The sequence below is a fragment of the Rahnella sp. PAMC25617 genome (genome assembly GCF_050606005.1).
GTDB lineage: Bacteria > Pseudomonadota > Gammaproteobacteria > Enterobacterales > Enterobacteriaceae > Rahnella > Rahnella variigena.
In genome coordinates this window covers 115,343-230,685 of the sequence record NZ_JBOCUM010000013.1, presented here as the reverse complement: position 1 = coordinate 230,685, position 115,343 = coordinate 115,343, and the positions used below count along the sequence as shown (strand labels likewise).

Sequence of the window (115,343 nt, the reverse complement as noted above, 5' to 3'; positions counted from 1 at the left end):
CCGCAACGGTATGGATATGGGCATCGTCAACGCCGGGCAGCTGGCGATTTATGATGATTTACCTGCTGAACTGCGCGACGCCGTTGAAGACGTGATCCTCAACCGCCGCGACGATGGTACTGAGCGACTGCTTGAACTTGCCGAAAAATACCGTGGCAGCAAGGACGATGGCGAAGCCAACAAACAGCAGGCGGAATGGCGCAGCTGGGAAGTCAAAAAACGCCTTGAATACTCGCTGGTGAAAGGCATTACCGAATTTATCGAACTGGATACCGAAGAGTGTCGCCAGCTCGCTGCGCGGCCTATTGAAGTGATCGAAGGTCCGCTGATGGACGGCATGAACGTTGTCGGTGACCTGTTTGGTGCCGGTAAAATGTTCCTGCCGCAGGTGGTGAAGTCTGCGCGCGTAATGAAGCAGGCCGTGGCCTATCTGGAGCCGTACATCGAAGCGAGTAAGGAGAAGGGCCAGACCAACGGCAAAATCCTGCTTGCGACAGTAAAAGGCGACGTACATGACATCGGCAAAAACATCGTTGGCGTGGTACTGCAATGCAATAACTACGAGATTATCGATCTCGGCGTGATGGTGCCCACCGACAAAATCCTGAAAACGGCCATTGAAGAAAATGTCGATATCATCGGGCTTTCGGGGCTGATCACGCCGTCGCTGGATGAAATGGTTAACGTGGCGAAAGAGATGGAGCGCCGCGGTTTCACCATGCCGTTGCTGATTGGCGGCGCGACCACCTCAAAAGCGCACACCGCGGTTAAAATCGAACAAAACTACAGTGGCGCGACCTGTTATGTGCAAAATGCCTCGCGTTCTGTCGGCGTGGTGTCGGCCTTGTTGTCAAAAGATCAGCGTGACGCGTTTATCGAACGCACGCGCAAAGAGTACGACACCGTGCGTATCCAGCATGCACGTAAAAAACCCCGTACGCCGCCAGTCAGCCTTGAGGTCGCCCGCGATAACGCGATGACCATCGACTGGGACAATTACACGCCGCCTGTTGCTCACCGGCTGGGCATTCAGAAAGTAGAAGCCAGCATCGAAACGCTGCGCAACTACATCGACTGGACGCCGTTCTTCATGACCTGGTCGCTGGCCGGTAAATACCCGCGCATTCTTGAAGATGAAGTGGTCGGCGAGGAAGCGAAGCGCCTGTTCAAAGATGCCAATGACCTGCTGGATAAACTCTCCACAGAGAAATTGCTTAATCCGCGTGGTGTCGTCGGCTTGTTCCCGGCAAACCGCAAGGGCGATGACATTGAAATCTATAGCGATGAACGTCGTGAAGACGTGCTGGTCGTCAGCCATCATTTACGTCAGCAAACTGAAAAAACCGACTTCGCCAACTACTGTCTGGCGGACTTTGTTGCGCCGAAATCCAGCGGCAAGAAAGATTACATGGGCGCGTTTGCCGTCACCGGCGGGCTGGAAGAAGACGCGCTGGCTGAGGCGTATGACAAGCAGCATGATGATTACAATAAAATCATGATTAAAGCGCTGGCAGACCGTCTGGCAGAAGCGTTCGCAGAATACCTGCATGAAAAAGTGCGCAAGGTTTACTGGGGCTTTGCGCCGACAGAAAATCTGAGCAATGAAGAACTGATCCGCGAGAATTATCAGGGCATCCGTCCGGCTCCGGGTTATCCGGCCTGTCCTGAACACACTGAAAAAGGTCAAATCTGGAAACTGCTGGATGTCGAAGCCAACACCGGTATGCAACTGACCGAATCCTTCGCCATGTGGCCGGGCGCGGCGGTATCTGGCTGGTATTTCAGTCACCCAGACAGCAAATATTTCGCCGTGGCGCAGATTCAGCGTGATCAGGTGGAAGATTATGCGGCGCGTAAAAAAATGCCTGTCGCCGAAGTCGAACGCTGGCTGGCGCCGAACTTAGGTTACGACGCCGACTGATCCTGAATACTTCCGCGCTCAGGAGGTGAAAACAGGCAGAAAAGTAAAGCGTCTGCGCCATGGATGGCGCGGTTCGAGCCATCAGGGACGATTTTACGGCGTCTATACGATCTGCCTGTTTTCACTGATTCTGACATTCATCCTCAGCCCTCGTCCGGTTCCACCTGCTATTTCTCTGTTTTCTTTAAATCAGTTCACTTCAACATCAATGTGCAGCGCGTCATAGCGCCAGTATTCAAGATCGCAGTCGATAACCCGGTCGTGCTGGTCGCGGTTAATACGCGTAATAAACAGCGCCGGACTGCCGGAAGCAACTTTCAGCGCATGTGACGCTTGTTCAGGCAGCAATGTCGGCACCATGTCGAAACGCACGCGTCCATAGTGGATGTCATAGCGGGATGCGTACAAATCAGTCAGCGATGTCGTGAGATCCGCGTCAAGAATGCCCTGAAAATACAGAGGATTAAGATAGTGCTCGACGTACAAAACCGGGCGTTTATCGATATAACGCAGCCGGCGGATACATATCACCTCACTCTCAGACGGTAACAGTAACTTCTGGCAGACAGTCTCACTGGCAACGCAGTGCTTCGCATCGATCACTTCGGTCTGCGCGCTACGTCCCTGATCTTTCGCCATCGCGTGAAAGTGACTTCTTTGCAACGGGTTGTAAACAATGCGGGGCGGTGACACAAACCAGCCACGGCGCACTTCCCGGTAGATCAGTCCCTGTGCCTCAAGCTGGCTTAATGCTTCCCGTATTGTGATACGGGTTGTGGAAAATTGTTCACTTAACGCCCGCTCAGAAGGCAGCCTTCCCTCGGCAGAAAATGCCCCGGCCGCAATACTTTCGCTCAATGCCTTGCAGATAACGGCAAGGGTGGTCTGCGATTCACTCATCGGTCAGCAAGCCTCATTTCAGTGCATTTTTGCACCAATCCGACTCTTTATCGCGTAAATAATGTGCGCGTGTTAACAGCGATAAGCTTAAAACTGCTGCTTTTTCACGCTGACATATAATTATCACAATTGAGCGTTAGATTGGCTTGGTTCTTGCTGGACTAGACCAGCACTTCACACACTACCATCCGGAGCATCCGTTATGAAACAGTTGTTCGCTTCTGTGTTAACCAGCGCGCTTGTCCTCTCCTCCTCATCGGTATTTGCCGCTGAGCCTCCTGCTGAACTCCTGAAAGCGGCGCAAGCCGAAGGAACCGTAAACAGCGTCGGTATGCCTGATGACTGGGCGAACTGGAAAGCCACCTGGAGTGATCTGAATACCAAATATGGCCTGAAACACAGCGATACCGACATGAGCTCCGCGCAGGAAATTGCGAAATTCCTGGCGGAAAAAGACAATGCCAGCGCTGATATCGGTGATGTGGGGGCGGCCTTTGGTCCGGTTGCTGTTTCAAAAGGTGTGACTCAACCTTATAAACCTACCACCTGGGATCAGGTGCCAGACTGGGCGAAAGATAAAGACGGTATGTGGGCACTTGCTTACACCGGCACCATTGCTTTTATCATTGATAAATCTCAGGTCAAAGATGAGCCTCACAGCTGGGCTGATCTGCTGAACAGCAAATACAAAGTGACCATCGGTGATGTGAGCACGGCAGCGCAGGCCGCGAACGGCGTGCTGGCGGCAACGTACGCGATGGGCGGCAATGAAAAGGATCTGAAACCAGGTCTGGAATATTTCGGCAAACTGGCGAAAGCAGGGCGTCTTAGCCTGACTAACCCGGTCATTGCTTCTCTGGAAAAAGGTGAAGTGCAGGTCGGCGTGGTCTGGGATTTCAATGGTCTTAGCTATCGCGACAAAATCGACAAGACCCGCTTCGACGTGGTGATCCCCTCTGATGGCACCATCACTTCCGGCTATACCACCATCATCAACAAATTCGCCAGGCACCCGAATGCCGCCAAACTGGCGCGTGAATACATCTTCTCTGATGCAGGTCAGATCAACTTAGCGCAGGGTTATGCCCGTCCAATCCGTGCTGATCACATCACGCTGCCCGACGATGCCAAAGCCAAACTGCTGCCTTCCAGCGAATACAAAAATGCTCACCCTATTGCCGATCCGGCTGCATGGGATAAGAGTGCCAAAACCTTGCCTCGTCTGTGGCAGGAAAACGTCATGATCAACATGCAGCAGTAATCCATTAAGCAAAAATAAGAAAAACCGGACAGCGAACGCATTGGTTCAATGACAACACCTGTTTGAAACGAAAGGCATAAGTGTAATGAAGAGCATTCTGGTAGTACTCGACGGCCTGAATTATCAGGTCGGCAAAGACGCAATGGGTTATTTACAGGCTCAGTGTGCCGCAGGACGCGGCCGCTTGTATCAACTGGAATGCGAACTGCCATCGCTGTCCCGGCCGCTTTATGAATGCATCCTCACCGGCATTACGCCGGTGGTGAGTGGGATTGTGCATAACCACGTTGACCGGTTATCCACGCAACGCAGTATTTTCCATTATGCCCGCGACGCCGGTCTGACCACGGCGGCTGCGGCTTATCATTGGGTCAGCGAATTGTATAACCGCACGCCGTTTGACCCGCCGCGTGACCGCCATACCAGCGATGAGTCGCTGCCTATTCAGCATGGTCATTTTTATTACGATGACGGTTACCCCGATTCGCATTTGTTCGATGATGCAGAAAGCCTGCGCCGTCGGCATGACCCCGATTTTATGCTCATCCACCCGATGAATATTGATGATGCCGGCCACAAATTTGGCCTGTCGACGCCGCAATACCGCAATAAAGCACGGACGGCGGACGGCATACTTTCGCGCTATCTGGGCGACTGGCTGGATGCCGGTTATCAGGTGATGGTGACCGCCGATCACGGCATGAACGATGACCGCAGCCACGGTGGTATTTTGCCAGAAGAGCGCCAGGTGCCGCTGTTCGTGTTCGGCAGTGCGTTCAGCTTGAAAGACGCCGCGCCGTTGCAAACTGAGCTGTGCGGCACCGTTTGTCAGATCCTGAATATTGCCCACGACAAGCCACATTGCGCGGCATTACTGGCCTGAATCCTGTCACTTTTAGAGGATAACCGATGAAAGCTAAGTGGATTGCGGCGCTGTTTATGTTGCCATTTCTGGTGTTTTTCATCGCTTTTCAGCTGGCGCCGCTGGCCTGGATTGCGGTGAGCAGTTTTTACAGCGAAACCTATGAAGCCTGGGGGCTGGGCAATTACAGCGATATTCTGACGTCACCTTTTTATCTGCAGGCGATGCGCTTCTCTCTGGATATTTCCATCTGGTCGAGTTTGTACGGCTTACTTATCGCGTTAGTGGGTAGTTACTCACTTCGCCAGTTGGGTCCGACAAAACTTCACGATTTCGTGATGTCATTTACCAATATGACCAGCAACTTCGCGGGTGTACCGCTGGCGTTCGCCTTTGTGATTTTGCTCGGCCTGAACGGCTGCCTGACGCTGCTGCTGAGAAAATATGGCCTGATGGAACACTTCGACCTGTATTCGAAAGACGGGCTGATTGTTCTCTATACCTATTTCCAGATCCCGCTTGGTATATTGCTGATGTATCCGGCATTCGATGCCCTGCGCGAAGACTGGCGCGAATCTGCAGCGTTGCTGGGTGCGGGGCGCTGGAGTTACTGGCGGTATATCGGCATTCCGGTGCTGTTCCCGGCGCTTATGGGGACCTTTGTGATTTTGCTCGCCAATGCACTGGGCGCGTATGCCACGGTCTACGCGCTGACCACAGGCAACTTTAACGTGGTGCCTGTGCGTATTGCGGCGCTGGTGTCGGGAGATATTTCGCTCGATCCCAATATGGGCAGTGCGCTGGCGATGTTACTGGTGGTGCTGATGGCGTTTATCACGCTGATCCATCAGTGGTTATTGCGTAAAAGCTATCTCAGTCAGCGCAGCTGATTGCCTGAAAAAGGAACGTAAGATGTCGCGCTCTGAAGCGATTTACCACCGTGTGGTGATCTGGGTTTTACTGATTGTCCTGATGTTGCCGTTGCTGGCGACGCTGGTGTATGCGCTGGTACTGGAATGGGGCGCCACCATTTTGCCGAGCGGCTTTACGCTGAAATGGCTGGTGGAACTGTGGAGCGATCCGCGATTCCTGATCGCGCTCTGGCACTCGCTGCTGGTGTGTTTCGGCACGCTTTTCCTGTCGCTGGTGCTGATCCTGCCACTGATGTTTGTGATTGCTTACTATTTTCCGAAGCTCGACGCGCTGATGAATATCCTGATCCTGCTGCCGTTTGCCGTGCCGCCGGTGGTGTCTTCAGTGGGGCTGATGCAGCTCTATTCCGCTGAGCCGCTGGCGCTGACCGGTACGCCGTGGATCCTGATTGGCTGTTACTTCACCATCGCCTTGCCGTTTATTTATCGCGCCATTTCTAACAACATGCAGGCCATCAATCTTCGTGACCTGATGGATGCGGCGCACCTGCTCGGTGCCAGCACCTGGAAAGCCGCGCTGCTGGTGGTATTACCGAACTTACGCAAGGGCGGAATGATTGCCGTGCTGCTGTCGTTCTCGTTCCTGATCGGGGAATTCGTATTCGCCAACCTGCTGGCGGGCAGCCGTTATGAAACGGTGCAGGTTTATCTCTATAACATGCGCAATGGCAGTGGCCATTTCACCAGCGCATTGGTTATCTCCTATTTCATGGTCGTCCTGATTTTCACCTGGGTGGCGAACATGCTGAACAAAGGAAAGAGCTGATTATGTCGTATTTGCAGGTCACTCAACTCAACAAGTCTTACGGCCCGACACAGATTTTCAACAACATTGATTTCTCGGCAGAAGAAGGCGAATTCGTCACGCTGCTGGGGCCGAGCGGCTGCGGGAAATCCACGCTGCTGCGCTGTCTGGCCGGGCTGACTTCGGTCGACAGCGGAAAGATTTTCATCCAGGGGCAGGATATCGTGCCGTTGCCACCACAACAGCGCGGGATCGGGATGGTCTTCCAGAGCTACGCGCTTTTCCCGAATATGACGGTGGAAGCCAACGTCGCGTTTGGTCTGAAGATGCAGAAGATACCGGCTTCCGAACTGCATCGCCGCGTGGGCGAAGTGCTGGAACTGGTGGAAATGAATGATTACGCCAAACGTTATCCGCATCAGCTTTCCGGCGGTCAGTGTCAGCGTGTGGCGCTGGCGCGCTCGCTGGTGACTCAGCCGCGTCTGCTTCTGCTCGACGAACCCCTTTCCGCGCTCGATGCCCGTATCCGTAAGCATCTGCGTGAGCAAATCCGCCGCATTCAGCGCGAAATGAACCTGACGGCGATTTTCGTTACTCACGATCAGGAAGAAGCACTGACCATGTCAGACCGGATTGTGCTGATGAACAAAGGACAAATCGTCCAAAATGCCGATGCCGAAACCCTGTATACTGAGCCTGTGGATGCGTTTGCCGCGGGCTTTATCGGCAGCTACAACCTGCTGAGCCCTGAACAGGCGATGGCGCTGACCGGCATTACTTACACGGGCTGCGTTGCCATTCGTCCGGAGTCGGTGACGATATGTGAGCTGATTGAAGGCATTCCGGCTAAAGTTCTCAGCCACAGCCTGCTTGGTAATGTGGTGCGTTATCGTGTTATAGCGCATGGAGTCGAGCTTTCTGTGGATGTGTTAAACCGTTCTGTGGCCTCACTTCGCGCCGATGGCAGCGATATTGGTCTACAGTTAGATCTTGTTACGTTACGGGAAGTTGCATGAAACTGGCGCTGTTTGATCTCGATGAAACCCTGATTAGCGGCGACTGTTCCAGCCTCTGGTCTGCCTATATGGTGGCGAATGGCTGGGTGGCAGATGAGCAGGCGTTCCTGCAACAGGATGCCGCGCTGATGCAACAATATGCCGTGGGTAAGATGGACATGCAGGAGTACATGCGCTGTACTTTGGTGCCACTTACCGGACGCAGCGAAAGTGACGTCGCGGCAATGGTCGCGGGTTATATTCAGGCTGTGATTGCACCGCGCATTTATGCGCAGGCGCGTGAGTGTCTGGCCGCTCACCGCGCACAGGGCGACCGGACGGTGATTATTTCCGCGTCCGGAGAGCATCTGGTGCGTCCGATTGCCCGTTACCTCGGTGTTGAGGAAACGCTGGCGATTGGTGTTGAAATAAAAGACGGGCGCTTTACCGGCGCCACGCAGGGGATGATGACCTATCGCGAAGGTAAAGTGTCGCGTTTGCTTGAACTCATCAATCAGGACGATTCCCTGCTGCAACAAGCCAGTTTCTATTCGGATTCCCATAATGATCTGCCCTTACTGACCCGTGTGGGTCAGCCGGTGGCCGTGAATCCGGACGCCATCCTGCTCCAGCACGCCCGGCAGGCAGGATGGCCGGTCTATGCCTGGCGTTAATGGAGCTGTTCTTTCGTGTTAACCCTTTTGCATCTGTTGTCTGCTATTTCTTTACTCGTATGGGGTACGCACATCGTGCGTACCGGCATCATGCGTGTCTTTGGCGCCAATCTGCGCCGTGTGCTGAGTAACAGTGTCGAGAAAAAACCGCTGGCCTTTGTCGCCGGTATTGGTGTGACCGCACTGGTACAAAGCAGTAATGCGACGGCGCTGCTGGTGACGTCCTTTGTTTCGCAGGGGCTGGTTGCGCTGGCACCGGCGCTGGTGATTATTCTCGGCGCAGATGTCGGGACCGCCGTGATGGCGCGTATCCTGACGTTCGATCTGTCCTGGCTTTCCCCGCTGCTGATTTTCGTCGGTGTTGCTTTTTTCCTCAGCCGCAAGCAAACCCGCGCCGGACAAATGGGGCGTGTCTGTATCGGGCTGGGTCTGATTTTACTGGCGCTGGAACTGATTGTGGGTGCGGCAACGCCGATCATGCAGGCGTCCGGCGTAAAAGTACTGTTCTCATCCCTGACCGGTGATGTGCTGCTCGATGCCCTGACCGGCGCAGTCTTTGCCATCATCAGTTATTCCAGTCTGGCGGCGGTGTTGCTGACGGCAACGCTCGCCGCAACCGGCGTTATCTCACTGAAAGTGTCATTGTGTCTGGTGATTGGTGCCAACCTCGGCAGCGGGCTGCTGGCGATGATCAATGCCAGCAAAATGAACGCCGCAGGCCGACGTGTCGCGCTGGGCAGTACGCTGTTTAAACTGATTGGTTTAGTGATTGTGCTGCCGTTTGTCGGGCCACTTTCGACGCAGCTGGCGCGACTGGGCATTCCGGACGAAGAGCTGGTGATCTATTTTCACATGTTCTACAACCTGATCCGCTGTCTGGCGATGGTGCCACTGACCGCGCCGATGGCGAAGATTTGCCAGCTGATGATTGCCGATGTGCCGGAAGATGACCCGCGTTTGCGTCCGCGCCATCTGGACGTCAGCGCGATCGATACCCCGACGCTGGCGCTGGCTAATGCCGCGCGTGAAACGTTGCGTATGGGCGACGTGGTCGAGCATATGCTGATCCTCAACCGCGAAGTGATGCACGGCAAACTGGCGCAGGATCGCGAAGTCCGCCGTCTCGACGATGATGTGGATGTGCTCTACACCGCCATCAAGCTGTATCTGGCTCAAATCAATAAAGAAGGTCTGGGCGAAGATGATTCACGCCGCTGGGCTGAAATCATTGAAATGGCGCTGAACCTCGAACAGGCCGGTGACATTATCGAGCGCATGACCGGCGATATCACGGCCAAATCTCACGCCACGCGCCGGGCATTCTCGCCGGAAGGGCTGGTGGAGCTGGATGCCTTACATGAAAAGTTGCAGGATAACCTGCGTCTGAGTCTGGGTGTTTTTCTGTCGAATGACCTGACCAGTGCGCGCCGTCTGCGCCGCTCTAAACACCGTTTCCGTATTCTTGACCGCCGTTATGCGCACGCTCACGTTGACCGTTTGCATCAGCATAACGTGCAAAGCATTGAAACCAGTTCGCTGCACCTCGGGTTGCTCGGCGATATGAAACGTCTGAACTCGCTGTTCTGTGCGGTGGCGTATAACGTGCTGGATCAGGACGAGCAGGAAGATGAACAGCGCGAACCGAATGACGATATGAAACGGGTTTAACATCATCGTTCGTTAAGAAAACAAATGGTTCGTTAAGAAAACAACGGGCGCTGTAAAAAGCGCCCGTTGTTTTATAAGAGGAGAGTTAATCTTTTTTAACTGGTTTACCGGACCAGTAACCGGCGAGCAAAGAACCCGACAGATTGTGCCAGACCGAGAACAACGCACCCGGCAGCGCGGCCAGCGGGGTGAAGTAAATTTTCCCCAGCGTCGCGGCTAAGCCTGAGTTCTGCATCCCGACTTCCATCGCCAGCGTGCGGCAGGTGGTTTCATCGAAGCCAAACAGTTTTCCGCCCCAGTAACCGCTCAGCAAGCCTATGCCGTTGTGCAGGATCACCGCCACAATCACGATAAGGCCGACGGAGCCAATAAAGCCCTGACTGCCCGCGACCACGGCGCTGATAATTGCCACGATGCAAATCATGGAAAAAAGCGGCAACAGCGGTTCGATGCGTTTCACTGTTTTCGTGAACAGATGATGAATAATCAGACCGGCTAAAATCGGGATCACCACGATCTGCAAAATACTCAGCAGCATGCCTTCCACATCCACCTTGATGTGCGTATCAACATACAAACGAGTCAGCAGGGGTGTAGCGAAAACGCCCACCAGCGTGGAAACAGCCGAAATGGTCACGGAAAGCGCAACGTCACCTTTGGCAAGATAAATCATCACGTTAGAAGCCGTTCCGCTGGCCACGCTGCCGACCAGGATCATGCCCGCCGATAAATCTGCAGGCATATGGAACAACTTCGCCAGCACCCATGCGGCCAGCGGCATCACCAGATAATGCAGGAACGTTGCCGCGGCAACCGGGCCGGGACGGGAAAGCACGCGTTTGAAATCACCGAATTCGAGAGTAACGCCCATCGCGAACATAATCAGCATCAGCAGTGTGGAAACGTGCGGGCCGATTGGGGTGAATGTGCCGGGCGAATAATAGGCCGCGACGGATAACAGCACGGCCCACAGCGGAAACAGGCGGGTTATTTTGGCTAACATTGAGGATGATCCTTGTCTTTGTTGTTTTGCAAAAGTACAGACAAAAAAAAGACCGGGCACATGGCCCGGTCTTCTCAGATACCGCGCCCGTCGTTATTCGAACAGGTTACGGTGTAGAGTTTTAACGACCTGATCGGCATCATTGCCCGGCACCAGGAAGCACAGGTTGTAACTGCTTGCGCCGTAGCAAATCATGCGGATATTGAACGGATCCAGCACGCCGAACACTTCTTTGCCGACGCCACAGGCCTGCGACAGCTTGTTGCCGATGATGGCGACCAGCGCCAGATTTTCTTCCACTTCCACGCGGCACAGTGAGGATAATTCTGTCAGCAGCGAGGTGGTCAGCAGGCTGGCATCAGAAGAGGTCGAACCGGTGGTATCCAGCGTCAGCGCTACGCTGACTTCGGATGTGGTGATGAGATCCACGGAAATGCTGTGACGCGCCAGAATGCCAAACACTTCGGCGAGGAAACCGCGCGAATGCAACATGCTCAGGCTGTGCAGCGTGACCAGCGTTTGTCTGCGACGCAGGGCAATCGCGCGGAACAGCGGCGGGTTGTCAGTGGTATCACATACTAACGTGCCACCGCCCGACGGGTCTTTGCTCGACCCGACAAACACCGGGATCCCGCGACGTACTGCCGGCAGTAATGTGGCAGGATGCAGAACTTTCGCGCCAAATGTCGCCATTTCAGCGGCTTCTTCAAAGGCGATATGATCAATGCGTTTTGCCGCGGGCACCAGACGTGGATCGGTGGTGTAAATCCCCGGTACGTCGGTCCAGATATCGACACGGACGGCGCTCAGCGCTTCGCCCAGCAATGCAGCGGTGTAGTCACTGCCGCCACGGCCAAGTGTCGTGGTGCGGCCTTTGCCTTCAGAACCGATAAAGCCTTGTGTGATAACCAGCGCGTCCTGCAGTCGCGGTTGCAGTTGCTGAACGGTAAGTTCGCTCAGTATCTGCGTGTCCGGTTCAGCACGACCGAAACGATCGTTGGTGCGCATGATTTTACGCACGTCGAACCATTCCACCGGCACGTTGCGCTGGCGGATGATTTCTACAAATAACAGCGTGGACATCAGCTCGCCGTGGCTGACCAGTTCGTCGGTCAGTGCCGTTGATGTCGCGAGGCTGGCAGCTTCGGACAACATGGCGATGTTTTCCAGCATGCGGGTCAGCTCTTCGCGGATCACCGTCGGATTGTCCAGACGGTCAATAATGGCATTCTGGATACGGCGAATTTCATCAAGCAGGAACGCCCGGCGTTCGGCTTCTTTGCCTTCGGCCAGCTCGACTAATAAATTGGTGACGCCCGCAGAGGCGGAGAGAACAACCAGACGCACTTCAGGGCGCGACAGAACGATATCTGCACTGCGATTCATGGCGTCGAAATCCGCTACGCTGGTACCGCCGAATTTGGCGACGATAACGTTGCCCAGAGGCTGCGGGTTGGCGTTGCGGGTTGCTGCGTAATTCATGTAAAACCTCGTGTCAGGGTCGTCATACCAGACGGCCATCTATTCCATAAACTTTAAGAATTGGCACAAGGGGAGAGCGGGAAGGGGGCAGACGTAGAAATGCTACGATACACCCAGAAGCGCCCCACCTTGTCAACATCCTCTCGGATGCCCGGTGACAACCCAGGGGATTCAGCCCCTGTAGTCGATCATATGCCTGCCGCGGGCTTCAGACCTCGGCGTCGCTCCCCCTGATGTACCCTCGTAGGATTCGGCTCCTCCGATACACTTCCTGGGCGACGCGCCTCTTCTGGCTCACGCGACACGCGCGCGAGTTAGGTGCTTAGGAATAACGGGTTATGGCGCGTCTGTCAACGGTCTCGCGGCCCATGCGCCACATTTTGAACGATTCTCATCTAATATTGTTCTCTGTCATTGTGATTTAGCAGATCTGACCTATCGCAAGAAAAGGCATCTCTTCCCGGGAAGTTCAGGATACAATCGGGACAGTTACCTCATATTTATTCTCAGCCTAAGAGCATTGCTATGAAAAATATCAATCCAACTCAGACCGCTGCCTGGCAAGCCCTGCAGCAGCATTTCGACAAGATGAAAGATGTGCAGATTAGCCATCTGTTTGCTGAAGATGGTGATCGTTTCTCCAAATTCTCTGCCACGTTTGAAGACCAGATGCTGGTCGATTTCTCCAAAAACCGAATCACTGCAGAGACGCTGGAAAAACTGCAGGCGCTGGCGAAAGAGACCGACCTTCAGGGCGCCATCAAATCGATGTTCTCTGGCGAGAAGATCAACCGCACAGAAGACCGTGCCGTGCTGCACGTTGCCCTGCGTAACCGCAGCAACACGCCAATCGTCGTGGACGGCAAAGATGTGATGCCGGAAGTGAATGCGGTTCTGGCGAAAATCAAAGGCTTCACCGAACGCGTGATCGGCGGCGAGTGGAAAGGTTATACCGGTAAGGCCATCACTGACGTGGTGAACATCGGTATTGGCGGTTCAGACCTCGGTCCGTTCATGGTCACCGAAGCGCTGCGTCCGTACAAAAACCACCTGAATATGCATTTCGTCTCCAACGTGGATGGCACGCACATCGCCGAAACGCTGAAAGACTTGTCACCGGAAACCACGCTGTTCCTGGTCGCATCAAAAACCTTCACTACCCAGGAAACCATGACCAACGCCCACAGCGCGCGTGACTGGTTCCTGAAAACCGCGGGCGACAACAAACACGTGGCCAAACACTTCGCGGCGCTGTCTACCAACGGTAAAGCGGTGAGCGAGTTTGGTATCGACACCGACAACATGTTCGAATTCTGGGACTGGGTCGGCGGCCGTTACTCACTGTGGTCTGCAATCGGTCTGTCCATCGCCCTGTCTGTTGGTTTCGATAACTTCGAACAACTGCTGAGCGGTGCTCACGCGATGGATAATCACTTCGCCAATACCCCGGCGGAGAAAAACCTGCCAGTTCTGCTGGCGCTGATCGGTATCTGGTACAACGATTTCTACGGCACCGAAACCGAAGCGATTCTGCCATACGACCAGTACATGCACCGTTTTGCTGCTTACTTCCAGCAAGGCAACATGGAATCCAACGGTAAGTTCGTTGACCGTAACGGCAACCCGGTAGATTACCAGACGGGCCCGATCATCTGGGGCGAACCAGGCACCAACGGGCAGCACGCGTTCTATCAGCTGATCCACCAGGGAACCAAAATCATCCCTTGTGACTTCATCGCGCCGGCCATCAGCCATAACCCGCTGAGCGATCACCACGCGAAACTGCTGTCTAATTTCTTCGCCCAGACAGAAGCGCTGGCGTTCGGTAAATCTCTGGATGTCGTCGAGAAAGAATTCGCCGATCAGGGTAAAAAACCGGAAGACGTTAAACACGTTGCACCGTTCAAAGTGTTCGAAGGTAACCGTCCGACCAACTCTATCCTGCTGCGTGAAATCACGCCTTACAGCCTGGGTGCGTTGATCGCGATGTACGAGCATAAAATCTTTACTCAGGGCGTTATCCTGAATATCTACACCTTCGACCAATGGGGCGTAGAACTGGGCAAACAGCTGGCAAACCGTATCCTGCCAGAGCTGGAAGACGACAAAGATGTTACCGGTCACGACAGCTCGACTAACGGTTTGATTAACCGCTTTAAAAACTGGCGCTAATCCCTCGTCATCCTTCGCGCTGACCCGGCGTTGGCTGCTTTCACGAATCCCGGTCACATACTTGCGTATGCTCCCGGGAGTTCACTCAGTTGCCGCCTGGATGCAGCACGAATGATTTAGAGGGACGGGCCAAAATATTTCTAAATAAAAGGGTTAGCCTTCACCGGCTGACCCTTTTTTAATGCTCGTTTTCTGGTGCGGACTCTGTGGTATTCTGCGGGTATTCATAACAAAAGTGGGATGTAGATCACATGGCAGGATCAAAACGCGCAATGATGATATCCGTCATTATGCAGCGAATCTTGAACGTTTTCTTATTGGGACTGGCCGCGATCCTGATGATTTTTATCGGGCGCGAAACTTATCATCTGGCGATGGTGTTGTTCGTGAATAACGACCAGTCTTCATCGTATTTACTGATAGAGGGGATTGTCATTTACTTCCTCTATTTCGAGTTTATTGCACTGATTATCAAATACTTTTCATCGGGCTATCACTTCCCGTTGCGCTATTTTATTTACATCGGTATCACCGCGATTATCCGTCTGATTATCGTCGACCACAAAAGTCCTTATGACACGCTGGTTTACGCCTGTGCGATCCTCGTGCTGGTCGTGACGCTGTTCCTGGCTAACGGCGAACGTTTGCGCCGCGAATAAAACAGGCCATTACTGACCCGCATTCATGCGCTAGAATGCGGGGCAGATAATTCATTGGAGGTATGAATACCTTCATTACGGAGCCGTTGATGTCTGATTCCCATTCCCCCGAACAATCCCCGATCCACTGGTTTGACGATCCCTCGCAGGTACCTGCAGATGTCGCCGACTGGCTGATGGAAATGGGATCCATGACCCGCCGGTTCGAAAAGCAGGGTGTTACCGTCACCGTGAAGCCGCAAAACGAATGTTTTGTCAGCCGCGAGGAACTGGGTGAAAGCGAAGCACAGCAGTTGCCGGAAAGTGCCCGTTACTGGATCCGCGAAATTGTGCTGTTTGGCGATGCCGAACCCTGGCTGCTGGGCCGCACGGTCATTCCTGAAGAAACGCTGACCGGGCCAGACCTGGCGCTGGTCGATTTAGGTACGGTGCCGCTCGGACGCTATCTGTTTAGCGGCAACAACCTGACCCGTGATTACATTCTTTTAGGGCAATTGCAGAGTGAACAGGGTGATTTATGGGCGCGTCGTTCCCGCCTGCGGCTTTCAGACAAACCGCTTCTGCTGACGGAAATTTTCCTGCCGGACTCGCCGGTGCATCGCCCCGAGGGTAAAGTGAGCAAGGCATGAGCCAGACTAATCAACAAGGAGAACAGAGAGTGTCAGGAAGTATGACTCAGGGCACATGGCGTGATTACTGCCGCCTGATGCGTATTGATAAACCTATCGGCTCGCTGTTGCTGCTGTGGCCAACATTATGGGCATTGTGGGTGGCCGGTGGTGGAATGCCATCTGCTAAGATTTTGCTGGTGTTCGTGCTGGGCGTTTTCTTTATGCGTGCAGCCGGTTGCGTGGTGAACGACTACGCAGACCGCAAATTTGACGGTCATGTAAAACGGACCGCGAACCGTCCGCTGCCAAGCGGTGCGATTACTGGCAAGCAGGCGAAAATGCTTTTTGTCGGGCTGGTGCTGGTGTCCTTCCTGCTGGTTCTCCTGCTCAACCGCATGACCATTTTGCTGTCTCTGGCCGGGCTGGCGCTGGCATGGATTTATCCGTTTATGAAGCGGGTCAGCCATCTGCCGCAGGTCGTTTTGGGCGCGGCGTTTGGCTGGGCAATTCCGATGGCGTACGCGGCGGTAAGCGAAAGCGTACCGCTCAGCTGCTGGCTGATGTTTGCCGCCAATATCTGCTGGACGGTGGCTTACGATACGCAATATGCCATGGTGGATCGCGATGATGATTTGAAAATCGGCGTGAAGTCGACAGCGATTTTGTTTGGTCGTTTTGACACGCTGATTATCGGCCTGCTGCAACTTGCCACACTGCTTCTGATGGGATTTGTGGGACATTTTTCACAACTTGGCGCACCGTTCTACTGGTCGCTGCTGCTGGCCGCTGCGCTGTTTATGCATCAGCAAAAGCTGATCGCTAAACGCGAACGCGATGCCTGTTTCCTGGCTTTCCGTCAAAACAACTATGTCGGACTGGTGCTGTTCCTCGGCATTCTGATGAGCTTATCAGCGTTCAGTTTCTAAGATTTCCAGACCTTGGATGGCATCCATAAAAAACGCCCGGACTCTGTAAAAAGTCCGGGCGTTTTGTTTTACCGCCCGCTGGCGTGCGCTAATAGCGGTTAATGATCGGTATCGCGCACATCCATCTTCGGCTCAGCCGGTGGCTCTGTCGGTTGCGGCAGCTCAGAAGGCATTCCCGCACTCTCGATCGTCAGCTTGATATCCGGCGTCATCAGATCACTGAGCATGATGTAAATCTCACGCGTTTGTTCCTGAATCGCATCACCGGTGTCACTGATATAACCCTCAGCGCGCAGTGTGCCGACCAGCGTTGAGAACACCGCTTTGTCGAAGAATTCAGGTGCATTGATACCGTGTAATACGGACAAACGCTGCGCCATAATCCGGCTCTCTTTCTCCAGCGCACCGCGGTTGATGCTTGGATTATTGGTGAGCAGCGAGAAAGTAATGGCATAGCGTTGCAGCGTTTCACGCACACCTGCGGCCAGCAGTTGCAGGGTACGGATACGTGCCGGGTTCAGCGTCAGTTCATCATCTTCCAGATGAATGATTTGCTGACGTGCCAGTTCCAGCGTCAGAACATCCAGCACCTGCGGCAGCTCTGACTTATCGAAATGCATAAACAGTTCTGCTTTGAGCATCGGGTAAATCAGTTCCACCTGACGCAGTAATTCTGCGCGGGTGACCTGACGGTGATGCATCACGATGCTTGAAATCAGCGACGGCAACACCAGCATATGGTGGATATTGTTGCGGTAATACGTCATCAGAACAGCCTGCTCGCGCGGCAGAACGATGATGTCACCGATGTTGTCTTTCTCGACCTGGAACTTGTTCATGTTCAGCGCGTGATCGAGTAGCTGATCGGCGGTCAGATCAGGCACCGTCGAATCCGCGTTATACGGCACGTTACGCAGCAGTTGCAGATAGCAGTCGATTTGCTCGGTCAGCTGTTCACGGGTCAGTGAACGCTGACGGGATGCCAGCAGCGCGGTACAACACAGGTTCATGGCGTTAGCCGCGGCTGAGTTGTTAATACGCACCATAATCTGCTCTGCCAGATCCTGCACCGTTGGCGTCAGCCAGCTCGGACGCTGCGCTTCGATTGGGTCGATCGCTTCACGCCAGGTAGGTACGTTCTGGTTCAGGTAAGTGGTCAGATGCAGTGGCTCGCCGAAATTCACATAACCCTGACCGAGGTTGCGCAGCTTGCGCAGCCCGTTCAGCATCTGCGTCAGGCTTTCTTTCTCTTTGGTCGCACCGCGTAATTCTTTGGCGTACGTGCCCACTTCCATCACGTGCTCATAACCGATGTAAATCGGCACTAACGTAATCGGACGTGAACCGCCGCGCAGCATGGCCTGAATGGTCATCGCCAGCGTACCGGTTTTCGGTTCCAGCAGACGTCCGGTTCGTGAACGGCCACCTTCCACAAAGTATTCGACCGAATAACCGCGGCTGAACAACTCGCCCAGATATTCGCGGAAAACAGTGGAATAAAGCTTGTTGCCCTTAAAGGTACGACGGATGAAGAACGCACCCAGACGACGGAAAATCGGACCGGCTGGCCAGAAATTCAGGTTGATACCGGCAGCGATATGCGGCGGCACCAGCCCCTGGTGATAGAGCACGTAAGACAGCAGCAGGTAATCCATATGGCTGCGGTGGCAGGGCACATACACAATTTCCTGACCATCAAGCGCCAGCTGACGGACACGTTCAGCATTGTTGACGTTGATGCCTTTATACAAGCGGTTCCACGTCCAGCTCAGCACGCGGTCTGACAGACGCACTGCCTCATAAGAGAAGTTCGCCGCGATTTCTTCCATCAGCGCGATAGCATTCTGCTGGGCTTTTTCGTGGGAAATTTTCTTGCTGCGGGCTTCGTCTTCGATCGCTTTTTCGATGGCTTTGGAAGCCAGCAATTTATTGAATAAATCCTGACGAGCCGGAAGACGCGGGCCGACCGCTGCCAGACGCTGGCGGGAGAAATGCATACGCGCCACGCGTGCCAGTTTCTGAGCGATGGTTTTGTCGGTGCCGTGCTCTGTCGCCATATAGCGCAGGGAAACGGTATTGGAGAAACGGACAAAACTGTCACGTCCGAGCCACAAGACGGCAAAGAATTTCTGGATGCCATTCAGTACGCGCAGATGCGGCGTATCATCCTGACCTTCACGGCCCGGCGCACGGCCAAACATCACGGAAACCGGCAGCATCTGAATGTCTAAATCCGGATTGTTGCGGTGCAAATCCAGATAGTCGTGGAACAGCTTTACGGATTCCTGCTTCGGCGTGTAATACGAGAACACGCGCGGGCCTTCAGCAATGAAAACATGGCTTGGCAGCAGCGTTCCGTCGATTTCCAGCGGAATAAGGGGATCGGGCAGATTCTCTGCCAGACATTGCGCACGCAACGTCAGCAAGTCTGCTTTGGAGTTGTAAGGCAATACGTACAAAATCGGGCGCGTCGGGTCCAAATGCAACTCGGTAACCGGATCTGAAGGTATGACCTTGCTCTTTACCAGCAATGAGAGTGGTAAATTCAATAATGTGTAATAAAGTCTACGCCAACCTGACATAAAAACGTGAAGCCTCTTGTTAGCCATTTCGCCGCAAGGATACCAGAAAGATCCGTGGAGATCTGTGGTCATATAAAAGCTAAAATACGGCACACTTTTAAGGACAACCCTTCAAGGATCAGTACCCGAAATGGCGAACCAAGTCACTGGATTTACCCGAATTTATAAAGCGGCCGGATATTCCTGGAAAGGATTGAAAGCCGCATGGCAGAACGAAGCGGCTTTTCGCCAGGAAGCCAGCGTGGCTATCCCGTTAATTTTGTTATCTTTCTGGCTCGATGTCAGCACGGTTGAACGCATTTTGCTTGTAAGCTCCGTGATGCTGGTCTGCGTCACCGAGTTGCTCAACAGTGCGGTGGAATGCGCGATTGACCGTATCGGCCCTGAGTTTCACGTGCTCTCAGGGCGGGCAAAAGATATCGGTTCTGCTGCCGTACTTCTGACCATCATATTGGCGATTTTTGTCTGGGTCAGTATCTTTTGGCCGCGATGGTTCTGATCTGGAATCTGTATTCCAGGAATCACCGTTATGCCCTGTTTTTATTCAATCTTAGGTTTTCATTGACCGTTTAGCTGTATATACTCACAGCAAGACTGTATAAACAACCAGGGGGCGGAATGAAAGCTTTAACGACCAGACAACAAGAGGTCTACGACCTTATTCGCGATCATATCTCCACCACCGGTATGCCACCGACTCGCGCAGAGATTGCATCGCGTCTGGGTTTCCGTTCTCCCAATGCGGCGGAAGAACACCTGAAAGCGCTGGCACGTAAAGGCGTTATCGAGATTGTCTCCGGTGCATCTCGTGGTATCCGTCTGCTGATGGAAGAAGAAGAAGGTTTACCGCTGATCGGCCGCGTTGCCGCCGGTGAGCCGCTGCTGGCACAGCAACATATCGAAGGGCATTATCAGGTTGATCCGGCGATGTTCAAGCCGAGCGCCGATTTCCTGCTGCGCGTCAGCGGGATGTCGATGCGTGATATCGGTATCCTCGACGGCGATTTGCTGGCCGTACATAAAACGCAGGACGTGCGTAACGGCCAGGTTGTCGTGGCGCGTATCGATGATGAAGTCACCGTGAAACGCCTGAAAAAGCAGGGCAGCGTGGTGCAGTTATTGCCTGAGAACAGCGAATTCCAGCCGATCGTGGTGGATTTACGCGAACAGAATTTCAGCATTGAAGGGCTAGCCGTAGGCGTCATCCGTAACGGCAACTGGATCTGACCTTCGTACTTCGAGCTGCAGACGCGTTGGCTGCGTGCGTTTACCCGAATCACTGACTCATGTCAGCTCATCGGGACTCTCTTACTTGCTGCCTTCCTGCAACTCGAATTACTCGGTCAGAAATTGCTGAGTCAGAAATTGCTGTGTCAGATAGAGAAGACTACAACTAATTGAATATGGATGGCGGCCGCCTCTGGCATCCATGTAAATTCAAAGAGAAATGCGTTTCTCTCATCATCGCCCCTTTCGGGGCGATGTCATTTTAGGCATAACCTGAACCTCCGGCATGAGATTCTCTATGCAACATCATTCCCTGCGACAATCATTCAAAAATACCTTTCTAAGCCCCGCGGATAAAGCACTCTGGACCCTGGCGTTACCGATGATTTTTTCCAATATCACGGTGCCTCTTCTTGGTCTGGTCGATACCGCAGTGATCGGTCATCTCGACAGTGCCGATTATCTCGGTGGTGTGGCGGTTGGTTCGATGGTCACGACTTTCCTCTTCATGATGCTGCTGTTTCTGCGCATGAGCACCACCGGCATGACCGCACAGGCGCTGGGCGCAAAAGACAATCAGTTGCTGGCACGTGCTTTTGTGCAGCCCTTTTTGCTGGCGGTGCTGGCCGGTGTCGTCATTCTGTTATTTCGCCATCCGCTGATGGAGCTGGCGTTTCATGTCGTGGGTGGCAGTCAGTCGGTGCTGGAACAGGCGAGGCTGTTTATCGAAATCCGCTGGTATAGTGCGCCTGCTTCTCTGGCGAATCTGGTGATCCTCGGCTGGTTGCTGGGGATCCAGTATATTCGCGGGCCGGTGATTTTGCTGATCGCGGGAAATCTGCTGAATATTATCCTGGATATCTGGCTGGTAATGGGGCTGGGGCTGAACGTACGTGGTGCGGCGATGGCAACTGCCAGTGCAGAGTATTTCACGTTGTTCATCGGGCTGTATTTTGTCTGGCGTGTCATGAAACGACGCGGTATCACCGGTTCAGAAATCACCGGTGCGTGGCGCGGTAATTTGCGCCGTCTTCTCGGACTTAACCGCGACATCATGCTGCGCTCATTGCTGTTGCAGCTATGCTTTGCCTCACTGACCATCCTGGGTGCGCGGCTGGGCAGCCACATTGTGGCGGTCAACGCTGTTCTGATGAACCTGCTGACCTTTACCGCATTTGCACTCGATGGCTTTGCGTATGCCATCGAAGCCCATTCCGGTGAGGCATTCGGTGCGCGCAATCGCGAAAAACTGCTCAACGTGTGGCATGCCGCGTGCCGTCAGGCCGGACTGGTGGCGCTGGCTTTTGCGCTAATTTATGCCGTAGCCGGCGGGGCGATTATAAATGCGCTCACCTCACTCCCCGAATTGCGTGAGCTGGCGGATCATTACCTCGGCTGGCAAATTGTATTGCCGCTGGTGGCGGTCTGGTGTTATCTGCTCGATGGGATGTTTATCGGTGCCACACGCGGGCGGGATATGCGTAACAGCATGGTGGTTGCAGCGCTCGGATACGGGCTGACGCTTATGACTTTACCGGTACTGGGAAACCATGCGTTATGGCTGGCGCTGACCGTCTTCCTCGGCTTGCGCGGGATTGCACTGGGCTGGATATGGCGTCGTTACTGGCAGCGCGATACCTGGTTTTCTTCTCCCGGACACTGAATTGGCAGTGTTTTATCAAAGAGATAAATGTTCTTTTGCCGTTATTTCCTGCTTTGGAATAATCCTAATAATGGTTTTTATCCCTGTTCGGGGAGGATTAATCCAGATTCTCTACTAACCTTAGAAGTGTTAAGGACGAGCTGCCGGAACAAAACGCAGCTCCATAAACCCAAGGTAACAGGAGATATTTTATGAATAAGGACCAAGCCGACGGTAACTGGAAACAGTTCAAAGGGAAAGTGAAAGAAAAATGGGGCAAACTGACCGATGACGACCTGACAGTGGTTGAAGGTAAACGTGATCAGTTGGTTGGTAAGATTCAGGAGCGTTACGGCTATCAGAAAGATCAGGCCGAGAAAGAGCTCAAGGAATGGGAAACCAGCAACAAATATCACTGGTAATACGCGACTCCCCCTCGCGTGTCAGTGACGTATCCTGAGATTTAGCTGCTCCTACCCGGAACGCTTCAGGATACGGGTACACGGATGTACCCAACTTTATGTCTTCACTTCTTAGCTTTTGCACATACTCGCTTCAGTAAATCCCCGCACAAACACCAAAATCCCTTAACGTTTTTTCACCACAATACTGTGGTCATGGTCGCAGTGCTCATGGCTGTCACAGGTTTCCACGACCTTACATTCCCCGCACAAACCGTGGGCTTCCACGACAGAATGGCGAAGCTCAAAGCCGGATTCCGTTGCCAGTTTCGCCAGACGTTCTTCAATACCGTCAGTGGTTTTTTCCGTCACCAGCCCGCAGCGGTCGCAGATGAACAGCGCAGACGTGTGGCTCGGCTCTTCAAAATGATGGCAAAGCACGTAGCTGTTAGCCGATTCAACCCGGTGGATAAAGCCTTGTTCAAGCAGAAAATCCAGCGCGCGGTAAACGGTTGGCGGTTTTGCTTGTGGCTCGCTGACACGCAGCAGATCCAGCAAATCATAGGCGCTGATGGCACCGGGTTGTTGCGCCATCAGGCGCAGTACTTCCAGCCGCTGCGGCGTAAGACGAACATTGCGCTGCTGGCAAAGTTCTTCAGCTTGCGAAAGTAATTTTTCCGGATTATTCAGGGTCATAGCAACGTTCTCTGAGCGCAGATTGGGATCGACAGGCCACAACATGCGACCATTGTTGATTTTATCATGCTTAGGCTAAAACGACGAATTATGCGCCATTCATTAAGATGTATTGCGGCGACGTTATTTCTCTGCACGATGGCGCAGGATGCCGAATCTTTGTTCTGTGGTATAATCACCGATTAACTTCTCTCTGGCGTTGCGTCAGAGAGAGCGCCACGAACCCCTTCAGCGAATGTCAGGCCGATGTCAGAAACTCAACACGCAATGCCCCAGACCACTCCGTTTTCCGCTCAGCGTTTTTCCGTTGCGCCGATGCTCGACTGGACCGATCGCCACTGTCGCCATTTTCACCGGCTGATGACCGGCCAGACGTTGCTGTACACCGAAATGGTGACTACCGGTGCCATTATTCATGGTAAAGGGGATTATCTTGGGTTTGGCGACGCTGAACATCCGGTGTCATTGCAGCTTGGCGGCAGCAATCCTGCCGATCTGGCGCATTGCGCGAAACTGGCAGAAGAACGCGGTTATGACGAAATTAACCTCAACGTCGGTTGCCCGTCGGATCGCGTGCAGAACGGCATGTTTGGTGCCTGTCTGATGGGGCAGGCGTCGCTGGTAGCGGACTGTATCAAAGCCATGCGCGATGTGGTTTCAATTCCGGTGACGGTCAAAACCCGTATCGGTATTGACGATCAGGACAGCTACGAATTTTTGTGCGATTTCATCCGTCAGGTGTCTGAAAACGGCGGCTGCGATACCTTTATTATCCATGCGCGTAAAGCCTGGCTTTCCGGTCTCAGCCCGAAAGAAAACCGTGAAATCCCACCGCTCGATTACCCGCGTGTGTATCAGCTTAAGCGTGATTTCCCGCAGCTGACGATGGCGATTAACGGCGGCATTAAAACGCTCGAAGAAGCCAAAACGCATCTGCAATTTATGGATGGCGTGATGGTCGGTCGCGAGGCTTACCAGAATCCGGGCATGTTGCTGAACGTCGATCGCGAGCTGTTTGGCTCCGACGCGCCGCTGAAAACCGGGCCGGATATCATCCGCGCGCTGTATCCGTATATCGACGAGGAACTGAGTAAAGGCACCTATCTGGGCCACATTACCCGCCATATTCTTGGTCTGTTCCAGGGCGTGCCGGGCGCACGTCAGTTCCGTCGTCACCTGAGTGAGAACGCTCATAAAGCCGGCGCGGGCATTGATGTGGTTGAACAGGCATTGCAGATGGTCGCTCAGCAACAGGAAATGGCGGCACAGGCCTGAAAACCAGGTGAGGAAAATCACTATCTGTTAGTCAAATTTACTATCTTTTCGCAGGCCATTCGTGCCTGCGAAATATTTTCTTCTTGTAATTCAATCCATTATTTAACCCGTCACACTGGCACGTTTCTTGTAATAGCTAACGTGTGTTCTGACATCACGTCTTATTGCACATGGCTTATTAAGGAGCACCCGATGCTGGAAATTCTCTTCGTGCTTGGTTTTTTCTTTATGCTGATGCTGACCGGCATTTCGCTGCTGGGCATGATCGCTGCGCTGATCGTCGCATTCGCGGTAATGATGTTGGGTGGCTTTCTGGCGATTGTTATAAAAATGTTGCCTTGGCTGATTTTGGCCGTGGTTGCCGTGTGGATTTACCGGGCATTTATCAAACCGGATCAGCCAAAATATCGCCGCCGCCGTTTACCGTAATTTTTACTGTCGATAAGTAGTTTCTGTAACTGCATGAAATACTGGTGAATAGTGATGGTCTTTTGAGCACAAAAAAATGTAACCGTTGCAGCGATAACTTTTGCTTATGTGCTAGCGATCACAAGCTGGGTCAGAATGTGCGGTCGAAATGCATAAATCATATTTTTTAACATGGGTGACTGTTAGGATGGAATTCATTGGCAGCCGTCAGGCTGTAAACCGAATTCATCAAGTCCGCTGAGGCACACAATAGTCGCTTAAGTGACATCGCCCTGCGGATTTACCCGGCAGTACCCTACAGCAGTACCCGTCTGAAATCAGAGGTCGTCTGAGTCAGACAGTAAGAAAGGCTTCCATATTCTGGAAGCCTTTTTTGCATTGGCTTAGGGAACTGTTATGGGATCAGTAAACTTGAGCCTTGCGTTACGCGGCTTTCCAGCGTTTCGTGCGCGCGTCTGGCTTCGGAGAGCGGGAATTTCTGCGCGTCGCTGACGTCCACTTTTATCGCGCCGCTGGCAATCAGTGAAAACAGCTCGCTGCTCGCGTGTGCCAGTTCTTCGCGGTTGGTCACGTAGCCATTCAGGGAAGGGCGCGTCACAAACAGCGAACCTTTCTGATTGAGGATCGCCAGATCCACGCCTTTCACCGGGCCGGAAGCATTGCCGAAACTGACCAGCAAACCACGGCGTTTCAGGCTGTTCAGCGATTTCTCGAAGGTGTCTTTACCGACAGAATCGTACACCACACCGACTTTTTCGCCGCCGGTCAGCTCCGCCACGCGGGACGCGATATCTTCTTTCTGATAATTAATCGTCGCCCAGGCACCGGCCTGTTTCGCGCGTTCGGCTTTTTCGTCCGAACCCACAGTTCCTATCAGTTTTACGCCCAGCGCTTTCGCCCACTGGCAGGCAATCAGACCGACGCCACCGGCCGCAGCATGGAAAAGAATGGTTTCGCCGGCCTGCACTTCGTGGGTCTGGCGCAGTAAATAGTAAACCGTCAGCCCTTTAAGGAAGGACGCCGCCGCCTGTTCAAAACTGATGGCATCCGGCAGCAGGGCAATTTTTTCCTGCGGCACGTTATGGAATTCACTGTAAGCCCCGAGCGCCGATTGCGCGTAGACCACGCGGTCGCCCGGCTTAATACCGGTCACGTCGCTGCCGACTTTACTGACAATCCCTGCCGCTTCAGTCCCTAAACCGGCCGGAAAACTGGCGGGCGCATACAGACCGCTGCGCACGTAAGTATCGATATAGTTGATACCGATGGCCTTATTCTCAACCTGAACTTCGCCAGCCTGCGGATCTTGTGGCTGATAATCAACGTATTGCAGAACGTCTGGAGTGCCTGTCTCAGAAAACTGGATGCGCTTTGCCATGTTTATCCCTCGTGATGGAGTCTGATTTCAACCCTAGGCTAAATGTCCGGGACAATCCAGATTTTCGGCACTAAGGGTTAATACCCTTTTGAAATGGTTTATACTGTCGCGCGAGTCTGGCTCTGATTTTTGGAAACCGGACGCTCATAAAACAGGCGCTTAGAGCAGGAACTATTCCACAGATGGCAGCAAAAAAACCGACCAATCAACAGAACGAAAACCGCGATCGCCAGATGGAAGGATTGAAACTTCCGCCGCATTCGCTGGAAGCTGAACAATCCGTTCTGGGCGGGCTGATGCTGGATAACGAACGCTGGGATAACGTCGCCGAGCGTGTGGTCAGCAATGACTTCTTCAGCCGCCCGCATCGCCTGATTTTCACCGAAATGCAGCGTTTGCTGGAGATGAGCAAACCGATCGACCTGATTACGCTTTCTGAATCCCTGGAACAGAAAGGCGAACTGGATTCCGTCGGCGGTTTCGCCTATCTGGCAGAGCTCTCGAAAAATACCCCAAGTGCGGCGAACATCGGCGCTTATGCCGACATCGTGCGTGAACGCGCAGTCGTTCGCGAAATGATTTCCGTCGCCAATGAAATTGCCGATGCGGGTTATGATCCGCAGGGGCGCAGCAGCGAAGACCTGCTGGACTTAGCCGAATCCCGCGTATTCCAGATTGCCGAATCCCGCGCCAGTAAAGACGAAGGCCCGAAAAGCATCGACCGTATTCTGGAAAGCACCGTTTCGCGTATCGAAGAACTGTTCCAGCGCCCGCACGACGGCGTAACCGGTGTGTCCACCGGCTATGCGGATCTCGATAAGAAAACCGCCGGTTTGCAAAAATCGGATCTGATCATCGTGGCGGCACGTCCGTCGATGGGTAAAACCACGTTTGCGATGAACCTCGCCGAAAATGCGGCGATGATGCAGGATAAACCGGTCTTAATCTTCAGTCTTGAGATGCCCGGCGACCAGATCATGATGCGTATGCTGGCGTCGCTTTCCCGCGTCGATCAGACCAAAATCCGTACCGGTCAGCTTGATGACGAAGACTGGGCGCGAATTTCCAGCACCATGGGGATCCTGCTCGAAAAACGTAACATGTATATCGATGACTCGTCCGGCCTGACGCCAACGGAAGTCCGTTCGCGCGCGCGCCGTATCTTCCGTGAACACGGCGGTCTGAGCCTGATCATGATTGACTATCTCCAGCTGATGCGCGTTCCGTCGCTGTCCGATAACCGTACGCTGGAAATCGCCGAAATCTCCCGCTCGCTTAAAGCGCTGGCGAAAGAATTGCAGGTGCCGGTGGTGGCGCTGTCGCAGCTTAACCGAAGCCTGGAGCAACGCGCCGATAAACGCCCGGTCAACTCCGACTTACGTGAATCAGGTTCCATCGAGCAGGACGCCGACTTAATCATGTTCATCTATCGTGACGAGGTTTATCACGATAACAGTGAAGAAAAAGGCATCGCGCAAATCATCCTCGGTAAACAACGTAACGGCCCGATCGGTACCGTCCGCCTGACCTTTAACGGTCAGTGGTCGCGATTTGATAATTACGGCGGCCCGCAATACGACGAAGACTAGTGCGGAGCTAGCTTACTTGCCATTTTGAACCCGGGCAGTGCTCACTTTTTTTGGAAAGATTGGCTCACGTACTTTGTGTACGCTCCGGTTTTTCCGCGCTGGCCGTGTCCAAACTGGCCGCGACGCTGACGCCCCTAAGCATTAGCGGTTAGGTTAACACTCTCAATTTCATGCAAAGGACTTAAAATGAAAGCGGCTACGGCTGTCATTGATCGCCGCGCTCTGCGACACAATCTGCAACGGGTGCGTCATCTGGCGCCACAAAGTCGTCTGGTTGCGGTAGTGAAAGCAAACGCTTATGGGCACGGTCTGTTAGAGACGGTGCATAGCTTGCAGGATGCCGATTATTACGGCGTTTCCCGTCTCAGCGAAGCACTGATGCTGCGCAAAGCCGGTGTCGTTAAACCTGTTCTTCTGCTCGAAGGCTTTTTCTCCGCCAGTGAATTACCGTTGCTGACTGAACATCAGCTGGATACCGCCGTTCACAGCATCGAACAGCTCGACGCGCTGGAAAGCGCTGACCTTACGCATCCGCTGAATGTCTGGCTGAAAATCGATACCGGTATGCACCGTTTGGGCGTCCATCCCGCACAGGCCGACGCGTTTTATCAGCGCCTCAGTGCCTGCAAAAATGTCGTTCAGCCGGTCAATATCATGAGCCATTTCTGCCGTGCTGATGAGCCGGAAAGCGATGCCACAACCAGGCAGCTGAACAGCTTTAACGCGTTTGCTGAAGGCAAGCCGGGGCAGAAATCGATCGCGGCTTCCGGCGGGATTTTGCTGTGGCCGGAATCGCATATGAATCTGGTTCGTCCTGGCATTATTTTGTACGGCGTCTCGCCGATGGAAACCGGAACGGCCAGCGATTTCGGGCTGCAACCGGCCATGACGCTGACGTCCAGCCTGATCGCCGTGCGTGAGCACACTGCCGGTGAACCGGTCGGTTATGGCAGTACGTGGGTCAGCGATCGCGACACTCGTCTGGGCGTCGTGGCGATGGGGTATGGCGACGGGTATCCGCGCAGTGCGCCGAACGGTACGCCGGTGCTGGTCAATGGCCGGGAAGTGCCGGTTGCCGGGCGCGTGTCGATGGACATGATCACCGTGGATTTAGGGCCGGAATCGACAGATAACGTTGGTGATGAAGTGATTTTCTGGGGCGAAAAATTACCGGTTGAGCGCATTGCACAGGCAACCGGTATCAGTGCTTATGAGCTGATTACCCAACTCAGCGAGCGCGTTGCCCGCATTTATACTGGCGACTAAACCTTACTTCTTCACGCCCAGCCACTGGCTGACAATCTTCTGATAGTCGCCGGTGGCTTTACTCAGGTGCAGCCACTGATCGACATACATCTTCCAGCTCACGTCATCACGCGGCAACATGTAGGCTTTCTCGCCATATTGCAGCGGCTTTTTCGGATTCACCGCACACAGTTTCGGATAGTGTTTCTGCTGAAATAGCGCTTCCGACGCATCTGTAATCATCACATCGGCTTTCTTATCCATCAGTTTCTGGAAGATGGTGACGTTATCGCTCAGCGTCAGCGTGGCTTTTGGCAGGTGGCTGTGGACAAAGGCTTCGTTGGTGCCGCCCTCCGGTTCAATCAGGCGCACGGATGGCCGGTTCAGCTGTTCAACCGTCTGGTACTGACGCACATTTTCGCAGCGCACCAGCGGGATTTTCCCGTCCTGATCCAACATGTTAGCGAACCAGGCTTTCTGCTGGCGTTTCAGCGTGACGGAAATTCCGCCCATGGCGATGTCACAATGACCGGCGCTCATTTCGTCCGGCAATGATTTCCAGGTGACCGGCACCCAGTTCACTTTAACGTCCAGACTCGCCGCCAGCGATTGCGCCATGGCGATATCAATGCCTTCATATTCCCCGTTTTCTTTCAAAAACGTATACGGCTTATAGTCGCCGGTGGTGCAAACATTCAGCGAACCTTTCTGTAATACGCGTTCAAGATGGGAAGACGTGGTATCCGCCTGTGCGAAAACGGGTAAAGCAGACAGTAAGGCGAGAGAAAAGAGTACTTTTTTCATTATTTTTTCCTTGCGGTATGAATGTACGCAAGTATAAGAAAAAACAGCCGATAAGTATTTATAACTCGTTATAGTGGGAATGCTTTTTGCAATAATATTGCAACAGGAATGCGAACATAAAAAAATTAATACGACAGGAAAGGTGCCATGTACAGCGTTGATGATTATGACCTGAAAATTCTGACCCTATTACAAGCTAACGGAAGACTGACCAACCAGGAATTAAGCGAACTGGTCGGGCTGTCAGCTTCACAATGTTCACGCCGCCGGATTGGTCTGGAACAGGCTCAGTTAATCCTCGGTTATCACGCGCGTCTGGCACCGGAGGCGCTCGGTTTAGGCATGATTGGTCTGATTGAGGTCAGACTTATCAACCATTTGCCCGCACAGGTCGAGGCTTTCCACAGCATGCTGGGAGAAGTGGCTGCGATTATTGATGCCTATAAAACGACCGGAGATGCGGATTATTTGCTGAAGGTCGCGGTGAAAGATTTAGCCGGTTTAAGCACGTTGATCAGCCAAATCCTGTCAGTACATAAAAGTGTGGCGCATGTAAAAACATCGGTAGTCCTTAACCGGTTAAAAGAAAACGGCTTATTAACGCTGGGATAAGAATATTGACCCTGTATTTTGTGCGCACTGTTATGGTGATTTATTTTGGTGCGGCCTCACTTTAATGGTGCATTATTTTGAATTATTATGCGTACTCTGTGCGTGTAAAGAATGATTAACGCGTCATAAAATCTTATTTTCGATTTTTAATGCAAATTCCGTGCGTGAATATTGCCTTAATTCCTCATCTCATTAATTATCTCAAAATCAGTCTTTAGTCTTATTATTTTGGGGTACAGGGAATTATGGCAAGTGTTGACGACATCAAACAGCCGGTTGAGCAGCCGCGCATCGGGCATACGCTGGTGGAAGATGCGCTGGCGATCATTATCGGTACGCTGATGGTTTCTTTTGGCGTGGTGATGTTACGGCAGGTTGGCGCACTGACCGGTGGCACCGCGGGAATGGCATTTCTGGCGCATTACGTGACACAAATTTCGTTCGGCACCGCTTTCTTTATCATCAACTTACCTTTCTATTACCTGTCTTTCCGCCGCATGGGCTTGCAGTTCACGCTGAAAACCTTCGCCGCCGTTGCGCTGGTTTCCGTCTTCTCCGACCTTCATCCGCTGTTTGTGCATTTCGATCATCTTCAGCCGTTCTACGCCACGTTATTTGCCAATGTAATTATGGGCATCGGCTTCATTGTGCTGTTCCGCCATAAAGCCAGCCTCGGCGGCGTGAACATTCTGGCGCTGTTTCTGCAGGACAAATACGGCATCCGCGCCGGCAAACTGCAAATGGGCGTGGACTGCTGCATCGTGCTGGCGTCGCTGTTTGTCGTCAGTTACGAAATGCTGATTGCCTCGGTGCTGGGCGCAGTGATTGTGAATCTGATTATCGCGATGAATCATCGTCCGGGGCGTTACAGCGTCTGAAGAAATCACCGCACAAAAAACGCCCGACAAATGACAACATAGTTGTCATCTTTTTTAACGAACTTTGATAGTCTGTGAAACAGTCGTGATCCGCCCGAAAACCGGGACGGATCGCCGCGCCACTCAACCAAACCAAGGAGATGTATACCGTGTTCCAACATGTCGATGCCTATGCCGGTGACCCGATTTTGTCGCTGATGGAAAGTTTCAAGACCGATCCGAGACAAGATAAGGTAAACCTGAGCATCGGTCTTTATTACGACGAGCAGGGTATTATTCCGCAACTGGCTGCGGTTGAAAATGCAGAGAACCAGCTGAACGCGGGGCCACAGGCTGCATCAGTGTATCTGCCGATGGAAGGTCTGCCGGCATACCGCGCAGGCATTCAGGAATTGCTGTTTGGTGCCGATCATCCGGCGCTGAAACAACAGCGTATCGCAACCATTCAGACCGTCGGCGGTTCCGGCGCGCTGAAAGTGGGTGCTGATTTCCTCAAGTTTTATTTCCCGAATTCAGACGTTTACGTCAGTGATCCGACCTGGGAAAACCACGTGGCTATCTTTGGCGGCGCAGGCTTCAAAGTACATACTTATCCGTACTTTGATGCAGAAACGCTGGGTGTGAATTTCACCGCGATGATCGAACGCCTGAAAACCTTACCGGCGCAAAGCATTGTATTGCTGCACCCTTGCTGTCATAACCCGACGGGTTCTGACCTGACGCCAGCGCAGTGGGATCAGGTGATTGAAGTCACCAAACAGCGCGAGCTGATCCCGTTCCTGGATATCGCTTATCAGGGCTTTGGCGCAGGCATTGATGACGACGCTTACGCCATCCGCGCGATGGCGGCGGCAGGCGTGAACTGCTTCGTCAGCAACTCCTTCTCGAAAATTTTCTCCCTGTACGGCGAACGCGTCGGCGGATTGTCCGTGGTCTGTGAAGACAGCGAAGCCGCAGGCCGCGTCCTGGGTCAGCTGAAAGCGACCGTGCGTCGTAACTACTCCAGCCCGCCGAATTTCGGTGCGAAAGTGGTGGCGAAAGTCCTGAGTGACAGCGCCCTGAACGCGCAATGGAAAGCCGAAGTCGAGAAAATGCGTACCCGTATTCTCGAAATGCGCCACACGCTGGTCGACAGCCTGAAAACCGCGTTGCCGGGCCGTAATTTTGACTACCTGCTGCAACAGCGCGGGATGTTCAGCTACACCGGATTCAGCGAAGCGCAGGTCGTGCGTCTGCGTGAAGAGTTCGGCGTGTATCTGATCCTCAGCGGTCGTGTCTGCATGGCGGGTTTAAATCACCACAATGTGAAGCAGGTGGCTGAAGCTTTCGCCGCCGTCCAGTAAATCCCCGTCATACTTCGGGCTACGGATGCGTTGGTTGCGTTCATTAAGGCTGACAGAAATGTCGGCCTTTTCCGTATTTGCGATCTGCTACCTTTCTTTTTTGCGATGTTGCTGCACACTAAATAGACGATTCCGGTTCGCGGGGTCGTCAACATCAGACAAGGAGAAAGGCCAAAATGACCAGTGCGGAATTGCTCGACTATTGCATGGGGAAACCCGGAGCAGAACAAAGTACCCAAAATCAGCACGGCGCGAATCAGATAAAAGTGGGCGGCGTGATGTTCGCCATGTTCTGCGATTGTCAGGGACATGAAGCGGTTTCGCTGAAAACCAGCACCGGCATGGCCGGCAAGTTACGCGCCGAACATACCTGTATTCTTCCGGGTAAGAATCTCAACAAAGCGCACTGGAATACCGTGGTTCTGGATGGAACTTTGCCGGATTCTCAATTTTATTCCCTGATCGACAGTTCTTACCAGACGGTCGTTTCCGGTTTAGAGGAGCATCTTCGTCAGGAAATAGGCAACTGATCGCCCGACCAGTGGCCGGTTTTCAGGGTCGCGGGGGAGAAATCGGCTGATGCTGCACGCCACGGTAACGCGGCACGAAAGCGCCACACGCGGGTGATGTCCAGACTCCAGTAGCGTTCCGCGCCTTGCGGGCCGGGAAATACTTCCGGCTGCCAGTGGATCTGCGTATGTCCCTGCAGATGCAAAATATCTCCGTTATCGAAATCCATAAACAGCAACGCTGCACGCGGCTCTGCCAGTAAATTTCCCAGCGTATTCATATAGCGGTTGCCGCGATAATCCGGCACCCACAAACGGTTTCCCACCAGATGTGCGAATCCCGGCTGACCACCGCGATGTGACACATCCGCGCCGCCGTGCGCGTGACTGGCGATGAAAAAAGTGTCCGAACGCCCAATCAGCGCACGCGCATCCGCATCCGGCTCCGTCATGTCCTCTCTTGCGGGCAATGGCAAACTGACTGGCACATCCGTCAGTTTGCGGATCTGGATATACTGCGGACAATTGCCAAAACTTTGATCGACCACGATCTCGATCCGATTTTTATCGATGCGCCCGATCCTGCCATTCACGCGATTACGCCGCCGGTTGGAAAAATCGATCCCCAGTCCGCCGATCTGTTTTCCCGGCTGTAAGGCCGTCAGCGCCGGATCATCCGTCCGTCTTGGCGCGTTAATCCGTAAATGCGTGTCATCCGGTGTGCGGATAAACCCGGCTGGTCCGGTCAGCAATGTCGCCACCGGCCAGCCGTTTTCATCCAGCGTTGAGATAAACAAATAAGGCAGCGCGGCGAAAAACAGCCGGTGCTGTTCCGGCATCGCTTCACGGATGCCGTGTGCTTCGACGTCAAACCCTGCCATGTCCTGAGCCAGGATTTCGTCTGCATGGAAAGGGTTCTTCATCGTCTTTATCCCGCAATTTCTGGCAACGGTAATGCCGGAAGCGGCGTAAAGCCGGGCAGACTTTCAATCCGTGCCAGCCAGCGCTGAATGGCCGGATAACCCGTCAGTGAAACGCCGCCTTCCGGTGCAGTCGCCACATAGCTGTAACAGGCCAGATCGGCAATGGTGGCGCGTTCCGTCGCCAGAAACTCATGGTTTTCCAGATGTTGTTCCAGCTGCGGCAGAAATTTCGCCGAAATCTGCAGTGCGCTTTCGTACACTTCCGGCGCAGAAAATTGTTTCACCATACGCGCAGAGGCCGGACCGAAACGCACTTCACCGGCGGCGCGGGATAACCATTTCTGCACCTCAGCGGCCTTCAGCGGATCTTCCGGCAACCAGTGGCTGTCCGGCGCGTAGCGTTTGACCAGATACACCAGGATCGCATTGCTGTCGGTGAGCACGTGCCCGCCGTCGATCAGAACGGGGATCTGACGCAGCGGATTCAGCCGCGCAAAATCCTCCGTCTGGCGCACGCCGGCACCAGCTTCAGTGGCCTCAAACGGCAGGTTGAGCATGTTCAGCAACAGGGTCACGCGGTGGCAGTGGCCGGAAAGCGGCGTGCTGTAAAGTTTGATGGCGGGCATGGACTGTCTCCTTAAAGTGTCTGAACACAACATTACTCTTGCGCTAAACGATTGGGATCCACGAAGATTGAAATTGAGTGTTTCACTTTGTGGAAGAATCTATGGATCGTTTGGATGAAATGGCGATTTTTGTCGCCGTACTTCAGTATGGCAGCCTGGCGGAAGCCGCCCGTAAACTTCACCGGTCGCCACCCGCGATCACCCGCGCCATTGCCTCACTGGAGCACCGTTTCGGCGCAAGGCTGGTCGAGCGCACCACGCGCAGTCTGGCACCGACAGAAGCGGGCGCACGGCTGGCGGAAAAGGCCCGCCTGCTGCTCAGCCAGTATCAGGACGCAGTGGAAGACACCGCAGAAACTCAGCTCAGCGGTCTGTTGCGTATCACCGCGCCGGTGCAGTTCGGGCGTAAACATGTCGCGCCGCTGGTGATGGAATTTCTGGCGCAACATCCTGATATGCAGATCGAAATGATGCTTAACGACCGCAATCTGGATCTGATCGACGAAGGATTGGATCTGGCGGTGCGTATCGGGCATCAGGAAGATTCAGGCAAAGTGGCGCGTAAGGTCGCCCAAGTGACCCGCGTACTGGTCGCCAGCCCGGCTTATCTGGCGCGGCATGGCGAACCGCAACATCCTTCGGAGCTGGCCGCGCACCAGACGGTGATGGGCACGCTGCGTACGCAAATCCGCGAATGGCGTTTCGGACCGCATGAGGATGATTTGCGTGTCCGGCTGTCACCGCGTCTGCTCTCAAACGACGTGGAATCACAGCTGCTGGCGGTGCGCAGCGGGCAGGGGATTGCGCGTTTGTTATCGTATCAGGTGAGCGACGATGTGCAGGCCGGCCGCATGGTGCGGCTTCTGGCGGAATTCGAACCACTGCCGTTGCCGGTACAACTGGTGGCGCAACAGGTGCAGCAGATGCCGCGCAAGGTCCGTACATTCTGGGATTTCGCCTGTCAGCGGCTGAGCGCACTTCCGCAACTTCATGCGCTGGACGCATCTTCTGAACAGTGACGCCGATCACGCTTGTATGCGGTAAAAATAACCTACTCTGAGAGTTGTGCAAAAACAGTGAGTTACTTCAGGACAGGTTGTCCGTTGCTCACGCCAACCCAGAAGGAAAGGATGATGACCCGTAACCGGCTGAATCTTGCCACGCTTTTGATACTGGCGCTCAGCGCGCCGATCTCCCTGACTGTCTCCGCGCAAAGTTTGCCACAGGATCCTGATGCGTCGGTGCCTGCGAAAAATTACATTACGGCAGTAAATCCTGATTTAACCATCACTTACCGCCTGTATGCACCGGCTGCTGAACACGTTGACGTGGTAACCGGCGCGACACCGGTGACATACATTCCGCATCAGATGACCAAGGACGATAAAGGCGTCTGGAGCTGGACGTCGGATGCACAAAAACCTGATCTGTATGAATATTTCTTCAATGTCGATGGTTTGCGGATTGCCGACCCGGGCAGTGCGATGCCTAAGCCGCAGCGTCAGGTGAACACCAGCCTGATCCTGGTGCCGGGCAGTATTCTGGATGTGAAAAGCGTTCCGCACGGCGAAGTCCGCACGCTGACCTATCATTCCGCTGCGCTGAATTCTGAGCGTCAGGTTGCGGTATGGACGCCGCCGGGTTACAGCGATGCGTCAAAGCCGTTGCCGGTACTGTATTTCTACCACGGCTTTGGTGACACCGGCCGCTCGGCGCTGGATCAGGGACGCATTCCGCAAATCATGGATAACCTGCTGGCGGAGAAAAAAATCGCGCCGATGTTAGTGGTCATTCCGGATACTGAAACCGACGCCAAAGGCGTGGTGCCGGAAGATTACGTCACCAAAGATCGCCGCAAGGAATTCTATCCCCGAAATGCGGCGGCGGCCGATAAAGAACTGACCGGCGACATTATCCCGCTGATTTCCAAAACCTTCCGCGTACGCGATGATGCCGCCGGATGCGCACTCGCGGGGCTTTCACAAGGCGGTTATCAGACGCTGGTCAGCGGCATGACGCATCTCGACCAGTTCGGCTGGCTGGCGACCTTTAGCGGCGTCAGCACCACGACAGTCCCGAATGCTGACGTCGAAAAACGCTTCGCCGAACCGGAGAAAATCAACGCACAGCTGAAAAACTTCACGTTAGTGGTGGGGGAAAAAGATGTGGTGACGGGCAAGGACATCGCCGGACTGAAGACTGAACTGGAAGAGAAAAAGATTAAGTTCGATTATCACGAATACCCGAATCTTGGCCATGAAATGGATGTCTGGCGTCCGGCCTACGCGGAGTTTGTGCAGAAGATATTTAAGTAAAAGATAAACAACGTCACGAAAGTGGCGTTGTTTATACTCATCAGAACCAGATGAATGAGGTATTCAGGCTGTAATCCATTGTTTTAAAATATTAACCATTACTGGTGAGAATGCCTCAAGATGATCGTCCATGGGTGTTGAGATATCTTCTATAACGGCTTGCAAAAGATCATCGTCCTCCAGTCCTTCCTCCGCATCGAGACCATTTTTCAGCATCAATGCACTGACTAACTGTTTTCGCTTTTCAATCAGGCTGCGATTATTCTGTTCGGTATCGCCTAGGTTAAGAACGCGGATTGTTTCTTGAGCACGGGCGCTTAAGCCTTCTATTCTTCCACTGATTTTAAAACGAAACTCAGTTTCACACTCGTTCATAAAAGGAGTAAGTGGTAGTGACTGAGAGCCATGTGATTTGTCACATTGATTGAGCCCCGTACAGCTGGCTACGATATTTGTGTAATCCAGACTGCGATGAGGAGCTAGCATTCGAGCCTCAACGTGCTCATTCATGCAGTCTTCATTCTGGCCAGTAATTGCCTGGCAGCAATACGCACAAATATAAAACTGTTCACGCAAACAGAAAAAACGAATATCGACTCTTTCACTATTTGTCAGGCCGGTGTAATTGCCGGCAGGATTTGCGACTTTCCAGTCGGTGAGACTGGGTGGCTCATTTCCTTTATCAACTTTCCTCACGGCGTAACTCCTGTTTACGCAGCAACAATCTTGCCCTGATTAATTCTATATTTGACGCAGGGAGTATGGTCTCAAGTTCGTTGATAATAGATCGGGCCGCGTCGATTTTTTTGTCATTAATCGCATCTAACAGGTCGTTCAAACGGATGTTGATACGACTATTGCGGATATCAGTGTCCATGACATCTAAAAGAACGGAGTTGGCATCCTGTCCATATTGGGTTGAGACTTCTTTGCTTTGGCCATTCTCTAAGGAGTAAACCAATACATCTTTATAATCGCTGATTACCAAAGGGGAGTGCGTTGATAAGATGAACTGACAATTTGGAAACGTTGAAGTTAAGCGCTCAATTAAGCTGCGTTGCCATTGCGGATGAAGGTGCATATCCACTTCATCAATTAAAATAATTCCATCACCCGATAACGGATTGTTTGAATCAGGATTCATTATCGCAAGGCGTCGTGCAATATCGCCAACCAACGCCATCAGGGACTTCTCTCCCTGTGACAGTTGTGAAACGCTTAATGTCTCGCCCTGTTTATCAATGGTCATATGCAGCCGGGGCTTACGCCTTACCCGCATATTTGTAAAACCTGGCATGAAGTGATGGATTGCAATACGTACAGCCGATAATTGCTTGTCTTTGGCTGCATCACGAAGTTCGTTAATTTTCACGATAGATTCATGATCACCACCAAGAATTTTGACCATTGCTTCAACAGATTCTTCAGTAAACCCCTGCTCATTTTCAGAATCTTCGCGTTCGCGAAACCACTCAAAGAATCGTCTGAAATCTACACCCTGACTCAATGAATTGTCGTATCCATCAAGCTGAGTAAAAGAATGTTTTTCTCTTATTTTAAGTGGGATATCTAACACTGCCCGTTCGACAGGGTAGAAAGCAATCAGTGGCAGTGCAGTTTTGTGATTATCTGAAAGCCTGGTCCTGTAGATATCAGTTAATGCGGACAAAGAACTCAAATGTGTCTGAAATACAGCTTTTCGCCCTGCACGGGTTTTTGCTATCGCCCATGTAAAAGATTTTCCAACGTGAGCGTCGAGGACTTCGAGTTCAATGGATGCCGAATTTTGTCCATTAAGGATGACATCTTCCGGAACAGGGCTTCCATTACCCTTTTCCGAACGAATGCGTGATACAAACCAGCTCAACGATGTTGCTATCGATTTAAGTAATGAGGTTTTCCCTGCCCCATTGTTACCAACAAAAACGGTCGTATTGCCAGGGCAATTTTCAGTCGGTGATAGCGCTATTTCCAAATCTTCAAAACGACCAACGTTAATCAGACGAATGTTTTTAATTTCCATAACGCTACCCTTTAACTTTAAAAATAAATTCGACGCATTATATCTGCTAATTCATGACATTAAGCGCTTTTCTTCGCCTGCTGGCTGTGGCGTTCCAGCAACGGTTTCAGGAAGCGCGCGGTATGCGATTCTTTGCATTCCGCGACGGTTTCCGGCGTACCGGCGACCAGAATCTGTCCGCCGCCCGCACCGCCTTCCGGCCCGAGATCGACAATCCAGTCCGCCGTTTTAATCACGTCCAGATTGTGTTCAATCACCACGATGGTGTTGCCCTGATCGCGCAGCTGATGCAGTACTTCCAGCAGTTGCTGAATGTCGGCAAAGTGCAGGCCCGTGGTCGGTTCGTCGAGAATATACAACGTCTGACCGGTGCCGCGTTTGGACAGCTCACGCGCCAGTTTCACGCGCTGCGCTTCACCACCGGACAGCGTGGTTGCTGACTGGCCGAGGCTGATGTAGGTCAGACCGACGTCGATCAGCGTCTGCAATTTACGCGCAAGGGCAGGGACGGCATCGAAGAAATCACGCGCTTCTTCAATGGTCATCTCCAGCACTTCGTGGATGCTCTTGCCTTTGTATTTAATTTCCAGCGTTTCGCGGTTATAGCGTTTACCTTTGCACTGATCGCACGGCACATAAATATCCGGCAGGAAGTGCATTTCGACTTTGATCACGCCGTCGCCCTGACAGGCTTCGCAGCGTCCGCCTTTGACGTTGAAACTGAAACGTCCCGGCGTATAACCGCGTGAACGGGATTCCGGTACACCGGCAAACAGTTCGCGAACCGGCGTGAAAATGCCGGTGTAGGTTGCCGGGTTAGAACGCGGCGTACGACCAATCGGGCTCTGATCGATGTCGATGACTTTATCGAAATGCCCCAGACCTTCGATTTCGCGATACGGTGCGGCTTCGGCAATTGTTGCGCCATTCAGTTCGCGCTGTGCCAGCGGGAACAATGTGTCGTTAATCAGCGTCGATTTACCCGAGCCGGACACGCCTGTGATACAGGTAAACAGGCCTACCGGCAGCGTCAGCGTGACGTCTTTCAGGTTGTTGCCTTTGGCGCCGGACAGTTTCAGCACTTTGGTGGCATCCGCCGGAACGCGTTGTGCTGGTACAGAGATTTCACGTTTGCCGCTCAGGAACTGGCCGGTCAGTGAATTCTCGGTCGCCATAATGTCTTCAGCGGTGCCTTCTGCCACCACTTCGCCACCGTGAACGCCCGCACCCGGACCGATATCAATAATATGGTCAGCGGCGCGGATCGCGTCTTCGTCGTGCTCGACCACAATGACGGTATTACCCAGATCGCGAAGGTGGATCAGGGTTTCCAGCAGACGTTCGTTGTCGCGCTGATGCAGGCCGATAGAGGGCTCATCCAGCACGTACATGACGCCCACCAGACCGGCACCAATCTGGCTCGCCAGACGGATACGCTGGGCTTCGCCGCCGGACAGCGTTTCCGCAGAACGGGACAGCGAGAGATAGTTCAGACCAACGTTCACCAGGAATTTCAGGCGATCGCCAATCTCTTTCAGCACTTTCTCAGCAATCTTGGCGCGCTGGCCGCTGAGTTTCATATTGCGGAAGAAATCCATCGCATGACCGATGCTGAAATCAGAGATTTCCGGCAACGTCGTTTCTTCCACGAACACGTTACGTGCTTCTTCACGCAGGCGTGTGCCACGGCAGGATGTACACGGACGGTTGCTGATGTATTTCGACAGTTCTTCACGTACCGCGCTGGATTCCGTTTCTTTATAACGGCGTTCCATATTGTGCAGTACACCTTCAAACGGATGGCGGCGGATAGACGTATCACCGCGATCGTTGATGTATTTGAATTCAATCGTAGTTTTGCCGGAGCCGTGCAGGATCGCGTGTTTTACGTCGCTGCTCAGTTCGTTAAACGGTGCTTCCACGTCGAAATCATAATGCTCGCCAAGAGAGCGCAGCATCTGGAAGTAATAGAAGTTACGGCGATCCCAGCCACGAATTGCGCCACCTGCCAGTGAAAGCTCAGGGTTTTGCACCACGCGTTCAGGGTCGAAGAACTGCTGCACGCCCAGCCCGTCACAGGTCGGACAGGCACCGGCCGGGTTATTGAACGAGAACATACGCGGTTCCAGTTCGCGCATACTGTAGCCGCACACCGGACAGGCGAAGTTGGCAGAGAACAGCATCTCATCGGCTTTCGGGTCATCCATATCGGCGACCACGGCGGTACCGCCGGAAAGTTCGAGCGCGGTTTCAAACGATTCCGCCAGACGCTGCGCCAGATCATCACGCACTTTAAAGCGGTCAACGACCACCTCAATGGTGTGCTTTTTCTGCAATTCTAATTTCGGCGGATCGGACAGATCACACACTTCGCCGTCGATACGCGCACGGATATAGCCCTGCGACGCCAGGTTTTCCAGCGTCTTGGTGTGCTCGCCTTTGCGGTCTTTAACAATGGTCGCCAGCAGCATCAGACGCTGGCCTTCCGGCTGCGCGAGGACGTTATCCACCATCTGACTGACGGTCTGGGCTGACAGCGGAATATTATGATCCGGGCAGCGCGGCTCACCCACGCGGGCAAACAGCAGACGCAGGTAGTCGTGGATTTCGGTGATCGTCCCGACGGTTGAACGCGGGTTGTGCGACGTTGATTTTTGCTCAATCGAAATCGCCGGAGACAGACCTTCAATATGGTCGACGTCCGGTTTTTCCATTAAGGATAAAAATTGGCGTGCATAGGCAGACAGCGACTCGACGTAGCGGCGCTGGCCTTCGGCGTACAGCGTATCGAACGCCAGAGAGGACTTGCCTGAACCGGATAAGCCGGTGACAACAATCAGTTTGTCGCGCGGGATAATCAGGTTGATATTCTTGAGATTATGGGTGCGTGCGCCCCGAACTTCGATCTTATCCATTCATCATTCCCGGATTAACTTGATAGCTCACCGTGCCGGTAACCGCCGTGAAAACCTGTTTCGCGCCAGCCATCGAATCGGGCACAGAGAAGAACGTAACGCGCAATTATGACACAAATCACAATCTGTGCCACCCCAAAACCTGAATGTATATCCAGTACTCGATGTAACGATGGAATGTTTGCTGAACAATCTGGAAAGAATGCCGCATCCTCAGACATCCATGGTACGAAGGTATCGTTTTATGGTTATAATGCTGCAAAGTGTGACCTTCCACACCTCGGATTGTGGTTTCAACCACGACATACATCATCAGGAGAATCCACATGGCCAGCAGAGGCGTAAACAAAGTTATTCTCGTCGGTAATCTGGGACAAGACCCGGAAGTCCGCTACATGCCTAACGGCGGCGCGGTTGCCAACATCACTCTGGCAACGTCTGAGAGCTGGCGTGACAAAGCCACCGGCGAGCAGAAAGAAAAAACGGAATGGCACCGTGTGGTGTTGTTCGGCAAATTAGCAGAAGTCGCAGGCGAATACCTGAAGAAAGGTTCTCAGGTCTACATCGAAGGCGCACTGCAAACCCGTAAATGGACCGATCAGGCTGGCGTTGAAAAATACACCACCGAAGTCGTCGTTAACGTGGGCGGCACCATGCAGATGCTCGGCGGCCGTGCCGGCGGCGGCGCACCAGCAGGTGGCGGTCAGCCATCCGCAGGCGGCCAGCAAGGCGGTTGGGGTCAGCCTCAGCAGCCACAAGGCGGCAACCAGTTCAGCGGCGGCCAGCAGGCTCGTCCGGCTGCGCAAAACAACGCGCCAGCACAGAACAACGAACCACCAATGGATTTCGACGACGATATCCCGTTCTGATCAATTGCCTCCGGGCATCAACGTTCAGAACAACAAAAAGCCCCGAAAGGGGCTTTTTGCTATCCGGCATTCAGGGATCTCTGATACCTCACACTTTCCCAACAGCACCGAACACTAATCTGCCCTGATGGAATGTCGCTTTCACCTCCGACACCCGCGCCACCGCTTCGGCGGAGCAACTGGCGTCGACCAGGATCATTTCGGCGTTATCGTTCACCGCAGGCCACTGGCGTTTGCCGCTGTCGTCGAGCGGCAGGACGTTACCGGTGGCGATAGCGAGGGAGCGCGTCAGGCCAAATTCGTCGAAGTTGCCGTAGAGCTGGGCGTAGAGGCTGGCTTTTTCCAGCATGCTGCCGGTACCGAACGGCGACCAGTGGTCGGTTACACTGTCGGTGCCGGTCATAACAAATACGCCATTCTGGCTGAGCTGCGGCAGCGGCATGTTCAGTTTACCGAGCGGAATGGTGGAGGCGACGGTGAACTGCTGTTCGGCAAGCCCGTTGATTACCTCGTCGAGTTCTGCGCCCTGCATCATCGCCAGTGCGAAACCGTGGCTGAGCGTCACTTTGCCTTTCAGCTGCGGGTTTTTCTCCACCGTCTGAATCATGTATTTCACCGCTGCAATCCCGGCTGGCGTGGTTTCATGCAGATGAATATCCACGCCCTTGTTGGTATCGAGCGCAATCTGGAACATCGCGTCGAGGGATTTTTCCATCGCGCCGTCCACGTTGGTCGGATCCAGCCCGCCGACGTACTGCACGCCCATTTGCATCGCTTCGCGCATCAGGCCATCGACTTTCGAATGCAGTAAACCGTGCTGCGGGAACGCCACAATTTCACAACTGAAATCCTGCTGATGCTTTTCCAGCGCAATCTTCAGATGCTCAAGGCTTTTCAGGCCACTGACCGGGTCGATATTGCAGTGGCTGCGCGCAACAGTCGTGCCTTTGGAATGCAGCAGGCCAATGATTGCTTCGGCGTGTTCCACCGATGTCGGTAACAGTTGGGGGATCAGCACCTGTTCGCGGGCAATCATATCCATGATGGTTTTGCCTTTACGCGGGCGGGGTGCTTCCCATTTGCCGCCGTAGAAGGTCTTGTCGAGGTGAATATGCATGTCGCGTGTGGCGGGCAGCAGAAGTAATCCTCTGGCATCAAAAGCAGGCAAGTTACTGGCCGGGGCGTCTTTTGCTGGCTGGATCGCCACGATTTTGCCGTTATTGATTTCCAGGTTGTACAGCCCGGTTTGGGTGGCGACAACGATATCGCCTTCGCGCTCAAAACCCTCTTCCAGCCGCACATTGCGCAGCTGGTAATGCGGTGCAGAAATCGCGTTGATCTGGCTGACATCGTCACATTTTTCGTCCATCGCGCCCGCTTTAAACGGCGCGGCTGATGCGATTCCGGAGGACATTCCTGCGGTGAGCAATGCGCCGGTGGCGGTGATTTTGGCGCTATGAGAGAGAAAGTTTCTGCGGCTTTGTTGCTGAGGATTTTGCACGTCGAATTCCTTAATCATGATGCGGGAGGATGCTGTTTCCCTTTCACCCTAAAAGATATCGCCGGTTCCGGCTGCGATTTTTCCCACTGCCTGTCAGTGGGAAACGTAATGGCTAACTGAGCTGACAAAAATCCTTTAGTTTTCCGGCCAGTGCGATTTGTGCCGGCGTCGCATCGGGGCGATAAAACAGCGCCAGCTCGACGTTATCCACCGGCGGCAAGCCGCTCTCGGTGCCTAAAATCCGGTGTTCCGGCAGGCGGCAACTGGCAGGCAATAAGGTGACGCCCAGTCCGGCGGCACTGGCGGCGACCAGCGCCGCGAGGCTGGCGCTGCTGTAACTGATGCGCCAGCTGCGTCCGAGAGTATCCAGCGCCTGACACAGTTCTTCGCGGTATAACCCGTTGAGCGGAAACAGCACCAGCGGGATCGGATCCCGTTCAAACGCCGGAAACGCGGCGCTGTCGAGCCACTGCATCGGCTCGGGGCGCGAGGCATTGGCTTTCTCGCCGGTCAGCTGTTTCACCAGAATAATATCCAGCATCTCCTGCTGCCAGGCGCGGCGAAGTTCGTGGCTCAGGCCACTGGTCACATCGAGGCGGATATGCGGATGGGCGCGGCTGAACTGGGCCAGCAACGATGTGGTTGCGGCGGCAAAATCTTCCGGCACGCCAAGACGCACCACGCCGTCCGGCCACTGGTCACTCAGCGCGTCGTGCGCTTCACCGTTCAGGGCAATAATCCGCCGCGCATAACCCAGCAACCGTTCGCCTTCTTCGGTGAGCTGAACCTGATGTGAGGTGCGTTCCAGCAGCGGTTTACCCAGCGCCTCTTCCAGCCGGCGGATTTGCTGGCTGACGGTGGATTGCGAGAGATAAACGCGGTCGGCAGCACGGGTAAAACTGCCGGTTTCGCAGACGGCGACAAAACTAAGCAACTGCTGCGGGCTGAACATCGGATAGCGATTCATTTTATAAATACTTATGTTTTATGTATTCAAAATATCAATACTACCCAGAGTATCAACCTTCGCCCGTGCGCACCAGACTGGTTCATTTCGTGCTGGTTGCGACACGTTTGCTCCAAAAGTGCGCCTCGTTTTAGCGCATTCCGTCCACGCTTTGGCAGTGGTTGATTTCACTTAAGATTGACTACAAGGCTTTGGCGGCAAATCGTCTTTCTGGTACAGAAATTGCTTTTCCCTAAAGAGACTCAGGGGAGAAAAATATGAAAGCGATCGTGATTGGTGGCGGTATTGGCGGGGCGTGTGCGGCGATTGCGCTGAAGCGTTTTGGCATCGAAACGGCGGTATACGAGGCAGTGAAAGAGATCAAACCGGTCGGCGCGGCGATCTCCATCTGGCCTAACGGCGTGAAGTGCCTGAATTATCTCGGTATGAAAGATGCGCTGCGCGAACTTGGCGGCAACATGCGTTTTATGGCCTACAAAGAATATCAGCAGGGTCAGACCATGACGCGTTTCAGTATGGATCCGCTGATCCAAAGCGTCGGCGAGCAGCCGTATCCGGTGGCGCGTGCGGAACTTCAGTCGATGTTGCTCGAGACGTATGGCCGCGATCAGGTGCAGTTTGGCAAGCGCGTAACGCATGTTGAAGAATCCGCCGACAGCGTGACCGCCTGGTTTGACGACGGCACGTCTGCGACCGGTGATTTACTGATTGCCGCCGACGGCACCCATTCTGTTATCCGCCAGCACGTTCTGGGCTATGCGACGGAGCGCCGCTACGCCGGTTACGTCAACTGGAACGGCCTGGTGGAAATCGACGAAAGCATCGCGCCTGCCGATCAATGGACGACGTTTGTCGGCGAAGGCAAACGCGTTTCGCTGATGCCGGTGAGCGGCAACCGTTTTTACTTCTTCTTTGATGTGCCGCTGCCGAAAGGTTTGCCGCAGGATCGCACCACCGTGCGCGAGGATTTGCAGGGCTACTTTGCGGGCTGGGCGGAACCGGTGCAGAAGCTGATCAGCCAGATCAATCCTGAAACTACTAACCGCGTTGAAATCCACGATATCGAACCCTTTATGCAACTGGTCAAAGGCCGTATTGCGCTGCTCGGCGATTCCGGCCACAGCACCACGCCGGATATCGGGCAGGGCGGTTGTGCGGCGATGGAAGATGCGGTGGTGCTGGCGAACATGCTGCAAACCAATTCATTAGGCATTGAAGATGCACTGCTGCGTTATCAGGAAAAACGCGCATGTCGCGTGAAGGATCTGGTACTGAAAGCGCGTAAACGCTGCGATGTCACCCACGGCAAAGAAATGGCCGTGACCGAACAATGGTATGAGGATTTGAAAACTGAAACCGGTGAACGCATTCTTTCCGGAATGTGTGAAACCATTCTGGGCGGCCCGCTGGAATAGCGCGGTGACTGGCAGGAAATAACTTTTTACACATCCTTAAAGTTTCCTGTGTTTTTGCCGAAAATAGCATCAGAAGGATCAAGGTATCCACTGGCGCTTTGACGCAAAAACATAGGGACTCATCAGGATGACAGTTATCTCTGCTACAGGTAATCAGGCGCTTAATACGCTGGTTACGTCAACAAAATCACTGACGGCAGTCACTACTGCAGCCAGTCAGCAGCAGGCTTCAACGACACAATCCACCGCAGTGATGATCGGCCAGACGGAATCTGCGTCGCCGGTATACAGCATCACCAAACCGGCACTGGTCTGGGAACGTTCTTCCAGTGATCTGATGTCTTCAAAGCTCGCATCCAATTTCAGCAACGCCGGCAATGCGGCGCGTTTTACCGGACTCGGTGCGGCGCTGCTTGAACGATTTACTACCGACAGCAGCAGTTATTCCCAGTCGGTGATGAAGCAGACTTCCGCTCAGTCAGCCAGTTCTGCGGCCAACGTCGCCGCCCAAACCCAGCTTCATACCAAAGCCGATAACCAGATAAGCCTGAGCATTAAAACCGCCAGCGGCGCGCTGGTGGATATCACGCTGGGCAGCGATGATGACGGTCTCGGCGTGCAGGTGAATGTCAGCAAAGGCACGCTCAGCGATGCGGATCGCAAAGCGCTGGCCGGTCTTGCAGAAGGTTTTCAGAAAGCGATTGATGGCCTGACGGCGCAGCCGCCGAAGCTGGATCTGAGCGGCCTGACAAAATTCGATACCTCGGTGCTGTCGTCGGTGGATTTGCACGCCACGCTGGGCACCACTAATACCCAGACGCTGGATTTTCATGCTGATGCGAATACGCGCTCAGTCAAATCGACCGGTGTGGCTGGCACGGTAGATATCAGCGTGGACATGAGTCAACGCGCACTGCTGGGCACCGATAATCAGCAGAAACAGGCGCTGAACAGTTATCTGAAGCAAATCAACAGCGCAGGCAATCGCGGCAATGCCGATGAATCGCTGATGGCCATGTTCAAAGATGCCTTTACCGCCCTGAACAGCAATTACGGCGATACGGCGACGACATACAAAACCCGTGGCTCAGAGCCGGTGTATTTCTCGCTGACCAAAACCGATAAAAACATGATGACGGGGCTGGCGGATTTCACGGCGTCCATCTCAAAGACGCCGGTCGATACCACCAATCCGATGCGCCCGGACGAAACCGATACGTTCTCTTATCAGGTTTCTCAAACCAGCAGCATCACCGGTACGGGTACGCAGGATCGCAATATCACCCAGAAGCAGCAGTCGCATCTGGTCGCCAGTTACCATCAGTCGCTGACGCCGGGTTTACAGCTGAACCTGACCAGCGACCGGAATTCGCAGAATTACCTGTACTATCAGATTGATGACTCGGCAGAAAGCACGACGTCCGTCCAGTATCACAAAGGGGCGCTGGTGAGTGCGTCAGTGGCTCAGTCCGCCAGCAACTCAACACATATTCAGAAATATGTGAAAGGCGCACTGGAATCCGACACCACCACGCCGGAAATCACGTCGAAAACCACTGACCTGCTCGGCAAGCTGCAATCCGCCTGGGAAAGTAATGCCCCGCTTATGTCGTTCCAGGATTACCTGAATCATCAGACCCTGCCTGATCTCAGCGGGATGGTACTGATGGAATCTGAACCTGCGGTATTGAAAAATAATTAATATTTTGCAGTAACGTTATTAAATAAACGGAAACTATAAGCCTCTCTGAATATTTCAGAGAGGCATTTTTTATCGGGGATGTGATGTTTATTAATTTAAAATCAGAGGCAGGAAATATAATGGAAATCCTTCGTTAAACATTTAAGGAATGAATGTGAAGCTTTTACCATTAACCGCACTCTTACTCTTTTTTCCTCTGAGCGTATTTGCCACTCAGAGTATCTCGCCGGAACAATTGAGACTAAAGCAGGCAATGCAATCTGCGATGGACAGCCTGGGCAGACAAACCACGCTGTGTGACAAAAAAGAGCAACAAAAGCCGAAAGTCACCGCAGAAGATCTGAAGCCTTTTGATCGGGAAACGATATCTACTGCGCTTATTTACTTTAAAAATGAATCGCTGAAATCCTGTATTCAACAGCAAGAATATGAATATATGCTGAGTATGATTGCCTATGCGGGCAGTTTTCCTGAAAGCGCATATAGCGGGCAAGATTATCAAACAGTGATCGAATCTTTGATTGTCCTTTCGCCGGGCGCAAATCCCTCAGTGGTAAAAGCAGAAGGTCGGTTTTTAGCTTTACCAGCACCTTTACAGGAAAAACTTAAACAGACATTCCAGTCGAAAACCTTCGATCTCGAATTCGTGCTCAATTATTACGACACCCACGGGCAGGGAAAAAGTAAATCCTGAACCAGTGCTAACGTATTAACAGCCCCATCCGGGGCTGTTCTTTTCTCTTTAATGCTTACCTGGGTATTTCAAACTTCGTCCCTTTCACCACGATTTCATCAAATTGCAGATGATGCATAAATTCGCGCAAAATAAGCAGGGTGGCGGCGAAATCATTACCTTCCGGGATGCCTTCGAAATGGGCAGGACGGCCATTAATCACCAGCGCCAGCCGGTCGAAAGTGCGTTCAACGGCGTCGAGGGATAAGGTCATTATTTCGTTTTCTGCTTCACCGGCAATGCGGGCCAGCGCGCGGATATCGTTGTCTGCGCTGAACAGTTTGGCGCCCGGCGGAATGTCATGCCGGATACGGATCACTTCGTCCTCGACCACCATAATGGCGGTTTCCATTTCATCCGGCGTCGGCGGAGAATGGCGGAAATACCCGACGGATGTCAGCTGTGAGCCCAGTGTCAGGAGCAAACTTTTATCTTCGTTATCATCACTACGGACGATAACTTGCGTTTCTTCGCTGCCGATATGCAGCAATACAGCAGGTGTGGTCATCGGCATCTCCCAATCGTTAACGTTATGACGTCAGGCTTTCTGAGCAGAAAAACTATCATGTCAGATGCCGATCGCGCCGCGCAAATTCTTTCACCATCCAGTCGATAAACACCCGCACGCGTGGCGAAAGCTGGCGGTTACGCGGGTAAAGCAGTGAAACCGGTAACGTACCGGCCGGAAAATTAGTCAGGATCTGCACCAGACTTCCCTGCGTGAGATCTTCCAGCAGGCCGTAATGCGGCACCTGAATAATCCCCATTCCGCGCCGTGCCGCTTCTTTCATGCTTTCCGCGCCGTTGACCGACAAACTGGTCGGCAGCAGGATTTCACGTGTTTTGCCTTGGTCCTGAAACACTAATGGCAACAGGCCTCCGGTGGCACAGGAACGAAAACCAATCATCCGGTGACCGGCGAGATCTTCCGGTGTTTCCGGTATGCCAAAACGTTGCAGATAGTCCGGGCTGGCGCAGGTAATTTCCGGCAGCGTACCGAGCGGGCGCGCCACCATATCGCTGTCTTTCAGCTCTCCTGCGCGGATCACGCAATCAATCCCTTCACGCACCAGATCCACCAGCCGGTCGCCTTCGCTCATGTAAAACTCAATGTCGGGATACTGCGCCAGAAAGTCCGGCAGTCCTGGCAGCAGAAAATGTCGCGCCATCGAACCGTGGACATCCACCCGCAATAACCCTTTCGGCTGCGCACCGGCAAAGGCCATTTCGGCATCTTCCACATCCGCCAGAATACGCAGACAGCGCTGGTAATAGGCTTCGCCGTCCAGTGTCGGGCTGACGTGACGGGTAGTGCGTTGCAGAAGCCGGATGTTCAGCCGCGTTTCCAGCTGCTTAATCGCGTCGGTCACCGTCGAGCGTTTCAGGTTCAGCGCCTGTGCGGCCTGCGTAAAACTGCGCAGTTCCACCACGCGGGTGAATAACTGCATACTGTCGAGTTTATCCATGATGATTGTTCGCCTTTTCCGGATAGTGATAACGAATATCGGGTAATTATCCGGCAGCGTCAATCGGCTACGCTTTCTTCAGCAGCAACGAATCCGGACAACTCAAAAGGAAACACCTCATGACTTCATCTAAACAGAAAGTCGCGCTGGTCACCGGCGCATCCCGTGGTATTGGCGCCGCGATTGCAGAACGTCTGGGGCGCGACGGGTTTACCGTGATCGTGAACTATTCCCGCGGTGCGGCAGAGGCCGACGCCGTGGTCAGCAAGATTGAACAGGCAGGCGGCAAGGCCATCAGCGCGCAGGCGGATGTCAGCGACGCTGCGGCGGTCAGCCGGATGTTTGCCAGCGCGGAACAGGCGTTTGGTGGTGTTGATGTGCTGGTGAATAACGCGGGGATCATGACGCTTTCCGCCATTGCCGACACAGACGATGCAGCGTTCGGTCGCCTTATCGACATTAACCTGAAAGGCACTTTTAACACACTGCGTGAAGCGGCGAAACATCTGCACGACGGCGGGCGAATCATCAATTTCTCATCGACCGTGGTTGGGTTATATCAGCCGACGTACGGCGTGTATGCCGCGACCAAAGCAGCTGTCGAAGCACTGAGCCGCGTGCTAACCAAAGAAATGCGCGGACGCCAGATAACCGTCAACACCGTGGCGCCCGGCCCGACGGCAACGGATTTATTCCTCAACGGCAAATCGGATCAACTGGTGGAAACGATCGCCAAAACCTCACCGCTTGAGCGCCTCGGCCAGCCGGAAGATATTGCCTCCGTCGTCGCCTTCCTCGCCGGTGCCGATGGCGCATGGGTTAACGGCCAGACGCTGAAGGCGAATGGCGGGATTATTTAACATTCCCGATTAACGGTTTAACGATGTGCTTGCCCGGATTATTCCGCTGATTGGCGGTGAGAACTTACTGGCCTGAAGTTAATCTTCAGGCCAGGTATCATGCGTATTGCGCTTCGCCGTTGCCGAAGGACCAGTTTTCTTTCGGCACTTCGACCAGGCTGATGAACACATCTTCCAGACGTAATCCGACTTTTTCATGCAGCCCGTAAGCTACGGCGTGATAGAACGCCTTTTTCATTTCCAGTGTACGGCCGGCGTTGAGCGTTACCTGAATCACGATGCAGTTCGGACTGCGCTGGATATCCAGATAGTCCGGTGAAATCATCATTTCTGCCGGAGAGTGTTCGGAGATGACGATAAACTTGTCATTTTCCGGCACATTCAGCGTGGTGCGCATGGCGTCGTAGACCACATCGCCAACGGTTTTGCGGTAGGTTTCGGGTTTTCCTTCGACCATATCAATACGTACAAAAGGCATTTTATTCTCCTCATTATTTTCTGTAGGGCACGCATCTTCGGGGATGCGGCCTTTCAGGTATGCAACACGCAGAGCCAGTGTGTCGAGCGATTTTTTGTACGCACCGGTAACCTGCCTTATGCTACGACGGTCTTCCTCCTGAACCTCTTCCTCCCTTCACACGGACATGCCATGACTAAGGTTTATCAGGCTTTTGAAACGCTGCGTCAGCACAAAGCGGTTCTGCATGACAGTGTGGAGCTGGGTTCCGGCATTCAGCTGGCTGCGTGGTCGAACAAAAATGACATCGTGAATCAGGAAAGCGCCGATCATCATACGCGGAGCCTGTATGTTGCCGACGGCTATGAGTGTTATCACAAAACCCGTGGAGGGTGGCACAACGGCGGCGGACCGGATCGTTTTTGTCTGATGCCGAAAGGCAGCATGTCGAGCTGGGACGCTGCGCGGCGGCATTATCGTCTGATTTTCATTCCGCGTTAAAACCCTTCTTCCGGTCTGTCTGATTCCAGTGCTAATTTAATGGAAATTCACTTTATTCAGGGAAAACCATGCTGACCCAGGCACCTGTTATCGAAACCGAACGTCTGATTTTACGCGCCCATCACGTTGATGATTTTGAACATATTGCCGCGCAGTGGGCTGATCCTGCGGTGGTGAAATATATCGGCGGCACACCGTCGGGTCGCGAAACCAGCTGGAGCCGTCTGCTGCGTTATCCCGGCCACTGGCAGATGCTCGGTTTCGGCTACTGGATTGTGTTTGAAAAAACCGATGGTGCAGAAGGCGCGTTTATCGGCGAAATTGGTCTGGCAGATTATCAGCGTGACATTACTCCCTCGCTCAGCGGCATGGCAGAAATGGGCTGGGTGGTTTCTCCGGCGTTTCACGGCAAAGGTTACGCGTTTGAAGCGGCGCAGGCGGTGATCCGCTGGGCTGAAACAAATCTGGATCGTCAGCTATGCTGCATTATTGCGCCGGAGCATCAGGCTTCAATTCGGCTGGCGGAAAAATGTGGTTTCGTGGCGAAAACCGACACCACTTATCACGGCTCTGCCACGCGGATTTTTGTTCGTCCGTCGTGACCGGCCATTTGCGTTCCACCTAACAGGGGAAATCATGCTGAAGATTCTGGGTAAATCACCGTCGATCAATGTGCGTAAAGTGTTGTGGACCTGCCATGAACTGGGGCTGGATTACGAGCAGGAGCAGTTTGGTTCAGGTTTTCAGTCCACACAGACAGCGGAATTTAAAGCGCTGAACCCGAATGCGATGGTGCCGGTGGTGCTCGACGGCGAGTTCGTGCTGTGGGAATCCAACGTGATTTGCCGGTATCTGGCGGCGCGGGAAGGGCGCGAGGATTTGCTGTCCTCTGACCCGAAGCGTCGCGCGCTGACGGAACAGTGGATGGACTGGCAGGCCGGTGAGCTGAATAACGCCTGGCGCTATGCGTTTCCGGCGCTGGCGCGCAACAGTGCGCAACATCAGGATCCGGCGCTGATTGATGCCGGTGTCAGCGAATGGAACCGTCACATGCAGATGCTGGAAGAACAACTTCAGCGCAGCGGCGATTACGTGCTGGGAGATAATTTTACGCTGGCAGATATTCCGCTCGGGCTGGCGGTGAACCGCTGGTCAATGACGCCGATGCCACGTCCGGCGTTACCGGCAGTGACGGCGTATTACGACAGGCTGAATCAGCGCGAAGGTTTCAGGCTGTATGGCCGAAACGGCCTGGTATAATCCCCGTCATCCTTCACGCTGCTTCTGCGTTGGCTGCGTTACTCGGCCCATCCATGGACCTCGCTCCTGAAGGAGCCGCTGCATGCAGCGTTCCAATCTGCTCCCTGCAGATTGGTCACTCACCCCGGTCACTTACTTATGTAAGCTCCCGGGGATTCATTCCGTTGCCGCCTTGATGCAACGAGAATGATTTAGGGGAGTGTTTAATATTTAACAGACATCGTGTTTATTTAAAATCAACCCGCATCAGTTCGCTGATAGATTGTCCACGGGTGGAGGAAACACATTTATCAATATAACTTTTAAAGGCCGCAGGTTTAGGAATACCCATATTCAATAAGCGTGAGTTATCAAATTTCACGTTTAACTGGGCAAAACCGCCGTAAAGTTTAATGGCGCGTAAAATGATTTTGTCATTACACGGACCAAGCACATCTTTAAATTGCTTACGGATACCGGTGAAGTCCTGATAACTGATCTGCTCATATTCGCTGATAATCCGTGGCGAATTATTCGCTTTTGCCACAGAGGTATCAATTTCATGGAAGGGTGTACACATCTCTTCGCCGGAAGAAATATGATAAAAATTATGGCTGAGTTCGGTCGCCAGACATAATTTTGCCAGCACCATCGCACAATAATCTACCGGGATCACATCCACCTGGTCGTCGAGCGTACAGGTAAATTTCTTCAGTTTGATCGCCATCATAAAGACCCAGAAAATGCTGCTCGAAGGCTGGCAACCGTACTGGGTATGACCGACGATAATCGACGGACGTGCGACGACAAACGGCAGTGACGGACATTCTTCCCGCACCAGATTCTCGATGGCGCGCTTGGACGCGGTATATTGCACCAGGTCTTCGTTCTGCTCGTTGTCCGGCATCCCTTCATAGAATACGCTGTCTTTATCAGGCATTGAGGCCATCGCCGTGCCAACATGCACAAATCTTTGCAGCCCTTTGACCTGTGCCATACGTTTGGCAAACACCAGTGAGCCTTCAACATTCACCCGCCACATGGCCGGATTATTACCGAATGACGCAATGGCGGCACAGTTAATGACATGCGTGACATTATCTAAACGCGGGTCATGAATAAAACTTTCCGGCTCAGCTAAGTCACCGGTTAATATTGACTGTTCGCTCAGAGAAGAAAGCTGTTCATCACTGAGTTCAAATTTCTTTAAGTTATCGATAATTCTGGCGAGTCCCGTCGTATTATCGTCAGCCCTGACTAAAAGTAATAGTTTATTTCTGGTGGTTAATTGCTGACGCAGAAAATATTCAACAACAGCTCCGCCAACGAAACCAGTGGCACCGGTAATTAATAGAGTGTTCATAAGAGACAACCTGCAACGGGAAATTACCGGCACAGTACCACCAAAATTCTAAACGGAGCGTATACCATTTCATGCCGTTATTAAACCTCAGCTAAACAGCACGAAAAGCTCAATTGAGAGAAAAAGTTCCGGCGATATGAAAATATAATAACTGGCAGGACTTATTTACAGTAAGAAATAATTATCAGGCCTGAAGTCATCATTTAAGTCAAATTCCCGGCGATGATGATCAGAGGGAAAACACCCACAATGTCCGTGTGCTTTTTTACGCAGAATGACAATAACTTGTGCGCAGAAAGTATCCACTCCATCGCCACTACGTTAAACTGTACTCCTGAAGGCAGTAAGCGATAAGGATCAAGAAAGGATGACGCGAACGGCGTGTCTGGTGTGTAATGAAGGGAATATTGCGCAGGTCATTCCCTCATGCGCTGAAATAAGGTACAAGGCTGCATGAAAATCCCAAATAGAATCCAACCTCTGGTGGATGACGGCCTGATTGATGATGTGGTCCGTCGACTGAAAAGTGGCAAAGAGGCCGACGTGTACACCGTGTTATGCGGTGAAGAGATCCGTTGTGCCAAGGTTTATAAAGAAGCGACGCAGCGTAGCTTCAAGCAGGCCGTACAGTATCAGGAAGGCCGTAAAGTCCGTAACAGCCGCAACGCGCGTGCGATGCAAAAGGGCACTAAGTTCGGACGTAAACAGCAGGAAGAGTCCTGGCAGACGGCGGAAGTCGATGCGCTGTTCCGTCTGGCGAATGCCGGTGTGCGCGTGCCGCAGCCTTACATTTGTCTCGATGGCGTGTTGCTGATGGAGCTAATCACCGACGCTGACGGTGTGGTTGCGCCGCGCCTCAGTGATGTCATCCTCAGCGAAGAAGAAGCGGTGGCTGATTTCGAAACCATGATCCGTAATATCGTGCGCATGTTGTGTGCCGGTATCGTGCATGGCGATTTATCAGAGTTTAACGTGCTGATGGATGCCGACGGGCCGGTGATTATCGACCTGCCGCAGGCCGTGGATGCGGCCGCCAATAACCATGCCGAATCGATGTTTGAGCGCGATGTGAATAACATGACCGAGTATTACGGTCAGTTCGCGCCGAAGTTGCTGGAAACGCGCTATGCCAAAGAGATCTGGGCATTGTACGAAGACGGCAAACTGACGCCGGAATCGCCGCTGACCGGCCTGTTTGCCGAAGATACGCATAAAGCCGATGTGGATTCCCTGCTGGATGAAATCATTGCCGCCGAAGATGAGTATTACGATCGTCAGCGGGCAATGAAGGAACGCGATTTAGATCATTAGTCTTTATTCCGGCATCACCGAATGCTTTCCGCAAAAACCGGCGTTCTGCAAAATATGCTGGCCGGTTTCTGAAAGAATAAATTCCGCCAGCGGTTTGCCTTTTTCGGTGCAGGTGGCCAGCGCGTAGATGGCGCGGACATTGTAATCGGCTGGCACGTTGAACACCTCCAGCTCGTCATTTTCACGCAGCAGCGTGGCATAACTGGTATAGCCGATAAATACATCGGCTTGCCCGCTGCAAATCAGCCATTCCGCAGCCAGTTTTCCTTCCGGCACTTTTGCTGAATTTTCACCGCCCACCAGCCGTAAGGCTTTATTGCGCAAGGTTTCTCCCGCGCCCGGATGGCGACGCTCAATATTTTCAAACATCTGCCAGGTATAGTCGCCGGAAGGATCACTTTTTGGCGTCGAAGTCGCCAGCCGGAAACGCGAATCGAGCAGCACTTTCAGCCAGTTAAGTGTGTCCAGTTCTGGTACTTTACGCGCCGTCACGCACAGGCTGTTGCCGCAAAAACTGTCCACTGACAGCGCTTTACCATGCTGCTGTAAGGCCAGGGGGTGAGAAGTATTGGCGGAAGCAAACAGATCGACTTTCTCACCCTGTTCGATGCGTTCACGTAACAACCCGGCGGGGCCGAATTCCGCAATTACTTTCGTGCCTGTTTTTTCCGTAAATGCTTCACACAACGGCTGCCATGCCCGGCGCAGGCTACCTGCGGCCAGCACTTTGATTGAATTTGTCATCAGGTCTCCTTGTCACATTGCCTCAACAATAAACGCCGGGGACGAGGTTATTTTCCCGCGCGCGCCGCGTCCGCCGCGGGTTTAAAATCCGTCCGGTAGAAGCGCTGGTAATAAGCGTCTGCCTGTTTTTGCATATCGATATCGGCGAATTTTTGTGGATACAGTTTTTTCGCCATCCACAGTTCACCTATCGCCAGCGCTTCGGGCATCGGGTAGCCCCAGGCTTTGGCGTATTCCGGCATCAGATAGACCCGATGATGTTTAACGGCATCAATACTTTGCCATTTCGGATCACCGTTGATCTGCCCGACCACTTCCGGATATCTGTCCTGCACGAAGATCACCTGTGGATCCCAGGCAATCACCTGTTCCATCGCCACTTGTTTAAATCCTTTCACGGTCGCGGCGGCCACATTCATCGCGCCGGCATGGGACATCATCAGGCCGGTATATTTGCCGGAACCGTAAGTGGTCAGATCGGGATTTGCCATGTATGTGCGGATCCGCTGTTCAGGCGGAATGCTTTTCAGACGATCGGCGGTGAGCTTGCGCTCTGAAAAAGTATAGTCGATCAATGCCTGAGCCTGTTTCTGGTGATTAACCACTTCGCCAATCAGCGCGATGCCTTTCTTCAGCCCTTCGGTGTACGCCTTATCTTCATCAGGCAGCACCGGATTCATTTTATGTTCTTCGCCTTTCGGATCGTCACGCAGTGAGATCGCCACCACCGCGATGCCGGTCTGGCTGATCTGGTCGATCATTTCCTGCGGCGCATAGTTGGTGACGAAAACCACCTGCGGATGCAGCGCGACCACGCTTTCCAGATTCACACTGGTCAGGTCACCCACTTCCGGCGTTTTTAAAAGCTCTGGCGCAAGGCGCGCATAACCGCTGCCCAGTTGTTTCTGCCAGTTATTCAGCACGCCAACAATGTCTTTGGTGGCATCCAGCTGAACCAGCAGATTCAGGGTCTGATGTTGCAGAACAACCACGCGATCCACGTTATCGGGGATCGTGACCTGACGGCCTAACTGGTCAGTAATCTGGCGTGCAGCCAGAGCGGAAGGGGAAGCAAAACTCAGGGCCAGCCCGAGCAGGGCGAGTGAAGGTAAAAAGCGGGATGATAATGCGTGCACGGATAAATCCTCTGGTTACGTTATACAGAGGATTATATAGCGTTATGTCATAGCTGAATATGACCGGTGATAAAGGACCGGTTGTCATTTTTTATTCATCGATTCCGGTGCATTCTATGGAAATGATTTTCTCCTTCAGACTGAATATTCAGGATTTATGATGACCAACACGACGATGTCTCCCCGTCTGGCGATGGCCAGTCAGATCGCGGCGCAGGCGGCTGAACTGGCGCTGGGCTTTTTTAACCGCCGGGACACCATTGAAGTCAGCAGCAAACGCACGCAGGATTTCGTCTCTGAGGCGGATGTGGCGGTCGAGCAGTTTATCCGTCGCCAGCTTGCAGAGCATTTCCCGCAGGATGCCATTATCGGTGAGGAACTGGGTGGCGTGCTGACTGACGCGCCTTGCTGGGTGATCGACCCGATTGACGGTACCTCGAATTTCCTGCGCGGTTCGCCGCTATGGGGCGTGTCGCTCGGCCTGGTCGAGAACAAAAAGCCAGTGGTGGGCATTGTGGCGTTGCCGGTATTAAACGACTTGTTTGCCGCAGAATCCGGAAAGGGGATTTTCCTGAACGGAAAGCCATTCCGTCGCGATGACCGTTTTGGCGACGTGCAGATTGTATCGCTGGGCGACAGCTCGGACGACAAACTGGACGAAGCTTCGGCATTCTATCAGGGGCTTCGCGCCGCAGACTGGTCGGTGCATTGTTATCGCTGCACGACCATCGGTATGGTGTTTGCCGCCAAAGGCATTATCGACGGCCATCTGCAACGGCGCACGACGCTGTGGGACATTGCAGGAGGTGCAGTGCTGTGTCAGGAAGCCGGACTGCACACGGTGGTGAAATTCGCGAAAACGCCGGATGGTACCGACAACTACCGGCATATGGCAGTGGCAGCCGGAACTCCGAATCTGATGTCTGACATCGCGCCGTTATGGCCGGATTTTGAACCACGCTGAAATTAAGTAGCCTGAAATAAAGCATTGATGGTGCTCTCTCGTCAGGAGAGGGCAAAAATCCCAATCTGCGTTGCAGATCATCTTTTTAGCCGCGTGGATAACATGAAAAATTTGTCCGGTAACCGTGGAATTACATTTTGAAAGCCAGTGTTTAACAAAATGAAATATAGTTTCATTTTGCCATAAAGTTCCCTTTTTTCCGGCCGTTATGAGAGTTTCCTTTCACTGACTTTCTGATGTGTCCAGATGAAAAAATTCACCAGTCTCTCTGTTCTTACCCGTTTACTCGGCGCTTTTGCCCTCGTGATGGCGCTGATGCTCACCCTTGCCGCCATGTCCGCCTGGTTGCTCAACAGCAGTAATCAGCAGATCGAAAACTACCGTGCCTATCGTCTTCCCGGTGTGCAATATCCGCTGGTGATGCGCGGCACACTGGCGGAATTACGCCTGCAGCAGGTGCAATACATTGCTTCGCCGCAAGGGGCACCGCGCGACGGGCACCGGGTGGAAATTCAGCAAGCCGTCGATACCTTTAAGACCGCCGAAAATGCGTATCAGAAGCTGAACAGCGGAGGCAGTAAATCAGACCTCTTTAAGAAAATCGTCAGGAATTTCGAACAGTTTTCGCTGGCAAATGATGAAGTTATTGCAGCAGTGGAACGCAACGATATTGCGCAGGCCACACAAATCAGCGGTGACAATTCACGTAAATACCGCACCCAGCTGATGGCAGATCTGGCGAAACTGGTCAGTGACGAACTTGCCAACAGCGAGAAGGCTGCCGCACAGACGCACAGCAGTTATCGGAGTGCCAGTGTGATGTTTTTAGTGCTGGTCGCCGTGGCCTTTATTATTTCCCTGCTCATGGCGCTTTTGCTGGCACGAAATCTGATCACCCAACTGGGCGGAGAACCGGCTTATGCGGCTTCGATTATGCATGAGATTTCGACCGGTAATCTGGCCGCCAAAATTACCCTTAAGCCGGGAGATGAGAGCAGTTTACTGGCTTCGCTGAATGCCATGAATCTCCAACTGAACAAAACCATTCATCAGATCATGCAGGGCAGCGAGTCGATAAATCACGCCGCCAGTGAAATTGAGCAGGGCAACGTCGATCTGTCGCAGCGCACGGAAGAGCAGGCGGCATCGCTGGTGCAAACCAGTTCGAATATGCAGAACCTGACCGCGACCGTCAGCCAGAATGCTGAGAATGCGCGGCAGGCCAGCCAGCTGGCACACGAAACCTCGAAAACGGCCTCGCAGGGCGGGGCGATTGTCAGCGGTATGCAGGCGCATATGCGCGATGTCTCCGGGAGCTCCAGCGAAATCATTAATATTATCAGCGTCATTGAAGGCATCGCTTTTCAGACCAATTTACTGGCGCTCAACGCCGCCGTGGAAGCGGCGCGCGCGGGGACGCAGGGTAAAGGTTTTGCGGTGGTGGCGAGTGAAGTGCGCGTGCTGGCACAGAAAAGCGGGCAGGCGGCAAAAGAGATTAAAGATCTTATTCAGGACACGGTGAGTAAAATTTCCGAAGGTTCAGATCAGGCCGATCGTGCCAGTAAAGCGATGAGCGAAATCGTGATTTCGGTGAATAAGGTGGCGGAGATTGTGAGTGAAATTTCGACCGCCAGTTCGGAGCAACACAGCGGGATCCATGAAGTGGGCATTGCGGTCGGTCAGATGGATCAGGTGACGCAGCAAAATGCGGCGCTGGTTGAACAGGCTGCCGCCGCCGCGCAATCGCTGACGGAACAAAGCGTCGAACTGCGCAACGCTGTGCGATTTTTCCGCACAGCGACCGCGTGATGTACGACGCCCTGGGTTAGTCAGGTTTATGATTGATGGAGAGCTGCGGTTCCCAGTCGGTATCGGGATGCTGGGCAATCTGTTGCGGTGTCATCGGACGTCCCAGCAGATAGCCCTGCAACGTGTCGCAACCCAGCTGCGTCAGGAAATCCTGCTGCTGGGTGGTCTCCACGCCTTCGGCCACCACTTTCAGATTAAGGGTCTGGCCCAGAGCGATAATCGCCGCCACAATGCTGGCGTCTTCGCTGCCGGCGATCAGGTCATTGATAAAGGCCCCGTCGATTTTCAGTTCGCTGGCCGGCAGACGTTTCAGATACAGCAGGCTGGAATAGCCGGTGCCGAAATCGTCAATGGAGGCCTTCACACCGTACTGGGTCAGGCGTTCGAGAATTGCCACGCTGACGTCCGGATTACGCATTGCGGTGGTTTCGGTGACTTCCAGCGTCAGCATTTCCGGTGGGATCTGATGACGTTCAATCGTCTCAATCACCATTTCGACCAGATTCGACTGCTCAAATTGCAGCGTGGACAGATTGACCGCCACCGTCCAGGTGGTGTGTCCTTGCAGATGCCATTCGCGCAGCTGGCGGCAGGCTTCATTCAGCACCCATTCGCCAATCGGAATGATCAGACCGGTTTTCTCTGCCAGTGGCAGGAACACATCCGGGCTCAGCGTTTTGCCGTCACGCTCCCAGCGCAGCAGCGCCTCGAACCCGCTGACCGGCCCGTAAGGCGCAATAAATTTCGGCTGATAGTGCAACCGCAGTTCATGGTGCTCGATAGCCAGACGCAAATCATTGAGCATCTGCAGCTGGTTTTGCGCATTGGCATTCATCGAAGGCTGAAAGAAACTGTGCCCGTTGCGGCCTGAATTTTTGGTGTGATACATCGCTGCGTCAGCATTGAGCATCAGCTCGCGTTCATTTTCGCCGTCGCCCGGATACACCGCGATACCGACACTGGCGGACACCAGCAGTTCGTAGCGGGACACGTAAAACGGACGGGCAATCAGATGCACCAGTTTATCGGCTAACTGAGAAGCGTCTGTCGGTTCAGCGATTTCCACCAGCAGGACAAATTCATCACCGCCGAGACGTGCCAGCGTGTCTGTCGCGCGCAGCTGGGATTTCAGCCGCTCAGTGACAGAAATTAACAGCTGATCGCCGATGTGATGGCCAAAAGCATCGTTAACGGCTTTGAACCCGTCGAGATCTATAAACAGCACCGCAAACTGAGATTCTCCCCGCGAGGCTTTCTGAAACGCCTGACTGAGGCGGTCTTCCAGTAACAGGCGGTTCGGTAAACGGGTGAGATTGTCGTGCAGCGCCAGCTGAGTCAGCTCGCGGTTAGCCTGCGCCAGCGACGACGCCAGAATCGACGTGCGTGCCTGCATCCGGCCATCAAGAATAGAAATAATCAGGGTGATCGCCAGAATAGCCAGCGTCACTACAATCACCAGCAGCGCCAGCCAGTTATTATCCACGCCGCTGAAGGCCGCCATGCTGTGGCTGTCCATGGGGAATTGCGCAGCGGCCATACCGATATAGTGCATACCGACAATCGCCGTGCCCATCACCACGGCGGCACTGATGCGCAACAGGCGCACATTCGGCGACTGCTGGCGCAGATGGAACGCCATCCACAGTGCTGCGCCGGAGGCAACAATGGCGACCACGACGGATAATGTGACCCAGCGGAAGTCATAAACAATCGGCGGCATCATCAGCATCGCTGACATTCCGGTGTAATGCATGGCCGCAATGCCGCCACCCATCAGTAACGCGCCGGCCAGCAATCGCCGCAGCGGCAACTCTTGCAGGCATACCAGCCAGAGCGCAAACGCCGAGGAAATAATCGCAATCAGCATGGAAAGCAATGTAATGACCGGGTCGTAACCCATTGGCATAGAGGAATTAAAAGCCAGCATGCCGATGAAATGCATGGACCAGATACCGATGCCCATTGCAATGGCGCCACCAATTAACCAAAGTCGGGAAGCCCTTCCCTCCGTGGTGGCAACCCGGCCAGCCATATCAAGCGCGGTATAAGAGGCAAGCATTGCAACAATGAACGAAAACATGACAAGCACATTGTTGTAATTACTGGAAAACATGTAAGGCTCCACAAACATAGAGTCGAAAGCGACGGGCTGATTTTTTTATCCGGCGATAATGGCATTAAGAATTATTAAAGGCGAATGAAGTTACGATAATTTTTTTCGTGTAATTAAGATTAATCCGTAAGTAATTTTAATCAAATAAAAAGATTTTTTGCGGTATTAATCCGGATGAAAGAAAGGGTTTTTAAACGAATGTGATACGGCCTACGAAACCGTTGTCTATAGTTAACAGATAATTAAATACGACAGGGCAGAAGACGTTTATGTTAACAGTTCATCATTTGGATAATTCCCGATCACAGCGAATCTTATGGATGCTCGAAGAACTGAGCGTACCTTACGAAATCAAACAGTATCAACGTGATAAGAAATCCATGCTGGCACCGGAATCGCTGAAAAAAGTGCATCCTCTCGGCAAATCACCGGTACTGGAAGATAACGGCATGATCCTCGCGGAATCTGGCGCCATTATTGAGTATCTGCAGGAAGTGTACGATGAGGCAGGCACGCTGAAACCGACGGCGTTCGCGGAGCGCCAGCAGTATCGCTACTGGATGCATTATGCCGAAGGTTCGCTGATGCCGCTGCTGGTCATGAAGCTGATTTTCAGCCGTCTGGGCAAGCCGCCAATGCCGTGGCTGATCCGCCCGATTGCCGGTGCGATCGGACAGGGTGTGCAGAAAAACTATCTGGATAAACAGATTTATACCCACATGGATTATCTGGAACAACATCTGACCACGCATCCTTATTTCGCGGGTTATCAGTTCAGCGCAGCGGACATTCAGATGAGTTTCCCGGTAGAAGCCATAAACGCCCGCACCGGTCTGGGAAAATACCCACATTTAAATGCATGGCTTTCCAATGTGACAGCCCGACCGGCTTATCAGCGGGCTCTGGAAACCGGAGGCCCTTTGAATATCCTGCGTTAATGGTTTTTAAGTCCTCAAAAATTTAAAGGGGGGGGGCGTTTTGGTTTTTTATCGCCGGAACGTGTTCCCTTTTTATATTTCACAGCGGGCTCTTTGCGGGTGTGGAATTTGCCCAATGAACGCCATCAGAAAATAAACCTTAATAAACGTCCTGTTATTTTTATCTCCGGTCTTTTACCTCCCGGCATAGCCTATTCATCCTGATTTGCTGTCTCTCTTTCTCATCGCCACGAAGCGCGTGCGCAACCGTTACCGCACAGCAAATCGCCAGGCGGACAGATTTGCACCACAACCGCGTTTTTATTGACCAGACAACGGTAAATTGTCGTCATTCACAGTTGATGTGTGGTAATTAAAAACGAGATAATCGTTTGCGTTAATTTTTGTCCCGCCATACGCGATGCGAGTTAAACGTTTGCCTTGCCGTTCTGACGCCCGTTTCGGCGATTTCAGGCGACAAATAGGGAAGTGAACGTGCAGAAACGGTTTCATAATGACCACGCCGGCTAATCAGCAGAGACATTCAGAGGAATTTTCATGTCGAGTCAACACACTCAGACGGGCAGCGCCGTTGCGCCAAAGGGCCCGTTTGATGCTTTTTTCAAAATCAGTGCGCGTGGCAGTAACGTTCGCCAGGAAGTGATCGCCGGCTTAACGACGTTTCTGGCGATGGTGTATTCGGTCATCGTTGTACCGTCAATGCTTGGCAAAGCGGGTTTCTCGCCAAGTGCCGTGTTTGTCGCGACCTGTCTGGTGGCCGGTTTCGGCTCCCTGCTGATGGGCCTGTGGGCTAATCTGCCGCTGGCGATTGGTTGCGCCATCTCTCTGACTGCCTTTACCGCCTTTAGTCTGGTGCTCGGCCAGCACATCAGCGTGCCGGTTGCCCTCGGCGCGGTATTCCTGATGGGCGTATTGTTCACCATTATCTCGATGACCGGCATCCGGTCGTGGATTTTGCGCAACCTGCCAACTGGCGTTGCGCACGGAACCGGCATCGGTATCGGCCTGTTCCTGTTGCTGATCGCGGCCAACGGCGTCGGTCTGGTGGTGAAAAACCCGCTGGACGGTTTACCTGTCGCGCTCGGCGCCTTTACTTCTTTCCCGGTGATCATGACATTGCTCGGACTGGCGGTGATTTTCGGCCTTGAGAAACTGCGAGTGCCCGGCGGCATTTTGCTGGTGATTATTGCGATTTCCATTATCGGTCTGATTTTCGATCCTGCCGTGAAATATCAGGGTTTGTTCGCGATGCCTTCTCTGGCAGGTGCTGACGGCAAATCGGTGATTTTCGATCTCGACATCATGGGCGCGCTGAAAGCGGCGGTATTGCCAAGCGTTCTGGCGCTGGTGATGACCGCGGTGTTTGATGCCACCGGCACTATCCGCGCAGTAGCCGGTCAGGCAAACCTGCTGGATGAAAACGGCCAGATCATCAGCGGCGGCAAAGCGCTGACCGCAGACTCCGTGAGCAGCATTTTCGCCTCGCTGGTTGGCGCATCACCGGCAGCGGTTTACATCGAATCGGCAGCCGGTACGGCAGCGGGCGGCAAAACCGGCCTGACCGCAACGGTCGTCGGCGTGCTGTTCCTGCTGATGTTGTTCCTGTCTCCATTGTCTTATCTGGTACCGGCTTACGCTACCGCACCGGCGCTGATGTACGTCGGTCTGCTGATGCTCAGCAACGTGACCAAACTGGATTTCACCGATTTCGTGGATGCGATGTCAGGATTGCTGTGCGCGGTGTTCATCGTGCTGACCTGTAACATCGTGACCGGCATCATGCTCGGTTTCAGCTCGCTGGTGATTGGCCGTATTTTCTCCGGCGAATGGCGGAAACTGAACGTGGGCACGGTGGTGATCGCCGTGGCGCTGGTGGTGTTTTATGCGGGCGGCTGGGCGATTTGATGCCAGGCCGGGCATCAGGCGGTTTTGGCCGGTTGCACCGGCGGGCTGACTGAGAAAATTTTGGTTTTTGCCGGTTGCACCGGCGGGCCGAGAAAATTTCGGTTTCTCACGTGCGGTGATCGCTTAACGCGCTGCGCCCAAACCGACCAGAGGGGAAAGGCTTTTCCCCTCTGAACTCCCCTCGCTTTTTTCAACAAGCGCTTCGCTCGCTGGCTATGTTTCAGCAACCGCTGCGACAGGCTGGAAATCTTGCCGCTGCGCGGTTCCCTCTCTCGGTCCTGAAGCCCTGGGTCTTCAGGCCGCTCCGTTCGGCAAGATTTCTGAATCGCCCGCACAATCTTAAATTCAAAACCAATCTGCTTTTCAGAGAGTGAAATGGCGTGATTAAAAATTTTGCTGAACGGAGCGGCTTCGAGACCAGTGGCTCGAAGACCGAGAGAAGGAACCGCGTAGCGGCAATATTTTGCGCCACTCACAAATGTACCGAAACATGTCCATCGTACCTGCGACAGCGCGCAGTGAAAGAGCCCGGGATTCTTAAGGGCGGCGGCGATAAGCCGCCCTTAAGGCCAGTGTGGGTGGCAACCCACGGTGTTGACCTTAAGGCCAGTCTGGGTACCTTGACTTGGGTTTAAAAGCGGCTTTAAGCACGCTCTGATTTAAAAGTACGCTTTTTTTGATCTACTATTCCCCCTGTACGTGTCAGACCCTGTCTGATTGAAATCATAAAAACAAGAGTCTAAGGAAAGCATGGAAATATTCTTTACCATTCTGATTTTGATTCTGGTGGTGTCGCTATCCGGTGTCGTCACCAGAATGTTGCCGTTTCAGGTTCCTCTTCCATTGATGCAGATTGCCGTCGGTGCTTTGCTGGCATGGCCCAATTTTGGCCTGCACGTGGACTTCGATCCGGAACTGTTTCTCGTTCTGTTCATCCCGCCATTGCTGTTCGCCGATGGCTGGAAAACCCCGACCCGTGAATTCCTCCACCACGGTCGCGAAATTCTTGGGCTGGCGCTGGTGCTGGTATTACTCACCGTCGTCGGTATCGGCTATCTGATTTATATGATGGTGCCGGATATTCCGCTGGTGGCTGCGTTCGCGCTGGCTGCGGTGCTTTCACCCACCGATGCCGTGGCATTAGGCGGGATTGTCGGCAAGGGCCGTATTCCGAAGTCGATCATGAGCGTGCTGGAAGGTGAAGCGCTGATGAATGACGCGTCCGGTCTGGTGTCGCTGAAATTCGCTATCGCTGTGGCGATGGGCACGATGATCTTTACCGTCGGCGGGGCCAGCGTTGAGTTCCTTAAAGTGGCGATCGGTGGCCTGATGGCCGGTGTGGCGGTGACGTGGTTGTACAGTAAATCGCTGCGTATCATGAGCCGCTGGAGCGGTGATGATCCGGCAACGCAAATCGTCTTCCTGTTGCTGCTGCCTTTCGCCTCTTATCTTATTGCCGAACACATTGGCGTATCGGGCATTCTGGCCGCAGTGGCCGCCGGTATGACCATCAGCCAGTCGGGCATTATCCGTAACGCACCGCTGGCGATGCGTCTGCGTGCCAACAGCGTCTGGGCGATGCTGGAATTTGTGTTCAACGGCATGGTGTTCATTATGCTGGGCCTGCAATTGCCGGGCATCCTTGAGAACTCAATTGATCAGGCGACACACGATCCGTCTATCGTGACGTGGCATCTGTTTGCAGACGTCGGGATTATCTACTTTGCGCTGCTGATCCTGCGTTTCGTCTGGCTGTGGGTGATGAAAAATTTCAGCAACCGTTTCCTGAAAAAGAAACCGCTGCTGTTTGGCAGCTACAGTACGCGTGAGCTGTGGGTGGCATCCTTCGCCGGTGTTCGCGGGGCGATTACGCTGGCGGGTGTGCTGTCAATTCCGCTGTTCCTCGCCGATGGTTCGGCCTTCCCGTCGCGCTATCAGCTGGTGTTCCTGGCGACCGGCGTCATTCTGTTCTCGCTGATTGCGGGCGTGATTGCCTTGCCGTTCCTGCTCAAAGGCGTGGTGGTGGCGGATGGCACCGCGTATCGCGAAGAAGAACGCATGGCGAAATCTATCGCGGCGGAAGTGGCGATAGAAAGCCTGCATAAGATGGAGGAACGTCTGGCGGCGGATACTGAAGAAAACATCGACGAGCAGACGCTGAAGGAAATCAGCTCGCGGGTTATCGGGACTCTGCGACGACGCACGGCCAACCGCGATGATATGGAAACCGCGCTGAAGCTGGAAAACCTCGAGCGTCGCTTCCGTCTGACCGCGCTGCGCGCTGAACGTGGTGAGCTGTATCACCTGCGCGCCACGCAGAAAATCAGTAATGAGACGCTGCAAAAACTGCTGCATGATCTCGATTTACTTGAAGCGCTTCTTGTAGAAAAAGAAGTTTAACTTCTGTCAGAAATAAAAACCGCGTGCGCTGCAACGTTCACGCGGTTTTTTATTGCCTGCTATTTCCCGTCACTTCCCGCTGCTTCCCACTATTTCCAGTAATCTCTGCACAGCGTGATCCACGCCTGGGCGCTGTGTGAAAGATAACTGCCCTGATGCCAGATAAGCCCCAGTTGCCACGGCATCAGCGGATCCAGCGGCAGCCACATCAGCGCGTTTTTATCCAGCCGCTGACAGACAGGTTCCGGCAAAATCGCCACGCCCATGCCGGTTTGCACCATCGCGGCTAAGAAATCCCACTGACCGCTGCGTGCGGCAATTTTGGGCGTAAAACCGTGAGCGGAAAACGCATCCATCAGCTGGCGATACAGTGCAAAATCTTCGTTATAAATCAGAATACTTTCATCCGCCAGATCACTGAACCCGATGCGCGTGCGGTTCAGCCAGTGCGGTGTGCGCGGTACCACCACGCACAGCGGATGACTGAACAGCAGCAACGAGGCGATGGAAGGCACGGCGTCGGCGGGCAGGGCGGTGAGCGCCAGATCCAGCTCGCCGGAGATCACCGCCTGTTGCACGGTCAGGCCGCCAAATTCGGAAATAATCAGTTCGATACCCGGATATTGCTGGCGGAAACTGCTAATAAGCGGCGCGATTTGTGTGCCCACCATCGGCGGAATGCCCAGCCGCAGGTGACCGGATTTAAGTGAGTTGATATCTTCGAGTTCGGCTTCCAGCTGGCGGAATTCTTCAAGGATATTCAGCCCGCGCTGATACAGCGCCTGACCGCTGTCAGTCAGCCGCAAACGCCGTCCTTCACGAACAATCAGCGTGCATTCCAGTTCTTCTTCGAGATGACGCAGCATTTTGCTGATCGTTGGTTGCGTGACGAACAGCTTTTCCGCCGCGCGGGTAAAGCTCTGCTGGCGAACCACTTCGACAAAATAGCGTAAGGTACGGACGTCCATGGGCTGATGTTTCCCCGGTCAGATCGGCGAGTAACAAAGTATTCCAAACTGGAATCATTTTTATGATTTTAATTCATTTCTTTACCGGTTTCCTGCCAGCGTATACTTCATTTTCACTCTTTTCCCTCTTTCGAGGTCGTCCCCATGTTGCTGGCGTTGCGCACGAAAGCGCCGTCCCTGCTGACCCGCTGTCAGATCCCCGTTCAGGTGGTGCTGTACGCGGTGTTATTCGTTATCGCCGATCGTCTGGTCACCGCATTACATCTGCCGTTACCTGCCAATATTGTCGGCATGCTGATGCTTTTACTGCTGATTATGTTCCGCATTTTGCCGGTGAAATGGGTGAAAGCCGGTTCCCGCTGGCTGCTGGCGGAAATGTTGTTGTTCTTCGTGCCTGCCGTGGTGGCGGTGGTGAATTACGCCCAGTTGCTGATGATCGAGGGCTGGAAAATTTTTCTGGTGATTGGTGTCAGTACCGTACTGACCCTCGGTGCGACGGCGGTGGTGGTTGATAAAGTTTATCGTCTGGAACAACGTCTGGCGGCAAGGAAGGCGAGCCGTGACTGATCTTCTTATCAGCATTCTGTGTTTTGTCATCACGCTCGGGCTGTATTACGCCAACAAGAAACTTTACCGCCAGAAACGCACGTTGCTGCTGATGCCGCTGGTATTCACGCCGATTGTGCTGGTTGTCTTGCTGGTGGTGACGCACACCTCGTATCAGGATTACATCGGCGAAACGCACTGGTTGTTATGGCTGCTCGGGCCTTCAACCATCGCGTTTGCGGTGCCTGTTTACGAGAATATGGCGGTGATCCGCCGTCACTGGATGTCGCTGAGTGCGGGCGTGCTGACCGCGATTGTGGTGGCCGTCAGCAGCTCCGTCTGGCTGGCGCGGATGCTGACCTTGCCTGAAGAGATTCAGCGCAGTCTGGCGGTGCGTTCCATCACCACACCGTTCGCGCTGGCAGCGGCGAAGCAAATGGGCGGTCAGCCGGATCTGGTCGCGTTGTTTGTGGTGATCACCGGCGTATTCGGCATGGCGGTCGGCGATATGCTGTTTCTGCGTCTGGCAGTAAAAAGCGGACTGGCAAAAGGCGCCGGGTTTGGTGCGGCGTCGCACGGTGCGGGTACGGCGAGAGCCTATGAGCTGGGCGCGGAAGAAGGCGTAGTATCGAGTCTGGTAATGATGCTGGCGGGAGTTGTCACCGTGGTGATTGCGCCGGTGATCGGGGGAGTGATGTGGTGATGATCTTTTGAAAAAGATCTGAAACTTTAAATTCATATTCAAATTCAAATTCAAATTCAAGGTCGTGGGCGTCGGCCCACACCGACCAGAGACCCGGTAACGCGCGGGCCTCTGGACTCCGCGCTTTTTTAACTGCGTGCTCCGCTCGCTGGCTATGTTTCAGGTGCCGCAGCGATAGCCGCAAAATCCCGCCGCTGCGCGGTGCCCTCCGTTCGGGTTACAACCCGCGCAAAAAGACGCGCGGTTTTCCACCTCTCCTCCGGCGGTTTTTTGGAACCGGCCTCAACGTTAACTTCACAACCTCACTGATTTTGATATGAAAAACCTATTGGTTTTGAATTTAAGATCGTGCGGGCGTTTCAGAAAGCTTGCTGAATGAGAGGTTGCAGACCTGAGGCTGCAATCCCGAAATGAAGGAACCGCGCAGCGGCAAGATTTCCAGCCTGTCACTGTGGTGGCTGAAACATGGCCAGCGAGCGATAGCGCCGTAAAAAGACGCGGGAGATCCAAGAGGGGCCTGTCCTGGCCCCTTTTGGGCGGTTTCGGCGCAGCGCGATAAGTGATCATCGCTATTGAGAAACCGAAATTTTCACACTTCTGCTCTTAAACGGCGCGCTTAAACACCGCCCGGTGTTTAATGAATCACCTGGGACAGGAACTCCCTTGTCCTCGCCGACTTCGGATTCGCAAAGAACTCCAGCGGTGGCGCCTGCTCAACGATCTCCCCGCGATCCATAAAGATCACCCGGTCGGCGACGGTTCGCGCAAATCCCATTTCGTGCGTCACGCACAACATGGTCATGCCTTCTTCCGCCAGCGTGATCATCGTATCCAGCACCTCTTTCACCATTTCCGGATCGAGCGCCGATGTCGGTTCATCAAACAGCATGATTTTTGGCTTCATGCACAGCGAACGGGCGATCGCCACACGCTGTTGCTGGCCGCCGGAAAGCTGGCCGGGAAATTTATTGGCATGTTCGGCGATACGCACGCGTTTCAGATAATGCATCGCCAGTTCTTCGGCTTCTTTCTTCGGCATCTTGCGTACCCAGCACGGTGCCAGAGTGCAGTTTTGCAACACGGTCAGATGCGGGAACAAATTGAAGTGCTGGAACACCATGCCGACTTCGGTACGTACGCGTTCGATATTGCGCAGATCATCATTCAGTTCAGTGCCGTCCACCACGATGCGCCCTTGCTGGTGCTCTTCCAGATGGTTAATGCAACGAATGGTCGTTGATTTCCCTGAACCGGAAGGGCCGCAAAGGACGATACGTTCGCGCGGTTTGACGCTCAGATTAATGTCTTTCAATACGTGGAATTGTCCGTACCACTTATTCACGTTTTCCAGCGTGATCATCATATTTTGGTTTTCAGTGACGTGATGGTCGCTCATGGTTTACCTCAGTGTGCGGAACGTCCGGTGTGAAAGCGTCTTTCCAGATGCTGGCTATAACGCGACATGCTAAAACAGAAAATCCAGTAAACGGCGGCGGCGAAGACGTAGCCTTCGGTCGACATACCCAGCCATTCCGGATCGACGGTGGCTTGCTGTACGCTGCTGAACAGGTCAAACAGGCCGATGATGATCACCAGACTGGTATCTTTGAACAGCGCGATGATGGTGTTCACCAGACCCGGTATCACCATTTTCAGCGCCTGCGGCAGAATGACTAATCCCTGCGTTTTCCAGTAACCCAGCGCCAGTGATTCGGCGGCTTCAGTCTGGCCTTTCGGCAGCGCCTGTAGCCCGCCGCGCACCACTTCCGCGACGTACGCCGACTGGAACAGCACCACACCCACCAGTGCGCGCACCAGTTTGTCGATGCTCGTTCCTTCGGTCATAAACAGCGGCAGCATCACCGAGGACATAAACAGCACGGTGATCAGCGGCACACCACGCCAGAACTCAATGAAAACCACCGACAGAATACGCACGATGGGCAGACGTGAACGACGTGCCAGCGCGAGCATAATTCCCAGCGGTAATGCCCCGGCAATACCGACAGCGGCGATAATCAGCGTCAGCGTCAGGCCGCCCCACTGGCGGGTTTCGACGCGGCTCAGACCAAAGAATCCGCCATACAACATGAACCAGGTGAAAATCGGGAACAGCACCATCCAGCAGGCGATATAACGTCCGCGGTGTGGCGTGGCTTTGAAAAAAATCGGCGCAAGGGTCAGCAGGCCGACAATCAGCGTGACGTTGATGCGCCAGCGTTGATCAAACGGATATAACCCATACATAAACTGGCCGAAACGTGCGTGGATAAACACCCAGCAGGCACCGGCTTTGGTGCAGTCAGTGCGCGCCGTGCCGACCCAGTTAGCCTGGAAAATCACCCAGTTCAGAAGCGGAGGGATAAGCAGCCACATCAGCCATAAACAAAACAGTGTCAGCAAACTGTTGAACCAGCTGGAGAACAGGTTTTTACGCGCCCAGAGCACCGCGGTACCGAGTGGCGTTCCGGGTTTCACGGCTCTGACTCCGGGAGGAAGTGTTGTCATCGTCATGGGTTTCCCTTAACGCTCGACCAGCGCGATACGCCGGTTGTAAATATTCATCAGGAACGAAATCACCAGACTGATGATCAGGTAAACCGACATGGTGATAGCAATGGTTTCAATCGCCTGACCGGTTTGGTTGAGCACCGTACCGGCGAACAGCGACACCATATCCGGATAACCGATAGCGGCGGCCAGAGAGGAGTTTTTCACGATGTTCAGATACTGGCTGGTCAGCGGGGGGATGATCACCCGCATCGCCTGCGGCAAAATCACCTGTCGCAGCGTGACCGGATTCGGCAGACCGAGCGAACGGGCGGCTTCGTGCTGGCCGTGCGAAACAGACTGAATGCCGGAGCGGATCACTTCGGCGATAAACGTCGAGGTATACACCGATAACGCCAGCGTTAACGCCGCCAGTTCCGGGATCAAAACCATGCCGCCGCGGAAGTTAAAACCGCGCAGCGCAGGCACATCCCAGTGCAGGGCAGGCCCGAAAATCAGGTGCGCCAGCGCCGGAAACACAACCAGCATCACAATCGCCCATGGCCAGATATGCCAGACGCGTCCGGTATGGATCTGGCGGAAGTGGTTGTAGCGTTGCAGCGCGACGATGCCAAAAATCGCCAGCAGCAGGGCGATAAATCCCGCCAGACTGCCCGGCGCCAGTTCCGGCGACGGCAGATACAGGCCGCGGTTACTGACGAAAGCCAGGTCGAACGCATTCAGGCTCTGACGCGGGCCCGGCAGGTTGCGCAGTACGGCGAAGTACCAGAAGAAGATTTGCAGCAGCGGTGGAATGTTACGGAACGTCTCGATATAGACCGTCGAGACTTTACGGATCAGCCAGTTATCGGAAAGGCGTCCTAAGCCGATAATGAATCCGAGGATGGAAGCAAAAACGATACACAGCGCGGAAACCAGCAGCGTATTCAGCAGACCGATAACAAATACGCGGGCGTACGTGTCGCCTTCCTGGTAGTCGATAAGATGCTGAACAATGCCGAAACCGGCACCCTTTTCAAGAAACGCAAATCCCGAGGTGATCCCTCGTGTAGTCAGATTGGTAATGGTGTTGTGGAGCAGGTAACCCAGACAGGCTACCAGCAACACCACCGCGAAAATTTGGTAAATCCAGGCCCGTACCGCTGGGTTGGTCAGCGAGAACGACGCCTTTACGGTTGGGCGTTGCGACATAGTAATGACCTCGAAATCCCCGTCGTACTTGACGCCGCAGCTGCGTTGGCTGCACGTGCTCACCCGAATCACTTACCTGAGTAAGCTCATCGGGATTCACTCGTTTGCTGCCTTGCTGCAACGCCAATTACTTTGGGGATTTTGTATGCAATTTCTTAAACAAATCTTATTTTAAAAAACTGGATCAACGGACAGGTGGTGCGTATTGGATCCCGCCTTTATTCCACAATGCGTTCTGACCACGTTTGATTTTCAGCTCGCTGCCCTGACCGACGTTACGTTCGAAGCTTTCACCGTAGTTGCCGACCTGTTTAACGATTTTAACCACCCAGTCATTAGGCACTTTCAGATCAGCGCCGTAAGTGCCGGTTTTGCCCAGCAGGTTGCTCATGTCAGGCGTGGTCGGGTTTGCCGCCAGCTGATCGACGTTGGCAGACGTCACGCCCATTTCTTCGGCGTTCAGCATCGCGAACAGTGACCAGCGCACGATAGCCAGCCAGTCTTCGTCACCACGGCGAACGACCGGACCCAGAGGTTCTTTAGAAATGACTTCTGGCAGAACGATGAAGTCATCCGGCTTGCCCAGTTTGATACGCAGTGCGTACAGCTGAGACTGGTCAGAGGCCAGAGTGTCACAACGGCCTGAGTCCAGCGCTTTGGCGCTTTCGTCTGAACGGTCGAAGGTGACCGGGGTGTAAGTCATTTTGTTGGCTTTGAAGTAGTCAGCTACGTTCAGCTCGGTATCCGTACCGGCCTGCAGACAGACGGTGGCGCCATCAAGTTCTTTGGCGCTTTTCAGGCCGGCTTTCTGGTGAGTCAGGAAGCCGATACCGTCGTAATAGTTTACGCCGGCGAAAATCATGCCCATGCCCGCATCGCGGGAAGAGGTCCAGGTGGTATTACGTGAAAGGATGTCCACTTCGCCAGACTGCAGCGCGGTGAAACGCTCTTTTGCGGTCAGCGGGGTGTATTTCACTTTCTCAGCATCACCAAACACGGCAGCAGCCACTGCGCGGCAGAGGTCAACGTCGATACCGGTGAATTTGCCTTTGGAGTCAGCGTAAGAGAAGCCTGGCAGGCCATCGCTGATACCGCATTGAACAAATCCTTTCTTTTTAACTGCATCCAGAGTGGTACCTGCGTGAGCCTGACCAGCCAGTGTCACGAAGCTTGCTGCGGCAATCAGCGTTGAGAGCAATATTTTTTTCATTAAGCGTCCTGTGAGACAAAATTGAAAATTATTATTGTGTGAGTGCCGGAGCACCCTGTCTGTTTATGGGGCAACGCCCTCTGCACCTGTCTTTGCAAAGGGAGTGCCAACATCGAAAACACCCCATCAATCAAGTCGCGTAGAGGAATTGCTCAGTAACATTGATGAGGTGTATAAAATTTATTGCCCTGTTTCGGTGCGCGGTCAATGTGGCTGCTTTAAAAGGGAGCGGATTATTTCAATATTGGAGTGCAGATCGCGGTCTTTGAAGGGAAGTGAAATACGGTGTCATATTGGGTAAAAAAATGAGGTAAAACGATGAGTAAATCTCTCAGACAGGATGGCCTGAGAGATATTCAGAAACAGGCAGACTCAGAGAGCGGACTTTATCAGTGCAGCCACCAGCGGCGGAAGCTGACCTTTTAGTGCGGCGCGTTCCGGCTGAAATAAGGTCGCGACAAAAAACGGATGTCCGGGCAATTCGATGGCGCGAACTTCGCCGGTGGCATCATGACCCACCATCCGCAACGGCTGTGCCTCAAGCGCCGCCTGAAATTCGGTATTGATGCCGTAACGGCAGTGATAACCTTCTTCGACTTCCAGCCTGCCATAGGCGCGTGCTGGCAGGCTGTCTGGGATAAAGGTGAGGGTGTTTTGAACTTCCACCATTTCGCACGACAGGGCGCTGATCACCAGCCGGCCTTCGGTATCGGTTTCGCCATGTCCTGCATCCTGCCAGGCCATCACGTTACGGGCGTATTCGATGATCGCATGCTGAAAACCGCCGCAGGTTCCGAGGAAAGGCTTGTGGTTTTCGCGGGCAAAACGGATAGCGCTCAGGGCACCTTCGGTGGAGTGATACGGGCTGCCGGGGACACACCAGAAAGCGTCGTAGTTTTGTAAAATCTCAGGGGTAATGGTGTCGGTCGCAAGCCAGTCGGCGTGAATTTCAGTGCTGAAGTGTTGTGCTGCAAGGTCGATAGCAAGGGGGATAGCTTGGTGGGCCGTGATCGCGGAGTGGTAGTCTCCGACCAGCGCCAGACGAACAGAGGTTTTCATCACTTCTCTCCAGGGCAGGTAAAAAGAGAGGTTACAGAAAAGCGATTAATCTGTCGTGAGAATTATTTTCATCAGCCTGTTTGTGCAGATAAAAGCCATTAAAAAACCCACATGGAGTGGGTTTCTGTCAGGCGATGTTTTCACATCATTCGCTCTTGTCGGTATTGCCTTTGATAAGCTTACGTGCGGCGGCAATCTGCTCGTTATCCGGCGCTTTAGGTTTGGCTTTGTTCAGTGCAGTGCTGAGGCCGGAGCGTCCCCAGAGGTCAAAGCTGTCTTCCTCTTTGAGATGGTCAAAGATGGAAGGTGTCGCGTCAGGTTTTTTAGCCATGAAAATTACAAATCTCTTATGGATGCTGTTCAATGAAAAAGCCCGACGCATTGCATCGGGCTTCTGTTTTATCACGTCTGGCACTTAGCTATAAAGAGAAGGCGTTCCTGCCGGACGGGTTTTAAAGCGGCGGTGCAACCAGAGATACTGATCGGGCGCACGCATAATCTCTTTCTCGATAACGCGATTCATGTAAGCCGCAGCCGCCATTTCGTCATCGATCGGGTAATCCTGCAACTCAGGTTGGATCACCAGCTCATAGCCTTTACCTAAGGCTTTGCGCACCAGTACTACGGTGACCAGCGCCGGTTTCGCCAGACGCGCCAGCATGAAGGTGCCGCTGGTGGTGGCAGCCTGATCGACGGCAAACAGGGGGGCAAAGACGCTGCCGCGCGGGCCGTAGTCCTGATCCGGCGCAAACCAGACCGCTTCGCCTTTTTTCAGAGCGTGAACCATACCGCGTAAATCTTTGCGATCGAGCATTGCCTTGTTAGACCGCATACGGCCCCAGGTTTGCACAAATTCCATCGCTTTATTGTTGTGCGGACGGTACATCGCCATCATCGGCTGACATAAGCCCATCGCACGGCCACCCAGTTCCAGCGACATGAAATGCACGCCTATCACCAGTACGCCTTTTTTGTTTTCCTGCGCCTTTTTCAGGTTGTGCAGGCCGCTGACATCAAACCAGCGTTTCACACGGGCATCCGACCAGAACCAGGCCATGCCGGTTTCCAGTAAGCCCATACCGAGGGATTCAAAATTGCTGACAATGCGGGCTTCAACCTGATCAGAAGGCAGATCCGGGAAGCACAATTGCAGATTACGGCGCGTTATTGACACGCGGCGTTTCAGGAAACGCATCGACGTTCGGCCAAGCCAGATACCCAGACGGTTTAACACCGGATAAGGCAGCTGAACCAGCAGGAACAGTACACCCAGGCCAAACCAGGTCAGCCAGTAACGTGGATGTAAAAATGAAGCACGAAAGCGAGGAGAAGTCATAAAAGCCTAATCATCTGCATAAAAAACCGGGGTAACGCGTAAGGAGTTGGCTCATTCGCGATACGGATTGTCTGACATAGAGTGGGACAGCATGTGCCGGCAAACGTTTTTGAAAAGACACAAGTTGACGCAATTTTTACTCTAAGAAGACACTTTTAAAAGGCGGGATCGCGAAGCTGAAGGGCTGTCCGTAGGCGTTGAGCGAGCGAATACGACTCTTGCACAGAGTATAACATGCTGCTTGATCTAACCGGAGGGGGAAATTGTCCGATAAACGGACTCTTTACTGATTTTTTACGAGTGGGCTCAGACCATAAAATGAAAACACTACGGAAAGAAGGGATTAGCTTTTGGAAAATGCAGCCTCGTGTGCATGATATTTCAGCATGCTCCTTTCTAGAAACATGCTGAAAGGGAATATCAGCGGTAGAGCGGGTTGCTCATAATGGAATAACGCCCGCTACCGTACAGCGCGATCACGATGGCTGCCATGAAGTAATACACGATGTCTTCAATGGCCCAGGCACCCACTGGTGACAATGCAAACGTATGGTGGATACCGACCATCAGCCAGGCCACGACCATCGTCGCAGCAGCAGACAGAGCGGCGAGACGGGTGAAGATCCCCAATATCATCATGATCGGGGCGATGACCTCACCGATAATTACGCCGTAGGCGACAAACGCCGGAATACCATAACCTGCCAGCATCCCCTGTATACCGCCCAGTCCGTCATGCAGCTTATGCCAGCCATGAAAAATCAGCAGACCGTAAGTGATACGCAGCAGTAAAATAGCCAGATCAGGTTTATTCATTGCCGCGGTAAAACGTAGATAAAGTGGCTTCATCAGTGTGACTCCCGGAGACGTTTTTATTGTCTGTATAAGGTAGTGCTTTATCGCGAAATGCAGGGGAGAATTATTCTCATTTGGGTTGATCTGGGTTAGGTTTTGCGCAAATTTTGGGCTAAAGGTTTGCTGCTAAAGAATCGGTAAATATAAAAAACAGAAAACAAAAAGGCGCTCCCCTTGCGGAAAAGCGCCTTTTTAAGACATCGACTGATTAGTATCAGTTCATGCCGTATTTTTTCAATTTCTTACGCAGCGTACCGCGGTTGATACCCATCATCAGGGCCGCACGAGTCTGGTTGCCACGGGTATACTGCATCACCATGTCTAACAGTGGCTGTTCAACTTCAGCCAATACCAACTCATACAGGTCATTCACGTCCTGACCATTCAATTGAGCAAAATAGCCCTTAAGTGCTTGTTTTACCGAGTCACGCAGGGGTTTTTGGGTTACCTGATCCTGAGAATTAACGGTAGAAACGGTCAGTACGTCAGAATTCACGCGTTGTTCGAACATAGTTCTGTCAGCTCTTTTTTGTTACGCAAGATTTTCGAAATATGCTTCCAACGCCTCCAGCTGTTCGCTGGCATCCTCTATGGCGTTGAAGGAGCGCCGAAACTGGTCATTTGGGGCATGCTCCTGGAGATACCAGGAAACATGCTTACGAGCGATACGAAATCCCTTGCCTTGACCGTAAAAGTCGTGCAATTCCCGTACGTGCCCTAGTAACAAGCGCTGAACCTCACCCATAGGCGGTGGAGGTAACAGCTCCCCTGTGTCCAGATAATGCTGGATTTCCCGGAAGATCCAGGGTCTCCCCTGAGCGGCACGTCCTATCATCAGAGCATCAGCTCCGGTGTAGTCGAGCACCGCTCTGGCTTTATGCGGGTCAGTTATGTCGCCATTCGCGATAATCGGAATGGAAACACTCTGCTTAACTGTCCGAATACTGTCGTACTCTGCTTCTCCATTGAAGAGACAGGCACGGGTTCGGCCATGAATAGTCAGGGCCTGAATTCCACAGTCTTCAGCCAATTGGGCAATTTGTACACAGTTACGGTGTTCCGGTGCCCAACCAGTACGAATTTTCAACGTGACTGGCACATCTACCGCATTCACTACGGTAGTGAGGATTTGTTTGACCAAATCCGGATACTGCAATAATGCAGAACCTGCCAGTTTGCGGTTCACTTTCTTGGCCGGGCAGCCCATATTGATATCAATGATTTGCGCACCGCTTTCCACGTTAATTCGTGCAGCAGCCGCCATATCTTCGGGGTCACAACCGGCAATTTGCACGGCGCGGATCCCCGGTTCATCGTTATGTACCATGCGCAAACGTGACTTATCCGTCCGCCACACCTCCGGATTGGAGGAGAGCATTTCAGATACTGCCATTCCAGCCCCCATCGCATGACATAAGGCACGAAATGGTCGGTCAGTGATACCGGCCATCGGGGCCGCAATCAGGCAATTTGTAAGCTGGTGGTGTCCGATGCGCATGAACTAGGAATGACCATACTGATGTCCGCAAGGGCGCGTATATTACGCATTTTCGTTGCGATATGAAAGGCCAAACTTTGAGCAATTAGCTAAGAAAATACCTTGCCAATGGTGAAATTCAGCGCAATTAGATTTTTTGTCTTGGTTTTACATTGAGTTATGTGACGAAGGTTAAATTGTGCGCTTATGCAAATTCCTAATTTCTCTCTGAAACATCCTGCTATATCAGTTGAATCTAAGGGCAGATTTGACGTTTTAAGCAGCAATCACCACAAAATTCCGTGACGCAGATCGTCTTTTGGTCAAAAAGTGACTGATTTTCAGAAACTAAGAAAGGCAACAGAAAGAGACGCAGAAGCCCTGTCTGCGTCTCCGGGTTCAGGCTAGATTATTCGTCGACCACCACGCGGCCATGCAGACCCTGTACAGGACGGTTATTTGCATGATGCATAACATGCTGGAATTTTTCCAGTTGCGCTTCAGACAGCGTCTGAGGCTGTTTCACGACCAGCCAGCGAACGCCTTCAGTGCATGGCGGGGTGGTCAGCGATCCGCTGAAGCGGTAATGGGTGAGATCTTTAGGCAGCAGTCCATCAAGACTGACTTTCTCTTTCAGCATGACCGATTCGCCCGCTTTTTCTGGCATCTGTTGCCAGATCTTTTCCAGTTCCGGATTGGCCTTACCGGTCTCGAACATCACCGCAATTACCGCAACTTCACCCTCAGCATCCATATGCACAAAGTGTGCTTCCATCGGGAAGGATTTACCGTTGAGAGTGTTTTCGCTCGGGGAGTGGAAGTGGAACTGCTGAAGGACGAATTTATCCCCATCCAGCGTGGCAAAATCACCCTGCTGAACATTGACCTGCACGCTATGACCATTATTAATGACGCTCACCGGCGGTAACTGATAGCTGAGTTTAAGCGGGCGGGGATGCACCTGTAACGCCTCTTTGATATCGATTGGCGACTGTGCTTTGCCCTGTTCGCACAGATGGAAATCCGGGCTGAGTTTAGACCAGTTTTGCGGGGCGGCATCGCCGTCATAGGACCAGTGTGGCGCATCGGCCGCAGCCGCAGACACCGAAAATGCAGCGAGTGCAATAAACAGCAATTTTCCTTTCAAAAGATATCCCTTTCGTTCGTTGAGTAATAAAAACCATGCGAAGTTTAAGGGTTTGGTGCGGCAGGATAAATATAAGAAAAGGTCAGAAAAGGTTTTTGGGGGGAAACCCGCTCTTTATGCACAAAAAGAAAGAGCGGGTGACGGCTATCAGGCTTTTTTAACGCCTGTAATGCGGCACCATTCTTCTTTCTCGGCCACCGCATCCAGTTCAAATTTATCTTTGTACGCATCCGCCACACTTTGCGCCTGGCTGGCCAGAACGCCGGAAAGCCCCAGATGACCACCTGCAACCGGCAGCACGCTGATAAGCGGTGCCAGTTCGCGCAGAGGGCCAGCAAGGATGTTAGCGACGACCACGTCGGCTGACAGGTTCTCTGGCTGATCTTTCGGCAGGTACAACGACAGACGCTCTGAAACGCCGTTACGCTCGGCGTTATCACGGCTGGCCTGAATCGCCTGCGGATCGATGTCGATCCCGACGACGTGTTTTGCGCCAAGTTTCAGCGCAGCGATCGCCAGAATGCCCGACCCGCAGCCGAAGTCGATCACCGTTTTATCGGTCAGATCCAGACTGTCGAGCCATTGCAGACACATCGCGGTGGTCGGATGGGTGCCGGTGCCAAATGCCAGGCCCGGATCGAGCATCACGTTGACAGCATTCGGATCCGGCACATCGCGCCAGCTTGGGCAAATCCACAGACGCTCGCCAAAACGCATCGGGTGGAAGTTATCCATCCATTCGCGTTCCCAGTCTTTGTCTTCCAGCTGTTCGATTTTGTGCACGAAACCTTTGCCCAGCAGCGGTTCGTTTTCCAGCATGGCGACTACTTCTTCCATGTCGGTTTCCGCATCGTACAGGCCGATAGCGTCGGTATCGCCCCACAGCAGGGTTTCGCCCGGCAGCGGTTCGAAGACCGGATTATCGTGGGTATCCTGGAAAGTCACGGACACGGCGCCACTTTCGATAAGCGCGTCGCTCAGCGTTTCCGCGTCGTTACCGGTGGTATTAATTTTCAGTTGGATCCAAGGCATAGCCATTCTCTTCTTAACAATCTGTAAAATCAGTGCCGCCCGGTCAGGACGGCTTGAGTACGGTTTCGCGTGGCTGTTTACCAAACTTATTGCCGACATAAAACGCCAGCAGGCTCAGCAACAGCGACGGCACAATCGGATGCAGACCAGCAATATGCAGGTCGATACTGGCAAGCAGGGTATAACAAACTGCGCCAACAATCATTGAGCTCAGCGCCCCGGCAGCATTGGCGCGCTCCCAGTACAAACCGAGCACCAGCGGCCACAGGAACACCGCTTCCAGCCCGCCAAACGCCAGCAGGTTCAGCCAGATAATCATTTCCGGCGGACGCCATGCGGCCAGTAATACCAGCAATCCCAGCACAAAGGTCGCCCAGCTCGAGAACCGCTTCAGCTTACGCTCGTTGGTTAACTGCTCCGGTTTAATGCCGAGGTATAAGTCTTTAACGATAGTCGCTGATGACTGTAAAAGCTGTGCGTTGATGGTCGACATAATGGCAGCCATCGGTGCGGCCAGGAAAATCCCGGCGGCGTAAGGTGGCAGCACGGTGATCATCAGCGTCGGGATCACCTGATCGGGAATTTTCAGATCAGGTAAAACCGCGCGCCCGAGTGCGCCAGCCAGATGCATACCGAACATCAGTACGGCGACCACAATCGTGCCCAGCACAATGCCGCGGTGCACGGCTTTGCTGTCTTTGTATGAGATACAACGCACGGCAGTGTGCGGCAGGCCAATCACGCCAAAGCACACTAAAATCCAGAACGAGGCCATGAATGGCAGCGACAGCACGTCATCTCCGCCATGAACGGAAACCAGTTTCGGGTCGATTTGCTGAAGTTTATCAACGGCACTGTGCAGCCCTCCGGCGGCATGGATCACCGCCACCAGCAGCAAAACGGTACCCAGAAGCATCACCAGCCCCTGCATGGCATCATTGAGCACGCTGGCACGAAAGCCACCAAACGCGGTATACAGCGCGATACTGATGCCGAAAATCAGCAGACCGGTGTCGTAAGGGATACCGGCGGCGGTTTCCAGCAGACGCGCACCACCGATGAACTGCACGGTCATCGCACCCAGAAATGCCACCAGCAGGCTCAGACTTGCCAGCCAGACCAGCAGGCGGCTCTGGTAGCGCGCAAACAGCATGTCATTCAGGGTAACTGCGTTATAGCGGCGCGCCAGAATGGCGAATTTTTTGCCCAGCACGCCCAGTGAAAGCCAGACAGCAGGCAGCTGGATCATCGCCAGCAACACCCAGCCAAGGCCAAACTTGTATGCAGCACCGGGACCGCCGATAAACGAACTGGCGCTGATGTAGGTAGCGGTAAGAGTCATGGCCAGTACGAAGCCGCCCATCGAGCGGTTACCGAGGAAATACTCGGTGAGGAAGTTGCCCTGTTCGCGACGCGTGTAGGCATACACAGACAGCCCGAATACCAGCAGCAGATAGGCAATCAGTGGCAACAAGACTTCAGTCTGCATGATGATCCTCCAGCGGAATATCGCGATAAATCACGCGAACCATCAGCCAGCTTAAAAGAACGAATATCAGCGGTACCAGCAGACAGGCCATTTCAAACCAGTGCGGCAGGCCGGTGATGCCCTGTATATCGTCAGGAATATAAGCGGCAAAACTCCATGCCAGCAGATAGGCAATCGTCAGCCCAAACGCCCAGCGGGCTTCGCGGTTGGCTTGTAAGAAACGTTGATCCATAGGTTCACCGTAAATTGAAAATAAGGGGGGATTTTACGGATTATGGCATTTTTCGCAGTAACTATTTGCCAGGCGAGGAATTCACCTGGCAGGCAGGATTATTTGACGATATTAAGGTTGATCTTTATCTCAGAAGCCCATGTTGGCTTATGCCAGTCACGGCCTGATAAATGTGTTGTTCCATGGTAAGTGCCCGCCGGAAGCTGAGTGTTATCCTCTTTGCGGAAATCGAAACGCAGGAAGCTTGTTGAGCCGGAAACACAGTTAGCAGCAGAGTTGAGGGTATAATTTGCACATTGTCCTACGGATTTTTTGCCGTGAAGTTTTACTCTAAATGCGCGCTGCTGGCTGTCGGTCACATCTGCATAAAACTGCGTGTCGCCTGATTTGCTCCACACTAATGATGTTGGCCCCTGGGCTGAGGTTGGCAGAACGAAGCCAATATTTTTAGCAACAGGATCAACCATAGTTGTGGTGGTATAAGAAGAGGAATAATCACTGTTAAGTGTTATCTCTTGTGTTTGTGCGGGTTGATAAGGTTTCGGCAGTTTCATTGCGTTTACCGCATCGCTGGCTTGCGAAGAATAGGTGAGTCCCCAGTGGTCATAAAACTCACGAAGATCGTTCTTAGAATACTTACTGGTATTCACTACAAACCAATCTTTTAACTCCTGAGAAGAATCGAGGTTGGAGCGGTTTTTAGCGTAGTTGTATTCTTCGCGGAACGCTTTACCTAATTGCGGATAAAGTTCCGGGTAGCTGAAGAGCAATTGGGCAAACAGAGTCGCCCTTTTAAATTCGGTGCCAGACCCCGAATTATCAAAGTTATAATGTTCCCCGGAAGCAATAAAGTTCCCGACAGCGTAAGTGCTCCAGTCTAACGCTTTTATATTGCTATTAGAATGGCACGAGGGGGTAGGTGCTTCTCCGCGTAAAAGGGTGCAGTTTGCGACAGAGTAGAGATTCACCGTCACTTCATTTAATGCCGACCATGACCAACCCTGTTGGTTGTGATGACCAAATTCATGCCAGTCGCCCCAGTCAGTATCGTCGGCAAGCTTGCTGTTGAACCCTATTGCGGTAAAGCCCTGACCACCGGTAGCGTAGCAACAGTCATTATATGTGGCGACGATTAAACCGCGAGATGGTTGGTTTAAAGGATCAGTACCGTCAAAGCCATTAAGCGAGTCATCCTTAATTGTCATCGCCAGATATTGGCTCATTGAATGAACCATATTTGTATCAGCCGATTTTTTAGCAATTGCGGTCTTTACATTCATTCTGGAACGACCCGAGAACATAAATATCTGACCCGATTTAGAATTGCTCTGGCTTAATGTTTTCCAGTCTGCCTGTGTACTTTGTCCGAAAATAAAGAAGGGTTGTTTGACACCGCCTTCCAGAATTTCAATATTAACGGCCTTATCTACATTAGGCATTGTAATATCTTGATCGTTGCAGGCTAATAATATTGTTCCATCCTGCTTTAATGTGTAGGTATTGACTGAAGCACTTTTCAGACCTTGAGAATCCAACATATGGTTTTCTTTGGCAAAGCCCACCCCGGTTGCTATGGAGCAAGACACTCCCTGAGGCATCTCACCGACCATGAGTTTGATGTTTTGCCCAGCAGTCGCGAAATCGCGGGTCAGGAAATAACCATTGCGCCCGTTTGCACCGGTTCTGTTTTTGCCCTGGCTATGAATTTCTGTTACGGGAATATTGTAAGCATTTTCGTTGTCAGCAGGGTATATATCGAGATTTCTTTTCAGCCAGAATAAGGGGTCGTTAACATTATTCCCCCTGGCAATCGTGTTTTTTATATCTGCATTTAATTCAACTGGGGTGGTGCCTAATTCAAATAAGGCTTCCCTGAATCCTTCGCTGTCAGAATAATTATCCCACCAGTTTTGTGATGGACTTGCCATATCCGCAAAAGATGACGTGCAGGCCGTAACTGAAAGTAATGATATTACGGATGTGAATAATAGATTCCTTTTGGATAATTTTTTAATATGCATTGACTCTTCCTTGCTCTAAATGATGGGGTCGGAAGATTAGCAGATTAACAAGGCGGTTTTAACTATAGATTTATTAGTCGAGATTTTATGAATATATTATTTATATCAATATAAATAAAAAAACCTCAACGGATTCGTTGAGGTTTTATCGAGGAATTATTTTTCCTGCAGACCGAGTTTTTTCTCCAGATAGTGGATGTTAGTCCCACCGTGCTGGAAGTTCTCGTCGTCCATAATGCGCATTTGCAGATCAATGTTGGTTTTGATGCCGTCGATGATCAGTTCTGCCAGTGCATTTTTCATGCGGGCAATCGCCACTTCACGGGTTTCGCCGTAAGTGATCAGTTTACCAATCATGGAATCGTAGTACGGAGGCACAGTGTAGCCTGCGTAAATGTGCGATTCCCAACGAACACCGAAGCCGCCAGGTGCGTGGAAACGAGTGATTTTGCCCGGGCTTGGCAGGAAGGTGTTAGGGTCTTCCGCGTTAATACGGCATTCCACCGCATGGCCTTTGACTTTCACTTCGCTTTGTTTGATCGACAGTGGCTGGCCGGACGCAATGCGCAGCTGCTCTTTGATCAAATCCACACCAGTGATCATCTCGGTAACCGGATGCTCAACCTGGATACGGGTGTTCATTTCGATGAAGAAGAACTCACCGTTTTCATACAGGAACTCGAAAGTACCTGCGCCACGGTAGCCGATATCCACACAGGCTTTTGAACAACGTTCGCCGATGAAACGACGCAGTTCTTCAGTGATGCCCGGTGCTGGCGCTTCTTCCACGACTTTCTGGTGACGACGCTGCATAGAGCAGTCACGTTCAGCCAGATAAACCGCATTGCCCTGACCGTCAGCCAGTACCTGAATTTCCACGTGACGTGGGTTTTCCAGGTATTTTTCCATGTAAACCATGTCGTTGTTGAAAGCCGCTTTGGCTTCCGCACGGGTCATGTTGATGGATTGCTCAAGGTCTTTGTCGCTGCGCACAACACGCATACCACGACCACCGCCGCCGCCAGAAGCTTTGATGATGACCGGATAGCCGATGCGTTTAGCGAAGGCACGGTTTTGGTCCATGTCGTCGCCCAGCGGGCCGTCAGAGCCAGGTACGCAGGGTACGCCAGCCGCTTTCATCGCGTGGATCGCAGAAACTTTGTCACCCATCAGGCGGATAGTTTCAGCTTTCGGGCCGATGAAGATAAAACCAGAACGCTCAACCTGCTCTGCAAAATCAGCATTCTCGGACAGGAAACCATAGCCAGGGTGAATAGCCACCGCTCCAGTGATTTCTGCCGCCGCGATAATGGCAGGGATGTTCAGATAGCTTTTTACTGAAGGTGCAGGACCGATACAGACGGTTTCGTCTGCCAGCAGCACGTGTTTCAGGTCACGGTCAGCAGTGGAGTGCACAGCAACGGTTTTGATGCCCATTTCTTTACAGGCACGCAAAATACGCAGGGCAATCTCGCCGCGGTTCGCGATAACAATTTTATCTACCATGGTACGCCTCGTTATTCGATGACGACCAGCGGCTCGTCGAACTCAACCGGTTGGCCGCTTTCTACCAGAATTGCTTTAACAACACCGGATTTGTCTGCTTCGATTTGGTTCATCATTTTCATCGCTTCAACGATACACAGGGTATCGCCGGCGTTCACTTTCTGACCCACTTCGATGAAGGCTTTAGCGTCCGGGCTTGGCGTACGGTAGAAGGTACCTACCATCGGTGAGCGAACGATATGACCGCTGATGGCAGCCGGAGCCGCTTCTGCAGGCGCAGCAGCTGGCGCGACCGCAGCAGCCAGACCTGGCTGTTGTTGTACAGGCATAGCATAAGCCTGTTGCATCATTGGATAAGCCTGCGCAGGTGCAGCACGGCTGATACGTACTGATTCTTCGCCTTCAGAAATTTCCAGTTCAGAAATGCCTGATTCTTCAACCAGTTCGATCAGTTTTTTAATTTTACGAATATCCATGGGTGTGATTCCGTACTCTTTTTGCGTAGAAATTAGTGGGTTTTTGACAAGCGATTAACCGCTGCCTGTAATGCAAAGTGGTAGCCATCTGCGCCAAGTCCGCAAATAACGCCCACTGCGATGTCGGAAAGATAGGAATGATGCCGGAACGCTTCGCGGGCATGTACATTCGACAGATGGATCTCGATAAACGGAATCGACACCCCCAGTAATGCATCGCGCAGCGCCACGCTGGTATGGGTAAAGGCCGCGGGATTGATCAGAATAAAATCGACGTTTCCGCGTGCCTGATGAATGCGTTCAATCAGGACATGTTCTGCGTTGGATTGCAGATGGCTGAGTGCTACATCAGCAGCAGCAGCCTGAACTTCCAAACCTTTAACAATATCGTTGAGCGTGGTGTGTCCGTACGTTTCAGGCTCACGGGTGCCTAACAAATTCAGGTTAGGACCGTTCAGTAGCAAAATGTCAAACTTATGCGCCATTGTGAGCCTATCTCCGGCAATTAGACAAAGATTGTAGAAAATACCCTGATGTCACCGATTTGTCACCTATTTCGCGGCAAATCGACCCGTCTCTTCAGCATGAGGTCGGGCATTATAATGATATCGTGGCAATTCGCAGCTAAATACTGGTCTTATCAGCGAAGATAATCAACCCTCGCCCGGAGAATGTGAGTGTGATTGCCGGAATTATGAGGGGCAGAACACAGAAAAGTTCCACCGCTTATCGCAGCCACTGGCGGAATTTTTTATAACGAAATGCCAACAAGATCACCGCCAGTAATGCATAAATGACGGGTTGCGGCGATAACACTTTTACCGACCAAAGGTAGTGGATCGGCGCAAGTACCGCGATCAGATAAATGAAATTGTGCAACTTCTGCCATTTTGACCCCAATTTGCGCTGTGCCCACATGGGAGAAGTGCAGGCCAGTGCCAGCAGGAGAACCCAGCAGATGATACCGAGCGTCAGATACGGGCGTGATATCAGTTCACTGCCGAGCAGGCGAAGATTACTGATGCCCAGTTCAAGGAAGGAATAGCTGAGAAGATGCAGCGTTCCCCACGCGAAACACCATAAACCCAGCAAACGACGGGTGCGGATCAGCAGCGGCTGTTTTCCGTAACGTGCGACAGGCGTAACCAGCAGAGTGACCAGTAAAAATTTCAGAGTCATCCTACCGGTAAAATGCTGAATATCTTTAGCGGGATCGGCGCTGAACCAGCCCTGATTAATCGAAAGCACAATCCAGAAAAAAGGCAAAATGGCGCAAAGATAGATGATCACCTTCAGCCAGGTAATATTTGCAGGGCTTAAACGACGCATAGGTGAAGCTTCCCCTTCCTTAATAGAACTTACGCAAGTCCATACCGTGATACATCGACGCCACCTGTTCGGCATAACCGTTGAACAGTAAGGTTGGCTGACGCTGCACGTCGAGCAATCCGCCCGAACCGATAAATCGCTCCGTCGCCTGCGACCAGCGCGGGTGATCAACTTGCGGGTTCACATTGGCGTAAAATCCGTATTCATTCGAGGCAATCTGGTTCCAGGTGGTCGGCGGCTCATCTTTGGTGAATTTGATGTTCACGATGGATTTAATCCCCTTGAAGCCGTACTTCCACGGAATGGTCAGGCGGATGGGCGCGCCGTTTTGCGGCGGAAGTGCCTTGCCATACACGCCGACCGTCATCATCGCCAGCGGGTTCATCGCTTCATCTATACGCAATCCTTCAACGTACGGGTAATTCAGCCCGCCGCCGATAAACCGGTCTTTTTGCCCCGGCATATGTTCAGGGTCATATAAGGTGGTAAACGCGACATAACGCGCATTGCTGGTCGGCTCGGCGAGTTTGAGTATTTCACTGAGCTGGAATCCGACCCACGGCACCACCATTGACCAGGCTTCGACGCAACGCATGCGGTAGATCCGCTGCTCGAGCGGGAAACGCTTCATAATGTCGTCCATATCCAGCGTCATCGGTTTAGCGACTTCACCTTCAATTTTTAACGTCCATGGCGATGTGACCAGTTGCCCGGCATTCGCTGCCGGATCCGCTTTATCCAGTCCGAATTCATAGAAATTGTTATAGCCGGACACCTTATCTTCCGGTGTCAGCGGCAGATCATTCTGGTATGCGGCTGGTTTGGTGAAATCCAGCGGCTTGCCCGCAGGCGCAGACGGGCGGTCATGGCCTTTAAACCAGGAAAGCAGATCAGCCCGGGCATCTTGCGGGATGGCCAGTGCCGCCGCACTGATACCCAGCGCCTGTAATACTTTGCGCCGGTCATGGAAGATGTCTTCGGGTGTGACATCGGCTTCAGTTAGTTTGCGGGGTTTGAACATAGCATTCTCCGGCATTCTCTTTTATATGGTTCATTTTTATGGTTATAGACAGAGCATGGCGTGAAATTGGGGGTTTTGCGAGATGAACCCTGCAAATACCCGATTTTAAAAAAAACGCCTTTGGCTGATTTTTATCCATTTGCATAAGAATTCTGAATTGATTGTTTTTTGCGTTGCTATGCTATCAATGTATGCAAAGGGCACTTTTCGGCCTGATAAAGGAATGAAATGGTGCCCGATGTGGCAGAAATAACGAAATATGCGAGTAATCCTTTTTCGTAAATTTCTCTAGTCCCTCCCTTTTTCTGTTTTATAGTAGCGGCGTTTTTACGCAGCAGGCTCAGACAACGGGTTTGTGTTCACCTAACCGTAGCGAGTAAGGCACAGGGATGCGATTTACTACCAGACTATCGGCACTGATTTCGATGTTAGTCGCGCTGGCAATGCTGTTGATGTTGCTGGGCGTCACTTTCAGTTTTCTCTATCTCAATAAACAAAGTACAGAGCAACATCTTCAGGCGCTGGCGGCGACCTATGATCAGGCGCTTCTGACCCATACCCCTGCGGAAGCCGAACGCTGGATGCCACCTGCGATGCGCATGCTTGATATCACGGATGTTGAGCTCAAACTCAATAACACCACTGTTTATGAGTATCATGAAAAGCCTAATTTACGCCGTTCCTGGGACAGCGTAATCCCTGAATTCGAGACGGCAATTTTCCCGCTGATGCAGAACCATGCGATGTCTCTGCAGATGTCCTATATCGATCCGATCAGCACTTATATCCGCTCCCTGCGCTCAACATTTGCGATTGGTCTCGCCATTCTGGTGATGCTGGGCATGCTGATGCTCAGTTTCCGCTGGCTGCGCCAGGAAACCGATGGCGTGGAAAAACTGGAAGACCGCGCAGTGCGCATTTTACGCGGAGAACGCGAGGGTCTGACCGGTGATGTTGGTGAATGGCCTCATTCTGCCAGCAGTGCTATCGATGTGTTGCTGACTGACCTGAACGAAGCCCGTGAACAGCGTAGCCGCGTGGACACGCTGATACGCGCGTATGCGCAGCAGGACGCACAAACCGGGCTGAGTAACCGCCTGTTCTTTGATAACCAGCTCGCCACACAGCTGGAAGAAAAGGGCGCGCATGGCGTGGTGATGCTGCTGCGTTTACCTGATTTCGATATGATGCGCGAGACCCACGGTCAGGCGGTGGTTGAAGAACTACGTTCGGCGATGGTGAATTTATTATCGACGTTTGTTATGCGCCACGTTGACGCTTTACTGGCCCGCTATTTCCACAGTGATTTTGCGGTGCTGCTGCCGCATCGCACCCTGAAAGAAGCGGAAGTGATGGCGGCCCAGCTGGTGAATGCGCTGGGCGTGTTGCCGACGTCTTCGCTGATCGACCGCGACGCACTGATGTACATCGGCATCAGTGCGTACCGTTTCGGGCAGACGCCGGATCAGGTCATGGATATGGTTGAGCAGGCCACCCGCCACGCGGCGTTCCAGGGAAGTAACAGCTGGTTTATCTACGATAAAAATGTGCCGGAAAAGGGCCGGGGAAGCGTGCGCTGGCGGACTTTGCTGGAGAATACCCTGGCGCGCGGCGGCCCGCGTTTATACCAGAAACCGTCATTCTCAAAAGGCGGCAAGCTTGACCACCGGGAAGTGCAGCGTCGCGTCTTTGACGGAGAACAGGAACTGCTGGCCGCAGAATTTATTCCTCTGGTGGTTCAGTTTGGCCTGTCTCAGAGCTTTGACCGGGTCATGTTAAGTCAGATTATTCCGTTACTTAACCGCTGGCCGGATGAAACGTTGGCATTTCACCTGACGGTTGATTCATTATTGCAGCGCTCGTTTGTTCGCTGGCTGCGCGATACGTTGCTTCAGTGCGAAAGAACCCAACGAAATCGAATTTTGATTGAACTTGCAGAGGCAGATCTCTGTCAACATACCGACCGGCTGCGTCCGGCTATCAGGCTATTGCAAGGTTTAGGCTGTCGTCTGGCCGTGACGCAGGCAGGTTTGTCGGTCGTCAGCACCTCTTATCTGAAAACTTTCCCGGTGGAGAGAGTCAAGCTTCACCCGGGGTTAGTGCGCGATATTGATAAAAGGGTGGAAAATCAGCTTTTTGTACAAAGTTTGCTCAGTGCATGTGAAGGAACTCAGGCCCTGGTTTTTGCCTCCGGAGTGAGGACAAAAGAGGAGTGGGCCGTCCTGCTGAAAAGTGGGATCCACGGCGGTCAGGGCGATTTATTTGCTGTGCCGGAGCCTGTTGACCCGGTCGGTAAAAAATATTCACATAACCGCGATGTTTAAGTGACCGTTATGGGATTATTTAACGTAGAATGAGCCAGCTTTTGACCGACTCCCTTGCCTGGCCTCCGGTGCTTATTATCAGGCCGCAGATGAGCGGAAAATTTCGGTAAAAGTGTAAGAATTTATGTGCGGTGTTGCTACTTCGCCTGGGTGCCTGCCCGAGGTAAACCGAGCCTGCGATAAAGAATTATTTCGCAGTGCCATCAGCCTCAAAAAGTAACAACAAGTGAATGGCGACATCGCTGACAATTTTCACGGAAGCAGGACGTTTTTGCGCCTTGTCGCTGCTTCGCGTGGTTGGTAAAGTAGGCGGATTTTATTTTCCGCCCCCAGCTTGCAGGATTATCCTTTCGTTATGTTTAAGAAATTTCGTGGCATGTTTTCCAACGACTTGTCCATCGACCTGGGTACCGCCAATACCCTTATCTATGTAAAAGGACAAGGCATCGTGTTGAATGAGCCATCTGTAGTGGCTATTCGTCAGGATCGTGCTGGTTCACCTAAAAGCGTTGCTGCTGTTGGTCACGACGCTAAACAGATGCTGGGTCGTACTCCTGGCAATATCGCAGCCATTCGTCCAATGAAAGACGGCGTTATCGCCGACTTCTTCGTGACTGAGAAAATGCTGCAACACTTCATCAAGCAAGTTCACAGCAACAGCTTCATGCGCCCAAGTCCGCGCGTGCTGGTGTGTGTGCCAGTCGGTGCAACGCAAGTTGAACGCCGTGCTATCCGTGAATCTGCACAAGGTGCAGGCGCGCGTGAAGTGTTCCTGATTGAAGAACCGATGGCTGCGGCAATCGGTGCAGGTCTGCCAGTATCTGAAGCGACCGGTTCAATGGTGGTGGATATCGGTGGTGGTACGACGGAAGTTGCGGTGATCTCCCTTAACGGCGTGGTGTATTCCTCTTCTGTACGTATTGGTGGCGACCGTTTCGACGAAGCTATCATTAACTACGTTCGTCGTAACTACGGTTCACTGATTGGTGAAGCGACTGCCGAACGTATTAAGCACAGCATTGGTTCTGCTTATCCTGGCGATGAAGTGCACGAAATCGAAGTTCGCGGCCGTAACCTGGCTGAAGGTGTTCCACGTGGCTTCACGCTGAACTCCAACGAAATCCTGGAAGCCCTGCAGGAACCGCTGACCGGTATCGTCAGCGCGGTGATGGTTGCACTGGAACAGTGCCCGCCAGAACTGGCTTCTGATATTTCCGAGCGCGGCATGGTACTGACCGGCGGTGGCGCATTACTGCGTAACCTGGATCGTCTGCTGATGGAAGAAACCGGTATTCCGGTTGTCGTCGCAGAAGATCCGCTGACTTGCGTAGCCCGCGGCGGTGGTAAAGCATTAGAAATGATCGACATGCACGGCGGCGACTTATTCAGCGAAGAGTAATCTGAGCGAAGACTTGTGGTTTTGGGCAGGGCTTGTTGTCAGCAAGCCTTGTCGTAGTGAACAAAATCAGTCTGCCCGGGAAGGTGGTTGTCCGTCAGGTAAAACCTGCAACGTGAAGTGTGCAGTGTTCAATGTGGATCCGCGCAAACACTGGCTGAGCGATAAACGCTTTGCCGGTGTTTTGTCTATCCCATGAGATTGCCGCCTTTTCTGTCAGGGGAAGTCTTTACTTCGACTGGCTGAAACCTTCTGTTGCCGAGGAACTCGCATATTTTATGAAGCCAATTTTTAGCAGGGGACCTTCCCTGCAACTGCGACTTTTTTTGGCTATTCTCACGGCCATTGTCCTGATTGTTGCCGACAGTAAAATAGGTACGTTTGTTAAAATTCGCACCTATATGGATACTGCCGTCAGTCCCTTCTATTTTTTGTCCAATGCCCCGCGTGAATTCTTAGATCAGGTCTCTTCAACATTTGCCACTCGTGGTCAGATGGAGCTCGAAAACCGCGCTTTGCGTCAGGAACTGTTGCTGAAAAACAGCGATCTGATGCTGCTTGGCCAATACAAACAAGAAAACGCCCGTCTGCGCGAACTGTTAGGGTCGCCGTTGCGTCAGGACGAGCACAAGATGGTGACGCAGGTTCTGTCTACCAGCAACGATCCGTACAGTGATCAGGTGGTGATCGACAAAGGCAGCAACAATGGCGTCTATATCGGGCAACCGGTGATCAGCGACAAAGGTGTTGTCGGTCAGGTTGTTGCCGTTGCCGCTCTGACCAGCCGCGTATTGCTGATTTGCGATGCGTCGCACGCATTACCGATTCAGGTGCTGCGTAACGATATCCGCGTGATTGCAGCCGGTAGCGGCTGTGCCGATGACCTGCAACTCGAGCATCTGCCAAGCAATACCGACATTCGTGTCGGCGATGTGCTGGTCACGTCAGGTCTTGGCGGCCGTTTCCCTGAAGGCTATCCGGTGGGTGTGGTGTCCTCTGTTAAAGTGGACAACCAGCGTGCGTATACCGTGATCCAGGCGCGTCCGACCGCCGGTTTGCAACGTCTGCGTTATTTGCTGCTGTTATGGGGTTCCGACCGTAATGGTGAACATCCTCTGCCGCCTGACGAAGTCCATCGCGTCGCCAACGAACGTCTGATGCAAATGATGCCGCAAGTCCTGCCACCTCCGGGTGATATGGGGCCTCCTGCACCGGTTCCACCACCGGCTACCGGTACGGTGACCGCGCCTGTCAGCACCCCTGCTGTTCAGGGAGCGACACGATGAACAGTTACCGGAGCCACGGGCGTTGGATTATTTGGCTATCCTTCTTAATAGCCATGCTGTTGCAGGTCATGCCGTGGCCGGAACAAATTTACATGTTCAGGCCGTCATGGCTGATGCTGATCCTGATTTACTGGGTGATGGCGTTACCGCATCGCGTCAACGTGGGTACCGGTTTTATTGTCGGCTTCATCATGGACTTGATCCTGGGATCGACGCTCGGCATCCGGGCGCTGGCATTTGCTATCACCGCCTATCTGGTCGCGTTCAAATTCCAGTTATTCCGCAATCTGGCGCTCTGGCAACAGGCGCTGATTGTCATGGTGCTTTCACTGGCCGTGGACGTGATGGTGTTCTGGGGTGAATTCCTGGTCGTTAACGTTTCGTTCCGGCCTGAAGTTTTCTGGAGTAGTGTGGTTGACGGTGTTCTGTGGCCATGGCTGTTCCTGCTGATGCGTAAAATTCGTCGTCAGTTTGCCGTGCAGTGAGGATGTTATGACCGCACTTTATCTGGCCTCCGGGTCACCGCGCCGCCGTGAATTACTGACGTTGCTGGAGTTGCCTTTCGAGCGCCTGTCTACGGACGTGGCAGAAGAACGTCAGCCCGGCGAAGCGCCGCAAGATTATGTTTTGCGGCTGGCGAAAGACAAGGCGCAGGCCGGTGTGGCGGTAGCAGCAGAAGATTTGCCGGTGCTGGGCGCAGATACGATTGTGGTACTTGACGGTAACGTGTTGGAAAAGCCACGTGACGAAGCGCAAGCGGCTGTTATGCTTAATGCATTGTCTGGCAGACAGCATCAGGTGATGACCGCGATTGCGTTTGCCGACCGGCAGGATTGTCTCAATACGTTGGTTGTGACAGATGTCACTTTCCGTTCACTATCCTCCGACGACATTGCACACTATATTCTGAGCGGTGAGCCCATGGATAAAGCGGGCGCTTATGGTATTCAGGGAAAGGGCGGTTGTTTCGTCCGTGAAATTCGCGGCAGTTACTATGCAGTTGTGGGTCTTCCTTTGGTGGAAACTCAGGAACTGCTAAATGAATTTTCTGCCTTACGCGAGCTTAGGAGAAAACATGACAGCTGAATTACTGGTCAATGTCACCCCGTCTGAAACCCGCGTGGCCTACATTGACGGTGGCATTCTGCAGGAAATCCATATTGAGCGTGAGACCAAACGCGGGATTGCCGGCAACATTTATAAAGGACGTATCAGCCGGGTTCTGCCAGGTATGCAGGCAGCATTCGTGGATATCGGCCTTGAGAAAGCAGCGTTCTTACACGCTTCAGACATCATGCCTCACACCGAATGTGTGGCGCGTGATGAGCAGAAAAATTTCCATGTGCGTGATATCGCAGAGCTGGTGCATCAGGGCCAGGATCTGATGGTGCAGGTGGTGAAAGACCCGCTGGGTACCAAAGGCGCGCGCCTGACGACTGACATTACGTTGCCTTCCCGCTATCTGGTGTTCATGCCCGGGGCTTCTCACGTTGGGGTTTCCCAGCGTATTGAAAGCGAAGCGGAACGCGACCGTCTGAAACGTATCGTCTCCGAATATTGCGACGAGCACGGTGGTTACATTATTCGTACCGCCGCCGAAGGCGTGGGCGAAGAAGAACTTAAGCAGGATGCCGCCTACTTAAAACGCTTGTGGACTAAGGTGATGGAGCGTAAACGTCGCAACAAAACCAAGTGCAAGTTGTATGGCGAACTGGCGCTGGCGCATCGCGTTTTACGTGATTTTGCCGGTGAAGCGCTGGATCGTATCCGCGTTGACTCCCGTCTGACCTACGAATTGCTGGTGGAATTCACCAGCGAATACATGCCTGAAATGACCAGCAAGCTGGAGCATTACAGCGGCAAGCAACCTATTTTCGATTTGTTCGATGTTGAGAATGAAATCCAGCGTGCGCTGGAGCGCAAGGTGGAACTCAAATCCGGCGGCTACCTGATTATCGATCAGACCGAAGCCATGACCACCGTGGATATCAATACCGGTGCGTTTGTCGGCCATCGCAATCTCGAAGACACTATTTTCAACACCAATACCGAAGCGACACAGGCGATTGCCCGTCAGTTGCGTCTGCGTAATCTCGGCGGCATTATCATCATCGACTTCATTGATATGTCGAATGAAGATCACCGCCGTCGCGTATTGCACAGCCTGGAGCAGGCGCTGGCGAAAGACCGCGTGAAGACCGGCATTCACGGTTTCTCTGCGCTCGGTCTGGTGGAAATGACCCGTAAGCGTACGCGTGAAAGCGTCGAGCATGTTCTGTGCAGCGACTGTCCGACATGCCATGCACGCGGTACGGTGAAAACCGTTGAAACCGTCTGCTATGAAATTCTGCGTGAGATCGTACGTGTGCATCATGCCTACGATTCCGACCGTTTCCTGGTTTACGCGTCTGCTGCCGTGGGGGAAGCCCTCAAGGGAGAAGAATCCCATGCGCTGGCCGAAGTGGAAATCTTCGTCGGTAAGCAGGTTAAGGTGCAGATTGAGCCGCTCTACAGTCAGGAACAGTTCGACGTCGTCATGATGTGATCTGCGGATGACTGGCTTGAAGCATCTGGGTGTTAAAGGTTTCCATTGCCGTCTGTGCGGGTGAAACCAGCATGGAATGGAAAACAAGGAGAGAGGTTTGAGGCGACTGCCCGGTATTTTATTAACCACCAGCGCAACCCTTGTCGTGATAGTGGCTTTGGTGATCAGCGGCTTGCGTCTCGCATTGCCGCAGCTTAGCCGCTTTCAGGATCAACTGGTCGGGAAAGTAGAGGCGGTCACCGGCGTACCGATTGAACTGTCGCAAATCAGCGCCAGCTGGAAAACCTTTGGCCCGATCATGGAAGTCCGTGGTCTTCAGGTCACATTACCCGAGGCCAAATGGCGGGTTCAGCGCATCACGATGGCGCTGGACGTCTGGCAATCACTGCTGCATTTTCGCTGGCAGTTCCGCGATCTCACTTTCTATAACCTGCAACTGGATTTAAACACCCCGCTCGGTGGCGAGGCCAATAAAGGCAACGGCATCAAGCCCGGTCGTGTCAGCGATATTTTTCTGCGTCAGGTTGACCATTTTGACCTGCGCAACAGCCGCATTACGTTCCCTACGCCTTCCGGTTCGCGTGCCGAATTCGATATTCCCCAGCTCACCTGGCTGAACAGCCGTAACCGCCACCGCGCCGAAGGGCAGCTCAGCCTCTCGAGCTTTAACGGTCAGCACGGCGTTGTGCAACTGCGTATGGATCTCAACGACTCAAACGGTCTGCTCAATAACGGCAAGATTTATATGCAAGCCGATGATATTGATATGAAACCGTGGTTCAGCCGATGGTTGCGCAGTAACACCGGTCTGGAAAGCGCTAACTTTAGCCTGGCGGCGTGGCTGACGGTCCACAATGGCGATATTTATGCCGGTGATGCGCTGCTGAAAACGGGTTCCGCGACCTGGAAAACCGGCGACGATGAGCACCGCCTCGATGTTGATAATCTCACTTTGCACGGCAGCCGTCAGGGAAATGGCTGGCAGGTCGGCACGCAGCAGCTGAATCTGAAAACGGATGGCGTTGCGTGGCCAAAAGGTCGCCTTGAAGCGCTTTATCTGCCTGAAAATAATGATTTCCTCGGCCCCTCGCAGGGCGAAGAATTGCGTATCCGTGGCGCCAATCTGCAACTCGAACGTTTAGGACCGGTGATCCCGACCTTCTCATTCCTGACTCCCGCCTTGCTGGAACGCTGGCAGGATTTAAAACCTGCCGGTAACGTCGACAGGCTCGCGCTGGATATCCCGATCAAACAGCCGGATCAGACCCGCTTTGATGCAAGCTGGCACGATGTCAGCTGGCAGCTCTGGAAGATGCTGCCGGGCGTCAGTCATTTCAGCGGCAGCCTCAAAGGCAGCGTGGCGGGCGGCCAGCTGGCGGTGAATCTCAAAGACAGCGTCTTACCTTATGGCGACATGTTCCGTGCGCCGCTGGAGATAGGCGCCGCGACCGGGACATTTAACTGGACTAACACTCAGGACGGCTGGGCGCTGTCGGGCAAAGATGTGGACGTCCAGGCTAACGCGTTGTGGGCGAAAGGCGACTTCCGTTACCACCAGCCCGTTAAAGGCGAGCCGTGGCTGAATATTCTGGCGGGTATCCGCTTATATGACGCCGGACAGGCGTGGCGCTATTTCCCTGAGCCGCTGATGGGTAAACATCTGGTGGATTATCTGAGCGGTGCCATAAAGGCCGGTCAGGTCGATAACGCGACGTTAACGTTCAACGGCAATCCGCATGATTTTCCGTTCAAAAAGAACGAAGGGCAGTTTGAAGTTTGGGTGCCTTTGCGCCACTCAACTTTCGAATTCCAGCCAGGCTGGCCGGCACTGACTGATCTGGATATTGATCTCGATTTCCTCAATGACGGCCTGTTTATGAAAGCCGCGCACACCAGACTGGGCAATGTTGATGGCAACAATGTGGTCGCCAATATTCCTGATTACCTGAAAGAAAAGCTGTTTATCGATGCCGACCTGCGCGGTCAGGGCAAAGATATCGGCGACTACTTCATGGGTACGCCGCTGCATGATTCGCTGGGTTCGGCGCTACAGGAATTGCAGATTGGCGGCGAAGTGAATGGTCGCTTACATCTGGATATTCCGCTGGATGGTGAGATGGTTCGTGCCTCAGGCGGGGTAACGTTAAAAGACAACAGTCTGTTTATTAAACCGCTGGACAGCAAAATCAGCCATCTCAGCGGTCAGTTCAGCTATGACAACGGCAACCTGCAAAGTAACCGTCTTACCGGTGAATGGTTCGGCCAGCCGGTAAATGTGATGTTCAGCACGCAGGAACTGGCGGATGACTTTAAGGTGCAGGTTGGTCTGGATGCTAACTGGCAGCTGGCAAAAATCCCGGGTCTGCCGGCCGCGGTAGCCAGCAAAATTTCTGGCGGTACACCGTGGAAAGGCGATGTGAATATCACGCTGCCGCACAAAGGCACTCCGACTTATACCGTCGATGTGAACGCCGACCTGAAAGATGTGAGCAGTCACTTACCCGATCCGCTGAGCAAAAAGGCCGGGCACGCAATGCCGCTGGTGGTCAATGTGAAAGGCGATCTGCACAGTTTTAATCTGGAAGGCGTACTGGCCGGAAAAGACCGCTTCAACAGCCGCTGGCTGCTGGGCAAACAGCTGAAACTGGATCGCGCATCCTGGCAGGCTAACGCGAAGAAAACGCCACCCCTGCCGGCAGACAGCAGCCTGACACTTAATCTGCCGCCGCTGGATGGCGAAAACTGGCTGGGCCTGCTCTCGCCGGATAAAGCGGCGCAAAGCACCCGGGGCAACAGCAGCAAAATGGCCGGTTTCAGCTTCCCGCATCAGATAACCCTGACTACGCCAGCACTGACGCTGGGTGGACAGGTGTGGAATGATCTGGCCCTGACTTCGGTGCAGGGGCGTCAGGGAATGGAAATCATCGCCAAAGGCAAAGAAATTGATGGTCAGCTGAATATGAATGACAACGGACCGTGGCTGGCGAACCTGAAATATGTGTATTTCAATCCGCAATGGACCGTGGCTGATGTTACCAGCAGCGGTCAGCCGGGCGGAAATCCGTTCGCGACCAGTAAGATTTCCTTCGCTAACTGGCCTGCGCTGCAACTGCGTTGCCAGGCCTGCTGGTTCCTCGGACAGAACTTCCGCAAAGTGAACGCCGATCTCACCCCGCAGGGCGATCAGCTGATGCTGCGCAACGGCCTGATCGACACCGGCGTAGCGCGCCTCAACGTTCAGGGCGACTGGAAGCAGAACGCACAGGGCGAAAGTACCGGCCTGAAAGGCAAACTGGCGGGTAAAAACATTGAACAGGCGATGTCATTCTTTGGTGTGACCACGCCACTGAAAGGCGCGCCGTTCGACATTAACTTCGACCTGCACTGGAAATCCGTGCCGTGGAAACCGGATATCAGCACGCTCAACGGCACGCTGAAAAACACGCTGGGCAAAGGCGAAATCGCTGATGTCGGCACCGGCCGGGCCGGGCAATTGCTGCGTCTGGTCAGTTTCGACGCCTTGCTGCGTAAACTGCGCCTCGATTTCAGTGATACCTTCGGTCAGGGATTCTATTTCGATTCGATCAAATCCACCGCCTGGATTAAAGACGGCGTACTGCATACCGATGATCTGCTGGTTGACGGTCTGGAAGCAGATATTGCCATTACCGGTCAGGTGAATTTTGTTAATCAGCGCCTCGATCTGGAAGCGGTTATCGCGCCTGAAATCTCAGCGACCGTCGGCGTGGCCACTGCCTTCGTCATCAACCCTGTGGTGGGCGTGGCGGTATTTGCTGCCAGTAAAGTGCTGGCGCCGCTGTGGAATAAAATTTCGCTGATTCGCTATCAGATTAGCGGCACTATCGCAGATCCACACATCAACGAAATTCTGCGTAAACCGGTAGAACATCCAAAAGCCGCTGCCGCTCAGTAATGCCACCGGCGAAGGTGGCAGGAAACCTCGTTCGGGCTGTGTTAGGCTGTAAATAACCTTGTAACAATGGATTGTCCGGCGGGTTGACGTTTTTATAACGCTCAGCCCGCCGGATTTTCGTCTAAAAAGAGAGTGAACATTTATGAGTCTGGCCTTAGTCAGTGAGCAGTTACTAACTGCTAATAATCTGAGTCATCAGGATTTGTTTTCCGTTTTGGGCCAGTTGTCTGAACGTCGCCTTGATTATGCCGATCTCTTTTTCCAGTCCAGTTTCCACGAAGCCTGGGTTATCGAAGACAGCATCATCAAAGATGGTTCTTACAATATCGATCAGGGCGTCGGCGTCCGTGCGGTAAGCGGTGAAAAAACCGGTTTTGCCTATGCTGACCAGATTACCCTGAATGCCCTGAATCTCAGCGCAACCGCAGCCCGCAGCATTGTTCGCGAGCAGGGCAATGGCAAAGCGCACACGCTGGGCGAAATTGCGTACAAATCTCTTTATTCTCCGCTGGATCCGCTGCAAAGCCTGCCGCGTGAAGCAAAAATCGACCTGCTGCACCGTGTAGACAAAATTGCCCGTGCGGCAGATAAGCGCGTGCAGGAAGTCAGTGCCAGCATTACCGGCGTGTACGAAACCGTGCTGGTTGCGGCGACGGATGGCACGCTGGCGGCGGATATCCGTCCGCTGGTGCGTTTGTCTGTCAGCGTTCTGGTCGAACAGGACGGACGTCGCGAACGCGGCTCAAGCGGCGGCGGCGGTCGTGTCGGTTATGACTACTTCCTGGAAACCGTTAACGGCGAAGTTCGTGCCGAAGCTTTCGCCCGTGACGCTGTGCGCATGGCGCTGCTGAACCTGACCGCGGTAGCCGCTCCGGCTGGCGGAATGCCGGTAGTACTCGGTGCAGGCTGGCCGGGCGTGCTGTTGCACGAAGCGGTCGGTCACGGTCTGGAAGGTGATTTCAACCGTCGCGGCACGTCAGTATTCAGCGGCCAGATGGGCAAACTGGTGGCGTCTGAACTGTGTACCGTGGTCGATGATGGCACTATGCCGGGTCTGCGCGGTTCACTGGCGATTGATGATGAAGGTGTGCCGGGCCAGTACAACGTACTGATCGAAAACGGCGTGCTGAAAGGTTACATGCAGGACAAACTGAATGCGCGCCTGATGGGTGTCGCGCCGACCGGCAACGGCCGCCGTGAGTCTTATGCGCATCTGCCGATGCCACGTATGACCAACACCTACATGCTTGCCGGGAAATCGACGCCGGAAGATATCATCAGCAGCGTGGAATTTGGTCTGTATGCGCCAAACTTCGGTGGCGGCCAGGTGGATATCACGTCGGGTAAATTTGTGTTCTCGACTTCAGAAGCCTATCTGATCGAAAAAGGCCGGATCACTAAACCGGTGAAAGGCGCAACGCTGATTGGCTCCGGTATTGAAGCCATGCAGCAGATTTCTATGGTCGGTAACGATCTGGCGCTCGATAAAGGCGTCGGCGTGTGCGGTAAAGAAGGTCAGAGTTTGCCGGTCGGTGTCGGTCAGCCAACCCTGAAACTGGATAATCTGACCGTCGGCGGTACTGCTTAAGTTTTGTTGTTGCATTTCAGCCTCCCCTTTCACAAGGGGAGGCTGGTGGGCTTTAATTGAGTTTGGCGGGTTTTGATACACACTCAACTCCACTGCGTCCCCTTTTTCCCCTGCCGGTATCCCTGATACACCTTGCTGACTCGTTTGAAATAATCCGTCAGATAATCAATGCAGACCTGCACTTTCAGCGGCAGTTTGTCCTTTTCGGTATACAGCGCGTAGACCGGTCGCGGATCGGACTGATAGCTTCTGAACAAAATCTCCACTTCGCCTGCGTTAATTTCCTCAATCACCCACATCAGCGGCACATACGCGATCCCGACACCGGCTTTCAGCCAGCGGATCATGGTTTGCGAATCGTTGGTGACGAAGCGCCCTTGCGGTGTAATGCGGGTCGAAATGCCTTCAGGGGCGATCAGCTCAAATTCGCTGTCGGGGCGCACGCTGTATTCCAGCCATGAGAAATTCACCATATCAGCCGGTTTTTCCGGTGTGCCGTGCTGGGCCAGATAACTGCGCGCTGCGCACACCACCATCGGCATTGAGCCTAAGCGGGTGCAGAACAGGCTGGAATCCTGTAACGCGCCGACGCGGATCACCACATCCAGACCGTCGGCGATTAAATCGGGTGCGGGTATGCCGGTCACCAGATTTACCGTCAGGCCGGGATATTCGCTGAGCATTTCGGCAGTCATTGCAGCAAGAACATTTTGTGCCATTGTTGATGAACTGCCGATGCGCAAGGTCCCGGTTGGCGTGTTGTTGAAGGCATACAATTGTTCATGCACTTCACGCACATCGTGCAGCATTTTCCGGCAACCCTGATAGTAAAGCTTGCCCGCTTCCGTCAGACCAATACTGCGCGTGCTGCGGTTTAATAATTTGATTTGTAAATCGTTTTCCAGCTTTGACACAGTCTGGCTGATGGCGGATACGCTCATGTCGAGGCGTCGCGCAGCGGCAGTAAAAGAACCGCTTTCCACCACCTGAGCGAAAATCGACATGCGTTTTAATCGGTCCATTGTTAACTCTGGCTTAAAAGTGATTTAGATCACAGAACGTTGATTACTTGATAATAAGCACGCTAATATACCCTTCCGGGCGATAATGCTCAGGTTTCAGTTTTCCTGACATAATGCTTACCTTCGCACACTTCCCTGGCAACTCCACGGCTTCATTGATCTGCTCCCGCTGAATTATTTTCCACCGGGGTCGCGTGCCGTTGCCTAAAATAATGAATAATGCGTGCGCGGGACGATACGTGTTTGTCCGTCGTCATAATGTAAGGAATTTTTGATGAGTTTGCTTCCGGTAATGGTGATTTTCGGATTGTCGTTTCCTCCGGTGTTTTTTGAAATACTGCTGGCGCTGGTGGTGTTTTTCGTGCTGCGGCGTGTACTGCAACCCACCGGTATCTATGACTTTGTCTGGCATCCGGCGTTGTTCAACACAGCTTTGTACTGCTGTCTTTTTTACCTGATCTCCTGCATGTTCGTCTGAGGGCGTTGTGAAAAATTTCTCTATAAAAATAATACGTTATGCAATAACGTTGATTCTGGTCGTGCTGGCTGTCATCGCAATTTTCAAAGCCTGGGCGTTCTATACCGAATCTCCGTGGACCCGTGATGCCAAATTTACCGCTGATGTCGTGTCTATCGCGCCCGATGTTACCGGTCTGATTACCGATGTGCCTGTGGTCGATAACCAGCTGGTGAAGAAGGGCCAGGTGTTGTTTAAAATCGACCAGCCGCGCTACCAGCAGGCGCTGGACGAAGCGAGTGCTGACGTCGCGTATTATCAGGCGCTGGCAGCAGAGAAAAAACGTGAAGCCGGACGTCGTGTGAAACTGGGCGTGCAGGCCATGTCGCAGGAAGAAATCGATCAGGCCAATAACGTCCTGCAAACCGCTGAACATCAGCTGGCAAAAGCGCAGGCGGCACGTGATCTGGCCGTGCTGGATCTGGAACGTACCGTGGTGGTTGCACCTGCCGATGGCTGGGTCACTAACCTGACCGTTCATCCGGGTAACTACATCAACCGTGGTTCGACGGCTGTGGCGCTGGTGAAGAAAAACTCCTTCTACATTCTCGCCTATCTGGAAGAAACCAAATTGCCGGGGCTGAACAAAGGCGACCGTGCGGAAATCACCCCGCTGGGCAGTAACCGTATCATGCACGGTACCGTGGACAGCGTGGCCGCGGCGGTCACCAACAGCTCTTCTTCTGCTGCAACGAATGGTCTGGCGACCATCGACAGCAACCTCGAGTGGGTGCGTCTGGCGCAGCGCGTGCCGGTGAAAATCCTGCTCGATGATGAAGACCAGCAACATCCTTATCCGGCAGGGACTACCGCGACCGTGGTTATCACCGGTCAGCATGACCGCAAACAAGATGAAGGTTCTCCTTTCCTTCGTCTCCTGCATCGCCTGAGAGAGTTTGGCTAAGGCCGGAAAGATGAATAGCGTACTTATCCCGCGCGTGCGTTTTGCCTGCAAGCTGACGTTCGCGATCCTCGGCGCGCTGGTTCTCGGGTTCTATCTGCAACTCGAGACACCGCGCTGGTCGGCCATGACCGCCGCCATTGTGACCTCCGGCCCGGCGCTGGTGGCGGGTGGCGAACCCTTTGCCGGTGCTATTCGTCACCGTGGTTTTCTGCGTGTTATTGGCACATTTATCGGCTGTATCGCGGCGCTGGTGATTGTTATCGCCACTGCCCGCGCACCGGTCGTGATGCTGCTTTTATGCTGTATCTGGGCGGGTGTCTGCACCTGGTGGTCTTCACTGGTGCGCATCGAGAATTCCTACGCACTTGGGCTGGCGGGTTATACCGCGCTGATTATTGTGGTGACCTCAGCCAGTGCGCCGTTACAGACACCGCAGTTCGCCGTCGAGCGTTGCAGTGAAATCGTTATCGGGATTTGCTGCGCCATCGTGGCTGACCTGCTGTTTTCTCCCCGTTCCATCAAAAAAGATATCGATCGCGCCGTCAGTCAGCTGATGTTGGATCAGTTTGCGCTGATGCGGATTTGCGTGAATAACGGCACGAAGGAAGACATCGATAAGTCCTGGAACAACCTGGTGAAAAGCACCACGGCGCTGAATGGCATGCGCGGCAGCCTGATGATGGAATCCTCGCGCTGGCAGCGCTGCAACCAGCGTCTGAAAGCGCTGCACAGCACCTCGCTGAGTATGATCACCCAGGCCTGCGAAACCTATCTGATTATGCAAGACACGCCGGAAAGGCTGTCGCCTGAGCTTAAAGCGCTGTTTGCTGAACCGGCAGAAACTGTTGCCGATGTTCACCGCCGCCTGAAACAACTGCGCCAGATTATTACCGGTATGCACAGCGATAATGTGCTGGTGACACTCAGTGCCTGGACCGGCGCTGGCACGCGTGCGCTGTTGCTGATGAAAGGCGTCCAGACCAACAGCAGCATCAGCAGTATTGAAAGCGGTGTGCTGGAAGGTGAAGTGGTGGTTCGTCCGGTGTCGGCTGAGCGGCATCATGCGCTGATCAACGGCCTGCGTACGTTTACCGCGACGGCGATAGGTTGTCTGATGTGGCTATGGACCGGCTGGACGTCCGCCAGCGGCTGCGTGATTATTATCGCCGTGGTGACCTCGCTGGCGATGCGTACCCCGAACCCGAAAGGCATGGCGATGGACTTTATTGTCGGCATGTTGCTGGCGATCCCGGTTGGCTCGATGATGTTTATGTTGATCATGCCTTCGACGCAGCAAAGTCTGTTCCTGCTGTGTCTGATGCTGGGGATTTTCACCTTCTTTATCGGTATCGAAGTGACCAAGCGTCGACTCGGCATGCTCGGTTTGCTGGCGGGCACCATCAACATTCTGGTGCTCAGTAACCCGATGAAATTCAACGTGACGTCTTTTCTAGACAACGCGCTGGGGCAGGCGATCGGTACGGTGATTGCGATGGCGGTGTTGCTGATTATTCGCGATAAGTCCCGTGATAAAACCGGCCGCACGTTGCTGAACCGCTTTATGAGCAGTGCGGTATCGGCGCTGACCACCAAAGCATACCGTCGTCGTGAAAACCACCTGCCGGCGCTTTACCATCAGCTCAATCAGCTGCTGGTGATGTTCCCGAATGACATCGGTAAATACCGTCTGGCGCTGATGCTGATTATCGCTCATCAGCGGATGAAACTTGCTGAAGTGCCGGTAAATGATGAGCTGTCGGCGTTCCACAAAAAAATCCGTAACACCGCCGATCACGTGGTTTCGGCGTCAGGCGAAGGTAAGCGGACATACTATTATCAGCGTCTGCTGAAAGAGCTGGGTGAGTATCAGCAAAAGCTGGTCGATTACGACGCGCCCCTGAAAGTGACTGAGCCGGTGCGACGTCTGACCGAGATGCTCCATCGTTATCAGCATTCGTTTGTGGCGTAACAGCCCGTAAAAAACAAAGGCCGGTGTTTAAACGCACCGGCCTTTTTTATCGCCAAAATACGGGCATCATTTCATGAATGCTTCGCGGTCAGCGGCGGTGATCGGGCGTATTACCCGGCACGGTACGCCAGCCGCCACCACATCGGCGGGAATGGATTTTGTCACTACGCTTCCCGCACCAATCACGCTGTTACGCCCGATAGTCACACCCGGATTTACCATCACACCCATGCCCAGCCAGACGTTATCTTCAATGACGATCGGCAGGGAGAATTGCTGTCCGGTGGCGCGGATTTCCGGGTCGATCGGATGTCCGGCTGTCGCCAGGGTGACGTTCGGCGCAATCATTACGTTATCGCCGATGGTGACGGTTGCGTCATCCACCACCGTGAGATTGAAATTGGCGTAAAAGTTGTTGCCGATATGAATATGCGTGCCATACGCGACACGCAGCGGCGGCTCAATCCAGCCGTTTTCGCCCAGGCTGCCCATCATGTCTTTCAGCATCCGCTGGCGTTTTTTTTCTTCTGAAGGACGGGTCAGGTTGTAGTCGTACACCCGCTCTTTTCCGGCGCGGCGCTCCTCCGGCAATCCTTCGCCCATGTCTGTATACAGTTCACCGATATTCATTTTTTCGCGCGTCGACATGCCTTATTCCTTTGTAAAAATGGGGTGGAGTTCCCCGCAGTTTACGGAGGGATGCGGAAACTGTGAACGTATGACAATTCACTTTGCGATCTGTGTCTCTCAGTGCTGTCTGACAGACGCTTCTGCTCAAGCCGCTATACTTACCTGATAGTTCGCTTAAAACGGCATAAATCAGGAGGATCCTCATGTCAGCCCAACCTCATAAACTCTCCACGCATCCATTATTTAAGACTGGCTATTTTGTCGGCGGTAAATGGCTCGAAGCCAAAGACACCTTCGATGTGCTGGATCCGGCGACCGGCGATGTAGTCGCCAAAGTCTCTAAGTCAGGAAAAGCCGAAACAGAAGCCGCCGTCAAAGCCGCCAGCGACGCTTTCCCGGCCTGGCGCAAAACCACCGCCAAAGAACGTTCTGAAATTTTGCACCGCTGGTATGAACTGATGCTGGAAAACAAACAGTTTCTCGGCGAGCTGATGGTGGCCGAACAAGGCAAGCCACTGAAAGAAGCGCTGGGCGAGGTCGATTACGCCGCCAGTTATCTGCAATGGTTCAGCGAAGAAGCCAAACGCGCCAACGGGGAAATCATTCCTCCGGCCAAATCCGGTTCGCGCATTCTGGCGACACGTGAACCGGTCGGCGTAGTGGCGGCGATCACGCCGTGGAATTTCCCGCTGGCGATGCTGACCCGCAAACTCGGTCCCGCACTGGCTGCAGGTTGTACCGGCCTGATCAAACCGGCCAGTAACACGCCCCTCTCGGCGTTTGCTCTGCTGCAACTGGCAAAAGATGCCGGTGTGCCGGATGGCGTGATCAACGGCGTGGCGGGTGATACGAGCGCCATCAGCCAGGTGATTATGGCGAGCGATGCGGTACGTAAAGTGTCGTTCACCGGCTCTACAGAAATCGGCAAAACGCTGGTGCGTAACAGCGCTGACACCATGAAAAAGGTGTCGATGGAACTCGGTGGTAACGCGCCGTATATCGTCTTTGATGATGCGGATATCGAGGCTGCCGTGAAGGGCGCCATTACCTGTAAATTCCGTAACACCGGACAGGTTTGCGTGTGTATCAACCGCATCTACGTGCAGGACGGCGTTTATGAGGCGTTCACCTCACGTCTGGCGGAAGAAGTGCGCAAGCTGAAAGTCGGCAATGGTATGGACGAAGGTGTGATTGTCGGCCCGCTGATTAACATTCAGGGACTGGAGAAAGTCGAGGAGCATGTTAAAGACGCGCTGGAGAAAGGCGGGCGTCTGATGGAAGGTGGTGAGCGCCACAAACTCGGTGGCAACTTCTTCCAGCCGACGGTCATTATTGATGCCACCGACGACATGAAAGTGGCGCATGAAGAAACCTTCGGCCCGCTGGCGGCCTGTTTCCGTTTCAAAACGGAAGAAGAAGTGATTAAACGCGCCAACGACACACCTTTCGGGCTGGCGGCGTATTTCTATAGCCAGAATCTGCAACGTGTTTTCCGCGTGGCTGATGCAATTGAAAGTGGCATGATCGGGATAAACGAGTGTGCGATTTCCAACGAAGCCGCGCCGTTCGGTGGTGTGAAAGAATCTGGTCTGGGACGCGAAGGGTCGGTGCTGGGGCTGGAAGAATATCTGCAGGTGAAAACGCTGCATTTAGGAAATCTTTAAGTCAGCTTTCCAGATACAGCGTTTTAAGAAACAATAAACAGGAACAGATCGATGCGGGCTAAACACAAAGGACGCCAATGACGGTATTTAACGGGCTACGGCCGCGCAAACTGATGATGGCGGTCGCCGTGATCGCGGGACTGTGTGGCATCGCAGGACAGATTGTCGCGAAAACGACACACAACCCGGGCACTATCGTGACGGGGACTGAAGAGAAAACGGTGATCAGCTATTTGCGCCAGAATCATCAATTGCCGGAAAACTACATCACCAAGAAAAAGGCACGGGAAGCCGGATGGGATGCGCGTTCCGGCAACCTGTGTGATGTGTTGCCGGGCAAAGCCATTGGCGGCGACCGGTTCTCAAACCGTGAAGGTCGTCTGCCATCGGCCAACAAACGGGTATGGCGCGAGGCAGATATCAACTATCGCTGCGGGCGTCGCGGGGCAGACCGCGTGCTGTTTGCCAGCGACGGGCTGATTTACGTCAGTAAAGACCATTATCAGAACTTCGTTCGGGTGGAGTAATGTCGATGAATAAAGTGAGCTTCGATTTTAATCACATCCCGGATTTACCTGCATTCTACGCCGAGTTTGTCCGTCAGTTTGGTCTGACCGACAGCTTCGGTGCGAATCTGGATGCACTCTGGGATGAGGTAACAGGCGGGATTGCGCTGCCGGTTGAGATAGATTTCATCAATCTGAATGCCAGCCGCAAGCGGCGTTTCGGCGCACTGATTTTGCTGTTTGAAGAGGCCGAAGAGGAGCTGGAAGGGGATCTGCGGCTGAATCTGCTGGAGAAACCGGCAGTAAAGGCCAAAGGCTGAAAAGAAAAAACCCGCCATTTTCTGTTAAGTAAAAAGGCGGGTTTTTGTTTTTTTAGTCCTGACCTTCAGCCAGTTCGCGCAGATACTGGAAGATCTGGCGGTAAGATTTTGGCGGCTTATTAGCGGCTTTCTCTTTCTGCGCGTTGCGGATCAGCGCACGCAGCTGCTGACGGTCGGCTTCCGGATACAGTTCCAGCACCGGCGGGATTGCATCATCACCTTCTTCAACCAGACGGTCACGCAGCATTTCCAGTTTATGGAACAGCGAAACCTGCTGGTTGTGGCGGTTTTTCAGCTTATCCAGCGCAGTCTGAATCGGCTCGACATCGCGGGAACGCAGCATTTTACCGATCAGCTGAAGCTGACGGCGGCGGCCTTCTTTTTTGATCTTCTGCGCTAAGTCGATCGCAGCGCGCAGATCGTCATCCAGCGGCAGTTTGTCCAGCGAGTTTTTACCCAGCTCAACCATTTCTGCACCGAGATCTTTCAGCGCCTCGGCGTCACGTTTGATTTCACTTTTACTGACCCAGATGATTTCTTCTTCATCTTCGTTCTCGTTGGTTTCGGGAACGTCATCGTGCCAGTCGTCAATTTTCTTTGTCATGGGCGCTTCCTCTTAACGAGGTAATCCTGTCAGTTTGATTGTGCTTTATTGCTTCGGCGGCATTATGCAGGGTTATGCCGCATACATCCATGTTCTGTTGCAACTTTGGGCATAACAACGCCGGAGGGAATGCGAAATTGTGGCGAGTCTCTGTTAGACTCAAAGGTATAAGTTTCTTAATACCAGTGTAGAACAATCCCTTTTATCTCATAAGCGATGACATGCCGATGAACGTAGTGAATCAAGTAGCGCAGCAGCGTAAAACTCTGGAACAGGCCGTATCTCAGGCTCTGGAACTGGCGAAAGCGGGTTCAGATGCCGCAGAAGTGGCGGTCAGCAAAACCACCGGTATCGGCGTCAGCACCCGTTTTGGTGAAGTCGAGAACGTGGAATTCAACAGCGACGGCGCACTGGGCATCACCGTTTATTATCAGAATCGTAAAGGCAGCGCGTCTTCCACCGATTTAAGCCCGGACGCTATTTCCCGCACCGTGCAGGCGGCGCTGGATATCGCCCGTTACACGTCACCGGATCCGTTCGCGGGCGTGGCTGATAAAGAGATGCTGGCGTTTGACGCGCCGGATCTGGATTTATTCCATCCGGAAGAGCTGGATCCCGATCGCAGCATTGAGCTGGCTGCCCGTGCTGAACAGGCTGCCTTGCAGGCTGACAAACGCATCACCAACACTGAAGGCGGCAGCTTTAACAGCCATTACGGCATCCGCGTTTTCGGTAACAGTCACGGCATGTTGCAGAGCTATTGCTCGACGCGCCATTCGATTTCCGCCTCCGTGATTGCTGAACACGAAGGCGACATGGAGCGTGATTACGCCTATTCCATCGCCCGTAAGATGAGCGACCTGAAAGATCCGGAATGGGTTGGCGCAGAGTGCGCACGCCGCACCTTATCGCGTCTGGCACCACGTAAATTACCGACCATGCAGGCACCGGTGTTGTTCGCCTCCGAAGTGGCGACCGGCCTGTTCGGTCATCTGGTCGGGGCGATCAGCGGCGGCAGCATTTACCGTAAATCGTCCTTCCTGCTCGACAGCCTCGGCAAGCAAATCCTGCCGGAGTGGCTGACCATCGAAGAACATCCGCATCTGTTGCAGGGGCTGGCTTCGACGCCGTTCGACAGCGAAGGTGTGCGCACCGAGCGTCGCGATATCGTCAAAGACGGCGTGCTGCAAAACTGGCTGATGACCTGTTATTCCGCGCGTAAACTCGGTTTGCAAACCACCGGCCACGCAGGCGGTATCCACAACTGGCGCATCGCCGGTCAGGGTGATGATTTCGCCGGTATGCTGCGTAAGCTCGACAAAGGCCTGGTCGTCACCGAACTGATGGGACAGGGCGTCAGCGGTGTCACCGGTGACTACTCACGCGGCGCAGCAGGTTTCTGGGTTGAGAATGGTGAGATTCAGTATCCGGTAAGCGAAATCACCATCGCCGGTAACCTGAAAGACATGTGGCGCAATATGGTCGCCATTGGCAGCGATATCGAAACCCGCAGCAACATTCAGTGCGGTTCCGTACTGTTACCGGCAATGAAAATCGCCGGCGAATAACGCTTTCAAAGCAGCGGTCGCCCGATCGCTGCTTCTTCTTCCGCTACCATTCTTTACAAAAAATTCATGCCGTTTTCCTCTCTCTCAGCCTATTTTTATAAAGCCTTACAAGCAATGTCGTTTTATCTAACAAATAAATAACAATAGAGAGAAAGCTCATGCGTAAACAACTGATGGCGTTAGCGGTAGTCGCAATGCTGGGAAGCAGCACGGTGGCACTGGCGGCAGATTTAGAAAGGGACATGGACACGATTGCTGATAACTACGGCAAAGTGTTGAAAACCAACGATCAGGCTGAACTGACAACCGGTCTGGCTAATATGAAAGCCGCTGCCGAAGACGCGAAAAAAGCCACGCCACCGAAACTGGAAGGCAAAGCACCGGACAGCCCGGAAATGCAGGATTACCACAAAGGGCTGGATACGCTGATTGGCCAGATTGACAAGGCCTCCGCTTTAGCCAAAGCGGGCAAGGTCGATGAAGCGAAGAAAGAAGCCGAAGGGTTCAAGGCGACAAGGAATGAGAACCACAAGAAGTTTAAGTAAGCAGTTGACCGCTGCTTAGGCGGCTTCTTAATGCTGAGAGCGCTGAAAGCGGTGAAAATTTCGGTTTCTCAATCGCGGGGATCACACGGCCTCTCGCGCCGAAACCGACCAAAGAGGGCTAAGACGAGCCCTCTTTGGAATCTCCACGTCTTAAACTGCGCGCTATCGCAGTCACTACGGACATGTTCCGGCACATTGGCAGGTGGCGCAAAATGTCATCGCTGCGCGATTCCCTCATTTCAGGTTTCGAGCCTCAGGTCTCGAACCGTTCATTCGGTGCCATTTTTGAGCACGCCAATCGACTTTAATAAAAGATAAAATCCTTCTGCCGTTGAATTCACGATCCCATGGGCGATACAGAAACCTCTGTTGAATTTAGGAAGTTGCGGGCGATTCAGAAATCTTGCTGAACGGAGCGGCTTCGAGACCTATGGCTCGAAGACCGAGAGAAGGGACCGTGCAGCGGCAAGATTTCCAGCCTGTCTCCGCGTTACCTGAAACATAGCCGCCAGCGATAGCGCGCAGTAAAAAGCGGAGGGAGATCCAAGAGGGAGAAAGCACTTCTCCCTCTTGGGCGGTTTCGGCGCTGCGAGTCAAGCGATCACCGCACGTGAGAAACCGAAACTTTCTCATTCTCAAGTAAAGCCGCCGTGCAGCGGCCTCTGCAAAAGAAAACCCTTAACGTCTCAACTCTCCCGCCGCTTCCGGCTGAAACAACAATTCCAGCACTTCAATCCGGCTGTTCTCGCCATTTGGCATTTCCCACGTGATGCTTCCGCCTACGCGCAGCCCCAGCAGGGCGGCACCTAACGGCGCCATCACCGACAGTTGCTCGTTGCTGTCTTTGAGCGCAGCCGGATACACCAGCGTGCGGATGTGTTCTTCGCCGTCTTTACCTTCAGTAAAGCGAACCTTGCTGTTCATCGTAACCACGTCGGCCGGGATTTGCTCGGGTGGCAAAATCTCTGCGCGATCCAACTCTTCATTCAGTGCGTCGGCGACCGGGCTGTTGGCAAAAGCAGGTTGCGCCAGCAGTGTGTCCAGGCGTTCTGCGTCAAGTTCATTGATGATCAGTGTCGGTTTACTCATAACATTCTCCGTGGTTCCTTTTGCATCACCCGCTTCATGCGAGTGGGGTGCCGGTCGGCAAAAAATAACACCCCCGCGCGTTAACGCAGGGGTGTCAGTGATTTGCATGTGTTCTTTGATACTAGGCACTCTTAAGCGGAAATGAAAGCGTTGTGAGGGAATTAATCCGCATTGCGAAAAATCCGATTACCAGTGAAATACGCTGCT

104 protein-coding genes, 1 pseudogene and 1 riboswitch (1 of these 106 cut by a window edge) are annotated in these 115,343 nt (G+C 53.2%); of the genes and pseudogenes, 58 read left to right on the top strand and 47 right to left on the bottom strand.

Translation table 11 applies throughout. The features are described 5' to 3' along the window. On the top strand, window positions 1-1,921 hold the 3' portion of the coding sequence (metH, locus tag ACM615_RS17260; RefSeq protein ID WP_132966221.1) for a methionine synthase. 1,763 nt of this gene lie to the left of the window's left edge; 1,921 of the gene's 3,684 nt are visible here — the last part of the coding sequence; the start codon falls outside the window, past its left edge; it ends in the stop codon at window positions 1,919-1,921. A gap of 189 nt (window positions 1,922-2,110) precedes the next feature. On the opposite strand, the gene ACM615_RS17255 is transcribed toward metH, so the two are convergent. After that, a complete protein-coding gene (locus tag ACM615_RS17255) occupies window positions 2,111-2,821 on the bottom strand; it encodes a UTRA domain-containing protein (RefSeq protein WP_112287092.1) in 711 nt (236 codons plus the stop codon). A 202-nt stretch (window positions 2,822-3,023) separates the two neighbouring features. Here ACM615_RS17255 and ACM615_RS17250 point away from each other — a divergent pair, with 202 nt between their 5' ends. The 7 genes from ACM615_RS17250 (at window position 3,024) to ACM615_RS17220 (ending at window position 9,958) form a co-directional block, all read left to right on the top strand. Beyond that, entirely contained in the window at window positions 3,024-4,082 is a 1,059-nt protein-coding gene (locus ACM615_RS17250) for an ABC transporter substrate-binding protein (protein ID WP_129638033.1), read from the top strand. An 85-nt stretch (window positions 4,083-4,167) separates the two neighbouring features. Next, window positions 4,168-4,965: an alkaline phosphatase family protein gene (locus tag ACM615_RS17245; RefSeq protein ID WP_112287090.1), complete on the top strand. Its 798-nt coding sequence runs from the start codon at window positions 4,168-4,170 to the stop codon at window positions 4,963-4,965. Window positions 4,966-4,991: 26 nt separating this feature from the next. Then, the gene (locus ACM615_RS17240) at window positions 4,992-5,834 is read left to right on the top strand and encodes an ABC transporter permease (RefSeq protein WP_431012230.1); all 843 of its coding nucleotides are present in this window, start codon (window positions 4,992-4,994) and stop codon (window positions 5,832-5,834) included. A gap of 22 nt (window positions 5,835-5,856) precedes the next feature. After that, window positions 5,857-6,642 carry an ABC transporter permease gene (locus ACM615_RS17235; RefSeq protein WP_113876665.1) on the top strand — a complete coding sequence of 262 codons (786 nt, stop codon included), beginning with the start codon at window positions 5,857-5,859 and terminating at the stop codon, window positions 6,640-6,642. 2 nt (window positions 6,643-6,644) lie between these two features. Beyond that, entirely contained in the window at window positions 6,645-7,637 is a 993-nt protein-coding gene (locus ACM615_RS17230) for an ABC transporter ATP-binding protein (protein ID WP_431012229.1), read from the top strand. Then, window positions 7,634-8,290, top strand: a complete 657-nt coding sequence (locus ACM615_RS17225; RefSeq protein ID WP_129638035.1) for an HAD family hydrolase — start codon at window positions 7,634-7,636, stop codon at window positions 8,288-8,290. Before ACM615_RS17230 ends, ACM615_RS17225 begins: the two co-directional genes overlap by 4 nt. Window positions 8,291-8,305: 15 nt before the next feature. Beyond that, entirely contained in the window at window positions 8,306-9,958 is a 1,653-nt protein-coding gene (locus tag ACM615_RS17220; RefSeq protein WP_112287085.1) for a Na/Pi cotransporter family protein, read from the top strand. An 85-nt stretch (window positions 9,959-10,043) separates the two neighbouring features. On the opposite strand, the gene panS is transcribed toward ACM615_RS17220, so the two are convergent. Together panS and lysC are read right to left on the bottom strand one after the other, a co-directional pair. Beyond that, window positions 10,044-10,961 (bottom strand): ketopantoate/pantoate/pantothenate transporter PanS, encoded by a 918-nt coding sequence (gene panS, locus ACM615_RS17215; protein ID WP_112287084.1) that lies wholly within the window; start codon window positions 10,959-10,961, stop codon window positions 10,044-10,046. A 93-nt stretch (window positions 10,962-11,054) separates the two neighbouring features. Continuing rightward, complete coding sequence (gene lysC / locus ACM615_RS17210; protein WP_112287103.1) at window positions 11,055-12,443, bottom strand: lysine-sensitive aspartokinase 3; 1,389 nt, start codon at window positions 12,441-12,443, stop codon at window positions 11,055-11,057. A gap of 109 nt (window positions 12,444-12,552) precedes the next feature. After that, window positions 12,553-12,740, bottom strand: a riboswitch (Lysine riboswitch). Between the two features lie 228 nt (window positions 12,741-12,968). On the opposite strand from lysC, the gene pgi reads away from it, so the two are divergent. The 4 genes from pgi (at window position 12,969) to ubiA (ending at window position 16,811) form a co-directional block, all read left to right on the top strand. Beyond that, entirely contained in the window at window positions 12,969-14,615 is a 1,647-nt protein-coding gene (gene pgi / locus ACM615_RS17205) for a glucose-6-phosphate isomerase (RefSeq protein ID WP_113876669.1), read from the top strand. Window positions 14,616-14,866: 251 nt separating this feature from the next. Then, window positions 14,867-15,274: a phosphate-starvation-inducible protein PsiE gene (gene psiE, locus ACM615_RS17200; protein ID WP_095924316.1), complete on the top strand. Its 408-nt coding sequence runs from the start codon at window positions 14,867-14,869 to the stop codon at window positions 15,272-15,274. 89 nt (window positions 15,275-15,363) lie between these two features. Then, window positions 15,364-15,903 (top strand): chorismate lyase, encoded by a 540-nt coding sequence (gene ubiC / locus ACM615_RS17195; protein WP_431012228.1) that lies wholly within the window; start codon window positions 15,364-15,366, stop codon window positions 15,901-15,903. A 41-nt stretch (window positions 15,904-15,944) separates the two neighbouring features. Beyond that, window positions 15,945-16,811 carry a 4-hydroxybenzoate octaprenyltransferase gene (gene ubiA / locus ACM615_RS17190; RefSeq protein ID WP_431012235.1) on the top strand — a complete coding sequence of 289 codons (867 nt, stop codon included), beginning with the start codon at window positions 15,945-15,947 and terminating at the stop codon, window positions 16,809-16,811. A 98-nt stretch (window positions 16,812-16,909) separates the two neighbouring features. On the opposite strand, the gene plsB is transcribed toward ubiA, so the two are convergent. Next, on the bottom strand, window positions 16,910-19,393 hold the full coding sequence (gene plsB / locus ACM615_RS17185; RefSeq protein WP_120163847.1) for a glycerol-3-phosphate 1-O-acyltransferase PlsB: 2,484 nt from the start codon (window positions 19,391-19,393) through the stop codon (window positions 16,910-16,912). A 130-nt stretch (window positions 19,394-19,523) separates the two neighbouring features. On the opposite strand from plsB, the gene ACM615_RS17180 reads away from it, so the two are divergent. The 4 genes from ACM615_RS17180 to ACM615_RS17165 all read left to right on the top strand — a co-directional run bounded on the left by ACM615_RS17180 (window position 19,524) and on the right by ACM615_RS17165 (window position 22,684). Continuing rightward, window positions 19,524-19,892, top strand: a complete 369-nt coding sequence (locus ACM615_RS17180) for a diacylglycerol kinase (protein WP_112287079.1) — start codon at window positions 19,524-19,526, stop codon at window positions 19,890-19,892. A 119-nt stretch (window positions 19,893-20,011) separates the two neighbouring features. Then, window positions 20,012-20,620: a transcriptional repressor LexA gene (lexA, locus tag ACM615_RS17175; RefSeq protein ID WP_095924321.1), complete on the top strand. Its 609-nt coding sequence runs from the start codon at window positions 20,012-20,014 to the stop codon at window positions 20,618-20,620. A gap of 298 nt (window positions 20,621-20,918) precedes the next feature. Continuing rightward, complete coding sequence (gene dinF / locus ACM615_RS17170) at window positions 20,919-22,283, top strand: MATE family efflux transporter DinF (RefSeq protein WP_431012227.1); 1,365 nt, start codon at window positions 20,919-20,921, stop codon at window positions 22,281-22,283. A 191-nt stretch (window positions 22,284-22,474) separates the two neighbouring features. Then, entirely contained in the window at window positions 22,475-22,684 is a 210-nt protein-coding gene (locus ACM615_RS17165) for a CsbD family protein (protein ID WP_112287077.1), read from the top strand. Window positions 22,685-22,849: 165 nt separating this feature from the next. Here ACM615_RS17165 and zur read toward each other — a convergent pair whose 3' ends face one another. Then, window positions 22,850-23,359, bottom strand: a complete 510-nt coding sequence (gene zur, locus ACM615_RS17160) for a zinc uptake transcriptional repressor Zur (RefSeq protein ID WP_112287076.1) — start codon at window positions 23,357-23,359, stop codon at window positions 22,850-22,852. 267 nt (window positions 23,360-23,626) lie between these two features. On the opposite strand from zur, the gene dusA reads away from it, so the two are divergent. Next, window positions 23,627-24,634, top strand: coding sequence for a tRNA dihydrouridine(20/20a) synthase DusA (gene dusA, locus ACM615_RS17155; RefSeq protein ID WP_431012226.1), 1,008 nt, complete (start codon window positions 23,627-23,629; stop codon window positions 24,632-24,634). 192 nt (window positions 24,635-24,826) lie between these two features. Then, the gene (pspG, locus tag ACM615_RS17150) at window positions 24,827-25,063 is read left to right on the top strand and encodes an envelope stress response protein PspG (RefSeq protein ID WP_112287074.1); all 237 of its coding nucleotides are present in this window, start codon (window positions 24,827-24,829) and stop codon (window positions 25,061-25,063) included. A 394-nt stretch (window positions 25,064-25,457) separates the two neighbouring features. Here pspG and ACM615_RS17145 read toward each other — a convergent pair whose 3' ends face one another. Next, window positions 25,458-26,441: a quinone oxidoreductase gene (locus tag ACM615_RS17145; RefSeq protein WP_129638039.1), complete on the bottom strand. Its 984-nt coding sequence runs from the start codon at window positions 26,439-26,441 to the stop codon at window positions 25,458-25,460. A gap of 182 nt (window positions 26,442-26,623) precedes the next feature. Between ACM615_RS17145 and dnaB the strand changes: the two genes are divergently transcribed. Continuing rightward, entirely contained in the window at window positions 26,624-28,030 is a 1,407-nt protein-coding gene (gene dnaB, locus ACM615_RS17140; RefSeq protein WP_113876676.1) for a replicative DNA helicase, read from the top strand. A 186-nt stretch (window positions 28,031-28,216) separates the two neighbouring features. Further along, window positions 28,217-29,296, top strand: a complete 1,080-nt coding sequence (gene alr, locus ACM615_RS17135; protein WP_431012225.1) for an alanine racemase — start codon at window positions 28,217-28,219, stop codon at window positions 29,294-29,296. A 3-nt stretch (window positions 29,297-29,299) separates the two neighbouring features. Here the strand turns inward: alr and ACM615_RS17130 are convergent, their stop codons facing one another. Then, window positions 29,300-30,079 (bottom strand): transporter substrate-binding domain-containing protein, encoded by a 780-nt coding sequence (locus ACM615_RS17130; protein ID WP_112287070.1) that lies wholly within the window; start codon window positions 30,077-30,079, stop codon window positions 29,300-29,302. 147 nt (window positions 30,080-30,226) lie between these two features. On the opposite strand from ACM615_RS17130, the gene ACM615_RS17125 reads away from it, so the two are divergent. The 4 genes from ACM615_RS17125 (at window position 30,227) to ACM615_RS17110 (ending at window position 33,442) form a co-directional block, all read left to right on the top strand. Beyond that, on the top strand, window positions 30,227-30,691 hold the full coding sequence (locus ACM615_RS17125) for an Lrp/AsnC family transcriptional regulator (protein WP_112287069.1): 465 nt from the start codon (window positions 30,227-30,229) through the stop codon (window positions 30,689-30,691). A 245-nt stretch (window positions 30,692-30,936) separates the two neighbouring features. Next, the gene (locus tag ACM615_RS17120; RefSeq protein WP_112287068.1) at window positions 30,937-31,569 is read left to right on the top strand and encodes a YitT family protein; all 633 of its coding nucleotides are present in this window, start codon (window positions 30,937-30,939) and stop codon (window positions 31,567-31,569) included. Window positions 31,570-31,718: 149 nt separating this feature from the next. Further along, complete coding sequence (locus ACM615_RS17115) at window positions 31,719-32,912, top strand: aromatic amino acid transaminase (protein WP_113876790.1); 1,194 nt, start codon at window positions 31,719-31,721, stop codon at window positions 32,910-32,912. Window positions 32,913-33,088: 176 nt separating this feature from the next. Beyond that, entirely contained in the window at window positions 33,089-33,442 is a 354-nt protein-coding gene (locus ACM615_RS17110; protein WP_113876679.1) for an MmcQ/YjbR family DNA-binding protein, read from the top strand. On the opposite strand, the gene ACM615_RS17105 is transcribed toward ACM615_RS17110, so the two are convergent. Both ACM615_RS17105 and ACM615_RS17100 read right to left on the bottom strand, forming a co-directional pair. Then, the gene (locus ACM615_RS17105) at window positions 33,424-34,344 is read right to left on the bottom strand and encodes a pyridoxamine 5'-phosphate oxidase family protein (protein WP_129638041.1); all 921 of its coding nucleotides are present in this window, start codon (window positions 34,342-34,344) and stop codon (window positions 33,424-33,426) included. The genes ACM615_RS17110 and ACM615_RS17105 overlap by 19 nt on opposite strands. Before the next feature lie 5 nt (window positions 34,345-34,349). Next, entirely contained in the window at window positions 34,350-34,970 is a 621-nt protein-coding gene (locus ACM615_RS17100; protein ID WP_129638042.1) for a glutathione S-transferase family protein, read from the bottom strand. Window positions 34,971-35,071: 101 nt separating this feature from the next. Here ACM615_RS17100 and ACM615_RS17095 point away from each other — a divergent pair, with 101 nt between their 5' ends. Together ACM615_RS17095 and ACM615_RS17090 are read left to right on the top strand one after the other, a co-directional pair. Beyond that, a complete protein-coding gene (locus tag ACM615_RS17095) occupies window positions 35,072-35,989 on the top strand; it encodes a LysR family transcriptional regulator (RefSeq protein WP_129638043.1) in 918 nt (305 codons plus the stop codon). 114 nt (window positions 35,990-36,103) lie between these two features. Then, window positions 36,104-37,285: an alpha/beta hydrolase-fold protein gene (locus tag ACM615_RS17090; protein ID WP_431012234.1), complete on the top strand. Its 1,182-nt coding sequence runs from the start codon at window positions 36,104-36,106 to the stop codon at window positions 37,283-37,285. 63 nt (window positions 37,286-37,348) lie between these two features. Here the strand turns inward: ACM615_RS17090 and ACM615_RS17085 are convergent, their stop codons facing one another. The 3 genes from ACM615_RS17085 to uvrA are packed head-to-tail and all read right to left on the bottom strand — an operon-like array spanning window position 37,349 to window position 42,223. After that, window positions 37,349-37,981 (bottom strand): TIGR02646 family protein, encoded by a 633-nt coding sequence (locus ACM615_RS17085; RefSeq protein WP_431012224.1) that lies wholly within the window; start codon window positions 37,979-37,981, stop codon window positions 37,349-37,351. Further along, window positions 37,968-39,308, bottom strand: coding sequence for an AAA family ATPase (locus ACM615_RS17080; RefSeq protein ID WP_132966250.1), 1,341 nt, complete (start codon window positions 39,306-39,308; stop codon window positions 37,968-37,970). Before ACM615_RS17080 ends, ACM615_RS17085 begins: the two co-directional genes overlap by 14 nt. A gap of 59 nt (window positions 39,309-39,367) precedes the next feature. Beyond that, on the bottom strand, window positions 39,368-42,223 hold the full coding sequence (gene uvrA, locus ACM615_RS17075; RefSeq protein ID WP_113876684.1) for an excinuclease ABC subunit UvrA: 2,856 nt from the start codon (window positions 42,221-42,223) through the stop codon (window positions 39,368-39,370). A gap of 326 nt (window positions 42,224-42,549) precedes the next feature. On the opposite strand from uvrA, the gene ACM615_RS17070 reads away from it, so the two are divergent. Then, window positions 42,550-43,092, top strand: a complete 543-nt coding sequence (locus ACM615_RS17070; RefSeq protein ID WP_095924349.1) for a single-stranded DNA-binding protein — start codon at window positions 42,550-42,552, stop codon at window positions 43,090-43,092. An 88-nt stretch (window positions 43,093-43,180) separates the two neighbouring features. Here the strand turns inward: ACM615_RS17070 and ACM615_RS17065 are convergent, their stop codons facing one another. Both ACM615_RS17065 and ACM615_RS17060 read right to left on the bottom strand, forming a co-directional pair. Then, a complete protein-coding gene (locus ACM615_RS17065) occupies window positions 43,181-44,611 on the bottom strand; it encodes an amidohydrolase family protein (protein WP_431012223.1) in 1,431 nt (476 codons plus the stop codon). Between the two features lie 94 nt (window positions 44,612-44,705). Continuing rightward, window positions 44,706-45,560 carry a LysR family transcriptional regulator gene (locus tag ACM615_RS17060; protein WP_159282285.1) on the bottom strand — a complete coding sequence of 285 codons (855 nt, stop codon included), beginning with the start codon at window positions 45,558-45,560 and terminating at the stop codon, window positions 44,706-44,708. Window positions 45,561-45,817: 257 nt separating this feature from the next. Between ACM615_RS17060 and hpxO the strand changes: the two genes are divergently transcribed. The 3 genes from hpxO (at window position 45,818) to ACM615_RS17045 (ending at window position 49,371) form a co-directional block, all read left to right on the top strand. Next, complete coding sequence (gene hpxO / locus ACM615_RS17055) at window positions 45,818-46,975, top strand: FAD-dependent urate hydroxylase HpxO (protein WP_132966258.1); 1,158 nt, start codon at window positions 45,818-45,820, stop codon at window positions 46,973-46,975. A gap of 127 nt (window positions 46,976-47,102) precedes the next feature. Then, the gene (locus tag ACM615_RS17050) at window positions 47,103-48,677 is read left to right on the top strand and encodes a hypothetical protein (RefSeq protein WP_431012222.1); all 1,575 of its coding nucleotides are present in this window, start codon (window positions 47,103-47,105) and stop codon (window positions 48,675-48,677) included. Window positions 48,678-48,831: 154 nt separating this feature from the next. Next, window positions 48,832-49,371 carry a hypothetical protein gene (locus ACM615_RS17045; protein ID WP_431012221.1) on the top strand — a complete coding sequence of 180 codons (540 nt, stop codon included), beginning with the start codon at window positions 48,832-48,834 and terminating at the stop codon, window positions 49,369-49,371. A 55-nt stretch (window positions 49,372-49,426) separates the two neighbouring features. Here the strand turns inward: ACM615_RS17045 and ACM615_RS17040 are convergent, their stop codons facing one another. Together ACM615_RS17040 and ACM615_RS17035 are read right to left on the bottom strand one after the other, a co-directional pair. Beyond that, window positions 49,427-49,918: a hypothetical protein gene (locus ACM615_RS17040; protein WP_431012220.1), complete on the bottom strand. Its 492-nt coding sequence runs from the start codon at window positions 49,916-49,918 to the stop codon at window positions 49,427-49,429. A gap of 55 nt (window positions 49,919-49,973) precedes the next feature. After that, window positions 49,974-50,876: a LysR family transcriptional regulator gene (locus ACM615_RS17035; RefSeq protein ID WP_431012219.1), complete on the bottom strand. Its 903-nt coding sequence runs from the start codon at window positions 50,874-50,876 to the stop codon at window positions 49,974-49,976. 119 nt (window positions 50,877-50,995) lie between these two features. On the opposite strand from ACM615_RS17035, the gene ACM615_RS17030 reads away from it, so the two are divergent. Continuing rightward, window positions 50,996-51,736 carry an SDR family oxidoreductase gene (locus ACM615_RS17030; RefSeq protein WP_431012218.1) on the top strand — a complete coding sequence of 247 codons (741 nt, stop codon included), beginning with the start codon at window positions 50,996-50,998 and terminating at the stop codon, window positions 51,734-51,736. A 97-nt stretch (window positions 51,737-51,833) separates the two neighbouring features. Here the strand turns inward: ACM615_RS17030 and ACM615_RS17025 are convergent, their stop codons facing one another. Continuing rightward, complete coding sequence (locus ACM615_RS17025; RefSeq protein ID WP_112287050.1) at window positions 51,834-52,214, bottom strand: tautomerase family protein; 381 nt, start codon at window positions 52,212-52,214, stop codon at window positions 51,834-51,836. 171 nt (window positions 52,215-52,385) lie between these two features. On the opposite strand from ACM615_RS17025, the pseudogene ACM615_RS17020 reads away from it, so the two are divergent. The 3 genes and pseudogenes from ACM615_RS17020 to ACM615_RS17010 all read left to right on the top strand — a co-directional run. Beyond that, a pseudogene (locus ACM615_RS17020) lies at window positions 52,386-52,652 on the top strand (AraC family transcriptional regulator); the annotation flags it as partial. 110 nt (window positions 52,653-52,762) lie between these two features. After that, window positions 52,763-53,296, top strand: a complete 534-nt coding sequence (locus ACM615_RS17015) for a GNAT family N-acetyltransferase (protein WP_112287045.1) — start codon at window positions 52,763-52,765, stop codon at window positions 53,294-53,296. A gap of 34 nt (window positions 53,297-53,330) precedes the next feature. Next, entirely contained in the window at window positions 53,331-53,954 is a 624-nt protein-coding gene (locus ACM615_RS17010; protein WP_129638058.1) for a glutathione S-transferase family protein, read from the top strand. Window positions 53,955-54,180: 226 nt separating this feature from the next. Here ACM615_RS17010 and ACM615_RS17005 read toward each other — a convergent pair whose 3' ends face one another. Continuing rightward, window positions 54,181-55,296: an SDR family oxidoreductase gene (locus ACM615_RS17005; protein ID WP_113876696.1), complete on the bottom strand. Its 1,116-nt coding sequence runs from the start codon at window positions 55,294-55,296 to the stop codon at window positions 54,181-54,183. Between the two features lie 453 nt (window positions 55,297-55,749). On the opposite strand from ACM615_RS17005, the gene ACM615_RS17000 reads away from it, so the two are divergent. Further along, window positions 55,750-56,607: a PA4780 family RIO1-like protein kinase gene (locus ACM615_RS17000; protein WP_112287042.1), complete on the top strand. Its 858-nt coding sequence runs from the start codon at window positions 55,750-55,752 to the stop codon at window positions 56,605-56,607. 3 nt (window positions 56,608-56,610) lie between these two features. On the opposite strand, the gene modA is transcribed toward ACM615_RS17000, so the two are convergent. Both modA and ACM615_RS16990 read right to left on the bottom strand, forming a co-directional pair. Then, window positions 56,611-57,351, bottom strand: a complete 741-nt coding sequence (gene modA, locus ACM615_RS16995; RefSeq protein WP_120162193.1) for a molybdate ABC transporter substrate-binding protein — start codon at window positions 57,349-57,351, stop codon at window positions 56,611-56,613. Window positions 57,352-57,398: 47 nt separating this feature from the next. Beyond that, the gene (locus ACM615_RS16990) at window positions 57,399-58,487 is read right to left on the bottom strand and encodes an ABC transporter substrate-binding protein (protein WP_431012217.1); all 1,089 of its coding nucleotides are present in this window, start codon (window positions 58,485-58,487) and stop codon (window positions 57,399-57,401) included. A 160-nt stretch (window positions 58,488-58,647) separates the two neighbouring features. Here ACM615_RS16990 and ACM615_RS16985 point away from each other — a divergent pair, with 160 nt between their 5' ends. Both ACM615_RS16985 and ACM615_RS16980 read left to right on the top strand, forming a co-directional pair. Beyond that, window positions 58,648-59,451: an inositol monophosphatase family protein gene (locus ACM615_RS16985; protein ID WP_112287039.1), complete on the top strand. Its 804-nt coding sequence runs from the start codon at window positions 58,648-58,650 to the stop codon at window positions 59,449-59,451. 246 nt (window positions 59,452-59,697) lie between these two features. Continuing rightward, the gene (locus ACM615_RS16980) at window positions 59,698-61,260 is read left to right on the top strand and encodes a methyl-accepting chemotaxis protein (protein WP_159282278.1); all 1,563 of its coding nucleotides are present in this window, start codon (window positions 59,698-59,700) and stop codon (window positions 61,258-61,260) included. Window positions 61,261-61,276: 16 nt separating this feature from the next. On the opposite strand, the gene ACM615_RS16975 is transcribed toward ACM615_RS16980, so the two are convergent. Next, window positions 61,277-63,373: a putative bifunctional diguanylate cyclase/phosphodiesterase gene (locus ACM615_RS16975; RefSeq protein ID WP_112287038.1), complete on the bottom strand. Its 2,097-nt coding sequence runs from the start codon at window positions 63,371-63,373 to the stop codon at window positions 61,277-61,279. Window positions 63,374-63,642: 269 nt separating this feature from the next. Here ACM615_RS16975 and ACM615_RS16970 point away from each other — a divergent pair, with 269 nt between their 5' ends. Together ACM615_RS16970 and ACM615_RS16965 are read left to right on the top strand one after the other, a co-directional pair. Next, window positions 63,643-64,311, top strand: a complete 669-nt coding sequence (locus ACM615_RS16970) for a glutathione S-transferase family protein (RefSeq protein WP_113876701.1) — start codon at window positions 63,643-63,645, stop codon at window positions 64,309-64,311. 537 nt (window positions 64,312-64,848) lie between these two features. Continuing rightward, window positions 64,849-66,216 carry an NCS2 family permease gene (locus ACM615_RS16965; protein WP_113876702.1) on the top strand — a complete coding sequence of 456 codons (1,368 nt, stop codon included), beginning with the start codon at window positions 64,849-64,851 and terminating at the stop codon, window positions 66,214-66,216. Between the two features lie 14 nt (window positions 66,217-66,230). Here ACM615_RS16965 and ACM615_RS16960 read toward each other — a convergent pair whose 3' ends face one another. Then, entirely contained in the window at window positions 66,231-66,692 is a 462-nt protein-coding gene (locus ACM615_RS16960) for a hypothetical protein (RefSeq protein ID WP_129638061.1), read from the bottom strand. A 274-nt stretch (window positions 66,693-66,966) separates the two neighbouring features. Here ACM615_RS16960 and ACM615_RS16955 point away from each other — a divergent pair, with 274 nt between their 5' ends. Further along, window positions 66,967-68,616, top strand: coding sequence for a Na+/H+ antiporter (locus tag ACM615_RS16955; RefSeq protein WP_113876704.1), 1,650 nt, complete (start codon window positions 66,967-66,969; stop codon window positions 68,614-68,616). 89 nt (window positions 68,617-68,705) lie between these two features. Here ACM615_RS16955 and ACM615_RS16950 read toward each other — a convergent pair whose 3' ends face one another. Further along, a complete protein-coding gene (locus ACM615_RS16950; RefSeq protein ID WP_112291302.1) occupies window positions 68,706-69,584 on the bottom strand; it encodes a LysR family transcriptional regulator in 879 nt (292 codons plus the stop codon). 144 nt (window positions 69,585-69,728) lie between these two features. On the opposite strand from ACM615_RS16950, the gene ACM615_RS16945 reads away from it, so the two are divergent. Beyond that, window positions 69,729-70,151, top strand: coding sequence for a CidA/LrgA family protein (locus ACM615_RS16945; protein WP_113876705.1), 423 nt, complete (start codon window positions 69,729-69,731; stop codon window positions 70,149-70,151). Beyond that, window positions 70,144-70,833 (top strand): LrgB family protein, encoded by a 690-nt coding sequence (locus ACM615_RS16940; RefSeq protein WP_113876706.1) that lies wholly within the window; start codon window positions 70,144-70,146, stop codon window positions 70,831-70,833. Before ACM615_RS16945 ends, ACM615_RS16940 begins: the two co-directional genes overlap by 8 nt. Before the next feature lie 634 nt (window positions 70,834-71,467). Here ACM615_RS16940 and ACM615_RS16935 read toward each other — a convergent pair. The 20 genes from ACM615_RS16935 to msrP form a co-directional block, all read right to left on the bottom strand. Further along, complete coding sequence (locus ACM615_RS16935; protein WP_113876707.1) at window positions 71,468-72,229, bottom strand: amino acid ABC transporter ATP-binding protein; 762 nt, start codon at window positions 72,227-72,229, stop codon at window positions 71,468-71,470. An 8-nt stretch (window positions 72,230-72,237) separates the two neighbouring features. Further along, window positions 72,238-73,347 (bottom strand): amino acid ABC transporter permease, encoded by a 1,110-nt coding sequence (locus ACM615_RS16930; RefSeq protein WP_374756916.1) that lies wholly within the window; start codon window positions 73,345-73,347, stop codon window positions 72,238-72,240. A 9-nt stretch (window positions 73,348-73,356) separates the two neighbouring features. Beyond that, on the bottom strand, window positions 73,357-74,535 hold the full coding sequence (locus ACM615_RS16925; RefSeq protein WP_112290394.1) for an amino acid ABC transporter permease: 1,179 nt from the start codon (window positions 74,533-74,535) through the stop codon (window positions 73,357-73,359). Window positions 74,536-74,719: 184 nt separating this feature from the next. After that, on the bottom strand, window positions 74,720-75,745 hold the full coding sequence (locus ACM615_RS16920) for an amino acid ABC transporter substrate-binding protein (protein WP_112290395.1): 1,026 nt from the start codon (window positions 75,743-75,745) through the stop codon (window positions 74,720-74,722). A 372-nt stretch (window positions 75,746-76,117) separates the two neighbouring features. Beyond that, window positions 76,118-76,804, bottom strand: coding sequence for a CTP synthase C-terminal region-related (seleno)protein (locus ACM615_RS16915; protein ID WP_431012216.1), 687 nt, complete (start codon window positions 76,802-76,804; stop codon window positions 76,118-76,120). Window positions 76,805-76,949: 145 nt separating this feature from the next. Next, entirely contained in the window at window positions 76,950-77,135 is a 186-nt protein-coding gene (locus ACM615_RS16910) for a hypothetical protein (protein ID WP_113876792.1), read from the bottom strand. 84 nt (window positions 77,136-77,219) lie between these two features. Next, the gene (lpxP, locus tag ACM615_RS16905; RefSeq protein WP_129638064.1) at window positions 77,220-78,140 is read right to left on the bottom strand and encodes a kdo(2)-lipid IV(A) palmitoleoyltransferase; all 921 of its coding nucleotides are present in this window, start codon (window positions 78,138-78,140) and stop codon (window positions 77,220-77,222) included. A 420-nt stretch (window positions 78,141-78,560) separates the two neighbouring features. Beyond that, complete coding sequence (locus ACM615_RS16900) at window positions 78,561-78,989, bottom strand: DoxX family protein (protein WP_112290400.1); 429 nt, start codon at window positions 78,987-78,989, stop codon at window positions 78,561-78,563. Window positions 78,990-79,209: 220 nt separating this feature from the next. Further along, window positions 79,210-79,506, bottom strand: coding sequence for a DNA-binding transcriptional regulator Fis (fis, locus tag ACM615_RS16895; RefSeq protein WP_004097144.1), 297 nt, complete (start codon window positions 79,504-79,506; stop codon window positions 79,210-79,212). A gap of 21 nt (window positions 79,507-79,527) precedes the next feature. Next, complete coding sequence (gene dusB / locus ACM615_RS16890; protein ID WP_112290402.1) at window positions 79,528-80,493, bottom strand: tRNA dihydrouridine synthase DusB; 966 nt, start codon at window positions 80,491-80,493, stop codon at window positions 79,528-79,530. A 388-nt stretch (window positions 80,494-80,881) separates the two neighbouring features. Continuing rightward, complete coding sequence (locus ACM615_RS16885; protein ID WP_431012215.1) at window positions 80,882-81,619, bottom strand: carbonic anhydrase; 738 nt, start codon at window positions 81,617-81,619, stop codon at window positions 80,882-80,884. A 147-nt stretch (window positions 81,620-81,766) separates the two neighbouring features. After that, entirely contained in the window at window positions 81,767-82,651 is an 885-nt protein-coding gene (gene prmA / locus ACM615_RS16880; protein WP_112290405.1) for a 50S ribosomal protein L11 methyltransferase, read from the bottom strand. A gap of 43 nt (window positions 82,652-82,694) precedes the next feature. Further along, window positions 82,695-84,140: a sodium/pantothenate symporter gene (gene panF / locus ACM615_RS16875; protein WP_431012214.1), complete on the bottom strand. Its 1,446-nt coding sequence runs from the start codon at window positions 84,138-84,140 to the stop codon at window positions 82,695-82,697. Then, entirely contained in the window at window positions 84,130-84,372 is a 243-nt protein-coding gene (locus ACM615_RS16870) for a YhdT family protein (protein WP_431012213.1), read from the bottom strand. Before ACM615_RS16870 ends, panF begins: the two co-directional genes overlap by 11 nt. Before the next feature lie 98 nt (window positions 84,373-84,470). Further along, the gene (locus tag ACM615_RS16865) at window positions 84,471-86,393 is read right to left on the bottom strand and encodes a M60 family metallopeptidase (protein ID WP_431012212.1); all 1,923 of its coding nucleotides are present in this window, start codon (window positions 86,391-86,393) and stop codon (window positions 84,471-84,473) included. A 156-nt stretch (window positions 86,394-86,549) separates the two neighbouring features. Then, the gene (accC, locus tag ACM615_RS16860) at window positions 86,550-87,899 is read right to left on the bottom strand and encodes an acetyl-CoA carboxylase biotin carboxylase subunit (RefSeq protein ID WP_112290409.1); all 1,350 of its coding nucleotides are present in this window, start codon (window positions 87,897-87,899) and stop codon (window positions 86,550-86,552) included. 11 nt (window positions 87,900-87,910) lie between these two features. After that, window positions 87,911-88,375, bottom strand: coding sequence for an acetyl-CoA carboxylase biotin carboxyl carrier protein (accB, locus tag ACM615_RS16855; protein WP_013577296.1), 465 nt, complete (start codon window positions 88,373-88,375; stop codon window positions 87,911-87,913). A gap of 32 nt (window positions 88,376-88,407) precedes the next feature. After that, window positions 88,408-88,860 carry a type II 3-dehydroquinate dehydratase gene (aroQ, locus tag ACM615_RS16850; protein WP_013577295.1) on the bottom strand — a complete coding sequence of 151 codons (453 nt, stop codon included), beginning with the start codon at window positions 88,858-88,860 and terminating at the stop codon, window positions 88,408-88,410. 241 nt (window positions 88,861-89,101) lie between these two features. Continuing rightward, a complete protein-coding gene (gene msrQ, locus ACM615_RS16845) occupies window positions 89,102-89,704 on the bottom strand; it encodes a protein-methionine-sulfoxide reductase heme-binding subunit MsrQ (protein WP_112290411.1) in 603 nt (200 codons plus the stop codon). Between the two features lie 19 nt (window positions 89,705-89,723). Then, complete coding sequence (gene msrP, locus ACM615_RS16840) at window positions 89,724-90,725, bottom strand: protein-methionine-sulfoxide reductase catalytic subunit MsrP (RefSeq protein WP_112290413.1); 1,002 nt, start codon at window positions 90,723-90,725, stop codon at window positions 89,724-89,726. Window positions 90,726-91,114: 389 nt separating this feature from the next. Here msrP and csrD point away from each other — a divergent pair, with 389 nt between their 5' ends. The 8 genes from csrD (at window position 91,115) to tldD (ending at window position 103,798) form a co-directional block, all read left to right on the top strand. Beyond that, a complete protein-coding gene (csrD, locus tag ACM615_RS16835) occupies window positions 91,115-93,049 on the top strand; it encodes an RNase E specificity factor CsrD (RefSeq protein WP_112290414.1) in 1,935 nt (644 codons plus the stop codon). Between the two features lie 355 nt (window positions 93,050-93,404). Beyond that, the gene (gene mreB, locus ACM615_RS16830; RefSeq protein ID WP_013577291.1) at window positions 93,405-94,448 is read left to right on the top strand and encodes a rod shape-determining protein MreB; all 1,044 of its coding nucleotides are present in this window, start codon (window positions 93,405-93,407) and stop codon (window positions 94,446-94,448) included. Window positions 94,449-94,723: 275 nt separating this feature from the next. Further along, window positions 94,724-95,731 (top strand): rod shape-determining protein MreC, encoded by a 1,008-nt coding sequence (mreC, locus tag ACM615_RS16825; RefSeq protein ID WP_112290416.1) that lies wholly within the window; start codon window positions 94,724-94,726, stop codon window positions 95,729-95,731. Continuing rightward, window positions 95,728-96,216 (top strand): rod shape-determining protein MreD, encoded by a 489-nt coding sequence (mreD, locus tag ACM615_RS16820; RefSeq protein ID WP_112290418.1) that lies wholly within the window; start codon window positions 95,728-95,730, stop codon window positions 96,214-96,216. The genes mreC and mreD overlap by 4 nt, the downstream gene beginning before the upstream one ends. A 7-nt stretch (window positions 96,217-96,223) precedes the next feature. Continuing rightward, window positions 96,224-96,817, top strand: coding sequence for a Maf family protein (locus ACM615_RS16815; protein ID WP_112290419.1), 594 nt, complete (start codon window positions 96,224-96,226; stop codon window positions 96,815-96,817). Continuing rightward, window positions 96,807-98,276 carry a ribonuclease G gene (gene rng / locus ACM615_RS16810; RefSeq protein WP_112290421.1) on the top strand — a complete coding sequence of 490 codons (1,470 nt, stop codon included), beginning with the start codon at window positions 96,807-96,809 and terminating at the stop codon, window positions 98,274-98,276. Before ACM615_RS16815 ends, rng begins: the two co-directional genes overlap by 11 nt. Window positions 98,277-98,373: 97 nt before the next feature. Further along, window positions 98,374-102,210, top strand: coding sequence for an AsmA2 domain-containing protein YhdP (yhdP, locus tag ACM615_RS16805; protein ID WP_132966289.1), 3,837 nt, complete (start codon window positions 98,374-98,376; stop codon window positions 102,208-102,210). Window positions 102,211-102,352: 142 nt separating this feature from the next. Continuing rightward, complete coding sequence (gene tldD, locus ACM615_RS16800; RefSeq protein ID WP_112290424.1) at window positions 102,353-103,798, top strand: metalloprotease TldD; 1,446 nt, start codon at window positions 102,353-102,355, stop codon at window positions 103,796-103,798. Window positions 103,799-103,881: 83 nt separating this feature from the next. Here the strand turns inward: tldD and aaeR are convergent, their stop codons facing one another. After that, window positions 103,882-104,820 (bottom strand): HTH-type transcriptional activator AaeR, encoded by a 939-nt coding sequence (gene aaeR / locus ACM615_RS16795; RefSeq protein WP_431012211.1) that lies wholly within the window; start codon window positions 104,818-104,820, stop codon window positions 103,882-103,884. Window positions 104,821-105,094: 274 nt separating this feature from the next. On the opposite strand from aaeR, the gene aaeX reads away from it, so the two are divergent. From aaeX to aaeB, 3 genes are read left to right on the top strand one after another with little or no spacing between them, the layout of a single operon-like run. Further along, entirely contained in the window at window positions 105,095-105,298 is a 204-nt protein-coding gene (aaeX, locus tag ACM615_RS16790; RefSeq protein ID WP_112290425.1) for a p-hydroxybenzoic acid efflux pump operon protein AaeX, read from the top strand. Window positions 105,299-105,305: 7 nt separating this feature from the next. After that, window positions 105,306-106,241: a p-hydroxybenzoic acid efflux pump subunit AaeA gene (gene aaeA, locus ACM615_RS16785; RefSeq protein ID WP_112290427.1), complete on the top strand. Its 936-nt coding sequence runs from the start codon at window positions 105,306-105,308 to the stop codon at window positions 106,239-106,241. Between the two features lie 10 nt (window positions 106,242-106,251). After that, window positions 106,252-108,210: a p-hydroxybenzoic acid efflux pump subunit AaeB gene (gene aaeB / locus ACM615_RS16780; RefSeq protein WP_112290429.1), complete on the top strand. Its 1,959-nt coding sequence runs from the start codon at window positions 106,252-106,254 to the stop codon at window positions 108,208-108,210. A 66-nt stretch (window positions 108,211-108,276) separates the two neighbouring features. On the opposite strand, the gene ACM615_RS16775 is transcribed toward aaeB, so the two are convergent. Then, complete coding sequence (locus ACM615_RS16775) at window positions 108,277-108,858, bottom strand: maltose acetyltransferase domain-containing protein (protein ID WP_431012210.1); 582 nt, start codon at window positions 108,856-108,858, stop codon at window positions 108,277-108,279. Between the two features lie 185 nt (window positions 108,859-109,043). On the opposite strand from ACM615_RS16775, the gene ACM615_RS16770 reads away from it, so the two are divergent. From ACM615_RS16770 to ACM615_RS16760, 3 genes are all read left to right on the top strand, one after another. Beyond that, window positions 109,044-110,504, top strand: coding sequence for an NAD-dependent succinate-semialdehyde dehydrogenase (locus ACM615_RS16770; RefSeq protein ID WP_431012209.1), 1,461 nt, complete (start codon window positions 109,044-109,046; stop codon window positions 110,502-110,504). A 77-nt stretch (window positions 110,505-110,581) separates the two neighbouring features. Beyond that, entirely contained in the window at window positions 110,582-111,031 is a 450-nt protein-coding gene (locus ACM615_RS16765; protein WP_129638072.1) for a ribonuclease domain-containing protein, read from the top strand. Window positions 111,032-111,036: 5 nt separating this feature from the next. After that, on the top strand, window positions 111,037-111,330 hold the full coding sequence (locus tag ACM615_RS16760) for a barstar family protein (RefSeq protein ID WP_112290436.1): 294 nt from the start codon (window positions 111,037-111,039) through the stop codon (window positions 111,328-111,330). 52 nt (window positions 111,331-111,382) lie between these two features. Here ACM615_RS16760 and yjgA read toward each other — a convergent pair whose 3' ends face one another. Then, the gene (yjgA, locus tag ACM615_RS16755) at window positions 111,383-111,934 is read right to left on the bottom strand and encodes a ribosome biogenesis factor YjgA (protein ID WP_112290437.1); all 552 of its coding nucleotides are present in this window, start codon (window positions 111,932-111,934) and stop codon (window positions 111,383-111,385) included. A 227-nt stretch (window positions 111,935-112,161) separates the two neighbouring features. Here yjgA and pmbA point away from each other — a divergent pair, with 227 nt between their 5' ends. Next, window positions 112,162-113,502, top strand: coding sequence for a metalloprotease PmbA (gene pmbA / locus ACM615_RS16750; RefSeq protein ID WP_015690526.1), 1,341 nt, complete (start codon window positions 112,162-112,164; stop codon window positions 113,500-113,502). A 158-nt stretch (window positions 113,503-113,660) separates the two neighbouring features. Beyond that, window positions 113,661-114,047 (top strand): cytochrome b562, encoded by a 387-nt coding sequence (cybC, locus tag ACM615_RS16745; protein WP_431012208.1) that lies wholly within the window; start codon window positions 113,661-113,663, stop codon window positions 114,045-114,047. A 678-nt stretch (window positions 114,048-114,725) separates the two neighbouring features. Here the strand turns inward: cybC and rnk are convergent. Next, entirely contained in the window at window positions 114,726-115,136 is a 411-nt protein-coding gene (rnk, locus tag ACM615_RS16740; protein ID WP_112288356.1) for a nucleoside diphosphate kinase regulator, read from the bottom strand. Window positions 115,137-115,343 lie beyond the last annotated feature (207 nt).

Coding starts and splice junctions, on each gene's coding strand:
- ACM615_RS17255 (WP_112287092.1), bottom strand. CDS start 2,821: ATGAGTGAATCGCAGACCACCCTTGCCGTTATCTGCAAGGCATTGAGC.
- ACM615_RS17250 (WP_129638033.1), top strand. CDS start 3,024: ATGAAACAGTTGTTCGCTTCTGTGTTAACCAGCGCGCTTGTCCTCTCC.
- ACM615_RS17245 (WP_112287090.1), top strand. CDS start 4,168: ATGAAGAGCATTCTGGTAGTACTCGACGGCCTGAATTATCAGGTCGGC.
- ACM615_RS17240 (WP_431012230.1), top strand. CDS start 4,992: ATGAAAGCTAAGTGGATTGCGGCGCTGTTTATGTTGCCATTTCTGGTG.
- ACM615_RS17235 (WP_113876665.1), top strand. CDS start 5,857: ATGTCGCGCTCTGAAGCGATTTACCACCGTGTGGTGATCTGGGTTTTA.
- ACM615_RS17230 (WP_431012229.1), top strand. CDS start 6,645: ATGTCGTATTTGCAGGTCACTCAACTCAACAAGTCTTACGGCCCGACA.
- ACM615_RS17225 (WP_129638035.1), top strand. CDS start 7,634: ATGAAACTGGCGCTGTTTGATCTCGATGAAACCCTGATTAGCGGCGAC.
- panS (WP_112287084.1), bottom strand. CDS start 10,961: ATGTTAGCCAAAATAACCCGCCTGTTTCCGCTGTGGGCCGTGCTGTTA.
- lysC (WP_112287103.1), bottom strand. CDS start 12,443: ATGAATTACGCAGCAACCCGCAACGCCAACCCGCAGCCTCTGGGCAAC.
- pgi (WP_113876669.1), top strand. CDS start 12,969: ATGAAAAATATCAATCCAACTCAGACCGCTGCCTGGCAAGCCCTGCAG.
- psiE (WP_095924316.1), top strand. CDS start 14,867: ATGGCAGGATCAAAACGCGCAATGATGATATCCGTCATTATGCAGCGA.
- ubiC (WP_431012228.1), top strand. CDS start 15,364: ATGTCTGATTCCCATTCCCCCGAACAATCCCCGATCCACTGGTTTGAC.
- ubiA (WP_431012235.1), top strand. CDS start 15,945: ATGACTCAGGGCACATGGCGTGATTACTGCCGCCTGATGCGTATTGAT.
- plsB (WP_120163847.1), bottom strand. CDS start 19,393: ATGTCAGGTTGGCGTAGACTTTATTACACATTATTGAATTTACCACTC.
- ACM615_RS17180 (WP_112287079.1), top strand. CDS start 19,524: ATGGCGAACCAAGTCACTGGATTTACCCGAATTTATAAAGCGGCCGGA.
- lexA (WP_095924321.1), top strand. CDS start 20,012: ATGAAAGCTTTAACGACCAGACAACAAGAGGTCTACGACCTTATTCGC.
- dinF (WP_431012227.1), top strand. CDS start 20,919: ATGCAACATCATTCCCTGCGACAATCATTCAAAAATACCTTTCTAAGC.
- ACM615_RS17165 (WP_112287077.1), top strand. CDS start 22,475: ATGAATAAGGACCAAGCCGACGGTAACTGGAAACAGTTCAAAGGGAAA.
- zur (WP_112287076.1), bottom strand. CDS start 23,359: ATGACCCTGAATAATCCGGAAAAATTACTTTCGCAAGCTGAAGAACTT.
- dusA (WP_431012226.1), top strand. CDS start 23,627: ATGCCCCAGACCACTCCGTTTTCCGCTCAGCGTTTTTCCGTTGCGCCG.
- pspG (WP_112287074.1), top strand. CDS start 24,827: ATGCTGGAAATTCTCTTCGTGCTTGGTTTTTTCTTTATGCTGATGCTG.
- ACM615_RS17145 (WP_129638039.1), bottom strand. CDS start 26,441: ATGGCAAAGCGCATCCAGTTTTCTGAGACAGGCACTCCAGACGTTCTG.
- dnaB (WP_113876676.1), top strand. CDS start 26,624: ATGGCAGCAAAAAAACCGACCAATCAACAGAACGAAAACCGCGATCGC.
- alr (WP_431012225.1), top strand. CDS start 28,217: ATGAAAGCGGCTACGGCTGTCATTGATCGCCGCGCTCTGCGACACAAT.
- ACM615_RS17130 (WP_112287070.1), bottom strand. CDS start 30,079: ATGAAAAAAGTACTCTTTTCTCTCGCCTTACTGTCTGCTTTACCCGTT.
- ACM615_RS17125 (WP_112287069.1), top strand. CDS start 30,227: ATGTACAGCGTTGATGATTATGACCTGAAAATTCTGACCCTATTACAA.
- ACM615_RS17120 (WP_112287068.1), top strand. CDS start 30,937: ATGGCAAGTGTTGACGACATCAAACAGCCGGTTGAGCAGCCGCGCATC.
- ACM615_RS17110 (WP_113876679.1), top strand. CDS start 33,089: ATGACCAGTGCGGAATTGCTCGACTATTGCATGGGGAAACCCGGAGCA.
- ACM615_RS17105 (WP_129638041.1), bottom strand. CDS start 34,344: ATGAAGAACCCTTTCCATGCAGACGAAATCCTGGCTCAGGACATGGCA.
- ACM615_RS17100 (WP_129638042.1), bottom strand. CDS start 34,970: ATGCCCGCCATCAAACTTTACAGCACGCCGCTTTCCGGCCACTGCCAC.
- ACM615_RS17095 (WP_129638043.1), top strand. CDS start 35,072: ATGGATCGTTTGGATGAAATGGCGATTTTTGTCGCCGTACTTCAGTAT.
- ACM615_RS17090 (WP_431012234.1), top strand. CDS start 36,104: ATGACCCGTAACCGGCTGAATCTTGCCACGCTTTTGATACTGGCGCTC.
- ACM615_RS17080 (WP_132966250.1), bottom strand. CDS start 39,308: ATGGAAATTAAAAACATTCGTCTGATTAACGTTGGTCGTTTTGAAGAT.
- uvrA (WP_113876684.1), bottom strand. CDS start 42,223: ATGGATAAGATCGAAGTTCGGGGCGCACGCACCCATAATCTCAAGAAT.
- ACM615_RS17070 (WP_095924349.1), top strand. CDS start 42,550: ATGGCCAGCAGAGGCGTAAACAAAGTTATTCTCGTCGGTAATCTGGGA.
- ACM615_RS17065 (WP_431012223.1), bottom strand. CDS start 44,611: ATGATTAAGGAATTCGACGTGCAAAATCCTCAGCAACAAAGCCGCAGA.
- ACM615_RS17060 (WP_159282285.1), bottom strand. CDS start 45,560: ATGAATCGCTATCCGATGTTCAGCCCGCAGCAGTTGCTTAGTTTTGTC.
- hpxO (WP_132966258.1), top strand. CDS start 45,818: ATGAAAGCGATCGTGATTGGTGGCGGTATTGGCGGGGCGTGTGCGGCG.
- ACM615_RS17050 (WP_431012222.1), top strand. CDS start 47,103: ATGACAGTTATCTCTGCTACAGGTAATCAGGCGCTTAATACGCTGGTT.
- ACM615_RS17040 (WP_431012220.1), bottom strand. CDS start 49,918: ATGACCACACCTGCTGTATTGCTGCATATCGGCAGCGAAGAAACGCAA.
- ACM615_RS17035 (WP_431012219.1), bottom strand. CDS start 50,876: ATGGATAAACTCGACAGTATGCAGTTATTCACCCGCGTGGTGGAACTG.
- ACM615_RS17030 (WP_431012218.1), top strand. CDS start 50,996: ATGACTTCATCTAAACAGAAAGTCGCGCTGGTCACCGGCGCATCCCGT.
- ACM615_RS17025 (WP_112287050.1), bottom strand. CDS start 52,214: ATGCCTTTTGTACGTATTGATATGGTCGAAGGAAAACCCGAAACCTAC.
- ACM615_RS17015 (WP_112287045.1), top strand. CDS start 52,763: ATGCTGACCCAGGCACCTGTTATCGAAACCGAACGTCTGATTTTACGC.
- ACM615_RS17010 (WP_129638058.1), top strand. CDS start 53,331: ATGCTGAAGATTCTGGGTAAATCACCGTCGATCAATGTGCGTAAAGTG.
- ACM615_RS17005 (WP_113876696.1), bottom strand. CDS start 55,296: ATGAACACTCTATTAATTACCGGTGCCACTGGTTTCGTTGGCGGAGCT.
- ACM615_RS17000 (WP_112287042.1), top strand. CDS start 55,750: ATGAAAATCCCAAATAGAATCCAACCTCTGGTGGATGACGGCCTGATT.
- modA (WP_120162193.1), bottom strand. CDS start 57,351: ATGACAAATTCAATCAAAGTGCTGGCCGCAGGTAGCCTGCGCCGGGCA.
- ACM615_RS16985 (WP_112287039.1), top strand. CDS start 58,648: ATGACCAACACGACGATGTCTCCCCGTCTGGCGATGGCCAGTCAGATC.
- ACM615_RS16980 (WP_159282278.1), top strand. CDS start 59,698: ATGAAAAAATTCACCAGTCTCTCTGTTCTTACCCGTTTACTCGGCGCT.
- ACM615_RS16975 (WP_112287038.1), bottom strand. CDS start 63,373: ATGTTTTCCAGTAATTACAACAATGTGCTTGTCATGTTTTCGTTCATT.
- ACM615_RS16970 (WP_113876701.1), top strand. CDS start 63,643: ATGTTAACAGTTCATCATTTGGATAATTCCCGATCACAGCGAATCTTA.
- ACM615_RS16965 (WP_113876702.1), top strand. CDS start 64,849: ATGTCGAGTCAACACACTCAGACGGGCAGCGCCGTTGCGCCAAAGGGC.
- ACM615_RS16955 (WP_113876704.1), top strand. CDS start 66,967: ATGGAAATATTCTTTACCATTCTGATTTTGATTCTGGTGGTGTCGCTA.
- ACM615_RS16950 (WP_112291302.1), bottom strand. CDS start 69,584: ATGGACGTCCGTACCTTACGCTATTTTGTCGAAGTGGTTCGCCAGCAG.
- ACM615_RS16945 (WP_113876705.1), top strand. CDS start 69,729: ATGTTGCTGGCGTTGCGCACGAAAGCGCCGTCCCTGCTGACCCGCTGT.
- ACM615_RS16935 (WP_113876707.1), bottom strand. CDS start 72,229: ATGAGCGACCATCACGTCACTGAAAACCAAAATATGATGATCACGCTG.
- ACM615_RS16930 (WP_374756916.1), bottom strand. CDS start 73,347: ATGACGATGACAACACTTCCTCCCGGAGTCAGAGCCGTGAAACCCGGA.
- ACM615_RS16925 (WP_112290394.1), bottom strand. CDS start 74,535: ATGTCGCAACGCCCAACCGTAAAGGCGTCGTTCTCGCTGACCAACCCA.
- ACM615_RS16920 (WP_112290395.1), bottom strand. CDS start 75,745: ATGAAAAAAATATTGCTCTCAACGCTGATTGCCGCAGCAAGCTTCGTG.
- ACM615_RS16915 (WP_431012216.1), bottom strand. CDS start 76,804: ATGAAAACCTCTGTTCGTCTGGCGCTGGTCGGAGACTACCACTCCGCG.
- ACM615_RS16910 (WP_113876792.1), bottom strand. CDS start 77,135: ATGGCTAAAAAACCTGACGCGACACCTTCCATCTTTGACCATCTCAAA.
- lpxP (WP_129638064.1), bottom strand. CDS start 78,140: ATGACTTCTCCTCGCTTTCGTGCTTCATTTTTACATCCACGTTACTGG.
- ACM615_RS16900 (WP_112290400.1), bottom strand. CDS start 78,989: ATGAAGCCACTTTATCTACGTTTTACCGCGGCAATGAATAAACCTGAT.
- fis (WP_004097144.1), bottom strand. CDS start 79,506: ATGTTCGAACAACGCGTGAATTCTGACGTACTGACCGTTTCTACCGTT.
- dusB (WP_112290402.1), bottom strand. CDS start 80,493: ATGCGCATCGGACACCACCAGCTTACAAATTGCCTGATTGCGGCCCCG.
- prmA (WP_112290405.1), bottom strand. CDS start 82,651: ATGCCTTGGATCCAACTGAAAATTAATACCACCGGTAACGACGCGGAA.
- panF (WP_431012214.1), bottom strand. CDS start 84,140: ATGCAGACTGAAGTCTTGTTGCCACTGATTGCCTATCTGCTGCTGGTA.
- ACM615_RS16870 (WP_431012213.1), bottom strand. CDS start 84,372: ATGGATCAACGTTTCTTACAAGCCAACCGCGAAGCCCGCTGGGCGTTT.
- ACM615_RS16865 (WP_431012212.1), bottom strand. CDS start 86,393: ATGCATATTAAAAAATTATCCAAAAGGAATCTATTATTCACATCCGTA.
- accC (WP_112290409.1), bottom strand. CDS start 87,899: ATGGTAGATAAAATTGTTATCGCGAACCGCGGCGAGATTGCCCTGCGT.
- accB (WP_013577296.1), bottom strand. CDS start 88,375: ATGGATATTCGTAAAATTAAAAAACTGATCGAACTGGTTGAAGAATCA.
- aroQ (WP_013577295.1), bottom strand. CDS start 88,860: ATGGCGCATAAGTTTGACATTTTGCTACTGAACGGTCCTAACCTGAAT.
- msrQ (WP_112290411.1), bottom strand. CDS start 89,704: ATGCGTCGTTTAAGCCCTGCAAATATTACCTGGCTGAAGGTGATCATC.
- msrP (WP_112290413.1), bottom strand. CDS start 90,725: ATGTTCAAACCCCGCAAACTAACTGAAGCCGATGTCACACCCGAAGAC.
- csrD (WP_112290414.1), top strand. CDS start 91,115: ATGCGATTTACTACCAGACTATCGGCACTGATTTCGATGTTAGTCGCG.
- mreB (WP_013577291.1), top strand. CDS start 93,405: ATGTTTAAGAAATTTCGTGGCATGTTTTCCAACGACTTGTCCATCGAC.
- mreC (WP_112290416.1), top strand. CDS start 94,724: ATGAAGCCAATTTTTAGCAGGGGACCTTCCCTGCAACTGCGACTTTTT.
- mreD (WP_112290418.1), top strand. CDS start 95,728: ATGAACAGTTACCGGAGCCACGGGCGTTGGATTATTTGGCTATCCTTC.
- ACM615_RS16815 (WP_112290419.1), top strand. CDS start 96,224: ATGACCGCACTTTATCTGGCCTCCGGGTCACCGCGCCGCCGTGAATTA.
- rng (WP_112290421.1), top strand. CDS start 96,807: ATGACAGCTGAATTACTGGTCAATGTCACCCCGTCTGAAACCCGCGTG.
- tldD (WP_112290424.1), top strand. CDS start 102,353: ATGAGTCTGGCCTTAGTCAGTGAGCAGTTACTAACTGCTAATAATCTG.
- aaeR (WP_431012211.1), bottom strand. CDS start 104,820: ATGGACCGATTAAAACGCATGTCGATTTTCGCTCAGGTGGTGGAAAGC.
- aaeX (WP_112290425.1), top strand. CDS start 105,095: ATGAGTTTGCTTCCGGTAATGGTGATTTTCGGATTGTCGTTTCCTCCG.
- aaeB (WP_112290429.1), top strand. CDS start 106,252: ATGAATAGCGTACTTATCCCGCGCGTGCGTTTTGCCTGCAAGCTGACG.
- ACM615_RS16775 (WP_431012210.1), bottom strand. CDS start 108,858: ATGTCGACGCGCGAAAAAATGAATATCGGTGAACTGTATACAGACATG.
- ACM615_RS16770 (WP_431012209.1), top strand. CDS start 109,044: ATGTCAGCCCAACCTCATAAACTCTCCACGCATCCATTATTTAAGACT.
- ACM615_RS16765 (WP_129638072.1), top strand. CDS start 110,582: ATGACGGTATTTAACGGGCTACGGCCGCGCAAACTGATGATGGCGGTC.
- ACM615_RS16760 (WP_112290436.1), top strand. CDS start 111,037: ATGAATAAAGTGAGCTTCGATTTTAATCACATCCCGGATTTACCTGCA.
- yjgA (WP_112290437.1), bottom strand. CDS start 111,934: ATGACAAAGAAAATTGACGACTGGCACGATGACGTTCCCGAAACCAAC.
- pmbA (WP_015690526.1), top strand. CDS start 112,162: ATGAACGTAGTGAATCAAGTAGCGCAGCAGCGTAAAACTCTGGAACAG.
- cybC (WP_431012208.1), top strand. CDS start 113,661: ATGCGTAAACAACTGATGGCGTTAGCGGTAGTCGCAATGCTGGGAAGC.
- rnk (WP_112288356.1), bottom strand. CDS start 115,136: ATGAGTAAACCGACACTGATCATCAATGAACTTGACGCAGAACGCCTG.